The organism is Njordella aestuarii, from assembly GCF_056494165.1.
Genome location: NZ_CM151397.1, coordinates 5,304,601 through 5,419,943, shown reverse-complemented (window position 1 = coordinate 5,419,943; position 115,343 = coordinate 5,304,601). Strand labels below are relative to the sequence as shown.

General features: G+C 50.8%; 85 protein-coding genes, 1 tRNA gene, 2 rRNA genes and 1 pseudogene (2 of these 89 only partly in view). 48 read left to right on the top strand and 41 right to left on the bottom strand.

Annotated elements, in window-relative coordinates:
* The 3 genes from SH451x_RS21220 to SH451x_RS21210 all read right to left on the bottom strand — a co-directional run.
* A protein-coding gene (locus SH451x_RS21220; protein ID WP_479359132.1) for a sensor histidine kinase crosses the window boundary here: on the bottom strand, positions 1 to 170 show its 5' portion. Its footprint begins 883 nt before the window's first position; 170 of the gene's 1,053 nt are visible here — the first part of the coding sequence; the start codon lies at positions 168 to 170; its stop codon lies beyond the left edge, outside the window.
* A gap of 229 nt (positions 171 to 399) precedes the next feature.
* On the bottom strand, positions 400 to 990 hold the full coding sequence (locus SH451x_RS21215; protein ID WP_479359130.1) for a response regulator: 591 nt from the start codon (positions 988 to 990) through the stop codon (positions 400 to 402).
* 1,156 nt (positions 991 to 2,146) lie between these two features.
* Complete coding sequence (locus SH451x_RS21210) at positions 2,147 to 3,037, bottom strand: D-hexose-6-phosphate mutarotase (protein WP_479359129.1); 891 nt, start codon at positions 3,035 to 3,037, stop codon at positions 2,147 to 2,149.
* Between the two features lie 154 nt (positions 3,038 to 3,191).
* On the opposite strand from SH451x_RS21210, the gene SH451x_RS21205 reads away from it, so the two are divergent.
* Positions 3,192 to 4,952 (top strand): DUF885 domain-containing protein, encoded by a 1,761-nt coding sequence (locus SH451x_RS21205; RefSeq protein ID WP_479359128.1) that lies wholly within the window; start codon positions 3,192 to 3,194, stop codon positions 4,950 to 4,952.
* Between the two features lie 277 nt (positions 4,953 to 5,229).
* Here SH451x_RS21205 and SH451x_RS21200 read toward each other — a convergent pair whose 3' ends face one another.
* Positions 5,230 to 6,366 carry a hypothetical protein gene (locus SH451x_RS21200; protein ID WP_479359127.1) on the bottom strand — a complete coding sequence of 379 codons (1,137 nt, stop codon included), beginning with the start codon at positions 6,364 to 6,366 and terminating at the stop codon, positions 5,230 to 5,232.
* 29 nt (positions 6,367 to 6,395) lie between these two features.
* Positions 6,396 to 8,270 (bottom strand): tRNA uridine-5-carboxymethylaminomethyl(34) synthesis enzyme MnmG, encoded by a 1,875-nt coding sequence (gene mnmG, locus SH451x_RS21195; protein ID WP_479359126.1) that lies wholly within the window; start codon positions 8,268 to 8,270, stop codon positions 6,396 to 6,398.
* Positions 8,271 to 8,529: 259 nt separating this feature from the next.
* On the opposite strand from mnmG, the gene SH451x_RS21190 reads away from it, so the two are divergent.
* The 3 genes from SH451x_RS21190 (at position 8,530) to SH451x_RS21180 (ending at position 13,436) form a co-directional block, all read left to right on the top strand.
* On the top strand, positions 8,530 to 10,575 hold the full coding sequence (locus tag SH451x_RS21190; protein ID WP_479359125.1) for a hypothetical protein: 2,046 nt from the start codon (positions 8,530 to 8,532) through the stop codon (positions 10,573 to 10,575).
* Between the two features lie 276 nt (positions 10,576 to 10,851).
* The gene (locus SH451x_RS21185; RefSeq protein ID WP_479359123.1) at positions 10,852 to 12,522 is read left to right on the top strand and encodes a putative manganese-dependent inorganic diphosphatase; all 1,671 of its coding nucleotides are present in this window, start codon (positions 10,852 to 10,854) and stop codon (positions 12,520 to 12,522) included.
* Complete coding sequence (locus tag SH451x_RS21180) at positions 12,522 to 13,436, top strand: alpha/beta hydrolase (RefSeq protein ID WP_479359122.1); 915 nt, start codon at positions 12,522 to 12,524, stop codon at positions 13,434 to 13,436. Before SH451x_RS21185 ends, SH451x_RS21180 begins: the two co-directional genes overlap by 1 nt.
* Positions 13,437 to 13,598: 162 nt before the next feature.
* On the opposite strand, the gene SH451x_RS21175 is transcribed toward SH451x_RS21180, so the two are convergent.
* Complete coding sequence (locus SH451x_RS21175; RefSeq protein WP_479359121.1) at positions 13,599 to 13,871, bottom strand: acylphosphatase; 273 nt, start codon at positions 13,869 to 13,871, stop codon at positions 13,599 to 13,601.
* A 56-nt stretch (positions 13,872 to 13,927) separates the two neighbouring features.
* Here SH451x_RS21175 and holA point away from each other — a divergent pair, with 56 nt between their 5' ends.
* The 10 genes and pseudogenes from holA (at position 13,928) to SH451x_RS21125 (ending at position 24,724) form a co-directional block, all read left to right on the top strand.
* Positions 13,928 to 14,995 carry a DNA polymerase III subunit delta gene (gene holA, locus SH451x_RS21170; RefSeq protein ID WP_479359120.1) on the top strand — a complete coding sequence of 356 codons (1,068 nt, stop codon included), beginning with the start codon at positions 13,928 to 13,930 and terminating at the stop codon, positions 14,993 to 14,995.
* Between the two features lie 530 nt (positions 14,996 to 15,525).
* Positions 15,526 to 16,191: pseudogene (locus SH451x_RS21165) on the top strand (dockerin type I domain-containing protein); the annotation flags it as partial.
* Positions 16,192 to 16,412: 221 nt separating this feature from the next.
* Complete coding sequence (locus SH451x_RS21160) at positions 16,413 to 17,300, top strand: hypothetical protein (protein ID WP_479362941.1); 888 nt, start codon at positions 16,413 to 16,415, stop codon at positions 17,298 to 17,300.
* On the top strand, positions 17,251 to 19,911 hold the full coding sequence (locus tag SH451x_RS21155) for an SdrD B-like domain-containing protein (RefSeq protein WP_479362925.1): 2,661 nt from the start codon (positions 17,251 to 17,253) through the stop codon (positions 19,909 to 19,911). The genes SH451x_RS21160 and SH451x_RS21155 overlap by 50 nt, the downstream gene beginning before the upstream one ends.
* A complete protein-coding gene (locus tag SH451x_RS21150) occupies positions 19,911 to 20,492 on the top strand; it encodes an ankyrin repeat domain-containing protein (protein ID WP_479359119.1) in 582 nt (193 codons plus the stop codon). Before SH451x_RS21155 ends, SH451x_RS21150 begins: the two co-directional genes overlap by 1 nt.
* A 33-nt stretch (positions 20,493 to 20,525) precedes the next feature.
* Positions 20,526 to 21,170: a suppressor of fused domain protein gene (locus SH451x_RS21145; protein ID WP_479359117.1), complete on the top strand. Its 645-nt coding sequence runs from the start codon at positions 20,526 to 20,528 to the stop codon at positions 21,168 to 21,170.
* Between the two features lie 14 nt (positions 21,171 to 21,184).
* Positions 21,185 to 22,009 (top strand): 2OG-Fe(II) oxygenase, encoded by an 825-nt coding sequence (locus SH451x_RS21140; RefSeq protein WP_479359116.1) that lies wholly within the window; start codon positions 21,185 to 21,187, stop codon positions 22,007 to 22,009.
* A 3-nt stretch (positions 22,010 to 22,012) separates the two neighbouring features.
* Positions 22,013 to 22,636 (top strand): Rossmann-fold NAD(P)-binding domain-containing protein, encoded by a 624-nt coding sequence (locus SH451x_RS21135; protein ID WP_479359115.1) that lies wholly within the window; start codon positions 22,013 to 22,015, stop codon positions 22,634 to 22,636.
* Positions 22,637 to 22,830: 194 nt separating this feature from the next.
* Positions 22,831 to 23,937 carry a glucose 1-dehydrogenase gene (locus tag SH451x_RS21130; protein WP_479359114.1) on the top strand — a complete coding sequence of 369 codons (1,107 nt, stop codon included), beginning with the start codon at positions 22,831 to 22,833 and terminating at the stop codon, positions 23,935 to 23,937.
* Positions 23,921 to 24,724 carry a leucine-rich repeat domain-containing protein gene (locus SH451x_RS21125; RefSeq protein ID WP_479359113.1) on the top strand — a complete coding sequence of 268 codons (804 nt, stop codon included), beginning with the start codon at positions 23,921 to 23,923 and terminating at the stop codon, positions 24,722 to 24,724. Before SH451x_RS21130 ends, SH451x_RS21125 begins: the two co-directional genes overlap by 17 nt.
* Before the next feature lie 20 nt (positions 24,725 to 24,744).
* On the opposite strand, the gene SH451x_RS21120 is transcribed toward SH451x_RS21125, so the two are convergent.
* Together SH451x_RS21120 and serS are read right to left on the bottom strand one after the other, a co-directional pair.
* Positions 24,745 to 25,617 carry a DUF1559 family PulG-like putative transporter gene (locus tag SH451x_RS21120; protein ID WP_479359111.1) on the bottom strand — a complete coding sequence of 291 codons (873 nt, stop codon included), beginning with the start codon at positions 25,615 to 25,617 and terminating at the stop codon, positions 24,745 to 24,747.
* 54 nt (positions 25,618 to 25,671) lie between these two features.
* The gene (gene serS / locus SH451x_RS21115) at positions 25,672 to 26,949 is read right to left on the bottom strand and encodes a serine--tRNA ligase (protein WP_479359110.1); all 1,278 of its coding nucleotides are present in this window, start codon (positions 26,947 to 26,949) and stop codon (positions 25,672 to 25,674) included.
* 203 nt (positions 26,950 to 27,152) lie between these two features.
* On the opposite strand from serS, the gene SH451x_RS21110 reads away from it, so the two are divergent.
* Positions 27,153 to 28,076, top strand: coding sequence for a hypothetical protein (locus SH451x_RS21110; protein ID WP_479359109.1), 924 nt, complete (start codon positions 27,153 to 27,155; stop codon positions 28,074 to 28,076).
* Between the two features lie 169 nt (positions 28,077 to 28,245).
* On the opposite strand, the gene SH451x_RS21105 is transcribed toward SH451x_RS21110, so the two are convergent.
* From SH451x_RS21105 to SH451x_RS21095, 3 genes are all read right to left on the bottom strand, one after another.
* Complete coding sequence (locus SH451x_RS21105; protein ID WP_479359107.1) at positions 28,246 to 30,105, bottom strand: type 2 periplasmic-binding domain-containing protein; 1,860 nt, start codon at positions 30,103 to 30,105, stop codon at positions 28,246 to 28,248.
* A 124-nt stretch (positions 30,106 to 30,229) separates the two neighbouring features.
* Complete coding sequence (locus SH451x_RS21100; protein WP_479359106.1) at positions 30,230 to 32,032, bottom strand: AAA family ATPase; 1,803 nt, start codon at positions 32,030 to 32,032, stop codon at positions 30,230 to 30,232.
* An 81-nt stretch (positions 32,033 to 32,113) separates the two neighbouring features.
* Complete coding sequence (locus tag SH451x_RS21095; protein WP_479359105.1) at positions 32,114 to 32,992, bottom strand: serine/threonine-protein kinase; 879 nt, start codon at positions 32,990 to 32,992, stop codon at positions 32,114 to 32,116.
* Positions 32,993 to 33,457: 465 nt separating this feature from the next.
* Here SH451x_RS21095 and SH451x_RS21090 point away from each other — a divergent pair, with 465 nt between their 5' ends.
* From SH451x_RS21090 to SH451x_RS21075, 4 genes are all read left to right on the top strand, one after another.
* Positions 33,458 to 34,252 carry a creatininase family protein gene (locus SH451x_RS21090; RefSeq protein ID WP_479359104.1) on the top strand — a complete coding sequence of 265 codons (795 nt, stop codon included), beginning with the start codon at positions 33,458 to 33,460 and terminating at the stop codon, positions 34,250 to 34,252.
* A 143-nt stretch (positions 34,253 to 34,395) separates the two neighbouring features.
* The gene (locus SH451x_RS21085) at positions 34,396 to 34,896 is read left to right on the top strand and encodes a hypothetical protein (protein WP_479359103.1); all 501 of its coding nucleotides are present in this window, start codon (positions 34,396 to 34,398) and stop codon (positions 34,894 to 34,896) included.
* Positions 34,897 to 35,112: 216 nt separating this feature from the next.
* Positions 35,113 to 38,118: a multiheme c-type cytochrome gene (locus SH451x_RS21080; RefSeq protein WP_479359102.1), complete on the top strand. Its 3,006-nt coding sequence runs from the start codon at positions 35,113 to 35,115 to the stop codon at positions 38,116 to 38,118.
* An 83-nt stretch (positions 38,119 to 38,201) separates the two neighbouring features.
* Positions 38,202 to 40,073 (top strand): CRTAC1 family protein, encoded by a 1,872-nt coding sequence (locus SH451x_RS21075; protein ID WP_479359100.1) that lies wholly within the window; start codon positions 38,202 to 38,204, stop codon positions 40,071 to 40,073.
* A gap of 17 nt (positions 40,074 to 40,090) precedes the next feature.
* Here the strand turns inward: SH451x_RS21075 and SH451x_RS21070 are convergent, their stop codons facing one another.
* From SH451x_RS21070 to SH451x_RS21060, 3 genes are read right to left on the bottom strand one after another with little or no spacing between them, the layout of a single operon-like run.
* Positions 40,091 to 41,554 carry a hypothetical protein gene (locus SH451x_RS21070; protein ID WP_479359099.1) on the bottom strand — a complete coding sequence of 488 codons (1,464 nt, stop codon included), beginning with the start codon at positions 41,552 to 41,554 and terminating at the stop codon, positions 40,091 to 40,093.
* Positions 41,555 to 41,589: 35 nt separating this feature from the next.
* Complete coding sequence (locus SH451x_RS21065) at positions 41,590 to 42,150, bottom strand: hypothetical protein (RefSeq protein ID WP_479359098.1); 561 nt, start codon at positions 42,148 to 42,150, stop codon at positions 41,590 to 41,592.
* Positions 42,125 to 45,172, bottom strand: a complete 3,048-nt coding sequence (locus tag SH451x_RS21060; protein ID WP_479359097.1) for a hypothetical protein — start codon at positions 45,170 to 45,172, stop codon at positions 42,125 to 42,127. Before SH451x_RS21060 ends, SH451x_RS21065 begins: the two co-directional genes overlap by 26 nt.
* A 320-nt stretch (positions 45,173 to 45,492) precedes the next feature.
* Between SH451x_RS21060 and SH451x_RS21055 the strand changes: the two genes are divergently transcribed.
* The gene (locus SH451x_RS21055) at positions 45,493 to 45,735 is read left to right on the top strand and encodes a hypothetical protein (RefSeq protein WP_479359096.1); all 243 of its coding nucleotides are present in this window, start codon (positions 45,493 to 45,495) and stop codon (positions 45,733 to 45,735) included.
* 68 nt (positions 45,736 to 45,803) lie between these two features.
* Here the strand turns inward: SH451x_RS21055 and speA are convergent, their stop codons facing one another.
* From speA to SH451x_RS21035, 4 genes are all read right to left on the bottom strand, one after another.
* On the bottom strand, positions 45,804 to 47,702 hold the full coding sequence (gene speA / locus SH451x_RS21050; RefSeq protein ID WP_479359094.1) for a biosynthetic arginine decarboxylase: 1,899 nt from the start codon (positions 47,700 to 47,702) through the stop codon (positions 45,804 to 45,806).
* A gap of 161 nt (positions 47,703 to 47,863) precedes the next feature.
* On the bottom strand, positions 47,864 to 48,775 hold the full coding sequence (locus SH451x_RS21045; RefSeq protein WP_479359092.1) for an endonuclease/exonuclease/phosphatase family protein: 912 nt from the start codon (positions 48,773 to 48,775) through the stop codon (positions 47,864 to 47,866).
* A 111-nt stretch (positions 48,776 to 48,886) separates the two neighbouring features.
* The gene (locus SH451x_RS21040; protein ID WP_479359090.1) at positions 48,887 to 49,222 is read right to left on the bottom strand and encodes a hypothetical protein; all 336 of its coding nucleotides are present in this window, start codon (positions 49,220 to 49,222) and stop codon (positions 48,887 to 48,889) included.
* A gap of 58 nt (positions 49,223 to 49,280) precedes the next feature.
* Positions 49,281 to 50,375: a ThuA domain-containing protein gene (locus SH451x_RS21035; RefSeq protein WP_479359089.1), complete on the bottom strand. Its 1,095-nt coding sequence runs from the start codon at positions 50,373 to 50,375 to the stop codon at positions 49,281 to 49,283.
* A 338-nt stretch (positions 50,376 to 50,713) separates the two neighbouring features.
* On the opposite strand from SH451x_RS21035, the gene SH451x_RS21030 reads away from it, so the two are divergent.
* Positions 50,714 to 55,345, top strand: a complete 4,632-nt coding sequence (locus SH451x_RS21030; protein ID WP_479359087.1) for an Ig-like domain-containing protein — start codon at positions 50,714 to 50,716, stop codon at positions 55,343 to 55,345.
* Between the two features lie 6 nt (positions 55,346 to 55,351).
* On the opposite strand, the gene SH451x_RS21025 is transcribed toward SH451x_RS21030, so the two are convergent.
* Positions 55,352 to 55,849, bottom strand: coding sequence for an ACT domain-containing protein (locus tag SH451x_RS21025; protein WP_479359086.1), 498 nt, complete (start codon positions 55,847 to 55,849; stop codon positions 55,352 to 55,354).
* A gap of 135 nt (positions 55,850 to 55,984) precedes the next feature.
* On the opposite strand from SH451x_RS21025, the gene SH451x_RS21020 reads away from it, so the two are divergent.
* The 9 genes from SH451x_RS21020 (at position 55,985) to SH451x_RS20980 (ending at position 64,326) form a co-directional block, all read left to right on the top strand.
* On the top strand, positions 55,985 to 56,410 hold the full coding sequence (locus SH451x_RS21020; RefSeq protein WP_479359085.1) for an acyl-CoA thioesterase: 426 nt from the start codon (positions 55,985 to 55,987) through the stop codon (positions 56,408 to 56,410).
* A gap of 41 nt (positions 56,411 to 56,451) precedes the next feature.
* The gene (locus SH451x_RS21015; protein WP_479359084.1) at positions 56,452 to 56,745 is read left to right on the top strand and encodes a hypothetical protein; all 294 of its coding nucleotides are present in this window, start codon (positions 56,452 to 56,454) and stop codon (positions 56,743 to 56,745) included.
* Positions 56,746 to 56,789: 44 nt separating this feature from the next.
* Positions 56,790 to 58,904 carry a hypothetical protein gene (locus tag SH451x_RS21010; protein ID WP_479359083.1) on the top strand — a complete coding sequence of 705 codons (2,115 nt, stop codon included), beginning with the start codon at positions 56,790 to 56,792 and terminating at the stop codon, positions 58,902 to 58,904.
* Between the two features lie 29 nt (positions 58,905 to 58,933).
* Positions 58,934 to 59,857 (top strand): ABC transporter ATP-binding protein, encoded by a 924-nt coding sequence (locus SH451x_RS21005; RefSeq protein ID WP_479359082.1) that lies wholly within the window; start codon positions 58,934 to 58,936, stop codon positions 59,855 to 59,857.
* On the top strand, positions 59,854 to 61,470 hold the full coding sequence (locus SH451x_RS21000; RefSeq protein ID WP_479359081.1) for an ABC transporter permease: 1,617 nt from the start codon (positions 59,854 to 59,856) through the stop codon (positions 61,468 to 61,470). The genes SH451x_RS21005 and SH451x_RS21000 overlap by 4 nt, the downstream gene beginning before the upstream one ends.
* Positions 61,471 to 61,508: 38 nt before the next feature.
* Positions 61,509 to 62,348, top strand: a complete 840-nt coding sequence (locus SH451x_RS20995) for a DUF3467 domain-containing protein (protein WP_479359080.1) — start codon at positions 61,509 to 61,511, stop codon at positions 62,346 to 62,348.
* On the top strand, positions 62,345 to 62,935 hold the full coding sequence (locus tag SH451x_RS20990; protein WP_479359079.1) for a Maf family protein: 591 nt from the start codon (positions 62,345 to 62,347) through the stop codon (positions 62,933 to 62,935). Before SH451x_RS20995 ends, SH451x_RS20990 begins: the two co-directional genes overlap by 4 nt.
* Positions 62,936 to 63,149: 214 nt before the next feature.
* Positions 63,150 to 64,052, top strand: a complete 903-nt coding sequence (locus tag SH451x_RS20985; RefSeq protein WP_479359078.1) for a DUF1573 domain-containing protein — start codon at positions 63,150 to 63,152, stop codon at positions 64,050 to 64,052.
* Positions 64,053 to 64,065: 13 nt separating this feature from the next.
* A complete protein-coding gene (locus tag SH451x_RS20980; protein WP_479359077.1) occupies positions 64,066 to 64,326 on the top strand; it encodes a hypothetical protein in 261 nt (86 codons plus the stop codon).
* A 56-nt stretch (positions 64,327 to 64,382) separates the two neighbouring features.
* Here SH451x_RS20980 and SH451x_RS20975 read toward each other — a convergent pair whose 3' ends face one another.
* Complete coding sequence (locus SH451x_RS20975) at positions 64,383 to 65,681, bottom strand: hypothetical protein (protein WP_479359076.1); 1,299 nt, start codon at positions 65,679 to 65,681, stop codon at positions 64,383 to 64,385.
* Between the two features lie 296 nt (positions 65,682 to 65,977).
* Between SH451x_RS20975 and SH451x_RS20970 the strand changes: the two genes are divergently transcribed.
* Positions 65,978 to 66,304, top strand: coding sequence for an HU family DNA-binding protein (locus SH451x_RS20970; protein ID WP_479359075.1), 327 nt, complete (start codon positions 65,978 to 65,980; stop codon positions 66,302 to 66,304).
* Between the two features lie 261 nt (positions 66,305 to 66,565).
* Here SH451x_RS20970 and SH451x_RS20965 read toward each other — a convergent pair whose 3' ends face one another.
* Positions 66,566 to 67,258 carry an HAD family hydrolase gene (locus SH451x_RS20965; RefSeq protein WP_479359074.1) on the bottom strand — a complete coding sequence of 231 codons (693 nt, stop codon included), beginning with the start codon at positions 67,256 to 67,258 and terminating at the stop codon, positions 66,566 to 66,568.
* A 550-nt stretch (positions 67,259 to 67,808) separates the two neighbouring features.
* Here SH451x_RS20965 and SH451x_RS20960 point away from each other — a divergent pair.
* Entirely contained in the window at positions 67,809 to 68,165 is a 357-nt protein-coding gene (locus tag SH451x_RS20960) for a hypothetical protein (RefSeq protein ID WP_479359073.1), read from the top strand.
* Positions 68,166 to 68,281: 116 nt separating this feature from the next.
* Here SH451x_RS20960 and rrf read toward each other — a convergent pair.
* Positions 68,282 to 68,389: ribosomal RNA gene (gene rrf / locus SH451x_RS20955) — 5S ribosomal RNA — on the bottom strand.
* Positions 68,390 to 68,510: 121 nt separating this feature from the next.
* A 23S ribosomal RNA gene (locus SH451x_RS20950) occupies positions 68,511 to 71,411 on the bottom strand.
* 727 nt (positions 71,412 to 72,138) lie between these two features.
* Here SH451x_RS20950 and SH451x_RS20945 point away from each other — a divergent pair.
* The gene (locus SH451x_RS20945) at positions 72,139 to 73,368 is read left to right on the top strand and encodes a glycosyltransferase (RefSeq protein WP_479359072.1); all 1,230 of its coding nucleotides are present in this window, start codon (positions 72,139 to 72,141) and stop codon (positions 73,366 to 73,368) included.
* A 124-nt stretch (positions 73,369 to 73,492) separates the two neighbouring features.
* On the opposite strand, the gene SH451x_RS20940 is transcribed toward SH451x_RS20945, so the two are convergent.
* Complete coding sequence (locus SH451x_RS20940) at positions 73,493 to 73,873, bottom strand: hypothetical protein (protein WP_479359071.1); 381 nt, start codon at positions 73,871 to 73,873, stop codon at positions 73,493 to 73,495.
* Between the two features lie 369 nt (positions 73,874 to 74,242).
* Here SH451x_RS20940 and SH451x_RS20935 point away from each other — a divergent pair, with 369 nt between their 5' ends.
* A complete protein-coding gene (locus SH451x_RS20935; protein ID WP_479359070.1) occupies positions 74,243 to 75,349 on the top strand; it encodes a retropepsin-like aspartic protease family protein in 1,107 nt (368 codons plus the stop codon).
* A 68-nt stretch (positions 75,350 to 75,417) separates the two neighbouring features.
* Here SH451x_RS20935 and SH451x_RS20930 read toward each other — a convergent pair whose 3' ends face one another.
* Positions 75,418 to 77,457, bottom strand: coding sequence for a preprotein translocase subunit SecA (locus SH451x_RS20930; protein WP_479359069.1), 2,040 nt, complete (start codon positions 77,455 to 77,457; stop codon positions 75,418 to 75,420).
* A 471-nt stretch (positions 77,458 to 77,928) separates the two neighbouring features.
* Between SH451x_RS20930 and SH451x_RS20925 the strand changes: the two genes are divergently transcribed.
* The 4 genes from SH451x_RS20925 (at position 77,929) to SH451x_RS20910 (ending at position 82,716) form a co-directional block, all read left to right on the top strand.
* Positions 77,929 to 79,377: a BBP7 family outer membrane beta-barrel protein gene (locus tag SH451x_RS20925; RefSeq protein WP_479359068.1), complete on the top strand. Its 1,449-nt coding sequence runs from the start codon at positions 77,929 to 77,931 to the stop codon at positions 79,375 to 79,377.
* A gap of 216 nt (positions 79,378 to 79,593) precedes the next feature.
* Positions 79,594 to 80,739, top strand: a complete 1,146-nt coding sequence (locus tag SH451x_RS20920) for an NAD(P) transhydrogenase subunit alpha (RefSeq protein ID WP_479359066.1) — start codon at positions 79,594 to 79,596, stop codon at positions 80,737 to 80,739.
* Positions 80,740 to 80,799: 60 nt separating this feature from the next.
* Complete coding sequence (locus tag SH451x_RS20915) at positions 80,800 to 81,282, top strand: NAD(P) transhydrogenase subunit alpha part 2 (protein WP_479359065.1); 483 nt, start codon at positions 80,800 to 80,802, stop codon at positions 81,280 to 81,282.
* Positions 81,283 to 81,318: 36 nt separating this feature from the next.
* Positions 81,319 to 82,716, top strand: coding sequence for an NAD(P)(+) transhydrogenase (Re/Si-specific) subunit beta (locus SH451x_RS20910; RefSeq protein WP_479359064.1), 1,398 nt, complete (start codon positions 81,319 to 81,321; stop codon positions 82,714 to 82,716).
* A gap of 3 nt (positions 82,717 to 82,719) precedes the next feature.
* Here SH451x_RS20910 and SH451x_RS20905 read toward each other — a convergent pair whose 3' ends face one another.
* From SH451x_RS20905 to SH451x_RS20895, 3 genes are all read right to left on the bottom strand, one after another.
* Positions 82,720 to 85,050 carry an ABC transporter permease subunit/CPBP intramembrane protease gene (locus tag SH451x_RS20905; RefSeq protein WP_479359063.1) on the bottom strand — a complete coding sequence of 777 codons (2,331 nt, stop codon included), beginning with the start codon at positions 85,048 to 85,050 and terminating at the stop codon, positions 82,720 to 82,722.
* A complete protein-coding gene (locus SH451x_RS20900; protein ID WP_479359062.1) occupies positions 85,047 to 85,736 on the bottom strand; it encodes an ABC transporter ATP-binding protein in 690 nt (229 codons plus the stop codon). The genes SH451x_RS20905 and SH451x_RS20900 overlap by 4 nt, the downstream gene beginning before the upstream one ends.
* 307 nt (positions 85,737 to 86,043) lie before the next feature.
* A complete protein-coding gene (locus SH451x_RS20895) occupies positions 86,044 to 86,517 on the bottom strand; it encodes a hypothetical protein (protein ID WP_479359061.1) in 474 nt (157 codons plus the stop codon).
* Positions 86,518 to 87,275: 758 nt separating this feature from the next.
* Between SH451x_RS20895 and SH451x_RS20890 the strand changes: the two genes are divergently transcribed.
* From SH451x_RS20890 to SH451x_RS20880, 3 genes are all read left to right on the top strand, one after another.
* Positions 87,276 to 87,611 carry a hypothetical protein gene (locus tag SH451x_RS20890; RefSeq protein WP_479359060.1) on the top strand — a complete coding sequence of 112 codons (336 nt, stop codon included), beginning with the start codon at positions 87,276 to 87,278 and terminating at the stop codon, positions 87,609 to 87,611.
* A gap of 74 nt (positions 87,612 to 87,685) precedes the next feature.
* Positions 87,686 to 88,861 carry a CPBP family intramembrane glutamic endopeptidase gene (locus SH451x_RS20885; RefSeq protein ID WP_479359059.1) on the top strand — a complete coding sequence of 392 codons (1,176 nt, stop codon included), beginning with the start codon at positions 87,686 to 87,688 and terminating at the stop codon, positions 88,859 to 88,861.
* A gap of 68 nt (positions 88,862 to 88,929) precedes the next feature.
* Positions 88,930 to 92,364 carry a pyruvate carboxylase gene (locus SH451x_RS20880; RefSeq protein WP_479359058.1) on the top strand — a complete coding sequence of 1,145 codons (3,435 nt, stop codon included), beginning with the start codon at positions 88,930 to 88,932 and terminating at the stop codon, positions 92,362 to 92,364.
* A 159-nt stretch (positions 92,365 to 92,523) separates the two neighbouring features.
* Here the strand turns inward: SH451x_RS20880 and SH451x_RS20875 are convergent, their stop codons facing one another.
* Together SH451x_RS20875 and SH451x_RS20870 are read right to left on the bottom strand one after the other, a co-directional pair.
* Positions 92,524 to 93,141 (bottom strand): hypothetical protein, encoded by a 618-nt coding sequence (locus SH451x_RS20875; RefSeq protein WP_479359057.1) that lies wholly within the window; start codon positions 93,139 to 93,141, stop codon positions 92,524 to 92,526.
* 667 nt (positions 93,142 to 93,808) lie between these two features.
* On the bottom strand, positions 93,809 to 94,816 hold the full coding sequence (locus SH451x_RS20870; RefSeq protein ID WP_479359056.1) for a TIGR03009 domain-containing protein: 1,008 nt from the start codon (positions 94,814 to 94,816) through the stop codon (positions 93,809 to 93,811).
* Positions 94,817 to 95,427: 611 nt separating this feature from the next.
* Between SH451x_RS20870 and SH451x_RS20865 the strand changes: the two genes are divergently transcribed.
* On the top strand, positions 95,428 to 96,999 hold the full coding sequence (locus SH451x_RS20865) for a hypothetical protein (RefSeq protein ID WP_479359055.1): 1,572 nt from the start codon (positions 95,428 to 95,430) through the stop codon (positions 96,997 to 96,999).
* Between the two features lie 160 nt (positions 97,000 to 97,159).
* Here the strand turns inward: SH451x_RS20865 and SH451x_RS20860 are convergent, their stop codons facing one another.
* Positions 97,160 to 97,669, bottom strand: a complete 510-nt coding sequence (locus SH451x_RS20860; protein WP_479359054.1) for a low molecular weight protein-tyrosine-phosphatase — start codon at positions 97,667 to 97,669, stop codon at positions 97,160 to 97,162.
* Positions 97,670 to 97,847: 178 nt separating this feature from the next.
* Between SH451x_RS20860 and SH451x_RS20855 the strand changes: the two genes are divergently transcribed.
* Positions 97,848 to 98,150 carry a hypothetical protein gene (locus tag SH451x_RS20855; protein WP_479359052.1) on the top strand — a complete coding sequence of 101 codons (303 nt, stop codon included), beginning with the start codon at positions 97,848 to 97,850 and terminating at the stop codon, positions 98,148 to 98,150.
* A 152-nt stretch (positions 98,151 to 98,302) separates the two neighbouring features.
* On the opposite strand, the gene SH451x_RS20850 is transcribed toward SH451x_RS20855, so the two are convergent.
* Positions 98,303 to 99,700 carry a DUF1598 domain-containing protein gene (locus tag SH451x_RS20850; protein ID WP_479359051.1) on the bottom strand — a complete coding sequence of 466 codons (1,398 nt, stop codon included), beginning with the start codon at positions 99,698 to 99,700 and terminating at the stop codon, positions 98,303 to 98,305.
* A 142-nt stretch (positions 99,701 to 99,842) separates the two neighbouring features.
* Between SH451x_RS20850 and SH451x_RS20845 the strand changes: the two genes are divergently transcribed.
* The 3 genes from SH451x_RS20845 to SH451x_RS20835 all read left to right on the top strand — a co-directional run bounded on the left by SH451x_RS20845 (position 99,843) and on the right by SH451x_RS20835 (position 104,288).
* Positions 99,843 to 101,807 carry a sigma 54-interacting transcriptional regulator gene (locus SH451x_RS20845; protein ID WP_479359050.1) on the top strand — a complete coding sequence of 655 codons (1,965 nt, stop codon included), beginning with the start codon at positions 99,843 to 99,845 and terminating at the stop codon, positions 101,805 to 101,807.
* A gap of 22 nt (positions 101,808 to 101,829) precedes the next feature.
* Positions 101,830 to 102,999, top strand: coding sequence for a hypothetical protein (locus SH451x_RS20840; protein ID WP_479359049.1), 1,170 nt, complete (start codon positions 101,830 to 101,832; stop codon positions 102,997 to 102,999).
* A gap of 155 nt (positions 103,000 to 103,154) precedes the next feature.
* Positions 103,155 to 104,288, top strand: coding sequence for an outer membrane protein assembly factor BamB family protein (locus SH451x_RS20835; protein ID WP_479359048.1), 1,134 nt, complete (start codon positions 103,155 to 103,157; stop codon positions 104,286 to 104,288).
* Positions 104,289 to 104,346: 58 nt separating this feature from the next.
* Here SH451x_RS20835 and SH451x_RS20830 read toward each other — a convergent pair whose 3' ends face one another.
* The 7 genes from SH451x_RS20830 to SH451x_RS20800 form a co-directional block, all read right to left on the bottom strand.
* Positions 104,347 to 104,889: a putative molybdenum carrier protein gene (locus tag SH451x_RS20830; protein WP_479359047.1), complete on the bottom strand. Its 543-nt coding sequence runs from the start codon at positions 104,887 to 104,889 to the stop codon at positions 104,347 to 104,349.
* Entirely contained in the window at positions 104,876 to 105,562 is a 687-nt protein-coding gene (locus SH451x_RS20825; protein ID WP_479359046.1) for an RluA family pseudouridine synthase, read from the bottom strand. Before SH451x_RS20825 ends, SH451x_RS20830 begins: the two co-directional genes overlap by 14 nt.
* Complete coding sequence (gene tsaE / locus SH451x_RS20820; RefSeq protein WP_479359045.1) at positions 105,559 to 106,095, bottom strand: tRNA (adenosine(37)-N6)-threonylcarbamoyltransferase complex ATPase subunit type 1 TsaE; 537 nt, start codon at positions 106,093 to 106,095, stop codon at positions 105,559 to 105,561. Before tsaE ends, SH451x_RS20825 begins: the two co-directional genes overlap by 4 nt.
* Positions 106,096 to 106,109: 14 nt before the next feature.
* A complete protein-coding gene (gene thiL, locus SH451x_RS20815) occupies positions 106,110 to 107,015 on the bottom strand; it encodes a thiamine-phosphate kinase (protein WP_479359044.1) in 906 nt (301 codons plus the stop codon).
* 74 nt (positions 107,016 to 107,089) lie between these two features.
* The gene (locus SH451x_RS20810; RefSeq protein WP_479359043.1) at positions 107,090 to 108,145 is read right to left on the bottom strand and encodes a hypothetical protein; all 1,056 of its coding nucleotides are present in this window, start codon (positions 108,143 to 108,145) and stop codon (positions 107,090 to 107,092) included.
* An 89-nt stretch (positions 108,146 to 108,234) separates the two neighbouring features.
* Complete coding sequence (locus SH451x_RS20805; protein ID WP_479359042.1) at positions 108,235 to 108,810, bottom strand: DUF447 domain-containing protein; 576 nt, start codon at positions 108,808 to 108,810, stop codon at positions 108,235 to 108,237.
* Positions 108,807 to 109,442, bottom strand: a complete 636-nt coding sequence (locus SH451x_RS20800; protein ID WP_479359041.1) for an anthranilate synthase component II — start codon at positions 109,440 to 109,442, stop codon at positions 108,807 to 108,809. Before SH451x_RS20800 ends, SH451x_RS20805 begins: the two co-directional genes overlap by 4 nt.
* A gap of 321 nt (positions 109,443 to 109,763) precedes the next feature.
* On the opposite strand from SH451x_RS20800, the gene SH451x_RS20795 reads away from it, so the two are divergent.
* Positions 109,764 to 113,213 carry a protein kinase domain-containing protein gene (locus SH451x_RS20795; protein ID WP_479359040.1) on the top strand — a complete coding sequence of 1,150 codons (3,450 nt, stop codon included), beginning with the start codon at positions 109,764 to 109,766 and terminating at the stop codon, positions 113,211 to 113,213.
* A 606-nt stretch (positions 113,214 to 113,819) separates the two neighbouring features.
* Here the strand turns inward: SH451x_RS20795 and SH451x_RS20790 are convergent.
* Together SH451x_RS20790 and SH451x_RS20785 are read right to left on the bottom strand one after the other, a co-directional pair.
* Positions 113,820 to 113,891 (bottom strand) — tRNA-Cys (locus tag SH451x_RS20790).
* Positions 113,892 to 113,956: 65 nt separating this feature from the next.
* The gene (locus SH451x_RS20785) at positions 113,957 to 114,187 is read right to left on the bottom strand and encodes a hypothetical protein (RefSeq protein WP_479359039.1); all 231 of its coding nucleotides are present in this window, start codon (positions 114,185 to 114,187) and stop codon (positions 113,957 to 113,959) included.
* A 35-nt stretch (positions 114,188 to 114,222) separates the two neighbouring features.
* On the opposite strand from SH451x_RS20785, the gene gnd reads away from it, so the two are divergent.
* A protein-coding gene (gene gnd, locus SH451x_RS20780; RefSeq protein WP_479359038.1) for a decarboxylating NADP(+)-dependent phosphogluconate dehydrogenase crosses the window boundary here: on the top strand, positions 114,223 to 115,343 show its 5' portion. The gene runs 355 nt beyond the window's last position; the window shows 1,121 of its 1,476 coding nt (coding positions 1–1,121); its start codon is at positions 114,223 to 114,225; the stop codon falls past the right edge of the window.

The following is a 115,343-nucleotide window of genomic DNA, read 5'->3' as shown; positions in this document are numbered from 1 at the left end:
GCTCGCAGTTTTAGCTTCCAACCTCTTTCTTGGACCACGCCCAGCAACTCACACAACTCCGTTTCGCTACGAGAGTCGGGCTGAACATGATAGGGTGACCGGGCAGCGCGATAGATCACGGCTGTTAGCTGCCAGATGGTGTTGGAAGAAGTTGCAATCGCCTGATTCATGCCATCAGTTTACCGTGTAAGCAGCACGCGTGTATTCTGCTCCGGCGAAATTTATTGCGGCAGCCTGCTTCGCTCTCGAACGACAAAAAGCCCGGACTGCAAGGCGACTTTGCAACTCGGGCTTTTTTGAAGTTTTCGGGCAGCGATCGGAAGCAGCGATTCGCTGTCCCTTTGACAGACTTCAATTCGAAAATTCTAGCTGAAGTCGCTATACGAAGCGTGCGTTCGACTAAGCGGCGACGGGACGATCGACTTCGATCAAATCGCAAACCTTGTCGAGCAATTTCTCGGTGGTGAATGGCTTTTGCATAAAGTCGTTCGCACCAGCGGCCCGGAGATCGTTGACTTTATCCATCTCGACCATACCCGAGATGCACAGAATCTTGACGGAATCCATAGTGCGATCGCTACGAACACGTTGGCAAACTTCACGCCCGTTGATGTCTGGGAGCATCACGTCGAGGACTACGCAGTCGGGACGAAACTCCTTGACTTGCATACCCGCATCAAAGCCGTTGTTTGCCGTTCGGATTTCGAATCGGCCATCACGTTGGAAGCAATCGACCATGAGGTCTACTAAGTCTTGATCGTCATCGACGATAAGTAATTTTTTGCGACCGCTCTCCAACGCATCCGTTGGAATACCGTTGTCCTTCATAAAGACAAACAGTTGGTCACGAGGTATACGGCGAAAGCGACTACCGGGAACGCGAAATCCTTTTAGCGTTCCGTTATCAAAACAACGAATGATCGTCTGTTGGCTAACTTTACAGATCTTCGCCGCTTCACCAGTTGTAAATACTGTTTTTGTACTGGACATTGCTTCGAACCATCCTTCCTCTTGATGGCTGAGGGCCGGACCCCAAACGTCGCACAAGGCTGGACCAAAGTAAAGCTGCCTTACAGCAAACTTCACTTGGTGGCGTCGCCAGAGCAATGGTTATCGGCCACGAAGTTAATGAAGACTTGGAAAATCGAACCGACACATCGTCTTCGATACGCGTCAGTCGTTGCCGGTACATCCTGTGACGTTCGCCACGCCTTCCAGGCTTACCAAGCTTCCCGACTCCTCGCAACATATCGATCTGAGATGTTGCAGGTCAAGATGAATCGGGCAAAGAGATGCAATAGGTAAGAAAAGTAGTCCACGAAGCTTGGTGACTCTTGGTTGTACGGAGAAATCGCAGGGTTTGTTCGAGTCATCCAACGCGTCTTGCCACATCCAGAACTCGAAGTTTTCGTCCGCCGATAGGAATTTTTTGCAAGTTCTTTCGATTTTCTTTCCGTAGCTGCGTCCGCCGAGCTCTTTCGTAGCTGCGTTCGCCAAGAACGCGGTTGAAGTTAGGTGCGATTCCTGAAAATGATGCCTTTCCTGAAACGGGGTGACGATCATGGATAGCGGCGTGTCCTGAAAACGGGTGCCACTGCTGGCTTGTCCAGCAGTGCTCGTGGCCGCGGGGTTCGGCCTGCGAAATGAAGAAGCTCAGCAACTTTTACTTTTCTATTTTCCGTTTGATCCCCAAGCCTGAAAGGCTGACACATGTCAAACGAGTGTGTCGGCCCTCCGGGCCTTGAGGCATTACAAAGGCTTGGTTCCGGGGCCTTCGACCCCGGCAGAGGGTCTGTCAGCCCGTCGGGCTTAAATTCACCCACACGCCCCCGGCTTCTAGGCGAAGCCTAAAAAAGTGTGCCACTGCTGGCTCGTCCAGCAGTGCTCGTGGCGCAACGGTCAAGCTTTCCATTGTGCCCCCGGCTTCTAGGCGAAGCCAGCTACGATGCGCTTGCGTCCGTCTTCCCGTAGCTGCGTTCGCCTAGAACGCGGTTGAAGTTCGGTGAGCTTTCCACTACGCCCCCGGCTTCTAGGCGAAGCCAGCTACGATGCGCTTGCGTCCCTCTTCCCGTAGCTGCGTTCGCCTAGAACGCGGTTGAAGTTCGGTGAGCTTCCCAACACGCCCCCGGCTTCTCGGCCAAGCCAGCTACGGATCAATGCCGATACGCACACCGATCTCAATTTTCTCATTCGCGGCGATCTTCAAGCTTCGATCACCAACGTTCGCCGTCTCGACGCAGCACATCCTTAAATACTCTTCATCACCAAAATCGGCCAGTCGCTTCGATTTGGCAATCCAAGGATTCCAGACAACAGTCGACTGAGACTGATAAGGCTGCAAAATCAGCTTGCGATTCCAAGCTGGATCATGAATCGAGATCCTGTCCACTGCCCCGTCGTAGATCCGATCGACCTCTTGATCAAACTGGATAAAATCGCCCGCTCCAGAATGTGTTTGCCCAGTCAATTGGTCAAGATGCGAGAGCTGCTCCAAACCTGAAACACTCGCACTATGAACGTCACCCAACGCAAAGTACGAATGCAACGCAACTTCGCATTGCTTGGCAACCATCGCCTCATTGCGAATGACCAGACGCATGTCTAAAGTCTGTCCGAAGCTGACAATGTATCGCAGTCGGTAAGGATCAATGTTAAGCTCCAGTTCAACCTTCAGCTCTCCATCGGCATATCTCGAACTGATGACGTGCCAGACTTGAGTGCGAACGAGGCCGTGCGATGGAGCGGTCGAATCCTTCGGAGCTGGCCCAAACCAAGGAAAACAGATGGGCACGCCGCCACGGATCGCCTTCCCCGCCTCGAAAATAGCTTGGCTGCTCATAAACAAAACTGGGTGTTCATGATCGGAAGGTTGATAATCCGTAACCTGAGCGCCCAGCAAGAAGAATCGACCGCGACACTCGTTGGTTGCCACGATTCCGCAAATCAGCCCGCTTGTGTGCTCCTCAAAATGTAACTCAGTGCCAATAGCGTATTGGGCGTTAAGTTTATCGAGTGAGCTTTGGTCTATACTATGCATAATTACCTGCGACTTCCAAAATACCACATACCAGGATGATTCTCTGCGAATGTAGTTCAATCGTACGGGGTTGCGATGCGGCTGGTAACCCCTTGGCAAGAAAGTCACAACGCCGATGTGGCTGATCGCATTTTTAGAACAGGACGGAACGTTTATGACACATTTACTTCGATTGCTTGGACTACTCTTGTTGGTAACGATATCGAATAGAACCGCGATCTCCCAAGATGCCGATGCGGCACTGAAGAATGTCTTCAGTGCATACCATGAGCAATTCCTGATCCTCTTTCCCATCGAGGCGACTCAGTTTGGGGATGGCCGCTATAACGACCAACTGCCGATCGATATTTCGTCAGAATTCCGCGCAAAGGAAAAACAATTTTACGAAGAGACGCTTCAACGTTTAATGCAGGTTGATCGTCAGCAAGCGTCGCAGGTCAACCGGTTAGCCGCGGATATCCTCGAGTACGAGCTCAACATGCGGTTGGAAGCGTTGACGTTTAACTTCGATCGCATCCCCTTCAACCAATTTAACGGACTGCCGCTAATGTTCGCGCAGTTGGGCAGCGGTGCCAGCAGTCAACCGTTCAAGTCCAAGGCTGACTACGACAACTGGCTCAAACGCGTAGATGCCTTTACCATCTGGAGTCGAGTGGCCATCGATCGATTTCGTGAAGGTATGCGAGACGACTACGTGCTGCCCGCGGTCTTGGTCCAGCGCATGATCGCACAATGCTTGGACCCAACCATCGTGAGCGCTACACCCGAAGAGAGTATTTTCTATGGCCCTATTGATAAGATGCCAGATCGCTTTAGTGAAACCGATCGTGTTGAGCTTACCGCTCGGTACAAGTCGGCGATCGACGACAAGATTATTCCTGCGTATCGTGCGTTAGGAAAATTTCTTCAAGAAGAGTACCTTCCCGCAGCCCGTGCTACTACAGGAATCGGAGATTTACCGCAGGGAGCCAACCAGTACAAGTATTGGGTGCGGCGCTGGACAACTACCGATCTTACTCCGGATCAAATATTTGAAATGGGGCAAGTCGAAGTTCAACGTATCACCGAAGAAATGGAACAAGTTCGGACGCAAATGAAGTTCGATGGCACGTTGAACGAGTTCTTTGAGTATTTGAGAACCGACCCGCAGTTCAAGCCATTCGATACGGCTGACGAAGTGCTCGCGTTTTTCCGTGGCATCAAAGAGCGGTTGGAGCCACAACTGGCCGATTTATTTCTGCGCTCGCCTAAAACACCGTTTGAAATTCGGCGCACGGAGGCATTTCGTGAAAAGACAGCCAGTGCCGAATACATGCCCGGTGCAGCCGATGGCAGTCGGCCTGGAATCTTCTATTGCCCGATTCCAGACGCGGAAGAATTCAACATCACGAGCGGCTTAGAATCGTTGTTCTTGCATGAAGCGTTGCCGGGGCATCATTATCAAGTTTCCTTGCAGCAAGAGAACGAAGCTTTACCGACCTTCGCACGCTTTTTGTGGTACGGCGCCTATGGCGAGGGCTGGGCATTGTATTGCGAGTCGATTGGTGCAGAGTTAGGAATGTATCAAGACCCGCGTCAAAAGATCGGAGCTTTAGGCGACGAGATGCATCGAGCGATCCGTTTGGTCGTCGATGTGGGCATGCATGACAAGGGTTGGACGCGAGAGCAAGCGATCGAATATATGATGTCGAAAGAACCGATATCCGAACCAGCCGCTGTAGCCGAGATAGAACGCTACATGGCTTACCCAGGTCAAGCGTTGTCGTACAAAATCGGCCAACTCAAGATATCCCAGTTACGGCGCAAGCAAGAAGAAGAGCTTGGCGACCAGTTTTCCATTGCCAAGTTTCACGACGCCGTTTTGCAAAACGGATGCATGCCACTGAGCGTGCTCGAGCGGCAGTTTGCGGACTAGTTCGCCTAGTTTGATTTGTGTCTACAAGCTCGAATTGGTAGATGGATGATCCAAGACGTAGCGATTTGATCTTCGTTCGACGCAGACGATCCCAGCCGTGACACATGGGCAGGACGAGTTAGCCGGAATATGATCCCGTTTCGACCGAGAAGAGCTTGCCCGGGATGGATAATGCTTTGGTCGCCACGCGTTTTTTGCGATGTATTGGACACAACAGATCATCGTCGGTACGCAGCGGTCAACTTGGCACAGTAGTTCGATGCCGTGGTCCGAAGTCTTAACTTTGCATTGGGGACTTAGCAGCGTGATGCTCGAGAGTCGAACTGACAACGTATTCTGCGATTGAATCTTTCATGTGGAAAGCGATCACATGCTCGCGCGCTCGGGCAGCCATTTCCGTGAGCTTTTCTGGACAAGCTAAGGCACGTTTCGCTGCTGCCGCTAAACCGTTGCCTTCGACGTCGTAATACACGGCATGAACGCCATCTTCCAGCGGCTGATAACGTTCGATGGTCGGTGTGTTTAGCAACGGAACAGACCAGCAAAGCGGTGTTTCGTAGTGGCGAAAACAGTCCCAGCCATAACCTTCAGGAGACCAGACCAAGCGAGCCGCAGCGGCGCGTGCAAGATATTCCTCTCGATTCAAACGATTTGTTGGGATATCGATACGGTAGCCGTCATTTTGAAGGGCCTTGAGTTGCTGTAAACCTCGTTCACGCACCGTTGACGAACCTTCAATCAGTCCGGCGAAGAATATGTCGGCTGTCTTTACTGCGGGATGGGTCGGATAAACGCGATGTGGATCTATGAGCGGTCCGAGCGAGATTGGTCGGAATTTTTCAACGCGACGTCGATTCTTCGCAAGTGTCCGGTATCGTCGCGTGGGAACAGAATCGTGGACAGTGCGCATGAACACTTGCCAATGGTCGATAGGCAATTCTCGTTTAAACCACAACAGCGACCTGTCCAGCAAAAACAAATCATCGCGCCGGAGAAAGGGCGTGTCTTCGTAGTCGATTACAGCAATCGGCGCTCGAACTTTGAACCGCAGGAATTGCGGTCCAAAGAAGGAGTTTAATGGCAAATAAAGCTTTAGAAAGCGACGCGTTCCGATGTTTCTGAACCACCAACGACTGTTCCAGAGTGACAGAATCGGTGCATGGCAGACGATCAAGTCCAGCTTTGGATCAACCAGTGCGCGTCGCAGCCCCCTGAGCGGTTCTAAAGGGACTTCACCACCAAAGGCTGAAGTACGAGACGCAAAGCACTTCGTTTGTGAAAATGTGTGTTTTACAAAGGGACGGCCAATTTCAACGATCGACAAGTCCTCTAGCGATCGACTTAACGCTTCCCCTGTTTTTACGGTCATATCAAATTCGTCTTTGCTTATACCAAACTTAACGATCGGCAACATTTAAAAACCGTACCGCACATTAAGGAATGCTATTCGATCGCTGATTGGTCGCGAAGGTGATTTGGCTTCTCCAAGTGTGCGAGGACAAGAGCGATATCAGCGGGAGTAATTCCACTGATTCTGGTCGCTTGATCAATACTCGCCGGACGAATTTTTCCCAGTTTTTGTTTCGCCTCGAATCGGAGACTGATAATCCTTTCGTAATCAAACGAGTCAGGGATTTTCTTTTTAGACATTCGCTCCTGTCGGTCAACTTGGATCTGTTGACGAGCAACATAACCTTCATACTTAATATCGTGCTCGACCAATAACCCTACTTGCGAGCTGAAATTGGAGAGCTCTGGAAATGTTTCAGCTAACGCCTGCCACGTAATTTCAGGGCGGCGCAGATACTTGTCGCAGGGCACATCTTGGACTCGAAGTGTCTGCAGAACTTTTTTGGCGATATTGAGTTGGCTGAGCTTGGTTTCAAACACATTCCAACGCTCGTCGTCCACCAGTCCAAGCCGTCTTCCCAACGGAGTGAGCCGCTGATCAGCATTGTTGTAGCGGAGCATCAATCGATATTCAGCGCGACTAGTGAACATGCGGTAGGGTTCGTCGACCGATCGCGTCACTAGATCGTCGATCAGCACGCCGATGTAGCCCTGGTCACGCGTAACGATAAGCGGCTCTGATCCTTTGATGTGTAAGGCTGCGTTTGCCCCCGCGATCAAACCCTGCGCCGCTGCTTCCTCGTAACCAGTCGTGCCGTTTAATTGCCCAGCAAAATACAACCCTGCCACCGACTTGGTTTCGAGTGTCGGCTTTAACTGATCTGGAGGACAATAGTCGTACTCCACCGCGTAACCATAACGCATGATTTGGGCATTTTCTAAGCCAAAGATATTGCGAATCATTTGGTCTTGAACATCTCGTGGCAGCGAAGTTGAAATGCCATTGATGTAGACTTCGTGCGTGTTACGGCCTTCTGGTTCTAGAAACAATTGATGAGACTGTTTGTCGGCGAAGCGAACTACTTTGTCTTCGATACTGGGGCAATAGCGAGGGCCCGTCGAGCTAATTTGTCCGCTATACATCGGAGCGCGATGCAAGTTCGCTCGGATCAATTCGTGGACTGCATCGTTAGTATGCGTGATCCAGCAAGGCACCTGCGTTGCGGTGATCGACTGATTCAAAGAGGAAAAGGGAATCGCCGGATCATCGCCTGGCTGTTCTTGCAGCTTGGATTTGTCGATCGTCCTACCATTGATCCGCGCCGGAGTGCCAGTTTTAAAGCGTTCGACTTCGAATTGGAGGCGATTTAGCGCCGCGCTGATCCCACTTGTGGTTCCCTCCCCTGCTCTGCCGCCGGGCGTTTTAGCTTCGCCGGTGTGCATGATCGCTTGTAAGAAAGTGCCCGTCGTTAGAACCACAGCTTGCGCATGATAAATTGCTCCACCGCTGACTTGAACACCGCGAATGTGATGGGCGGCATCGCCGTGTTGCGAAGAGATCGCAGGCTCTGTAATCAGATCGAGGACCGTTTCCTGTCGTAGATCGATGTTAGGGTTGTCTTCGATCAGTCGTTTAACTTCGAACTGATAGGCTTTCTTGTCGGCTTGAGCTCGCGGTGAGTGCATCGCGGGCCCCTTCTTCGAATTCAGCATGCGGAACTGAATGCCGGTTTTGTCGATGACTTGCCCCATCAACCCACCAAGCGCGTCGACCTCGCAGACGATTTGCCCCTTGGCCACGCCACCGATCGCCGGATTGCAGCTCATCTGCCCAACCGTATCCAGGTTTCCCGTCAGCAAGGCGACCTTTGCGCCAACGCGAGCCGCCGCCGCCGCCGCTTCGGTCCCGGCGTGACCTGCGCCAACTACGATGACGTCATATTGATAGCTTGAATGAGGCTGAGACATTGAATTTTTCTGCAAATGGAATTTCTAGATCGGTAAAGTTTAACGCACCCCAGCCCGACTTCTAGTGCTTCTTTGCCTGCAAAAGGCACTGATTCCGGCTGGCGTCTGCCGCGAGGATAGGTAATTAAGGCAAGTTGAGCCTGTTTAAAGCAATTGGATCGGATCGCCGAGTTGTAGTGTCGATAAAACGACTACGGTGTGCATTTTCAGCATGATGTACGCGTTCAAGTCCGGGACTCACTGCCAACGCGAAACAGTTATGAAGCGAAACAATCTAAGTCGATCAGCCGTGATCGGGCTCAGTTCGGCTGTCCTCTGGCAAGCAAGTCTTGCAAATGTATTGTATGCGCAGAATCCAAAGGCGATAACGAACCAATGGATCGAGCGGCAAGAAGACGCCGCCCGCGCTAGCAAAGATGGTATGCAGTGGAAATCACCCCCCGCTTCTACGATGTCCAGCCCTGCGACTCAAGGGCTATCAAATGGAAACGTCAATGGGCAGCTTGCTAGCAGCCTTGAACCGACCAGCAAAAGCACGGTAGCAAAACCGATTTACTGGAATAAAAGTGAGTTCATTATACCCTTCAACGTCAGTTCTCAAGGCAAATTGCCATCCGCTGTGGAACTTGAAGTTTCAACCGATAGCGGCAGCGTTTGGACTCCGGTACAACGAAGTGCGATAACCGAACGTCAGTTCGCGTTCCGGTCGCGCGGCGACGGGCTCTATCAGTTTCGCATCAAGACCGTAGACTCCAACGGTCAGTCCTTCGAAACCGGCGCGCGTCCGTTGGCGATCGTCATCGATACGAACCCTCCCGAAGTGGACTTGGTAGTCGATACCGACGAACAAGCACGCATGGTGGCCGACTTTCGCATTGCAGATGCCAACCTCTCCGGCACTGACATGCGGCTCGAGTACTTGACCGAACTGGATTCGACTTGGGTTCCTGTGCAAATGCAAACTCAATTCGGTCGCGATTCGATGGAGTTAGTCGGTAAGGCGGTCTGGGAAGTTCCGGTGCGTGCACGACAACTGGTGGTTCGCATGCTCGTTCGCGATTTGGCAGGGAACGAATCGGAAGTGACACGGCAGCCGAGCTTGCTTCGTACAGCCAACTCAGGTGCAGGTTTGCAGCTTGCGAGCAATGGAAAATCGATCTTCCAGCAGATGTTTTCTGGCTCCGATACGACTGACCCGGCAGCTGGCCCGACAATCGTTTCAACTCCCACATCGCAAGGCCTGCAGTTGCCGGCGAGTCCTTTTGCTGTATCCCAACAAGGTGCTCAACCAGAGAGTCTGCCAACCCCGCCATCCGTTCCGCGTCAAGGCAACCAAACGCTCCAAAACCTTCCCGTTAGCCCAGCGTTTCCATTGGGGGCACCGGCCGAAACCGAGCTTATGCCATTGCAGCGGGACAATGTTTTCGGGCTGGAGGCTCAACCGCCTCAAACCAGTACAACGTTAAGCATCGGAGAGGCCGCGACAAGATCTCCGTCAGGCTTGCAACGCTACGTTTTAAATGAAATCGATCCGGCGCAAGCGAAACCATCTGTCACGCCAGGCTCAACGGGCGGCAGCTTTGAAGCGCCGCTCCCGCCCAGCGACGCGGCTGGCAACACAATTAGCAACACCATTGGCGATCCGCAAGTCATGAGCCCTGGTTCGCCGACGCAACTGCCCTTTGCAAGCAACTCCCGCGCATTCAGCTTGGATTACAGCGTTGAAACGGATCCCAGTAATCAGATTTCGGCTGTTGAGTTGTGGGGGACCGCGGATGGTGGTCGGACGTGGTCTGCGTGGGGGACTGATCCTGATAGGCAGAGCCCTTTCGATATCAAGGTTCAAACCGATGGACTCTTTGGTTTTCGCATGGTTGTGATTGGATCCAATGGTCTTGCAAATCATCGTCCCATGGCAGGAGACGATGCTGACGCGTGGATCGAAGTCGATACGGTACTTCCGGTCGCTCGAATCTTGTCCGCTCAGTACGGCAAAGGCGCCGAAACGGGATCGTTGATCATTGAGTACTCCGCGCAAGACGATCGACTTGCCGAACGCCCCATTTCACTTTCTTACAGTCAACTGCCAGATGGGCCGTGGACAACTATCGAAAGTGAGATTCCGAACGTCGGTCGCTACGCTTGGAAAGGCAATCCAAATTTGCCACGCCGGGTTTACCTGCGGATCGAGGCATTTGACCGCGCCGGTAATGTGTTCGCCGATCGAATGGAACTGCCAGTCGATTTAGAAGGTCTAGCGCCACGTGGTCGAATTCAGGGTTTTCGCCCGATCCAGACCAACTAATCCGCATTTGGCAAGCTAACTTGACCGTGATCGTTCAAGATGCAATTAAACTTCTTTTATGTTTGCAGCACGTAAATTGCAGGCGGCTGCTAAAATAGTATTGCAGACGATGGGCTTTGTTAGCACTCGTTACGCTCGATTGTGAAACCGCGACAATCTGTGATGGGAGTGCTTGCTTGTTACAATGCCACGATCTGCTAGTGTTAGAGTGAATCGATTCAAATCTGCGGATGATTTTAAAATCGCTCCCATCGCTCCATAGTGCTACACCACGATATGACGGTATTAGTTTTCGGCCACCGCAATCCAGACACGGATGCCATCTGCTCTGCTATCGCCTACGCCGATTTGTTGCAAAGGACGACTCGCCCCACGGCGATTGCAGCATGCTGTGGAGCACCCAACCAGCGGACTGAATTTGCGCTGCGGACTGCCAATTTACCGACGCCGCGAATTGTGATGGACGTTCGACCGGAGGTAGGAGATGTTTGCCAACGCGACGTTGTTACCGCGATGCGTGGCGATATCTTCTTCGATGTTTACAACAAGATGAAGGAACGCGAACTTCGCGCGATTCCTGTGGTTGATTCAACCCGTTGCGTCGTCGGGCAATTGTCGCTCTTAGACATGATGCGGCTTGTCTTTGATCACAGCAGCGACAACTTGCGGGCGAGGACTGTATCCACGAGCCTCAATCGTGTTTGCCAAGTCTTAGAGGGCGAGTTTCAGCACGAAGTCAACATTGATCGTCGTGACGAACTGATCACGATGGTGGGAGGAATGAGCGCGGAGGGCTTTACGCGCAGGCTAACACAGTACCCCGCTGATCGGCTGTTGGTGGTAAGTGGCGATAGACCTACGATTCACTTGCCTGCGCTTAAGCACGGCGTACGAGGCATCGTGGTAACTGGTGGATACGAGATGTCGCCCGACTTAATCGAGCTCGCTCGGGCAAAGAATGTGACGATTATTAACAGCCCATTCGATACGGCAACCACGACGATTCGAATTCGTTCCGCGCAGTTTATTGATTCGGCGATAGACCTCAAGTACCAAACACTTGCCGCTCATTTGCCAATCGAAGATGCAAGGCCAGTTATCGAAAGATCCAGTGAACCAATTTTCCTAGTGGTGGACGATGATGGCAAGCTAGTGGGCGTATTGTCCAAATCCGATTTGATCAATCCGCCCAAGCCCAAGCTGATCTTGGTCGATCACAACGAGCTCTCGCAGGCAGTTAATGGTGCGGAGCATGCGGAGATATTGGAAGTTCTGGACCATCATCGATTGGGCGGCGGGCTGAAAAGCAGCCAGCCAATTCGCTTTATCAATGAACCCGTGGGATCAACATGTACGCTGGTTGCTCGGCAGTTTCGCGCTGCCGGCGTGACGCCTTCCTCAGGTATTGCTTTGTGTATGGCTTCGGGAATCATTTCTGACACGTTGTACCTGCGTTCGCCCACCGCGACCGATGTCGACCGTGAGATACTCGCTTGGTTGGAACCACTGACAGGTATCGATTTGGATATTTATGCGAAAGCATTCTTCGAAATTGGGTCTGCGCTGCGTACATGCAATTCGCAACAGGTGATCAGCGAAGATTGCAAAGAGTTTACCGAGCGGCACGTCAAGTTCTCCATCTCGCAAATCGAAGAGATCGGGTTTGAGCTTTTCTGGAACCGCAAAGAAGAATTGCGAACCGCGTTGGAACAGCACGCGCAGGAGCGGTCGCTTGATTTTGCTGCGTTGCTGGTCACGGACATCGTCAGCAACGGTTCGCTGTTGCTGCTCTCGCATGAATCCGATGCGTTGGAAGAGATCAACTATCCGCGATTGGATAAGAATCTTTTTGAATTGGCCAACGTAGTTTCTCGAAAGAAGCAGCTCCTGCCACTCTTTTCCCAGTTGATTGCTTCTGCACCTTATGAACCAGCGAGTGCAAAATAGTGGTTGATCAGCAGGCGTCGACGTTACCGCGGACAGATTCATTGGGAAAGCGATTGCGGCGAGCGTTAGTACGTCTAGGCGTGGTGCTGGCTTGCTTGTATGGAAGTGTGCTTTTGGCGCTGGTTTGCTTGGAGACAACTCTCGTCTATCCTGGCGCAAGGCATGGCGATTGGAATCAACAAGGAGTTCAACACGAGTCGGTGTGGCTTACGAGCAAAGATGGCACTAGGATCAATGCTTGGTTTCTAGATGCTCCAGAAACGGGCGAAAATAAATCACATTTTGCGTTGCTGATGAGTCACGGCAACGGCGAAAACATCTCGATGATGTTGAACGAGGCCGATCGCTATAGACAATCGCATGGTCTTGCCGTTTTGATCTATGACTATCGAGGGTTTGGTCAAAGTGACGGTAGTCCGGCCGAGGCGGGTGTACTGGCGGATGGCGAAGCGGCCTTGGAATGGCTGAGACAAAGAACGGGGCTGGGCAACGACAAGATCTTTCAATTTGGCCGTTCATTGGGAGGCGGAGTTGCGGTTCATCTGGCCTCAACATTTGGAAGCGCCGGACTCATCTTAGACCGCACTTTCAATTCTGTCGTCGACGTCGCAGCCAGCCGTTACTGGATGATGCCGATTCGCCTCGTAATTCGCAATCGCTACGCGTCGGAACTCAAGATCGCTAAGTACACAGCGCCACTTCTGCAATTGCACGGCGACAAGGACGAAGTCATTGACATTGCGTTTGCGAGGAAATTGTTCGCGGCCGCTGGCTCGGGCGACAAGACCTTTGTTGAATCACCTGGGACAAGTCACATCGACGCCTGGCCTGAGGTTTTTACGACGTCTACCGATAGTTTTATCGAGCGAATAATCGCTGCCGAGGAAGTGTCCTCAAACAGTCTCCAATTTTAGCGGAACGGCGCAAGCCGTCCGGTTTTGTGACACCGTAGGGCTCGCGCCCTACCGCTACAATTGATTTGCGGAACGTATGTCAGGACAATCCCTAAGCCGCGTCGCTGATTGAAAGTACAGATTTTGCTTTGAAAAGATCGCTGGCCAGTTGAGTTTGCGACTCTAATAGGCAATGTCAAACTTTTGGTAATTGCCGCTGGCTGGATACCAGTTCAGATTTGTGTCGCCAATGTTTGAGGCGAAGCGATCTTGAACGGCTTTCAACAACGCTTGCAGCTCCTTTTTTTCTCCTTCGGCGACGAGCGAAACGGTACCGTCGGGGTTGTTTTTCACGTATCCTGTGACGGCGAACTGACTTGCGATTTCGCGTGTGGAATAACGGAAGCCAACCCCCTGGACGTGTCCTTGGAATTCGGCCGATAATTGCACATTCATAAGCGTTCCTTTTTGTAGCTTGGCCGGACTGGCACAAGTTGAAGTGAGCAAAAACCGTGAGTAAAACTGCCGCCCAGGCTTTTGACGTTTTTACAGTCTTGGAAGAAAAAGCCAAGGTGCCGATGGTTGGTTGCGCCGCGATGATTGGTTCGGATAGCTTCTTGCGCGAGAAGGCAACCGAGCTGACGTTGAAGCAATGGGGGATCGATCCAGAATCGGTAGAAAGCGAATACGGAGAAGATGTCGCTTGGGTCGATGTGCATGATCAACTCGCAACGCGTTCGCTCTTCGACGAAGCCGGACATCGTTGCGTCATTCTAAAATCGGCAGACAAGTTCGTTTCAAAGTATCGCGAGCAAGTGGAGAAGTGGGCCAATGCCGCATGCCCTGATGCTTCGTTGATCTTGCACCTGGACCAGTTAGCGTCCAATACGAAACTATACAAAGGGATTGGCCAGAACGGCGCGTTGGTAAGCTGCCAGACTCCGACGCTCAAGTCCTTTGGCAATCCGCCGGATGATCGAGCGATTGCAAAGTGGGTTGTAAGTTGGGGGCTTCGTCGGCATGGATTGCGGATCACGACTTCGCAAGCGAACTTAATGGTGGAACGGATTGGTCCTGTGTTTGGCTTGTTGGATTGCGAAATGGCCAAGCTCGCGTTATTTGCCAACGATCAAGGGTCGGTGGCCGATGATCATGTAGTCGAGTTGGTCGGCGGTTGGCGCACGAAGACGGCTTGGGACATTGCTGACTGGATTGCAGATGGCGAGATTGCCAAAGCGTGGGAGGAACTGGACCGATTGTTTGCGGCTGGCCAGCATCCGGTTGGTCTGATGGCTCAAGTTGGCTGGTCGATACGTCGCTTTGGACTTGCCGCGAACATTTTTGAACAAGCGAGGTGTTGCGGAACTGGCATGAAGATCACGGATGCGCTGACGCAGGCGGGATTTTTTGGTCCTCAGATAACGGCCGCTGATCGCCAATTGCGTCGCATTGGCTCCCAGCGTGCGTTGCGGATTTTAGATTGGCTGGTCGAGCTTGATTTGAAACTCAAGGGCACGCATTCGCAAGACGATCGAGCACGCTTTGCTGTTGAAGAATTCATCTGGCGTTTCGCGAGTTGAGAACATAGCGTCCAACCGCACCGAAAATTTCGACCTTTAGTGCGTTTGGCGATCGCAACAGATTGACTACCGTTCGCTTGAGCGGCATCCTACTGGTCTGGATTCTCGATCATCAATGTCCGTTGCCTGGGGTCGCGTAAGCTTGCTTAAAGGTTTTTTTGCTGAATCTGAGCTTTTGCCTGCCATCGGCCCGCGATTGCGGAGCGCATGCCTGCCAAGAGAAGTAGTGTTCTATGGGTCTGGCGCACGACTGGCGCTTTTGCCACGATCTGCTTGAGACTTACAAATCATAAAAGAATGCTCCCTCGCCCCATTCTTTCGTATTGTCCTACGCAACACCGTGGTGGCACAGGGGGAGAAAGAAAAATGGTTCCATTTCTGAGGAACACAACAAATGCGAATTGATCGGAAAAAACAATAACCATAATTTCTAAACCAAAAATTTTGTTGACTTCCGATTTTGTGTCCATTAAAACGTTGCGCTTCGGCAAACGCTTGTCTGGCCCCGAGAACTGAGAGCTTGTTAAATAATGCGAGTGAAACTTCTTCCTAATCTTTGGTTAGCCTTTCAAAGACTGTTCAATCGGGCAATCGGGCAATCGGGCAATCGGGCAATCGGGCAATCGGGCAATCGGGCAATCGGGCAATCGGGCAATCGTAAAGTTCTAGTCTTTCGCAGGAATTGCCATTTCAACCCCCAACGGCTTCGCAGTCTGACAATCGAACGCTTCGAACCGCGAATAGTTTGGACCGTAGAACAGCCTTTGGAGAATGAACTCTTTGATGGTGAGATTGTTGGTTCTGACTCTGCTTCTCACGGCGCAGCGAGCGAAATTGGTCAGCAAGATTCTATTGATGGGAGTTCAACCGGTTCGACATCCCCTCAGGTTCAAGCGGATGAGCTTAACGATTCGGTTCAGGAGCTCGATTTAGCTGGCGGCCCGAGTGATCAAAATGCGCAAGCGACGTCGAATGTAAGTGACGAGGCGATAATCGGCGTAACTCCGACACCAAATTTCCAGGATGCATCAAACCTGCCAACTTATGACGTCAACCAAGACGGTTACGTTTCGATATTGGACGTTCTGTCGATTGTTAATGCTGTAAACGGACCGCAACAATTTGTGGCAGCTACGCCTGAAGCATACGACTTAAATGGCGATGGATTAGTTGACAGCGCAGACATATCGGCTCTGGCAAATCACGTCGCAACAGTACCGACGCCGTTAGAGATATTGCAGTCCTCGCAGAGCAACGTGGCGGCGGGTGCTTTAAGTCACATCACACCAGTTGCAACTGGCTCAAGTGGAACGGCCGCACAACAGGCGAGCCAGCTTACGGTTGATGAAAATGCATCTGAAGGTGCAAATGGATCTTACTTAACGACTTCTTACACGGAATGCCCACCTAACGCCGTGTGCTGGCCGAGTCCATCACCATCGCCGAGTCCATCACCGTCGCCGAGTCCATCACCGTCGCCGAGCCCATCACCGTCGCCGAGCCCATCACCGTCGCCGAGCCCATCACCGTCGCCGAGCCCATCACCGTCGCCGAGCCCATCACCGTCGCCGAGCCCATCACCGTCGCCGAGTCCATCCCCGTCGCCGAGCCCATCACCGTCGCCGAGCCCATCACCGTCGCCGAGCCCATCACCGTCGCCGAGCCCATCACCGTCGCCGAGCCCATCACCGTCGCCGAGCCCATCACCGTCGCCGAGCCCATCACCGTCGCCGAGCCCATCACCGTCGCCGAGTCCATCCCCGTCGCCGAGCCCATCACCGTCGCCGAGCCCATCACCGTCGCCGAGCCCATCACCGTCGCCGAGCCCATCACCGTCGCCGAGCCCATCACCGTCGCCGAGCCCATCACCGTCGCCGAGCCCATCACCGTCGCCGAGCCCATCACCGTCGCCGAGCCCATCACCGTCGCCGAGCCCATCCCCGTCGCCGAGCCCATCCCCGTCGCCGAGCCCATCCCCGTCGCCGAGCCCATCCCCGTCGCCGAGCCCATCCCCGTCGCCGAGCCCATCCCCGTCGCCGAGCCCATCACCGTCGCCGAGCCCATCACCGTCGCCGAGCCCATCACCGTCGCCGAGTCCATCCCCGTCGCCGAGCCCTTCCCCGTCGCCGAGCCCTTCCCCGTCGCCGAGCCCTTCCCCGTCGCCGAGCCCTTCCCCGTCGCCGAGCCCTTCACCATCGCCGAGTCCATCACCATCGCCAGGTCCATCACCGTCGCCTTCGACTGGTGCGGGATCGATTGGAGATTACATCTGGGAAGACAGCAATGCGAATGGAATACAGGATGAAGGCGAGAGTGGGATGAGCGGAGTTGTCGTCGAGTTGTACGCCGTGAGTTCACTTACCCAACCAAATGGTGATCCTTTGCCAAATATTGGTGATTACTTGGTTGATTCGACCGATTCTGATGCAGACGGAAGATACGAATTCTTAGATTTACCCGCAGGTTACTACACGGCCAGATTTTACGCTCCTTCTGGGTATCGGCACACGATTGGTTTGGTAGGTACTTCCCCAATAGGAGACCCTACAAAAGACAGTGATCCAGCGTGGGGAGGGGCCGGGTCAGACGCGAGGTTTTATCTAGAAAACGGGGAAAGCAATAACGATATTGATGCCGGTTTTGTTCCTATTCCTCCAAGCGTTACTATTTCAGCGATTGGTAAGGCTTACGTTCTTGCAGGGGATGACGACGATGACGAAGTTCTCGATATGTTCGACTTCGATGGAGGACCAGAGCGCGGGGACGGGGACAGAACAACTGTAAAATTGAATATTACCGTTGGGTCGCCGTACGGTGTAACGGATTGGGAAGCCTCTCAAATCACGTTCGATTTTGTTCAAGCAAAGTACACGCTCGAAGAGTATCTGGAACAGAGCAAGGAAGAAGGACTTGTTAGGCTTTGGAGAAAGCCTTGGCATGAGGCTCGAAGTACTGTTGACGCGATCGATCCGAATATCCCCTATTCTCTGGCGATGTTCGGTGTAAGCGATAACTCGACTACATTCACCCTGTACTATGAAGTAGCTGGAATTGAAGTTCCAGACGAATACGACGAACTAGAATCTGTAGATGGCGTTACTCTGAACCTAGGTGCTGAAGTTACGTTTAGCGAGAGTGGCGGATTTCTTGCTCAACAGGTTGGACCGCCGCCTAACAATATCGCGTCCACCAACCTTGGCATCAACGCGAGGCTGATGCCACTTGGATTGCCGAAAGATGGTTCAGAAATCGGTTTAGGTAATACACTAGAAGTTGCTTACCGTCAGATCTATGGGGAAGAACATGGTGATACATTTATTCAAAAAATAGAGGAAGCTACAAATTTTGATATCATCGTTCGGGACTATTGGCGCTGGCCAGACTACCAAGTCCATCAGCCTGATAGCAAGATAGAGAAGTATCATGTAACTGTTGTTATTGACAAGTCGAATCTATTTGATAGAGGTCCGCAATGGGGGGCATTGCAAGCCAGAAATCAGCTTTTGCATTTGATTGCGTACAATGGGATGCTGAAAAGAACAGTATTGAATGAGGCCTCATTAATTGGTTACGACAAAGAATATGTCGAGTTAATGAAAGAAGGTTTCAAGGCGGCAACCCACGCCTGGGCAGAAAGCTTGACAGTTTTTACCCAAGCCGCTTGGGACGCAGCGGAAATTGCCGTTGGCTTTGTGCCTGGTGGTGATTTAATCGTGATGGGATTGAAGGTTGCAAACGGAGAGTCCGTAACCCTGCTCGAAGGCGTCCTTTCATTTGTACCGTTCGTCCCTGCAGGCATATGGAAAGCCGACAAACTTGCAGGAGGCTTAGTTAGCGATTTGACTAAGAGTTTTGCCGGCTACATTTGGAAAAAGACTGGTGGGGAATGGGTACAGCAGATCGCTACGAATCCGATTTACAAAGCTTTCAATAGTGTCGATTCGTCGATACCACCCAACGTTGTCCACCTTTCGAAATATGCATTAGACAATTGGTGCTTTGATGGTAAGACGCCGGTTCATAGTTGCGATGGTACAAAAGCGATCGATGAGATTTGTGTGGGGGATCGCGTCAAAGCATTCGACTTTGATTCTAACGCATGGGTTTGTTCCGATGTTCTCCAGACGCACAAGAGTTTGTACAGCGGGCCCTTATTAACGATCTTCGTTGGCTCTTCAAAAATTGTCGTCACAGGTAGACATCCTTTTTGGGTGATCGACGGGGAAGATTTGGACGCACGTCCGTGGCCTGAACATTTGCGTCCCGATCGCGACAGGCATCTACAGACACATGGAAGATGGGTCAATTCGGACGATCTCAGAGTTGGCGACGTAATGATCGCGATTGATGGAACGCATTCTGAGATTGAAAGAATTGAAGTCGAAGTCGTCCATTCTTATCAGGTGCATAACTTGACGGTTCGAGGGCTTCCATCTTTTGCTGTTGGCGAGGATGGCTTCCTGGCGCACAATCAGTCATTCTGCACTGCCTACAAGCGTGCAGCGGGAATCACTGATGCGAGACTCAAAGAGCTACGCGAAGAAGTTGCAATTGCTTGGGCCAGTAAGCTTGGGATAACCGATGTGCTTGCCACGCATGGCCATCATATCGTTCACAAAGACGGTTTCACTGATACTCGTGGTTTCTGGAATAGCCTTTCGAAGGGGATTTTAGCCAATTGGGGGATTGATCTGCTGGATAATGCAGCGGACATTGCTGCTGGAACGCCACTTCATAACCTATGTATAGCGCCATATCGTTACGTGCATACGGTTGAGTACACCGAGTCCGTTTACAAGCTATTAAATAAGGCAACGAGTAAAGGTCATGCGATAGAAATTATGGGAGACATAAAGCGCGCGTTGCACCGTGGGGATTATTTAACGTCTTTGTATCAACAACATGGAGTCGTGTAGTGAATCTAAAATCACAGGACTTGAATACTAAATTTGAAGAGATTGCGTTGTTCCTTTTGGAGAATAAAGCTGATCAAGCGCGACGCGAGATTGAGTCGTTCCCAGATGTCGTAAAAGTACGAAATCAACGTGGGGGAACACTTCTTAACTACGCGGCACGAGGAGGAAGCGAAGAGGTAATGTTCCTACTTGTTAAAATGGGGGCAGTCGTCAATCTTGACAGTTTGCATGCCCCTGATGTGCTTAGCTATTCGGCATCTGCAGGGACAGCCAAGATGGTTGAATTTGCAATCCAGTCGGGATTGGACGTTAACCACGGTCGCATTGTATTTGATGCGATACGCAACGAGAAAGGGCAAAAGAAGGAGGTTTTGCAGGTGATGATCGATCATGGTCTCGAGCTAAACCGAGTGTTTGCTATGTTTGGCGACCGCAACAACGCAAAGACAGCTCTCGACTATGCTGGGGGTGAGACAACTGAAGTAGGCCGTTTCCTGCGTAGCAAAGGGGCGAAAACTGCAGAAGAGGTGATGTCGGAAAATCCCACCGTCGAAGTCATCGGTGAAGGTAGCAAACCATAACCCAAGTAAGAGTGACAAGAGGGGAGGATTTCTATGAACGGTACAAGAATGATGCTGGAACACAACGTTACACCTGCAGAAGATATTTTGGAGTTCATGCAGGGGCAATATGGACCCGTCGAAGAAAATGCTTTTTGCGAAATTGTCGCAGGAGAACCACCGATCTCGATTCACCTGATAAGGCCTAACAAAAAGTCGAGCTCGCAAACGTTGTTTACGTATGGGATGTCGGCACAACCTATGAGCGTACCGGCAGATCAAAATCCAGAGTTGTTTCAATTCGCTGAACTATTTCTGCAACTACCGGAAAGCTGGCCATTGGATGCCGTAGAGATTGCAAAGCAAGAGTTTCGCTGGCCCATTGATTTGCTTCGACAGCTCGCACGCGTACCCCATCAAAACAAGTCTTGGATTGGTGGCGCTGCTGGCGTGTTTGCGAATGAAACACCAAAGGACGTATATGCGGGCAGCAATCGATTCTGCGCCTCGCTGGTCATCAATGAACACAACTACATGAATCGATCGCTAGATTTGGTGCGGGTATATCGAGTGCTCCCTATCTATGACGATGAATATCGACTAATTGAAAGAAAAGGTATTCGTGAATTCCTACTTGCGCTGGATGCCGCAGGGGTATCAGTGGTCGTCGACGAAGCGCGTCCTAGCATCTGCGTATAACCAGAGTAACTGCCTTGATAAGCTTAAACGCACAAATAACAATTCATAGTTATCCCTTCAATTACATGGTGATTGAAAATGCCTTTGACCAAGATATCGCTTGGGGGCTTTCTTCCGTGTTTTGCCAATTGATCGGGAAGGGGGCAAAGGTTGGTAAGGTCGGTGAGGTTGGGACGTTAGTTTATGACGCGGTAAACTATACTCCGAACCTTGATGAACTCGCCCGCACGCCAATCCACAACTTAATCGCTCCCGCTCTCAAACAATACTTCTCGGATTCGTTTTACTTGCAACTCGACAACAACATGATGTTAGGCATGCATCGCCACGAACCACCGTCCAAAGCCGGTTGGTCTCATACGGACTGTGCGATCGTGACGTTTCCCTACAATGGAGTGAACTTGAATGGACTGTGCATGTTTCAGCAGGATAGTGGCGTTAACTATGCTGATGACTCCAAAAACCGTCAACCACACGCCCTGAAAACTGCACGTGCGATTGCTTGTCTATACTATACTGCTAATGAAGAATGGAAATCGGGCATGGGGGGCGAGACCGGAGTATTTCTGTCCGATGGTAAGACTCTAGCTGCATCGATTCCGCCCAAGAACAATTTGCTTTTCGCTTTCGAAATCTCACCCCTTTCCTACCATGCGTACCTTGGTTCTAAAACGATGAGAAGGAATAGCTTCATTTGGTGGTACCATGCCGACCCCAAAGCGATTCTTACAAAGCACAGCGCTGCTGTTGACTTTCGCCTGCAACAGGGAATGGAACCTTGGGACCGATGGACCGATAACTCTGTTGAAAAGTATGATCCAATGGTTCAGGCAAGCTAGCATATGACAAAAAACTGGCTGATTCTTGGTGGAACCCAATTCATCGGACGGATGTTTTGTGAACTAGCGTTGCTGCGCCCGGATGTTCGATTAACACTTCTCAATCGGTCGCAGACCAATCCGCATCTATTCAATGGTATCCAGCGCCTTGTTTGCGACCGTTATGTTCCTGAGCAATGCAAGATCGCTTTAGAAGACAAACATTGGGATGCCGTCATCGACTTCAGCGGCTTTGAAGATCGATCGATCCGAAACGTCTTGAGATTTCTTAATACAGATTTCTATGCATTCTTGTCGAGTTCCGCCGTCGACCTATCGTGGCCAGAAGAGCCGTTTTTTGCGATGGCACAACACAAACTGTGGTGCGAAGAACTCATTCGTCGCCACATGCGAAATGTTTTGATCGTTCGTTCGGGCTATGTCGTTGGCGAATACGACTACACGGACCGATTCGAATTTAGAGAGATGCAGTGGCGATGGAAAGGTACTCGGACGCCGGTCCAACCTCTGATCGAAGTGGACTTTCTTTGCGCGTCGCTTATGCGTGCCATTGTTGATGGACGGACCGGGTTGATCCGTGCGGGCTATAACCCTCCTCGACTGCGAACTGTTTTGGGTGGAAGCTGAGTACCCTCTCGAAAGGGGGCGGGTGGCTTGGTAACATACTACGCCCTGCCGAGTCGGGACGATAAGCTGTTTCGAGAACTTTACGCGGTTGTCCCCGTTTTACCTGCATTTTGAAGCGGACTTCCGCAGATTCCTACCACTGTCGCCTGGCACCATTCAAAACAACGCCTTACTAGCATATCTGAGTTCGATTCATGATGAAAGCAATCGCCGTCCGTCCCGGTGTCCCAAACAGCGTCCACCAAAGAGAAATTCCCGAACCAAAACTTGACTCGATTCCCGATGGCAAGGGCGTGTTGGTCAAAGTCTTAAAAGTTGGCGTCGATGCGACAGACCGCGAAATTAACGACGCCCTCTACGGAAACGCGCCCAAGGGGGATGACTTTCTGGTCCTGGGCCATGAGTGCTTTGGGATCGTCGAAGCTGTAGGAGCGAATGTTCGTTCGGTCAAACCTGGTGACTATGTGACGGCAACGGTGCGTCGTCCTGGTGGGTCAATCTTCGACATGATCGGTCGATACGATGTGACCAGCGAAGAAACCTATTTTGAACGCGGGATCAATTTACGCCACGGTTTCTTGACGGAAAAATTCGTAGATGACGAGCGATACATCGTTCGCGTTCCAGGCGGATTGAAGCATCTGCACGTGTTGATGGAACCGATGAGCTGTGCGGCCAAGGCGGTCGCTCAAGCGTTCGAATCGCAACGCCGCTTGCAAGTTTGGAAACCTAAGCGAGCATTCGTGTTGGGCTCGGGCCAAATCGGTTTGTTATGCACACTCAGCCTTCGCGTCCGTGGCTTGGAGGTGCACACGGTCGCTCGGACACCAGGTCCGCATCTAAAGTCGGAAATCGTTGAAGCGTTGGAGTCAAACTATGTTGCGACGAAAACCACTTCACTAGATGAACTGGTCGAAAAAGTCGGCAAAGCGGACATCATTATCGATGCCACAGGCTCCAGCGTGCTCGCTTTCAACGCAATGAAGTACCTCGGGCACAACGGTGTGTTGGTGTGGACGAGCATTACTGGCGGAAACAAGGAAGTGACAGTCGCTGCAGACAAGATCAATCTTGATTGGGTTCTAGGTAACAAGCTGCTGGTCGGTTCGGTCAATGCAAACCGCGATCACTTTGAAAAAGGTATTCGCGATCTCGCTATGGGTGAGATGACGTATCCAGGAGTGCTTGAGCGGATCTTGACGACGCCCATTGAGGGGCTTGATAAGTACCAAGATATGATGCGTCACCTTGTTGAAGACGAAGATGCATTAAAGGTGTTCGTCAATGTCGCATCGGAATAGCTTGCCGGCCCATCGATCAAGTCATACCTTTCAGACCTACGGTAAAATCTTTTTCACCGTAGTCGCGATGCATTTGGTAGGCTGTTCGCCCGAAAGTGAACCTAAGCCCCAAAATAGCGTTCAATCGAGTCCCTCTGATTTGACAGGCTCGGCATCTTCGCGCCAGCCTGAAGTGGAAGCGACTCTATCTGCCCAGATTCAGGCAGTTGAAAATGGGGAAAGCCGTTCAATTACGCTTGAGCAACAATTGCCTACGCGAGAAGACCTGAGAAAGCTTGCCGGCTTAAAAGAACTTCAGGTTATCCAGTTCGATGCTGGACTAGCGGATGCCAGTGACCTGTTCGAGCTATCCGGAAATCAGTCGGTCATTCAATTTCGGCTTCGCTTAACACCGGTCAACGATTTGGCTTTGGCGTACCTTGCCGATAGTTTTCCGAGCCTTCAGATTTTGAATTTGCCGGTACTTGAATTGACATCAAGCGACAGTGAGCACTTTTCAAAGTTCACAAAATTGACGTCGTTGCGAATTGGTGGTGAGTGTATCGATTCGCGTTTAGTCGAACAACTTGCTAAGTCGACTAAGTTAAAGCATCTGCACTTGATCAGTCCCAATTTGGTCGATGACGATTTGAAGGTAATTGCTGAAATAGAATCGCTACGTTCGTTCTATTTAGACGATTGCGAATTGTCGAGCGAAGCGTGGGAAGGCTTTTTTAAGCTTCGTCCCAACATTCATGTGCACCTGGATCAATTGCATCACGACTACGATCCGAATAAGCATCCGTAGTGACTGGCAGTGAGCGTTGTCTATCTTATTTGAGCTGCTGCAACATCCGAGTCTGTATTGAAGCTCATCAGTTGTACTCGCCCGCTAACTGCGGCGAAGTGCACACCATTGTAGTGAGCAGATCCCCAAGTTCCTTCGTAATTTGCTTCGGGGCCATCGGGAACGAGCAAGTAATGCTTTCGAGCAAGCGATGGCGCTCCGCCAGCGAAAATCGGTTCGTCCCAATTCCAAGAAGTTGGAAGTTGAGTTCGAGGGTTGAATGACCGTTCGCCGATAGCCATTGCGCTATCAAAACCGCGCAACTGATCCACGTTTTGCATCGTGATACCTTGAAAAGAATCGACCAAAGCAAAATCCGATTTGCTCCATGCATAGCCAGCCGATTGATACGAGCCGTAATCATCGTCGACTGTTCTCGCAGGTTTTCGATTTCCCCGTGCTGGACAGAGAAACATGGGTTGTCTGGCATCAACGACAACCTTTTGATAGGCGTTAATCTGATCAAGATATGGCAGAATGGAATATGCCCAGCTGCCGGTCTGTTCAGCACCCATCAGGCTCGGATTGCCGACGCCCCATGGTATTGTCACATCTGTCTCGTAGGAAGTCGATTTTGCAGCGTAATATGTTGTTGAGATAGTAGTCCACACGCCATCTTTGCTGCGAATGCGACTGGTTGGAGTCGGACGTCCGTTTGTTGGCAGCAATTTAAAAGATTGTTCGAACATCTGAATCGCCATTCCGATTTGCCGAATCTGCGATTCGCACTGGCGTTGTCTGGCGGAATCTCGAACACGCAGCGCCGCTGGCAACGCGAGAGCAATGAGGATCGAAATAATCGCTAGTGACGCAAGAAGTTCGACGAGTGTAAATGCGTTTCTTGTAACTTGCATGTGCTTGCCTCCGACACGCAAGTATAACGAATCTCCCGCACGATTTCTCGCTGTCTATCCAATTTTTGATTTGCCCATGATCGGTTGCAAGGCTTTGGGGATCTGGATGGTTCCATCCGATTGTTGATAGTTTTCCATAACCGCGATAATTGCTCGAGACATGGCGAGCGCTGTGCCGTTGAGCGTATGGACAAAGTGAGTCCCCTTCTCACCCTTGTTGCGGTAGCGGATGTTCAAACGCCGCGCCTGGTAATCAGTGCAGTTGCTGGTACTGGTGACTTCGCCCCATTCGCCACCGTCACCGCGGCCGGGCATCCACGCTTCCAAGTCGTATTTGCGGTATGCCGGACCGCCTAAGTCGCCAGTCGCCGTATCGACCACACGGTACGGGATTTCTAACGAATCAAAAATCTCGCATTCAAGCTGCCGTAGCTCTTCGTGAACCGCATCACTGTGTTCTGGCAAAGTGAACGCGAACATTTCGACTTTGGTAAATTGATGAACGCGATAAAGCCCCTTGGAAGCGCGACCAGCCGCCCCAGCTTCCGTCCGGAAACAATGCGAGATACCAGCCAGTTTGAGCGGCAACTGATCTGCTTCAAAGGTCTGGTTGGAATACATGCCACCCAAAGTTATCTCGGCGGTGGCTACGAGATTCAATTCCGTATTCTCGATGCTGTAAATCTGTGTCTCGGGGCCACGTGGATTGAAGCCGATTCCACGCAAAATTGCCGTCGTCGCAAGGTCAGGCGTGGTGACTGGGATAAAGCCACGGTTCATCAAGAAGCTTATCGCGTACTGCTGCAGCGCCAGCTCGAGCAAAACAGCGTCACGCTTCAAAAAGTAAAACCCGGCGCCTGTGACGCGTGCACCGGCTTCGAAATCGATCAGATCCAGAGCGGTTCCCAGGTCGACGTGATCTTTAGGTTTGAATGAGAAAGTCGGTGCGGGCGTCTTTCCGCGAGCGATCTCTAAATTGGCCGCATCGTCGGTCCCAATTGGAGCGTCGGGGTGTGTGAGGTTGGGAATCTGAGCTTGGATCGCAAGGATTTCGGACTCCAAACGATCATGGTCAGCTTGAGCGGAATCTTTGTCGACGCGTAACTGGCGCCCCTTCTCTTTCAACTCTTCACGTTCCTGAGGCGAGGAAGCCTTGCCGATCAATTTGCTCGATTCATTTGCCTGCCGATTTAGTTCTTCGGTCGCCTGCAGCTTTTCTCGCCGCTGCTTTTCGAGTTCGACGAGCTGGGCAATGTTGACCTGAACGCCGCGGCGCTTGCAGTTTTCTTCGATCTGAGCGGATTGTTCTAAGATGATTTTTCGGTCAAGCATCGCAATTAGCTTACAAAACGGTTAGTTGTCAAAAATGGTCCGACGCGCCGCTTATCGTGTCATCTTGAAAGCAGGCTGACAAGGGCTGGCAGAATACGAGGTGACGCGGAAAAAGATCAATCTAGACTTTTGCAAGGCAAAGTTCTAAAAGTTATGCAGACTTTGTAGATTCGCCAATGTCCGTTAGCCAGGAGGGTTTTGCGGTGCGTCCTTCACGATTTGTCCTACTAACCAGTTTCCTCTCAATTTGTGCCGCCCCCAGCGGTTTTCTGCACTCATTAGTACTTGCTGAAGAAGTGACCGATTCGACCGCAGGCAAGGTTAAAGTTGTCAGCCGCGTGAGCGACGTTGATGCCGATCCGTCGGCCGAGAAATATTTGCTCCAATACCGACTGCGAGAAGGGGAATCGATCAACACCCGTGTAACGCATCTGGCCAAGACGCTGACAAAGGTCAACGACCAAGAAGAATCGAGTCACAGCCGAACGGTCAGTACCAAGAACTGGAAAGTTGTTTCTCTGACGACCGATGGCAACATGACCTTCGAACACAGTGTGCGCGAGGTCGACGCATCGAACAAAGTTGGACAAGCCGAAGAGGTCCGTTACAACTCGGGCGACGGCGAAGTTCCTACGCAATTTAAAGAGGTCGATTCTCAAGTCGATCAAGTGATATCAACGATTACGATGCGACCCAATGGCGAAGTTGTCGAGCGTACTACCGACGACAAATACGCTCGGCTGGGCCTTGGCGAAATCGCGGTTCAGTTTCCTGAGCAGCCAATTGCGATTGGTGACCAATGGGAGACAACGCGAGAGATTCAAGTGCGTCGCCCCGATAAAACTCCGATGCGCGTTAGTCTGCGGGAAGTTTTCACGCTGAAAAAAGTAAGCGCCGGCGTTGCTCTGATTGAAGTACGTAACGAACCGTTGACGCCGATTCGTAGCCCCGAAGTTGAATCTCAAGTGATGCAACAAATGAACAACGGCACCATGAAGTTTGACTTGGATGCTGGCCGTCTGCTATCCAAAGATATCAGTTGGGATTCAACGGTGATTGGTTTTAACGGCGCGGGTAGTCGACTTGAGTATTCAGCACGCCTTGAAGAAGTGCTGGTCGAGGACTAAACACTAAGCACCAAGGAATTGTCCAAAAGCAGTTTCCAATTTTAGCGGAACGGCGCAAGCCGTCCGGTGTCACAGAACCGGAGGGCTTGCGCCCTACCGCTAAAATTGATTTGCGGAAGTTGTTCCAGAGCAATTTCTAAGCACCAAGAACCAAGAACCAAGAACTATCTCAAAAGTTAAAGTCCGCTGGAGCCAAAGCTTCGGCGTCAACCTTGACGATTCGAAATTCAACGCGCATGTTCTGTTCCGCTTCGCTCATGTTCTTCGGCTTGGCAATAACAGGTTCCGCGATGCCGGCACCGACGGGGCTGATTTGGGAAAGATCCAAGTTTGTTCCCGTCTGGGTTGCATAGTTCTTCAATGCTTCCATAACTTGGTCTGCTCTCGATTTCGAAAGCGTTAATGCGGCTTGCATGGTAATATTAGGATCGGGATCTCCGCCTGAAAACGCGCCTTGTTTGATCAGTTCACCGATCTTCTTGGTGTCGGTTAGCTCGAGCGGTTTGCCTTGGTAAAAATAGCGATAGTTTCCGGCAACTCCATTTTGTTGGATAACGCCTTTGTTGATTCCGGCCTTCACCAAATCAATCAAAGTCTTAGTCGGATCAGCGTGACCGCGGATGACAACTCGAGCGTTACCAAAGGTACTGGCCCCTTTCAACGCACGTAGAAAGTCGCTTCCGTATTGGTCAACGCTAAAATCCTTTTGATTCGGTTGGAAGGCGATTGAAAAGCTGACAATGGTTTTATCGTCAAGATTTTCTCCAAAGAATTGGTCGGTCGCTTCGGCACCTGGCTCAAACTTATTCTGCTTCGTTGGCTCGACATACGAGATACCACCGAGTTTAGCGATCTCCTCGTAATTAAATTTTGGCGGATCAAATCCGATACGGGTTTTTGCATAGCCCCAAGATGTCGCCATATCAATCGATTCAGTGGTTTTGCGAGTGAAGTTCGATAGATTGCCTTGGTCGTTAAAGAAAGAAATCTGACCAGGTAAACCTGCGAACGCACAATCCAGCAACAACCCATGGGCGTCGACTTCCAGCGTCGGTAAGAACTCCTCGGTAAACACGCGTTGGCTAAGTTGCAGGATGTTACGATATTCATCACCCAGCTTCTGCGACTCATCGAACGAACGTCGCATCGCTACGAGTTTCTCGGTGCCAGCCAAATAGCCCGCGACAAATTTTTTGCACCAGTCGGTATTGGCTGCAAACCAGTCGGAGCGAACTGCGACGACGTCGGCAATTGAGCGGCTCATCTGCGCCGTGCTGTTGATCACTCGTGCGCCGGCAACTGTGCCCTCCGCTCCAGATCCAACTCCGGTCGCTTCTCCGCACAATCCGAGCATATCAGGCGTGATGACGCAGCAAGCATCGATTGAAGAATCTTTTCGAAACGCTTCGGCTGGCCCGTTCTTTCCGGTAATATCCGTTGTCCACACGATCGTCACGTCGTTTTTGGTGAGTTGAGCTGCAGCGAGCGAATCATATAGCAGACCAACGTGTGGGCCGCCCTGCTGCACGGCAATTTTCTTGCCTTTCAATTGGTTAAGATTCTTGACCCCTTCGCGAGCTACGATGTGATCGCCCGCACTCCAGGAGAGCTGAAGGATTACTACGGGCTTGGTCGCCGGATCGCCACCGATGACTTCACTGGCCATGCCTAACATGTGCATTGTCCCGCGTAAGAACGGTGACTTGCCAGATTTGTACCGACGGACTTGTTCAACAAAGTCATCGCCGCCAACCATCTGGATATCGAGCCCACTCTTGGCATAAATCGAGCCAGGCTTTGTCTTCAGATCGCCATTGGCCAGGAACGTAGCGACGTCGCCGCCCCAAGTGATGTAGGGCATTTCAATAGTCTTGCCCGCTCCGACTTTCGCTGTCGGGACGGGGCCAACCAGCGTCGAAAAATTCTCCTGGCCTTGCAGCGGCAAAACGGTCAAGGTCCAGACTAAAGTCAGCATCAACAACAAGTTTGCTGAATTCCGCAGAGCGGAGATAGGGAAATGTTTAAGCATTGTCCTAGTCGATTCCTTAATCATCAAGGCGAGACAAAAAGTGAACGAGTCGATTGCGAGATTGCAAATGTATCATAGCAAATTCGTTCCCGAAGTTCATTCCTTCGGAAAATTGCATGATCACTTAGGTAATACCCATCGCTTCAAGGCTGCGAATCTCTTGTTCCCATTGAGCACGTTCCTGCTCGGTGACTTCTGGGTTTGGTAGCAGCGAGCGCCGCGTACAGTTTACGAGTGCCTGCAGAGTCTGATACCGGCGTGTTTGTCGAATCGCCGGTTGCAGAAAATCATAAATCGCATGCTTCAGCTCTTCTTCGGTTGTCGGGGGAATCGCCTTGAACTGGCTTCGCATCGCGGCGTAACCTGCCGACGACATATCGACTTCCAACCCTTCCTGATCTAACCATGTCACCAATTCGTCGCTGACAAGCCCTGTGGGCTTCAGCATCCAGCGAATAAAATCGAGTCGATCTTGGCCCGTTGGATCGAGGATCGGAATAATCAAATCGCCGACGCGACCAGGCCGCCGAATGTCTGGTGATAGCAAATGAATTCTTGCTGTCATCAGCAGCCAGATGACTTTCCCGCGCAACAGAGGATCGCTCATCATCCCCTGGATCTTGCCCGTTAGCCGTCGCTCTGTTTCGTGAGCACCTGCACCGACGCCTCCGAACTGAGTGTCGGCTTCGTCGACGAAGATCACTACCTTTTCGAGCGACTCTAAAACGCGTTTAAGCCGTTCGAAGATAACATCGGTTTGTCCAAACCACTGGCTGCGAATACTTTTGAGGACCAGGACAGGCATTCCCATTTCGGCCGCGACCGCTTCAAAAATGAAGGTCTTTCCGCTGCCGATTGGACCGGCAATCGCTGCGCCAGGCAGCGCGCGGTCATCTCCCAAGCGAAGCCGCGGGAGCATGTATTCGTCAAGAAAAGTCTTGAGCTGCGAAAAACCGACAACGTCACGCAGACTATGTTGAGGCTTTTTGAACTCGACAACGTCCTCTCCCAGTTGAGCTTGAATGAAGGCTTCGACTTGGGCTGTCGTGTCATCACGATCAATCGGTTTTGCCAAATAGTCCGACACCAGAACGAGTTGACGCAATGCGTGTAAAGTTAAGCCTGCGGTGGACGCCGCAATCGTTTTCCGGTCCTCCTCAGTTCCTTCTTTGCCGCCACCATGTTTGGCTGCATGCGTGTTCAAAAAGTGCAGGCGCGAATGCGTATCGGGTGAAGGGATCTGGATTGAGAGCATCTGAGGCAGACGCGAAACGCGCGGATGCAATTGCGAACGGCTTTCGGAAATGAGAATCAGCGTATCCTTGCCGTTGTAATAAGCTGGATCGCTCAACCAGTCGCTCACGATTGCGATGCGGCGAAGTTGCGAATCGTTCAAACGCGCGACATCACCGTCTCCAGCAGGCAGCAGCATGTCCGCAGCCTCAATGAAGATCATCAAATTCTCTCGCAAGGCTTCGCGCGAACAAATCGTGAGCTGGCGGAGAAATTCGAGGGCTTGCGTGGCATTGCCAAGCGCATCGCGAAGGTATTGATCGAACTCGCGGCGGCGAAGATCGAACTTGGAACCGTCGGGTAGAACTTCACGAAGCGCCATCGCATCGACGGTCACGCCATGCTTCCATGCGGCCCAGGCGTCGCGGAGTTTTGTCTTGTCGGCGTCACTCAGCCGAACTGGCCCATTCAATTCATAGGTGACTTGAATCAGGCCGTCGACTTTTGTTTTGGCCAGCAAATACGGAATCAGAGGCACATAAGCTTGACCATCAAAATAGAGGTCATTGATATTGCCGCCCAGAACGATGGCACGCGACTGGCCAGAATTGATGACGCGTGCAAGCTGCTTGTAAAAATCGTAGCTAGCGGTTGGCAAATCCTGAGTCGACAGCTGCACGTCGATGTTTCCCACGAGAAGTAATCCTTGCAGAGTGCGTTAGTTGAGCGCCGCGACCGACGCTCACGAAATTCTGCGGATTAGTATACGGGGAAATCAGACTTTGGTGGCGGCCTTACCCGTTCGTTTAGCACCAAAACGTTTGATACGCGGCTTCAGTCGACGGAACGCTTGCAACATTTCGTTACCATCGCGAAAACGGCGGTTCGGCCGGACTTCCAAACTGCGACGGATAAAGTCAATAAAGTCGGGATGTGCTTTGCGTCGCAGCACTGCATATCCTGCGGGCGGCCAATCAAAAGGATACTCTGGCAAATGGTTCGTCAGAATCTTGTAGATCATCAGGCCAATTGCAAAGACATCAGACCGAGCACTTGGGCGTCCCATGGCTTGTTCAGGAGCCATATAACCGACCGTTCCAGAGCCCGATGCAATCATCGTCCGCTTGATCGTCTTTTGCGCGACTTTGGCGATACCGAAATCCATCAACTGGAGACGTCCATCTGGATGCAGGATCATGTTCTCCGGCTTGATGTCACAATGGATGATTTTGTTCTGGTGAGCGTAAGCTACTGCCTCGATCATTTGCTCGATCAAATGGATTGCCGTAGCGAACGAAATCCGATTCCGCAGCCGGTCACCAAGTGTCTTCTGACCAAGACGCGAGGTAATGACGAACCGACCTTCGATAAACGAGGCGTCCTTAATCGGAAGAATATTTGGATGGTCCAGCCGAGCAACGAGTCTTGCTTCACGCTGAAAACAGTCGAGCAACGACGTTGTTACGTTGGACTGATGTGGCATTTTTAAAGCTACATGTACGCCTTCGATCGTGTCGAAAGCTTGATAGACATGAGCGAATCCGCCTTCTGCAAGCCGCTTTTCGATTCGATATTTGCCCAAACGTTGGCGAGGGCGAAGCAGATTAAGGTCGCGTCGCGACTTGGCCATTACCGGTATGCTCTGTGCGATCATATCAGATGAACTACTATCTCAAGTTGATAGCAGGCTGGTTGAGTTTTCATAGTCCGATCACATTCGGAATACTCATCGAACCGGCCACTGCAGTATTGTATTTGGTTAAGCGAAATAAGTCCTCAAATACTTTGCAGATTGAAAAGAAATGTGTCGGCATTCCTATGCGCACTGCTAAAGATGTTATCGGCTAAATAATCGAGTTCGGCCTGTGTACAAAGCAAACTAGGATGCAAAATTCGATTGTTTGATCGTACCTTGTATCGCATCATTCATGCTTAAGCGGAACGATCGCTACAGTTTGACATTGAATGCTTTCGCATCGTTGACCGCTGCAATTTCCAAACCCGAAAAATGACACGCGATTCAACAACTTGAATGATCCAATTCACTACTTAGGCCGAACTGCAAAGTAACTCATTAGTACCTTTGAGCACTACGGCGAATTGAGAAAGAAATTGATAAATGTCACAACGGCCTTGGAATCTTGGTGAAGCCAATCTTGAACAAATACGCAGCTGTGATTGGCAGGTAGCCATCCTTCCGCTGGGAGCCACCGAACCTCACAATTTACACTTGCCTTATGCGACCGATACGCTTCAGGTTGATGCGATCGTCGACGAGATATGTAACCGCGCTTGGCAGCAGGGGGCGAAAGTACTTGCCTTGCCCGCCCTGCCCTTCGGCACGGAGTCGAACTTGCGAGAGTTCCCTTTCGCGATGAATCTACAACCATCAACAGTCTTCACTGTTCTGACCGATCTCTTGAACTCGCTTACTCAAAGCGGTATACGAAAGCTGTTGGTGATGAATGGCCATGGTGGCAACGATTTGAAGCCATGGCTGCGCGAGATTTACGGCCAGACGGAGGCAAACGTCTTCCTGTGCAACTGGTTTACCGTACTGAAGGATCGGTCGAGCGAAATATTCGAACATCCTGAAGACCATGCAGGCGAAATGGAAACGTCGCTGATCATGGCAATCCGTCCAGACTTGATCGGGCGAACTGCGGACGGCGAACTTTCGGCGGACGATGGTGCTGTCCGAGAGTTTCGCTTTCAGGCGCTAAGCAAAGGTTGGGTCAGCATGACTAGGCCATGGCACTTGTTGACAAAGAACTCCGGCAGCGGAAATCCGCTGAAGGCAACTCCGGACAAAGGCCGACAGACAATGGAACTTCTCTGCGAGCGACTCGTGCCATTTCTGGTACAGCTAGCCACCACAGAAGTCGATCCTCTGTTTCCGTTTGCCGGAGATTGACCCGCCGCCAGCGCTCCATCCGGGACGTCCAGTATTCGTTGGAGCCGCTAGATTTGATTGACGCGGAACTAGGTTGTCCTTATTATGACTTTAACGCGAGTTACCTTGCCTTTAAGCTAGCTCGTATTCTTGCTTGATTACAGATGACGGACAGCATGGCTGCTCACATGGTGGCAATCCTTCAGAAAAGCTTGAAAGGCCAGTGTAGTCGCGCCCTTATGCGACTAACGCAGCTTTCGATCTTTTGTGTTGCTGTCTGTGCAGGCAGTCTTGTCCACGCGCGTTGCGGTTTGATGCCAGCCGAGGCTTTGCAAGTGGACCTTGTCCAGCTGACCGGCAAGTCGGCTGACGATTTAATCCTGATGCCACCGTGTCGCTACGAATACCGCGATGGGCGCGTAATGATCCGATTCGGACAGTTGCCGCCGATGTGCAACGGCCCAGAATGCAAAAATCGGGCGCCCGAAGAAAAGCCAGCCCATCAGATGGTTTTAATCAGGACCGGGGGCGGAACTAGCTTCTCCGCGATTCTTTCTACCTCAACCGATTTTGAACAACGGCAGGATACTATCGCCAAGGCACTGCCTGGAGATTGGTTTTTTAATTCGGTGGCTCTTCCACCACTACAGCGGCCGCCCGAGTAGGCACAGCTTGATTTCGGGCGCGCTTCTGCGCGCCAGGATTTTGAGGTCCACTGCGAGACCCGAACTGCGAGGCAATTCCTCGATGATTCGAAATTTAGTTCTCGCTAAAGCAATGTTGTTCCACTTTTCAGCTTCACATCCCAACTGGGAAGGGCTGGATAGTATTGCGGGCAACCATAATGAGTTTTAAGCCTTCTCGATCTACAAGCTGTAAATATGACACATAACGAATCTGCCTTGCCCAGCGAGAATGCTGAGGGCGTCAGGCCTAGCACACCAGCGTCCACCAAGCCCAAGCCTCAGCGTGCGGTCAGCCCGCGGTTGCGGATTGTGCTGGTCATTGTTCTTACTCTGTTTTCACTGCTCACGGCCAACGGCATCTATCTCTCGAGCATCACTTTCCTGCAGTGGTGGCGCGGTGTAGTGGTTGAGAACTACTTCTATCAGTTTATGTTCCTGGCGCATTTGTTGTTAGGATTCATCTTCACTGTGCCAGTCATCGTATTCGCTTTCGTTCACTGGAAAGCGTCTCACAATCGACGGAACAAGCGAGCAATTCGGATCGGATATGCGTTAACGGCTATTGCCATCGCGGTTTTGGTGTCGGGGATTTTGCTGACGCGTATCGGCGGCTTTGACATCATGAAAGGCGAATACAACCGACGGTTCGTCTACTGGATGCACGTGATAACTCCGCTGATCGCAGTTTGGCTGTATTGGCTACATCGCTTGGTTGGGCCTCGCATCAAATGGTATGTCGGTCGCCGCATTGCCATCGCCACGGTTGTTACCGTGGGCGTGATGGTGTTTGCGCAGATGCAAGACCCAAGGGATTGGAACGCCGAGGCACCCAAGGAAGGCGAGCTATATTTCGAACCTTCTTTAGCTAGAACTAGATCTGGCAATTTCATCCCAGCCAAAGTGCTGCAGAACGACGACTATTGCAAAAAGTGTCATAGTGATATCTATGACGATTGGTTCCACAGCGCACATCACTTTAGCTCTTTTAACAACCCCGCGTACCTTTATGCTGTGCGAGAGAGTCGAAAGGTAGTAAGCGCCCGCGATGGCACCGTCCAGGCTTCGCGTTGGTGTGCAGGTTGCCACGACCCCGTGCCTTTCTTTAGCGGCGCGTTCGATGATCCAAACTACGATGACGTGAATCATCCGACCAGCCAAGCGGGTATTACTTGTACTGTTTGCCATGCGATATCGAAAGTCAACAGTCCTCGTGGCAATGCGGACTACGTTATCGAAGAACCAGTTCATTATCCTTTCGCATACAGCGAGAGTCCCTTCCTACAACGAATCAACGAGTTGCTTGTGAAAGCTAAACCGGCGTTCCACAAGGAAGAAATGTTGAAACCCGTTCATACAACGACTGAGTTCTGCAGTACTTGCCATAAAGTCCATCTCCCAGGGGCATTGACTGGTTATAAGGAGTTTTTGAGAGGCCAGAATCACCATGATTCGTTCTTACTAAGCGGTGTCTCTGGTCATGGCGCGAGAAGCTTCTACTATCCGCCTAAAGCCGAAACGAACTGTAATGGTTGTCATATGGAGTTTCGGGAGTCCAATGATATCGCCGCTAGATTGGTTGACGGCAAGCGGATGGTTCACGATCACTTTTTTCCAGGTGGTAATACGGCACTGCCCCATTGGCGAGGTGACCAGGAGATTGTTAAGCGGGAACAAAAGATTTTAACCGATGTGACCCGAGTCGATATTTTTGGCGTACGAGAAGGTGGTGAAGTTGACGGTGCATTGAAAGCCCCGATTGGAAAGGAAACGCTAACGTTGGTCGCTGGAAACGAGTACTTGTTGGAAACCGTGATTCGGACAACCAAGCTCGGGCACCATTTGACGCAAGGCACGGTAGACTCGAATGAATTGTGGTTAGATGTTGTGGCTACGGCGGGAGACCAAGTGATTGGTGCTTCTGGTCAAATAGATCAGTCTGGTCGCGTCGATCCGTGGTCTCATTTCGTCAACAACTTCGTGATCGACCGCTACGGCAATCGTATCGCAAGAAGAAACGCACAAGACATATTTACAGCACTTTACAACAATCAGATACCTCCGGGAGCGGGGCAAATTGCTCATTATCGATTGGCTGTTCCGCAAGACATTGATCAACCGATCAAAGTTCATGTCGCACTTAAGTATCGAAAGTTTGACCAGGGCTACATCGACTTTATGAACCAAGCCTTCAAAGAAGGTGATCGTTCGTTTGCCAATGGTGGCCCGACGGGAGATGGCTTAAATCGATTGCCGATCACGGTGATGGCTGAAGACACGGTGGTCTTTCCGGTGGAACGCACAGATGGAACTGTGGCGACGACGGATTTTGATAACGACGCCAATTCGCCAATTCTGTGGCAAAGATGGAACGATTATGGAATTGGTCTACTACTGCGTGAAAAAGCACAACTGCGTCAAGCAACCGAGGCATTTGCTCAGGTGGAAGCATTGGGGCGCTACGATGGAGCGTTGAACGCAGCGCGAGCTTTACTTGCGGAAGGAAACTTGAACGCTGCGACAGATGCTTTGAAGCGAGCAGAGACGATGGATCCACCGCCGCCACCCTGGACCTTTGCGTGGTTAAGCGGCGATTTGGCAGTCCAACAAGGACAGTTTGAGCTTGCCGAGAAGATGTATCGTGCTGTTTTGTTCGACGATACTGCCGAGCGACGTGAACGAGGTTTTGACTTTAGTAAAGATTATGTTGTTCGCAATCAACTGGGCGGCGTGCTGATCGATTTAGCCGACAAGCATTCGCTGCGAGGTCGGGACGATCTAGCGGAGAATTTGCTCATTGATGCACGCAACCAATTTGAAGAGGTTTTGAAAATCGATCCAGAGAACAACACGGCGTGGGCAAATCTACGCGATGTGTATCTGCGTCTAGCAGAATTCGAGGACGACGTTCAGGCTGCCGAAATCCTACGTAAAGATTCGGAAACGGCGCGCAGGAACAATGAGATCTATAAAATGGATGACAACGCTTCCGATGTAGCGATACCGCTGGCGCGAAAGAAGTATCCAGCTGCGGACCACGCCGCAGAAAAAGTAGTGATCTACGATTTGCACCGAAGAGAAAACGCCTCGGATGAAAAGCCCTCCCCTGACGATGGGACAGTTTCCTCCGACGCGAAACAGCCTCCAGTCGCCGAAATTATTAATGCGGCAAGTGGTACAAACTTGCCTCTAGAAATTGATTAGAATAGTGCTCGCCGCCCTGAGGCGTTGAGTGAAACACGCAACCGATACAAACTGACTGTTATTAAAGCACGAACTTCAGAACTATGTCCGAATCGAAGCATCAATACCAAAATCCCATTCAAAGTAACAATGAAAGGGATGACGTCGAAGACGACGCAGTCATTGGTTATGCCTTTAGCCGCTCACTAATGGTCTTTGTAGCTCTAGGTGCAATCGCTGGCGGCATCGCGTTGCTTGTTTCGATGAGCAAACGCGAACCCGTCGAGAGAATTACCAATATCGTTTCCCCGACTTATCGAGATCCCATCAATGAAAGTGAGATACCTGCCATCCCTCTAATTGATGCGACGCTCAACAGCGGCATAAACTTTAAGCACTACAACGGGAAGGCTGGTGAGCGACTCTTGCCTGAAACTATGGGCGGAGGTGCTGGTTTCTTGGACTATGACAATGACGGCGATCAAGATCTATTTCTCGTCAATTCGACCGCTTGGCCATGGAGCAGCAACGTGCCAGCCGATCTGCCTACAATGGCGCTTTATCGCAATGACGGCGATGGACACTTCGAAGACGTTACCCGATCGGTCGGTCTAGATAAATCGTTCTATGGCATGGCGCCCGCTTTCGGCGATTTTGATGGTGATGGCTGGACTGATATCTATGTAACAGCCGTTGGTCGCAATCGTTTGTTTAGAAATCTTCAAGGAAATCAGTTTCTCGATGTTGCGGCCGAATATGGACTAACTGGCGGCGAAGATCAGTGGAGTTGCCCTGCAATGTGGTTCGACTTTGACCGGGACAACAAGCTAGATCTGCTGGTCGGGCATTATGTTGATTGGGATCGTGAAAAAGATTTGAGCCAAGGGTTTACTCTTTCCGGGATTGGTCGCGCATATGGGCAACCAAATTCGTTCAGCGGAACATTCCTGACTCTCTACCACAATACAAGCGATGGATTTAAAGAGGTGAGCGAATCAGCCGGGCTCTTGATCAAAAACCCTAGCACCGATGTGCCAGAAGCGAAGAGTCTTGCGATGGCGCTTGTTGATGCCAATGCCGACGGATGGCCAGACATCTTCGTTGCGAACGATACTGTTCGAAATTTCTTATTCATAAATGCCAAAGACGGTACGTTCAACGAATCTGGCGGTATCGCTGGGGTGGCACTGGATCGATCGGGGTCGGCAACTGGCGCCATGGGAGTAGATGTTTCTAACTATAGAAACAACGAAGACATTGCAATTGCCATCGGAAACTTTGCTGGCGAGCCGTCTAGCTTGTATATCTCGCGAAGCACGTCGCCGCCAAATTTCTTTGACGCAGCCGCTTCGACCGGCTTCGGACCTCAAACCAAGGCGGCTTTAACGTTCGGACTTTTCTTTGCCGATATGGATTTAGATGGTCGGCAAGACATTGTTTGTACCAACGGTCACTTGGAAGAAGAGATCTCAAAGTTTCTACCATCGCAAAAGTATGAGCAATCACCTCAACTGTTTTGGAACGCTGGCCGAGAAGCTCCGACAGAACTCGTCGCGCTCGATGCATCTAAAACAGGGCCTGAATTTCAGCGTCCGTTTGTGGGGCGTGCGGCGTGCTATGCCGACATCGATAACGACGGTGACAACGACGTTTTATTCGTTGGTAATGGGCAGCAAGCTGTCTTATACCGGAATGATATTCTGACGGAACACAACTGGCTACGTGTAAAACTGAAAGGCAAAGGAGGAAACTCCGAGGCAATAGGTGCAAAAATTTCCATTCGCAGTGGAAGTGAAATCTACCAACGTTGGATCACCCCAACCCGCAGTTACGCATCTCAGTGTGAACTCCCGGCCTCTTTCGGTTTCGGCTACGCGAAACCAACTGAGATGGAAATCGATTGGCCTGATGGAAGTAAGCAGGTTGTACCGATCGAAGCGTTAAACCACATGATGGTCGTCAGTCAAGAAGATTGACCTCAGCCCGATCGGCTCTATCGACGTACAGCCAAATGATAGATGGCCGCAGAACGAATCAAGACGTACTGCGGAACGAAGAAAATCAGTCCTACGACGGTAATGCTGATTGGAATAAGTGCGGTCGTTTCGACGATCCCTAGCAACAGCAACGGACCAAAATTCTCGGATGTAATCTGAAACGAGAGCTTGACGCTATCAAATACATTCTTGCGTTGCACGACTGCGCATGCGCCTATCAATAGGATGTTGAGACAGACGACATAGACTAATGCAGCTGCCATTCCGATAGGAAAGGCGAACACGACGTGAACCATACTCGCAAGTACAAAGATCCCCATGAGAGGCAGGAAACCCATGGCCATGATCAAGGACTGGAGCAAGATATAGCCATAGAGTTTCCAACGTACTTCACCAGTGGAATCAAGTAGTTCGGTTGTAATCTCACGGCCCCGTACGGCTGCGTTTGCAATCTGGAAAAACGAAGGGTAAATGTAAATCTGTACGGCAATCTGCGCCACGATATAAAGCACGATTGCAGTGATGCCAACAGCGATGCCAACAGGTTGCGAAATCGAAATCAGGCTTGGTTGTATGTAAAGCCCATACGCATACATGATGCCGCTCAGGGCTAGGTTCATTCCGAACGCGATTAAGACCGGAAGGTATAGATAGAAGAGGGCTGGGAAAAGGTTATTGAATGTGTGTTCAATGATCGAGCCGAAGGTCAATCGATTCAGTCCGCCGCGGGCTTGATAGCTCGGCGTGGAATATGAAAACTGAGTTGTGTCATATTGTGGCAAGACCGGTGCCGAATAAACATCCATCCCCTGTGTTGTCCAGTTTGTAATCGCGTCGTACACAGGTTCCTGTGTGGCGGGGGGGGGCAACGGTTCTGCTGGAACTAAAGCGGGCCGGTTGGCTCGAGACGAGGTCGCGGGACTGGCGGCTGGGCGGTGCTGTGTCTCTCTGGTGCGCTTAGACGTTGTCTTGCTGAGTGCCGGTGGAGACGACTGAGCAGGAGCGGGCGGCGATTTTTCTTCTCGTGTAGGAGCGACCGCAGACTCAAAATCACGCTTTCTCTCAAGCGGTTCAATCGTGAAGACCGCTTTGCAGTTGGTGCATCGGCCTCTCTTGCCAACTTGCGAGCGGTTGCCTTCAAACAATTGTTGGCAACTCGAGCATTCAAATGCAATCGAGTCAGCAGACCTTTGTTCGATTGTGACCTCTCCCCCTTCGTCTGGCAAAAGAAAGACTTCATGACAACGTCGACATAAACCTTTCGTTCCGATTAAGCTGCGTTGATAATCGAGCTTTTGGGAACAGGTTGGGCACGCAACGGACAACGTCGTGCCCTTGGCCGCCAACGAGTTCACGCGGGCCGGAGTTGTCTCCTCGTCCGTCTGAAGCTGAATGCTCGTCTGTTTTCCGCAGCCGACACAGACGCATTTCAAGCCTACTGCATCTGGCGACGTCTGCATGGAAGTTTTGCAGTACTGGCACTTGAAGACTATGTTCATTTCGCTTGACTGCTTCTATCTATTATCAGACTGACGATGCCAAACCATTCCAGCCAAGAGAGTTGCAAAATCGCTGCAATCGAATCGGGAGAAAGTTTACGCGAAATGGCCTGTTGATGTAGGTCCGTAAGCAGAACCGGGTCGAAAGCCCAGGAAGAATCGGCAAGTAGTTTTGCGATCTCAGTGCGGTTGGTGGCGTCAAGATTCGACATCACTTGCGCTGACATATCGATCGCGCCCGCACGATGGAACCAATATTTTGCGTTACTGAAATCGTGTTCGCGACGATGCATGACTCCGTGCAGGTAGGAGCCGAGCGGAGTGTGAATCGCCTGCGAAAGCGTGTGTGACTTCTCGAGTGCATTGGCTGCCAAGTAAAGCGCAGATCGCATTACATCTTGCAAGTCGCCAGATGCCGTTCGCAACGCGATCGCGGTCACTTGAGAATCTAAGTCTGATGACGGTGAAGCGTCGCCTTCCAGTGGATCACGACCATATTCAGTTACGAAGTCTTCTATGTCCGAGGGCAACTCAGTCTTGCTTGTCCACTTCAGCATCACGTTTCCATGCATCTAACGGCGAATTTGTAACCAGCTTCCATCCCCCCCAGAATAACGGAAGGTCTCCATCCAACAAACGAGGCTCTGGACGCCGACTAGTGGTACTGAATCGAGGTTCTTGTTGTGTGTTAAAATCGAATTCCCACAGATTTAGGATACTTGATCGATAGGCCGATTCATAGCTGTCAGTCGAGCGACTGAGGAATTCCTGCGCGAATGTGGCAGTACTCTCACCACTAGCGTTCCACTGGCGAAACAGGATTTGGCTGGTTCCGGCGTTCCGATGATAAATTAACCAATTGAGTGTTGGCCGAAAATCCTTACGCAAAATGCCCACTGTTTCGGGAGAATTTCCTAGGAAAATTAGACTCTCTGGGGTTTCAATTTCCGCAAGTTCTGCTGGTACGATTGCTACCGTCTTACCTTTGCTTGCTCGTGCCTCTGCGCGACCATTCGGATTAACGACCAGCTCGCTACCGACGCAGATACTATCACCCTTTAACAGACCATATTGGAAATTGTTAGCCGCATCTTTATCAAGTGACACAACCAACAAATTATCCTGTGGTAGGGAGCTCGCTACGTTGCGGCGAAGTTGGTCGTCGACCGCATTTTCTGAGACGTAAAAATTATTGCGAGTCAGTAATACTTTATTGGGCCCAGATATCGTAGGAGCAAGTCCTGCCGTTTTCAGCGACAGTGCATAGCTGATCTCCCGCTCCGCGATCCAGCAGTCTTGTACGCGATCACCGCCATCTGTAATTAACATTTCAAATGGTAGCGTCCACATGTTTGCGTCAGGAATGACTTTGAGCTTGGTGATACGGGACATCTTCTTGACTATGTCTGCGGGAATGAGCGACGCGGCGAGTTCACGACTATCGACTTGCCATTGAGCGGCTTTGTCCAGCGACTGCCAAAGTTCTTGAGAAGTGGCAAACGCTGCTGAAGAGGCTAGCAAGCGATTACGCAGGAGCTCCGTAAGCCGCGGCTCGTCAATTGTCCAAAAGGAATTGCCGTCACGGGTTATAAGGTAGGCCGCCGTCTGTGTTGTGCCGTAGAAAAAACCAAGAATTGCTTCCCCTTCGCCAATCGAAGTTTTCAAATGCTCAAAGTTGATTGGGGCCAGATCGGAATCTTCGCCTGGGATGGCTAATGGCAATGAAGCTGCAAATGCCAACTCTTTGTGATAACCGGCAGACAATTGCAACAGTTGTTGCCACTGTCGGTACTGTTCGGTTGTCCAATTCTGGCCGTTATTGGCAACACTGGCTTGAAAGAGTTCCCAAAGTTGATCGATCGACGCTTTTTGAGTTCGCAAGTCACCCAGACGGGCCTGAAAACGTTGCAAGTCTTGTTTTTCAACGTCCGGCAACATATCAGGAGAGGCAATCAATTGGCGGCGGATGGCGTATAGGCGGTGATCAAGCGGGTCGGCGATACGGAGCTGTCGCGCGTGCCACTGTGCTACGAACTGGATCGATTTATTTGGATCGGAATCGCGGAACGTGTTGACGGCTAGCTGTCGGTAAATTTCGTTTAAAGGTAAATTGTCCCAAACGATCGATTGCCACGGAGCGGTGACCCATTCGTTTTTTGATGGTCGAGCAGCTGTATTGGCAAGTCGTTCGAACAGCAATTGTGCTCTGACGCGACCTTCTCGAAGCGAACTCTGAATCTCTGCGACCTGGATTGCTTGAGGGAGCAATGACGGTCTAGTGTTAGTTCCACTTGTGATGCGTGTGAGTTGGTACAAAAGATTTCTAGCGGCTGCGGGATTGCCGCTGGCCAATCGATTGCGGATCTGCGATAGCATCACCGAGGCTTCTAGATGGGGTAACTCAATTTGATTGTTTCTTCCCAGCCTTTCAAAGCGTCGAAAGTAAGCGCTTTCGGCAGCCGTGTTATGCGAAATGGAAGCCGATTCGATCGCACTTGCCAATGCGGTTGCGTACACCAGTCCAAATCGGCTTTCAGACCAACTTGAGATATCTTCTATAATCGGTAGGCCAGATCCCGGTTGAATTGCATCGGATACACGGGCAAGCAATTGCAAGGAATCGGCCAAAACATCACCCTGCCCCAATCGAGCCGAGAATAGCGACGCCTGGCCCGCACGCAGGGAAGCTTCCGAGTAGTCGAGTTCCTCCGCAGCGATCGTCGCCAGTTCCAACAGTGCGATGCCCGTCAACGGATGATCAAAGCCGCTATCCAAGGTGAGGTTTTGTATTAAAGCAGCACGCGCGCGATCGTTTTGTCCAAGCGAGTGGCAGGTGATTCCGAAACAGACATTCTGGCAGCGCTGCAGCAGTTCGGGCACGTTGGACCGTGATTCGGAATACATCGAGTGCAGCTGTTTCGAGAGATCATAGTGCTGCGCTAATTTGCCCAGAATGGTGTTACGTAGCCTCAGTGCCATTGCCTGGCTATAAAATACTTCGATGGCATCGATCCATATCGGCTCATAACTAAGCAGCAACGTGGCGTCTGGCTTCGAGGTTTCGACAAGGACTGCTTGAGCGCCGATCGTAACTGGCCAAGCTTCCGGATAATTGGCCAATCGCGAAACTCGCCTTTCTTCTATCCAGGCGATCCGACCATCGGAAAGCTCTATTGCGCGTAAGATAACTGGCAGGTGATCGATATATGCGGTCCAATACTGACAATTATAGGCGAGCGTTAGGCCGGCGTTCGCATTGGCCAGCGCTGCAGTCAGATCGCCCGATAGATACAGCGCTTGACCGTTGCGACACAGCGTTGGAACAGCGTCGATTCCATGTCGTTCACCTAGCGTCCTTGAAAGTCGATACGACGTCTCGAACGCGTGGGACGCAGCTTGCACTCGCCCGTCAAAGAGCAACGCCTTGCCGACGCGGTAGTCGCCGACAGGATAGACCAATCGTGGCGCAGCGACTTGCCCAAAGCAGGCCGACTGCCAACATGTTTGGGGCACTAGAATTGCAAAAAGGCAAAGCGCCATCGTGAGCGTTTTGCAAAGGCTGGAGTAGTTTGCAAGCATTTTAGCGACTCAAGATGAGAGGAAGGCGTCGTCGGGAAAACTCGAAATCCATTATTATCATAGCGGTTGCGCGGTGCCAAAACACTCGCAAGCCGGAAAAGCAGAGCTAAGTTGAATAATTAGCAATCTTGATTCAAGCGATTCCAACGGCAGAACCGATACAAACTAGCGAGTCGATAGATTCGTCGATGCGTTGTTGATCGGCTTACAGACGAAGCGTCCTCCGTAAAGAGGATAGCTAGTTTGAGAGGTTTGCACGCTTTGAGTTCGCATTGTCGAACAACGCTTTGGATTCGTTTTTGGGGTGGAGCCTGTAGGAAATGGCAAGTCAGAAATCAAACAAGATGTTCTTGGCCGCAGTCGCAGTAGTATCTCTGGGCTCAGTCCTCGGTAGCTCGACGGGCTGTCAGGTGAGCGTTGCTGGACAGACGCTTCCTAGCCCATATTATCTCTACGATGATATCCAGTACTTCCCTGCGGGACCTGAGAACAAGCTGGCAAATGAAACGGCCGCTTTGAAAGCCGCGCGAGAACAATCGAAGGCCGCGCAAGCAGTCCGATAACGTCTCTGTTTTACGCAGCAAACTAAACTTGCCGTGAGTCTATTTAACCGGGCTCGCGGTCATGAACGCTATTCTAGATACGTTCGCAGATCGGCCGCATCAGCATACTGCTGAACGAGCTTTTCAGCGTTGCCGTTCTCTATTCGACCTTCCTGGATCGATTTTTGAATCTGCTGACGGAAACCATCGACGAGATCGGTTGGTTCGTAGTGCGCGAAACGAACCATATCACGAATCTCACTGCCGCGTATCGATTTACGGATTGTAAATCCCTCTTCAGTGATTTCGATTAACGCTTCATCAGGGATACCAAACAAGTTGTGGTGCGACCCCATAACTTCTTGATACGCACCAACCAGGAACAATCCTAAGTAGTAAGGTTCCCCCTCTTTCCATGCAGGCAATTCCAGCGTTTCACGCACATCTTTAATATCGACAAACTGATCAATCTTGCCGTCGGAATCGCACGTTACGTCGACCAGGGTCGCGAAATCAGTGTCTGTATCTTTTAAGCGATGCAGTGGTACGACAGGAAACAGTTGACCGATTGCCCAGGAATCTGGACAAGACCTGAAAAGTGAGAAGTTGCAAAGGTATTTGGCCGCAAGTACCTTTTCCACATCTTCAAATTCTTCGTTGCGAAATCGTGCCGCCCCCGATTCTTTTAATGCGCGGTCACAGATTTCCCAAAAGAGCACCTCGCCTTTGGCGCGATTCTCGAGCGAGATAAGCCCCAGATTAAACTCCGTGTGAAGATCATCCTTATGCTCAAGTGCATCGTGGTAATATTCGACGTAGTTCTTGCCGTTGATATCGTCTAACAGATACTTCAGTTCGTTGATCACCTGCGGATCATCTTCGTCGATCGTGACCTCAGGTTCATCGTCTGCAAAGGTTTCAATCTCTTCGCGGATCGAAACGACAAGAACGCTATGATAAGCGGTCATCATACGTCCCGATTCGGTCACGAGATTGGGATGCGGGACTTCTTCATCATCACACACGCCTTGAATTGTATAGACAGCGGCGTTTGCGAATTCTTGGAGCGTGTAGTTCATCGAAGACTCAAATCGAGTCTTCGATCCATCGTAATCGACACCAAGTCCACCGCCGATATCCAGGAATTCAATCGAGAAACCGAGTTTGGTTGTCTTGGCGTAAACGCGAGCGGCTTCCTTCATCGCATTCTTGACTCGTTTGATGTCAGTAATTTGCGAGCCGATATGAAAGTGCAGTAACTTCAATTGGTCCGAATGGTTTGTATCCTGCAGCAATCGTAAGGATTGGACTATTTCCGACGTGGTCAATCCGAATTTGGCGGAGTCTCCGCCCGAGGACGCCCATTTGCCTGAGCCGCGGGAATAAAGTTTTGCCCGCAGGCCTATCCAGGGACAGACACCGCACTCATCCGCGACGCGCAGCAACATACGAAGCTCATTCAGCTTCTCTACAACAATAACTACGCGCTTACCAATCTGCACAGCCAAGATTGCCAAACGCATAAAGGCTTCATCCTTGAAACCATTGCAAATTAGAAGTGAGTCGGGAGACTGGTCTTGGGCAATCGCTGCGTAGAGTTCTGCCTTGCTACCGCACTCCAAGCCGACGCGGTGCGGAGCGCTGTCACGTAGGAACTCCTGCACAACCTCGCGACGAGGGTTCACTTTCATTGGAAAAACTGGAAAGTGGAGTGCTTTGTATTCGTATTCGTTGACGGCGTTGGTATACGCCTCCGACAACAAATGCAACTGGTTTTGGAGAATCTGTGGAAAGCGAATTAAGATCGGTGAATTGAGGCCATGGTCTTGGACTAAATGATCCACGATCAACTTCAAATCTGCTTGCCGCTCATCATTTGAACGGGGGCGAACGGTGATGTGTCCCTGCTCGTTAACATCAAAGTAGCCAGCCCCCCAGTTCTCGATTCCATACGTTTGTTGGATTTTTAGGAGGGTCTGGTCTTTCATTCTCTGTGGGGCTCTCTCAAGAAAAGCAATTGGAACACATCTAAGGCTGGTCCGATTTTATTCGTTAGCACCATTTTACGCTACATCGAATGGTCACTTCATTTACATGCGCACGTAAGCACTGGTGTGGACGTAATGAAGATCGCTTTCACCCGCATCGGCTAGAGGCGAGGAATCTGCACAGTCGAGAGAATCGGTTGGTGATCGCTTGCAAATCGGCCTGCTTCCGTGCGAGGATCCAATATTTTCGTCTCCGTACTCGTGGCTCCTCGTGAAGTAAAGATGTAGTCAATTCGCGTTGTTTCGATTTCCTTGAACCCATTCCATGTGCCAGCAGGTTCGCCCGATTTGGGTGTATAGGCTGCAAGCGAGTCCACAAAATCGGTTGTGCCGTCGGACTCTCGAACTATCTCCAAGTAAGGCGGTTGATCGGGCGTGCAATTGAAATCTCCCGTTAGAACAAGCGGAAGCTCTGGATGTGTTTTAGCCGCTTTCGACCGAATTAGCTTGGCGCTTTCAAGCCGAGCTTGTTTGCCCATATGATCAAAGTGCGTATTCATATGCACAAAACTTTGCTGATTGCTTTCGTCTTGGAAGACTATCCAAGTAACCATGCGAGTAATCGCAGTATCCCAGCTCTTGCTGCCAGGTTCAGCGGGCGTTTCACTTAACCAAAAGTTATCGCTACTCAGAATCTTAAATCGATCTTTACGGTAAAAAATGGGTACAAACTCGCCCTCTTCTTTGCCATCGTCGCGTCCAACGCCGACCCACGAAAATTCGGGTAGGCGCACAACGAGGTCGTCAATCTGTTCTTTCCGAGCTTCCTGCAAGCCAATTACATCGGCGAACTGGATAGTTTCAGCGACTTTGTCTGCTCGGTGCGGCCAAGCGTCGTCCTTGTCCGAGGCTGTATTGTAACGGATGTTGTATGTCATCACCCGAATGCCATCCTGGGCATACGTCGCCGACTGGAGGCTTCCAAGTCCACAGGCAGCTAATAGAAGAAATGCATGAATAAGGAATGCAATAGAGCGTGTTCGCTCACCAACAAAGAAGGATTTTCGTAGCATGGTTCGCCTTTCTTGAATACTGTCTGGCGAGCTGGTTGCCAGAGCTTGTTTCAATTGTAGCAGGCGAGCACCTGAAAGGGGCAGTACGAGAACACCAAGCGAGATCGCTGTTCAGCGACTGTCAGTAAAGTACGAGCCCTTGGGCTGGATTGAAAAAGAGAGAGTCGGCGTCTTCTTTCGATGAATCGACTGCGCAACTTCAGTTCGCAGCTTTCCGTATTCAGCGCCCAGCGATTCGAGGATCGCCGGGTAGTCTTCTACTGAGACTTGTTCAAGCGGTTCGACGGTGACCAAAAGATGAGAAGTATTCGGTGCCGGCGCAACGTCCACTACTGTCACAGCCAGTTCGGTCGGAATATCTTCATTGATGCAGTATTCCAATGCCCGATGAATCTGGCTGCACAATTGCTTCGCTTTTCGAAGGTCCGCTGATTTATTTCTCTTCATGATCCCAAGGAGCGACGCTCTTCGCGACTGGTTCGCAGTTTCGTGGTTAACCGACACGTTACTTCACAAGGAAGTCTTCCGGTTGCAAGTTCTTGTCGCTGAAATAACCGCGTTCGTTGTGGAATCCAAACATAGTCGGCTCGTAATTTCCTGGAATTTCGACAGAAGTTTCTTCGGTAATCTTATCTTCCCAGCCAAGTGTCCAGTACGTTGCATTCACAACCAAGCGGCGCAAGCCTTCATTTTTCAAGTCGACTGAAGAACACATCGTTGAACAAAAAACTTTCCCTTCTTGGCCGTCTTTGTAACGATATGGCTTTGTCCACGCGAGCGGCATCATCGGTTCGTTACGGCCGTCGGTAACCGGAGCGTCTTCGGGGGCCATGCCTGTCAAAATTTGACCACGAAGCAAAACGGTAGCTTCCTCAGGCAAGTGAACAACTCCATAAACATCGGACGGCGCCCAGACGTCGCTCACACCGCGAAGGATTGGATGCGAGGCTTGCGATTCTTCGACCACTGCTCGCGCCGATTCCTCTTTATGTTTTCCGTGATGTGTATGCCAAGTTTCGCCGATGATTTGTTGCCCAAAGCCACCTGCCCACGAGCGACTGTTGTGAGACCAATCCTTGTAAGAACTGTTGCTATTGCGTGGAAAGTTAAAAGCATGCGTCGCAGTCCGCAGGGCGACGATCGGGCCTCCACGCGAGATATAGTCTTCAAACATCTTCATTTGGTCGTCGGGCCACTGGCGAAATCGAGTGAAAAGAATCACGGAATCTGCGTCAGCGAGCTTTTCTAGGCCCGGCGTGTTTTCGGTGTGATTCGGGTCGACAGAATTGGTTGTCGGATTGATGCTAAACAGTACCGTGCAATCCATTCCGTGCTGCGCTGAAAGAATCTGCGCAATTAGTGGTAATGCTTCCTCGCTGCGGTATTCTTCGTCACCGGTGATGAGCACCACATGGGGCTTCTCGGTTACCCCAGGAGGCAGCTTTTTGATGTCACCTTCCAAGACGAGCATCTTTTGAGATGCGGCAGCGGCCTGCGGCTGGGCAGACGCGTTCGTCTCCTGCGCGAGGGATGCATTGGAAGGTAAAAGGCAGGCAGACATACACAACGCTGCGGCGAGAAAATGAGCTTTTCTTTTCATAATCTGTGAAACAAATAGTGGTTTTGAGGCGCCAAATTGGATTTCAAACTGCTTAATACGGGCGGATTTGAGTCCTCGAAGCGGTTGCTACGATTCGGGAACTTTGAACCAAACTTCGCATCCAAGAGTAAGCTAACTCGGCTGTTTACGAAGAATTTTCCGTTTACGGCGATTGTACTGCAAAAACGGGGTCCGCTGTGCCGACATTGAGAATTGGGATCATACCTCGTCAGTTTTCCAAAGAGGTCTAGCTAGACTGGGAAGATTGGCGGGAGTTGGTGGATCGGAAGGATCTTGTCGCCAGGAAGAGCATCTTCTACGCGTTTAAGAGGTTGATTATGTCGTTGAGCCACTTGGCTAGAACAAAGTCCATGAAGCAATCATGGTTGGCTCGTTTGCTGAAATTAGATAGCGTTGATACCGATCGGCGGTACTGCTTTGAACCCTTGGAACGCCGCGAGCTAATGGCGGCTGACTTAGGTGCGCTTGAAACGGCTCCACTATTTGAAGACACTTCAACCGATTCTGCGTTTTTTTCCACTACAAGCTCTGAACTTTCGACACTGAGCGGGGAAGGCGAAGCTGCGCCTGACTTGGTAGCCTTTGCAACACTTTTGCGTGATGCAGGAGTAATATTCTTCGGGGCGGCATGGTGTCCGGTTTGTGCGGAACAAAAGCGGCTCTTTGAAGACGGCGCGCCATTCCTCGACTTCATCGAAGTCACCAACCCAGACAGAACTCTGAATCAACGCGGTATCGACGAGGAGATTACCACATTCCCTACTTGGCAATTTCAAGGTGGTAGTCGACAAGAAGGCATCCTGTCGCTGGAACAAATCTCTACGCTTTCTGGAATTGCGATACCAACATCCAGTGCTCCGTTCTTAAACGCGATCGCGGATCAGACCGTTGAAATCAATTCACCACTACATATACCTGTTGACGCGTATGACCCGAACGGGAACGCGATGACGGTATCTGTCACGAGCAGCAACCCGACGGTGATTGCCGCAGAAGTAGTTCAAGGCGGAAGGTCTGCACGTGTTGCCACCAACTTTGGCGACATGACGTTTCGATTATTCGAACTTGAAGCTCCTCGCCCAACAGCAAGGTTCATCGAACTGGCTCAAAGTGGTTTTTACAATACGACCGGCACGAGCAACATGACCTTCCATCGCGTTGACGATGAGTTTGTAATCCAGGGTGGAGATCCCTTGGGTACGGGACAAGGTGGCTCTCAGTTGGGCGATTTCGACGATCAATTCAATATTAATCTCCAACACAATCGATCGGGCGTTTTGTCTTATGCTAAGAGCACCGATGATACGAACGATTCGCAATTCTTCATCACAGAAGTTGCTTCTCGATTTTTAAACGCAAACCATTCGGTATTTGGGCAACTTGTTGAAGGCGAATCCGTACGCGAAGCGATCTCGGGAACTACTGTAAATTCGTCCGACCGCCCCATCAACCCCGTTATCATTCAGTCGGTAACGATATTCGACGACATCGAGAATGGGTTAATTCGACTCAGGTCTACTGGTACTGCTGGGCAAACTTCCCTAGTCACAGTTACCGTGACAGATTCAGAAGGCAACTCTACATCGCGAACTTTCACAGCGACGGTTGCGAATAAACTATCGAACGACGCACCCTTCCTGAACGACTTTGACGATACACTGTCGACCGTTGAAGGGCAGCCTGTGACTGTGCAACTCACGTCGCAAGACGCTGAGGGAGATTCGGTCCAATATTTCATTCCGCCCGTTTCGGCTAACTTTCAGAACCAAGCCCAAGCGAGTGTAAACGCGACAACAGGTTTGGTGACGATAACACCGCCGACTGGATTTGTTGGAACGTTTAACGTTTTGGTCGGTGTTCGGGCAAACTCTGCCGCTGCAGCTACCGATACGCAAACGATTTCAATTACCGTTGACGAAGCTGGTCCAAGTGCGCCGACGTCGATCGATTTAACCGCGGAAAGTGATACTGGCGTTAGTCCGACCGATAACATAACCAACGCGTCGTCGATGACTTTCAACTTAAGCGGTACCATTTCAGGAGCAACCGTTGAACTACTCAATGGTACCACGGTTGTTGGAACGGCCACGGCAACTGGCACAACAACTTCTATAACCACTACCAGCCTGTCGGGATCGGGCTCAGGGACTTTTACCCTAACCGCTAGACAAACAGTAGCAGGGGAAACTAGTGGTTTATCACCATCTTTTGCCGTAACGTTTGACAATGTTGTTCCGGCGACCATCACCAGTTCGGTGTTCCCTGAATCTGTTCAAGTGGGCGATACCGTTTCGCTCAATTTGCAGCATGCGGAAGAGGGAGCGGGATTGCGATATGCGTTGGTTTCTCCACCTGCTGGAGCTAGCATCGATGCGGTAACTGGCGTCTTCACATGGACTCCGATCTTGTCACAAGTCGGCGCACAAGCATTTACGCTCCGCTTAACCGATGCTGCCGGCAATGTTCAATCACAAACCATCAATATCGATGTTGTAGAACCAGCTCTTGGTTCAATATCAGTTCGATTTACAGACGTTAACGGCAACGCAATTACAGAAGTTGGGATTGGCCAAACATTCCGAGTGCAATTGGTTGCTGAGGATCTACGGGAGCAAGATATCGACGGCGTTTTTTCAGCATTCGTCGATCTGCTTTATAATTCCTCTCTTGTACAGCTCGAAGGCACGGATCCCATCTCGTTTAAGAATGGATTTACTCTAGCAACCAGCGGCATCACGACAACTCTAGGTTTAATCGACGAACTAGGTGGATCACGCTCGTCAGCCGAAATATCGGGACCTGCGCCGATCGTGTTCGTTGAGGTAACGATGCGGTCGCTTGCAAGTGGTCAGGCGATTTTCACGAGCGAACCTGCAGACGCTGTCGGGTCGGACTTTGCCCTTTATTCCCGCGAAGGAGCAGTGCCTACGGCACAGGTGAACTTCAACTCTGCAACGCTCTCAATCGGTCGAAACTTCGATGCTAACAATGATACGTTTACCGTCAATGAAGATAGTACGAGCAACGCCTTAAATGTTTTGGCCAACGATACATTCCGCACTGGTTTCAGCGGATCGCTGACACTTGTCAGCGCTGGTTCTACAAGTGCCGGTGGTACTGTTTCCGTAACTGGAAGTTCCGTGCTCTACACGCCTGCTGCAAATTTCTTCGGCACGGAAACATTTACGTATGTTGTGAGAGATTCCAATGGGGCCGAAGATACTGCGACGGTGACGGTGACGGTACAAGATATCAACGACCCACCCATTGCGAGCCCCGATACGCTTACCGTTGATCAAGGAAGCACACAGAATGTATTGTCTGTCCTGGCAAATGATTCAATCGGAGCCGATCAGGGCGAAACGCTCACGATTACTTCGATTGGCATATTAAGCGCCGGGGGCACTGCGACGATTGGTTCGGGTGGCACGACGATCGTGTACACGCCGCTTTCCACCTACAGTGGCGTAGAAACTTTTACTTACACCATCAGCGACGGGCGAGGCGGCACTGCCACGTCAACCGTAACAGTTAACGTTGCTCCTGCTGTGCCACCGCCGACTGCGGTAAGCGATGCGTTTACAGTAGTGGAAGATGCCGCAAGTGCTTCTTTCGATGTGCTGGCGAATGATGTTCCCAGCGAAACTGGCGAGACGCTTTCGATAGTTGGGGTTACTGCAACTAATGGTGGCGTTGTGTCTGTATCAAACGACGGATTGCGCATCAACTACAGACCTGCCCTGAATTTTGCTGGAACTGAAACTGTAACATATACGTTGCGCGGGAGCCTTGGTGGACAAACGTTTGGCACAGCAGTCTTTACGGTCACGCCAGTCAATGATCCGCCTACAGCAGTAGATGATGCATTTAATGTATTGTCATCGCAGCCTAACCAAGTCGTAAACGTCTTGGCGAATGATTCAACGGTGGATGCCGGCGAAGTACTGACGATCGCTTCGGTTAGCAGTCTACCGGCAGGTCAGGGAACGGTTACGATAAGCTCTGACGGAAAGTCGCTGCTCTACAACGCGCCGAACGCAGACTTTGAAGGCACTGTAACGTTCACTTACACCCTCAGTGATGGCAGCAGCTTGGCCGATACTGCAACGGTAATTCTGACCGTACGCAATTTTGTTCCGCGAGACATTGGTGGTAAGCTGTTTTCTTCGAATGGCTCGTCGAATCTCCTGAGTGGTATTACAGTACAGGTCAGCGGTACAGCGTTGACTGGAGAAACCATTTCTCGATCGGTTGTTACTGACGCTACGGGCAGCTTTCTAGCGTCCGAACTGCCCCCTGGAGATTACACCTTTACAGTTCCTCAGCTAGCGTTTCGAACCGGTAGCGCAGGTTCCATGACGGTTAGCTCAGCGGCAGAGGATGGCGATAGCACTTCCAACGTACTGAATGTTGGCTCGGTGGCCCCGGTTTATGTCGACGTCCGTGATTTCCTAGGATCGTCGACTGGACGAGGGCTGGGCATCGCCGCTCAAATAGGTTCCACACAACAGTGGCTGGCGGCCAGCGGAGCTTGGAGAGGATACAAAGCGATCACGGCGACGTTGAACGCCGCTGGTACCAGTTTAACAATTCAAGTGACTCGAGCGAACAACGCAACTCAGTCGGTGAATGTGAATCTTGCTAATAACGATCTGGTTCAAGTCCGAGCGACGGAAGGAAATCTCCGATACATCCGGATCGTCGGTGAACCGATCGATTTCAATTTGCCGGTACCCACTGCTGCGGAAATCGCCGCCAACAACGTCGCGGTAGCGAGCCTATCGCAAAGTGCAACTTTCTCGACATTGGGGCAACAGGCGTCCACGGCGCAAGCCAATGATTTGGCTCTGCAGAATTTTGGCGAGCCTTCAGCAGAAGGTGAAGATGCGTCGTCCGACCAGCTGGACGAATATCTAGACGTCGCCGCACTACTTACTCCGCAGATCTAGCCAAGCCTATTCTGCGTCGTTCAAATCGCTTTCGGTCACAATCCGAAAGCCCTTGCGGTTTAGCGTATCCAACGCAGCATCTGTATTGTCGACCATGATCGCCACCGCTGGCTCGCCGTGCGGTCGAATCATTAGTGGGTAAGCTTGGATGATGTTGATTTCAGCTTGTAAGAGCGCCGTACAGATTTGCAGAAGTGGCTGGTTTCCTTCTGGCAGTTCGACGCCGATCAAATCTGATTCAATTATTGCCAAGCCAGCTCGTTCTAAAATTTCGCGAGAGCGATCGGGCTGCGACACGAGAAATCGAACGAAAGCACATTCTGCAGCGTCGTTGATCGACAGAGCAACAATTCGGATGCCTGTTCCCTCAAAGCGACGCACGACCTCCAACAGTTGCCCGACACGGTTTTCAAGGAATACCGTAAACTGTCGAATTGCTGGGTAACTGCTACCGCGGGCCGTTTGAAATCCAACGCCGGCTCCTAACCCTTCGCCACTACTCATAAATTGACTCGGAAAGATTGATGTTTCAGAAGATGCTGCTTTTTTGAAAGGATTGCATCGGTATACGTCAAGAACGGAAGAAAATCAATTACGTTAACGCGTAATCAAACGCAAACAGACACAAAGTGAGCAAGCATGACCAATTCCCCGAGCGATATTGGAACCTTAAAACGCTATTCGATGGAAATTCGCGTTCGATACCACGAAGTCGACGGACAGCGTCGTGTCCATCATGGCCAATATTTGAACTACTTTGAAAGAGGGCGTGTCGAATTACTTCGTTCAGGAGGGATTTCATATAAGGAACTTGAAGAAGCGGGCTGGCTGCTTGTAATTCGCAACATCAACGTTACTTACCACATGCCTGCTGAGTTTGACGACCTCCTGGAGCTGGAGGTGGAAACGGTTTCAGCGAAAGGGGCAAGGATTGTCCACGAGTATAAGCTCACGCGTGGTGAACAACTTGTGGTAACGGCCGTCAGCGAGATCGCATGTCTGCGAAAGGACGGCAAAGTGAGTCGATTGCCGCCACAATTGCAATTGCGTACTGAAACGCATTAGAATGTTGTGCTTAGGGGCAATTCTTCGCTAAGGGACAAGACATGCGACAAGTTTCATCCATCCTGGCACTTATGCTGGTTCTGACTTTTCTTGCGGTGTTCCTGTTCCTCTCTAGAATGGCTGGAGACCAGACTATGGCAGCGTTCATGCTAGTGTTAATGTTGCCTCTCCTCGCATATTCTGTGTTATCGTCAGTCATGTTCAGTGTGTTATACGCACTTGGAAAGATGAACAAATATATCCACGAAAAGGTTGTTGGCGCGGAAAGTCCATTTGCATCGGATCGCTTGCCTACACAGATCGTCACACCGATTACTTCCGATGACGCCAAGTAGTTCTGGCTTTAGTTTGACGCTTCAAACCCCACGCTGAATGACCTATGTATCGTATCAATCAAAAGACGTTTTCTATCTGTTTGGCGATTGCGTTGGCGATAATCAATGGTCTGCAGTCAGAGGTCGCGTTTGCATTAGGAGCAAATGTGATTCGAGATTTCCCATTAACCATCAGTGTTGAAAATGGTCGCTCCAACAACGCTATAGCGCCACGGCGTTACACTGGAAAAATCATTCAGCTCAATCCCGCGGGCTTGGGTTATAACCGTTTTCAAATCCAGCTAGAAACGATTACCAAGCTACCTGTGACTCGCGATGTGCCTGTTTCGATGAAGCTTTCCTTTGTCACACAGATTCGACATCCTCCGTCCTGCACTATTGAATTTGTCATACCTCAAGGAAGCTCGTTCGGAACTGTGGAGTTCATGGTGCCGATTGGCCGTGAACCTTCTCAAATGCGGGTGAATACGCTGATTGACGGAGAATATGTTTCGAGGCTCTCACCCCTCATTATCGAGGGCATCGTTCCATGTAAACAGTCATTGGTTCATCTAGGAGACGCGGATGATTTTTCTGCTATCAACGTCCCGACTCGCACCGGTGTGCCGGTTTTTGACAACAATGCTACTTACGACGACATCCTCAACGAAAATCTGTTTCCGAACTGGGCTGTCGTTCCCAATAGCGACCAGTTTGTTCGAAACTACAACCAATTTTCGCCGGAGTCTCTTTTTGCTGAAACATTCGTATCTTATCAACGATGCCCCACGGACTGGCTTGAATGGACTACGGTAGACACCGTCGCTTCGAGTTATGCCAATCTTGAACGGCTTACGCCTGAGCAGTCCAAGGCGTTGATCCAACACGTGATGTCTGGCCGATTTTTGTATGTCTATTCAAATCTACAAAATCAGACAGCATTGAAGACTACAGAAGAATGGCTGAGAGCGAACGGGCAAGCTGGGGTTTTCCAGTGGGAAAATGGTGCTCGATACGATCAGTTGATCTACTTGGGATCAGGAAGGATTTGTATCAATGATTTCGAGAATGAGTCGGTATTTGATCGACTGCTCGAAATTAGAAGTGAAAAGTTCCTGCCGACATCGAATGTCGCCACTGACCAAGTCTCAACGGCACTCGGCCAATCGTTTTGGAATTGGTCGTTGGTGTCCATGGGGCAACCACCAGTGCTGGCATTTTGTGTTTTGATAGGAATCTTTATTGGAGTGCTTTCTCCAATGCTTATCGTGTTATGTTTGCGGTTTGGACGCCCTTTGTGGTTACTGATTGTCTTTCCGATTGTCGCAATCACGGGCACGATTTCACTTATTGGGTACGCCATTGTTAAAGACGGCTTTCAAACGACGAGCCGCACTCGCTCAATTACCTATTTCGATAAAGGAAGTCGCTACGGAACCACGATCAGTCGGCAAGTCGTATTCAGTGGCATGCTTCCAAAAAATGGGCTTGAATTCGACAAGGATAGCGAAGTTTGGCAGATAGAATCACCGCAGCATTCAAGTTACGACGGTAGTCCGGGCGGTGAAATATTCTGGACCGCCGACGATCAGAACTACCGAGGTCTCTTAAAAAACCGAGAACAATTTCAATTCTATGTTAATCAGTCTACACGGGATTTGGCTCCTTTTGAATGGATTGAAAAACCCGATCTGACATTGAAGCCGGGGGAAGCACTACGAAATCTGTCAGCCACGTGTAAGGTACGGAATACGCTGTCTGAAAAAATTGAACTAATGGTTATTAGCGATGGGCGAGGTAACGTCTATTTGGCAAAGGAAATATTGCCCGATCAAGAGGTTGTATTACAAGCTGTTGATAATGGAGTTGCAGCGAGGGCGGCTATCTCTCAAGAAAACACGCAATTCATGTTTTCGCCGCCAGGCGTGCTTGGCAACGCTTACTCGTCAAATTCGTTTTTTAGAACGCGTTACGCATATTACTCTTCGAATACTTTTTCCCGCAGCGACAAAACTTTAGAAGAAGAATCGGCACGTATAATCGACGAAAAAACACTGCCGCAGCGCCGGTGTTACATTATCTACAGTTTGGATGGAAAGTTCGTGGATGCTGCTGTGGAATCGAGTGCGAGCATCGATTCGCTGCATCTGATCTACGGAATGTGGGGTGACCAGAAGTGATCAATGTCCACCAGTCATCTAGCCCCGTTATGGAAATTCGTCGACTGCACCGCTATTTTGGCAAGACAGCAGCCGTGAACGATGTATCGTTCGATGTCCCCAAAGGTTCTGTGTTCGGTTTTATCGGTCCAAACGGTGCAGGTAAAACGACTACCATGCGCATCCTTGCGACCCTTGAGCTACCGACGTATGGCGATGCACTTATCAATGGCTTGTCATGCATTAACGACCCGGATCAGGTACGTAAAAACATGGGCTTTATGCCAGACGGATTTGGCACTTACCAAAACATGAATTGTGTTGAGTATCTCGACTTTTTTGCTCGAGCGTTCGGTTTGGTTGGGAGGGAACGAACTGCTGCCGTAAGAAGAACGCTTGGGTTTACTGGATTGGAGAAAATCGCTGCGAAGAACATCCGCGGACTTTCTAAAGGCATGCGGCAAAGGTTATGCTTGGGCCGTGCAATGGTTCACGATCCTCAAGCTCTAATACTTGATGAGCCTGCGAATGGTTTGGATCCGAGGGCACGCATCGAACTGCGGCAAATGATTCAGGAATTGGCTGCAAACGGAAAATCAATACTTATATCATCGCACATTTTGACAGAGTTAGCCGAGATGAGCGACAACGTCGCAATCATCGAGCGGGGTTCGCTGCTAGCCTTAGGCTCGGTCAACGAGATTCAGAAGAAACAGCAAAATAGTGCTTCAATCACGATTCGAACCACAGGAAACCCAGCACCGCTGCAGGAGTTGCTGGCTGGGCATCCAGCGATCGATAAAATCGAAATGACGGAAGATTCTGTCACATTCTTGTGGTCAGGAAGCAAGCAAGAGCAGGCTCAGTTGCTGCGGGCTATCGTCAATGCAAATCATGATGTCCTTGAGTTTCGCGCTAAGGAAATCTCGCTCGAGGATGTCTTTATGCAAATCACTACGGGGGCCGTCCAATGAGTACTATTGACACAAGCAGAGCGGCCAAAGGACAAGAAAAGGATCTTCGAGATCCCAATCGACTCGTTGTCGATCGACTGTTGAATGGTGAAAATGCTATCGATCGATGGATGATTCGGCATGGTGATCGATTGAGCCCGATCGTCGTGAAGGAGACACGGCAAGCTCTCAAGAGCAAGCAGTTTGTTTGGACTTTTCTGTTCTTGCTATTGGGCATCCTTGGTTGGACTATCTTAGCTGTAGTCTCTCTACTACCAGGACTTTATTACTATCCTGGCGGTATGACGCTTTTAGGTGGGTACATCGTGATGTTGCTAATACCAGCGCTTCTAATTGTGCCTCTGACGGCCTTTTTTTCTATGGCCGGAGAACTAAATAGCAATACCTTTGAAGTATTGTCGGTGTCTCCGCTCTCTTCGCACAAGATCGTCATTGGCAAAATTATCGTTGCCGGAGTTCAGCTGCTGCTGTTTTTTTCCGCGTTGGCTCCTTGCATCGCGCTGACCTACTTGCTGCGAGGGGTCGCGATCATGAATCTACTATTTCTATTTCCCGTGCTTGCGATCATATCCTTCGTCACTATCGCAATCTCAGTCATGCTTGGAACGTTAGGACGAAATATCGTCCATATGGTCTTCTTCTTACTCGTTCAGTTATTCGTGTCGATCTTGGTTTTTTACAATACGTTAGGCATCGTTTTCGAATCTAGATTGCTTGAAAGTTTATCCGATTCGCCGTTCGAACTTTCTATGGCCATCTTGTGGTTGGGGGCGGTCGCAAGCTACGGAGTGTTGGCGATTTTTATCGGCGGGGCATCCATTGGCATTGCCGGCGAAAACTACGCGAAGCCTATCCGAATGTGGCTAGCCTTTCAGTCGTACCTGATCTTTGCTGGCGGTGCAGCTATGTACTACTTCTCGACGTACACTTATAAAGACCAAATCTTATACTCAACCATGGGGTTCCTAGGCTTACACTGGTTTTTCACGGGCATTTTCTTGGTTTCGCACAAGGGAGTTCTCACACCACGGATGCAACGCAGCTTGCCCAGTCGGTTGTCAAGTAAGCTCCTACTGGGCTGGCTAGCTCCAGGTGGAGGAACTGGCTACATGTTCACGGTGCTGTGTTTTACCTCTCTTGTAATCGCTTCAATGGTTCTTCGAGGATTAACTTCCACCATAAGGGAAGCAGAACAGATTTTTCCTGTTGTTGCACTCGCCTACATCGTTCTGTACCTGGGGGCATTGCGGATCTTGATGTTGTTTGTCCCCGCGACAACTGGAAGTAGACCGACACTAGCAGCTTTGCTTATGCTGTTACTGATTGCCATGGGAGTGGGAGTCCCCACGTTCATTTCTTCGGCATCAAGGAACTTTGTGACGGCCGACTACGAATTCTACTCGTTCACAGATCCGTTTTCGACAATTGCTAGACTTGATTACTTGGCCAGCCTTGCCACACCTTTGACATTGCTGTTTTTGACTAGTTTTGGGATCTTCTGTATTAATGCGTTTGTAATCAGTTCTGATCTAAGCGTCGTAAGCGTCAAGATGCCAGACACGAAGTCGGCTGCTCAAACCAAAACTGAACCCACGCCTGATCCGTTTGCCTGATTTCTCTACTGCAAGCAATTGCTTTAACGAAAGTATGAATGAATTCTTCGTTTCAACCCCTCGATGATTCTCCTGCCGTACGCGCGAGAATTCCCGCTGATGTTGCCAGCGGTCAGCTAAGCACCGGTGTAATCGTCGTTACGGGAGCTACGGAATATGTGCTCGACTTCGTACGTAGCCTGCCTCGGCCCAGTGTGATCGTAGCACGAGTGGTTATGCCTCACGCGGTGATGCCACAATTTATTCAGGCGTTGGACAAAAACATTGAGCTCTATCGACAAAGGTTCGGTCCTTTGCCAGGCCAGCCGAACACATCTCCCAGCAGTACAGCGCCGCCTAACACGCCCGCGATTTTTACCGGTAACCTGCCACTAAACACACCAGAACAGCATGAGGCAATCGCCGGTACTTCAGGTCAAGGCAATTCGCCAATGAAAGCCGCAAGCCCCCCACCTGCAACGAATTCGCCAATTCGCGAGGATCTCGGGACACCGATCGATGTGCATAGCGGCGTACCGCTTGAACCATTACCCACACCAAATAAGTCAATGGGAAGCGACGATGCCTCCAAATCAGGTGAAGGCTCTGGAGCTTCCGGTACTGGTAGCGGCAATGTCACGCGGCATCCAAACCCACAAGAAGTTTATGACGAACTGAAAATGAAAGATGAACTACTCAGTGGTGCCTACGCCAACGCGGTCATGATCGGACATGGGCAATACGAGTACAGTTTTGATTTCATCACGAATTTCTATCCTCAGTCGGCCGTCAGTTCTCGTGTTTTCATGTCGGCGGGCCATGTTTGGCGATTGCTCGAATCGCTAAAAACGTCATGGGAGCAGTTAAGGCCTCGATTCGGGGGTGGGCCTGCACAATGAGTGCTCATGATCAAATGCTTGTTCTAGCGAGTAGCTCACCGCGTCGACGCGAATTGATGGAGCAACATAAATATGACTTTCGCGTTGTCGTACCCGATGAAGGGGCTGAATGTGGCATCTGTTCTCGCGAGACACCTCCAGAATTGGTTGCTAGATTAGCCTATCAAAAGGCCGCGAACGTCATTGAGAAGCTTGACCAAGGACTCGTTATCGCGTGCGACACCGTCGCCGAATGCAACGGTGTCGTTCTCGGAAAACCTGAGGATCGAGAGCACGCGCGGCAAATGCTCACGCGACTTTCAGGGCGGACCCATCGCGTATACAGCGGGCTCTGTGTGTGGGACAAATCCTCTGGCAAACGGATCGTTGAAGTCGACGTTTCCAACTTAAAGATGGACGAATTGTCTGCGGATCAGCTTGAAAACTATCTGGACAGCGAATTGTGGGTCGGAAAATCGGGAGCATTTGGATTTCAAGACGGACCATCGTGGGTCCACCTCATTTCCGGCTCTGAATCAAATGTGGTGGGACTGCCCATGGAATTGCTGGCGAAACTCTTGGCAGATTTTGAACGACGAGCTTGTTAAGGTTTTCCGATTGGGATGAAGATCGGGGACGGTCGCTGCCGATTACTTAACGACGCATTAAGTATTTCCGTTCACGGCAGGCGAGCTTCGCCACGACCGTGTTGCTCTATCCACAATAGCCGATATGCCAGCCTACCGTTTGCTAGCTCTGGGGATTGCTATTTGTTCCCTCGCATTGCAGTCGAATGCATTTTCTCAGTCCTGGGCTGCGAAGATGTTTAAAGACACGTACCACGACTTTGGAATAGTTAGTCGCAATGCGAAGGCAGAATTCTTGTTCGAAATCGAAAACATTTATGAAGAAGACGTCCACATCGCAAGCGTTCGCAGCAGTTGCGGTTGCACCTCGCCCAGAGTCTTGAAAGATACGATTAAGACTTGGGAGAAAGGTGGTATCGTTGCTGAATTCAATACGAGGTCCTTTATCGGACCGAAAACAGCATCGATAACGGTAGTCATCGACCGACCTTACTACGCGGAAATTCAACTGCTTGTCGCGGGTAAAATTCGTTCGGATATCGTCACAGAACCAGGTCAAATTGATTTTGGAACGGTTGATGGCGGTTCCTCGCGTCAACAGAACGTGAAGATCTCTTACGCAGGTCGGCCCAATTGGAAGATAAAGGATGTTCGAGGAAATACCGATCATCTAGAAGTCCGTATTCAGGACACGCAACGTCAAGGCAATCTGACGACATACATTTTGAATATCAAGCTGCTGGACACGGCACCAGAAGGAACTCTTCAAGATGATCTGGTAATTGTGACCGATGATCAAGTAAATGATCACTTCACACTTCCAGTCGCAGCGCGTGTTGCACCAACGCTAGAGATTGCGCCTTCGCTCGTCGATCTTGGCCCGCTTGATTCCGAATCAGCAGTTAACCAACGATTTGTCGTCAAAGGTAACGAGCCATTTGAAATCAAGAACATTGTCTCTCCAGATTCAAGATTAAAGTTCCAGCACGATGGTGGAAAAAAGAAGGTTCACATTGTAGTTGTCGAGGCGATTGGAAGTGAAGAAACCCGAGATATCGATTGTGACATTCAAGTACACAGTGATTTGGGGCCTAGGACATCTTCGACCGTGAAAATTGTTGGGCAAGTACAACGCTAAAGAAAGGTCTACTGTGGCAAACGCAAGTCGCTCATGGCCAATGGGAATATCACTGACCGATACGCAGCGCAGCGTACCGTTACTTCCCACTACTTTGACAACTCAGCTCCAAGAAATCTGCCGCGATAAATCGACGCAAAACGGCAGCAAGGTAAAGCCAGATTTGTCGAACGCCCCCACTGCGGATCAACGCAGCAGCAAGTTGACGCAGCGTCTTTGGCTTCAGTCGCTCCAAAGTGGGCGACCAAGTGACGGTAAGCCTAACGTAGCGTAGGGCAGGAGTCGCGAGGCGGAAGTATGTGGCATCCCATGTTCTGTCGCCTTTGGAGGCTATTTTTGCCGTAGCGATGAAGAAGCAAGAACTTCGAATATTCTCTCGTTAGACTTGCTGTGGTCTTTGCTTTCTGATTCGATGAACCGCCCGATTAAGACCAATTGCTCTGCTTTACCATCAAAGCTCGTCACAACAGGGCTATCGTCTCGAGCAACCACACGCATCGCTCTCACTCGAGCCGGTGTGGCTTGAGTAGGAATGAGTTCGACAAAATCGTCGCTACTGTATTCAAGCAAACGCTGCGCAAGTATGTTGTCGGGTGCAAGCGTTTGCAATTCCTGGAGTTCAATAACGTCAATAAGACTTCCTACTGACTCCACTTGATCTGCGGCCGCACGTTGAATACCAGACATGATCGTCGTTTTTAGAATCGGCTTGAGTTCTACGAGCTTGTCACCGACTGCATCCAGCTTGAGGGAAATATTGAGTAGCCCTTGATGTTGTCTTGGTATTAACGAGATCAATTCGTCGCAGGCTTGATGAAACTTTGTGATGGCGTCTGCGTTGGGATCTTCAACGGCGTTGTTCAGCGCGACTTCCCAATTAGTGAAGCTCGCTTCTACAACATCCGCGGAATTGTCGGGAGTCAATTCAAACTCAGGCGCAGTTTTTTGCGCAGATTGCTCGGGTGGAAAGGAAGGTGGCTGTATTTCTGGAAGCTCTGAAATCGGACGTTCCGCTTGACGTTGCTCTCGAGCTATCCGCGGGACAGTCGCTTGATGGCCGCGAAGTGACTCAGGAACCGCCCAGGGGGCATGCTCGGCGACCAATGGAGCCCAACCGAACGGATCTCGCCCCATCCCAAACCACATAATCGCAGTTGCGATCGGTACAGAAGCTAGTCCACCGAACACAACCTGGATAAAACTGCCCAGCGAAGACTTCTTGGTCGGGCGGCGGCGTGCCTTGATCGACCTACTACCTTCCAAGTCAACTTGAACGTGACGCGACGCCATTGCCGGAGACCAGTTCGGTTGCTGAGGCTGCGTCGTATCGCTAAATCCAGAGTTCTCCGTATTTGCAGCCAGGTCTAGGTCGAACAGTCCAGATTCAGCTGCAAAGCCACCCGTAGGCTGTTCAAGGAAATTTTCGGCCTCAAAAGATGACGAACTGCCAGTGGGATCTTCTACACGCAGCAACCGAAAATTGCCGACGCGAAACGGGTCAGCGGAATCGCTTGAAACAGCAAATTCGACTGACGAAAGGCACGCAGGGCATTCAAAACGAAGGCTTTGCTCGCTGTTTTCAGTTGGCAAACGGCTGGGCGAGTGACAAATGGGACAATACGCAATCATTCGGTCTAGCTTGCTGTGACTTAAAAGCCTGGTTTTTGGAATGGCAGCACGCAGCAATTGTAGTTTGCTGTAGCAAGATTGCGGCTGAGATTATGCAATCCTTAGCGGTCTGAGGGAGCAGAAAGGCTCATAATCGGGACCTAAAACGACGAAAGTACTGGTTTTTCCTTAATTTTCGACCATTTTGGGCCTGCGACTAGTTGCAGTAAACGCTTACTATTCGTTTAATCGTGCGCAACAGTCGTCCAGTCGGACAAACGCTCTCATGTACTAAGAAAAACGAGGTTTGATGCAATATGGCCAAAGCAGCCCCAGGAAAAGACAAGCCACTGACCAAGATGCAACTTTTTGCGAATCTTTCTGAAAAGACGGGGCTTACCAAAAAGCAAATTGCAGAAGTTTTCGATGCGATCAAAGAAGAAATCGGAGACGCTGTAGGAAAGAAGGGACCTGGAACCTTCACAATTCCTGATATCTGCAAAATCGTCCGCGTTCAGAAGAAGGCTTTGCCAAAACGTAAAGTTCGCAATCCTCAAACTGGCGAAGAACAATGGGCAGATCCAAAGCCAGCGTCGACAACTGTCCGCTGCCGTCCTTTGAAGAAGCTTAAAGACATGGCTTAGTCTGCGACTAAGTAACAATGCAATTCGCAACGATCTTTGAGAGCAATGGGCGTTAGAGAGTTTTAAACTTTCTAACGCTTTTTGCGTTTCTGGACTAGAAGACGAGTTTTCCTTCAAAGCAGGGTTTGGCCGGTACGCTCAACCGGTTCAAGGCTTTTAGAACTTCAATATGCCGGGTTAGAGACGTCTTTATCGGACTCTTGAGCCGAAGACCGCAGCAACCGTTCACAACGGCAAGACGGCAGGCGGAAACCTACCCAATCAACCCGGCTTGTAAATTGAACTTTCCAGAAAAGTTAGCAATCGTGCGTCGGCTAGCGAGTTCAAAATCAATCGGGCTCCCGAAAAGTCAGAGCCCTCGGTATGGCTGTTGGGGACTGCGACTACAAAACAATTTGCAGCGACACCGGCGGCTACACCGATACTTGAATCTTCAAGTACTAACATCTCACCTGGCACCGTCTTCATGCGATCGGCAGCAGCCAAATAAATGTCAGGATGAGGCTTCCCGGCGGCCACATGTTCCGCGGTAATAATGAAGTCGAACCTTTCGAGCAACCCAACGATCTTCAGAGCTTTCCTAGCAAAGCTCTCTCGAGAACTGGTGGCGATACAGCGAGGTATTCGATTCGCATCGAGGAAGTCTAATAAATCGCGAACTCCTTCCATCGGCATAAGCCGTTTCGGCATCAAGCTTTCGAAGATCACGTCTGACTCCGCTTGCAGATCCTCCCACGAATCGGACAGTGCCTTACTATGAATCAGGACTTCGTAAGCTTGAGGGGCGGGAAGTCCCATCATCTTCATCCGCGTCTCGATATCGTATTCATGGCCGCGGCGCCGCATCAGTTCGGTGCAAACTTCAAGGTAAAGGTCTTCGCTGTTCAGCGTGGTTCCGTCCAGATCGAAAGCAACAGCTGATATAAGAGCGGATGGAAATGTTGGGATGTTCACAGGCTTTGGTAGTTCCCGAATTCGCAAACAGGTTGAAATGGCTGGTAAGGACGCAATTGTAAAGACTCTAGCGAAGCGACGGAAATCGAAAACTTAATGCAAGCGAACTAACAATCGTTGATTTGATTATCGAATTGCCGAAAGCTAGTGCTAGGCGGACAGGCGGCGAGTTCTAAGACACCTAATACAATTCGCCAAACGAATAACAGTCCTGCGAGAGTCGAGTGAAGGTAGGCACAAATACTGTGTCGCAAACATCGAGATTCGAATCGAGAAGCTCGACAAAGCAGATGCACACCCGATAATCGCTCTGAATCGCCGAGAAACAAAGGTGAAGCGGAATTGGCTGTCAACGGCCTGGCTATCGTATCCACACAGCAACGAGGACAGCGAGAGTCTTGTTGCCATGACTAGTTGCATTGGGAATGATCTCGGAAGCCAAACGAGCGACTTTGAATAACGATCAGAAAATTCGGATATGGGCAAGAAAAAACTAGAAAAGCCATAAGTCCCTGCTTGCTATCAAAAGAACAAACATCAAAAGAACCAAATGACAAACTCAAAGCTGCCGCTCCTTTCTGGCGCAGACAATCCGATCTATCCAGGGGATCGGCAATGCCCAATTTGTCGCGAAGAGTTTTCCGGAGTCATTGCGTACTTGTCCGCAGGCGCCCTACTACAGACAGATGACGGGCTCGATAGCGTTGACACCAACAAACTTAAAGCATTTCTACATGTTGGCTTTCATGGAAAGCAATCCGATATGGGAGACGCCGCCGATCTAAGCATCGTTTCGGAGCTCGACGGAGGCCAGTTCGACATACAATTCTGCTCCATTAGTTGCATGCGTCAGTGGCTGCTGCAGTTGCTTGCAAGGCTTGAGCGACAGCTTCGCGACAAAACTTGAAACGAGGCCCTAGACAAAAGGCTAGGAATACAAAGCTATTGCGGGGGCGGTAGTAACCCATGGCGCTAGCGCAAAAAAAAAGCCCCCAAGGTTTTCACCTTGAGGGCTTTTTAAAAATCCGGCGATACCTACTTTCGCATTGGTATACACTATCATCGGCTCAGAAAGCTTAACTACTGTGTTCGGAATGGGAACAGGTGGACCTTTCTGATATGGTCACCGGAAGAGCTTGGCAAGCCGTATTCCCGCCTGCCAAGCTGTTGAAGTGGTAATAAAGTCATTTATCTGATCGCAATGACGTCATCAGTAATCTTTCGATGGTTTTCACCAAAGTGCAAGATACCGATGGTCAAGTATTCGTCCGTTAGTACTGGTAAGCTGAACACCTTACGGTGCTTACACACCCAGCCTATCAACCTGATAGTCTATCAGGGGACTTTCGCTTAAAAAAGCTACGAAACCTAATCTTGGAGAGGGCTTCACGCTTAGATGCTTTCAGCGTTTATCCTTTCCGTAGTTAGCTATCCAGCCGTGCCGCTAGCGCGACAACTGGTACACCAGAGCTACGTCCAACCAAATCCTCTCGTACTAAAGTTGAACCTCCTCAAGTTTCGTACGCCCACGGCAGATAGGGACCGACCTGTCTCACGACGGTCTGAACCCAGCTCACGTACCGCTTTCATTGGCGAACAGCCAAACCCTTGGGAGCTTCTTCACCCCCAGGATGCGATGAGCCGACATCGAGGTGCCAAACCGCCACGCCGCTGTGGACGCTCGGTGGCGATAAGCCTGTTATCCCCAGAGTACCTTTTATCTGATGAGCGATGGCCCTTCCATTCGGAAACCACCGGATCACTAACACCAACTTTCGTTCCTGCTCGACTCATTTGTCTCGCAGTCAAGCACCCTTCTACGTTTACGCTCTTTGCCTGATTGCCGACCAGGCTGAGGGTACCATTGCGCTCCTCCGTTACTCTTTAGGAGGAGACCGCCCCAGTCAAACTGCCCAACTGACAATGTCCTAAGCCCGGATTCACGGGACAAAGTTAGAATTAAAGCATATACAGGCTGGTATCTCAACGATGGCTCCCTGAAGACTTGCGTCCCCAGTTCACAGCCTCCCAGCTATTCTGCACAATACATACCTCAACCCAATATCAGCCTACAGTAAAGGTTCATGGGGTCTTTCCGTCTAACCGCGGGTATGTGGCATCTTCACCACAACTACAATTTCACCGGGTCGGTGGTTGAGACAGTGCACCAGTCGTTACGCCTTTCATGCAGGTCGGAACTTACCCGACAAGGAACTTCGCTACCTTAGGACCCTCATAGTTAGGGCCGCCGTTTATTGGGGCTTCGGTCGCCAGCTTCACTCCCGAGGGAGCTAACCGCCTTCCTTAACCTACCAACACCGGGCAGGCGTCAGACTCTATACATCCTCTTACGAGTTCGCAGAGTCCTGTGTTTTTGATAAACAGTCGCTAGTGCCGATTTTCTGTGGCCCCCAAAAGCATAAACCATCGGGGGCGCCCCTTATCGCGAACTTACGGAGCCATTTTGCAGAGTTCCTTAACCACCGTTCTCCCGAGCGCCTTAGAATACTCTTCTCACCTACCTGTGTCAGTTTTAGTACGGTCGTTCCGCTTCAAAGTTTAGAAGCTTTTCTTGGACGTCCTGCCAACAATTTCGAGATCTTAAATGCTCTCATGCCCTAACCTTGACTTGCGTGGAACGGATTTGCCAATCCCACATCTCAGTTAGTTCAACGGACTATTCTAACAGTACCGCTTGCTTTTCGGACGCCGTCCCTCCATCACTCCACGGAATCGGCGAAGGAATATTAACCTTCCATCCATCGTCTACGCCTTTCGGCCTCGACTAAGGTACCGGCTAACCCTGGGCGGAATTACCTTCCCCAGGAAACCTTAGGTGTTCGGCGAACAGGATTCTCACCTGTTTAATCGTTACTCATTCCGGCATAATCACCTGAAGGGTCCGACAACGCTCCTCTCGGTACGTCTTGTATCTACCCTTCAGCGCTCCCCTACCGCTCTAGCAAGCTAGAGCCCGCGGCTTCGGTGTTCTATTTACTCCCGTTCATTATCGGCGCAGAATTGCTCGACCAGTAAGCTGTTACGCACTTTTTAAATGGTGGCTGCTTCTAAGCCAACATCCTGGCTGTCACAGCAATTCAACTTCCTTAGTGACTGAATAGAACTTCGGGACCTTAGCCGACGATCTGGGTTGTTTCCCTCTTGACCACGGAGCTTATCCCCCGCAGACTGACTCCCGAGATAGTCATAACGGTATTCGGAGTTTGGTTCGGTGAGGTACCCTAGGAAGGGCCCCCATCCAATTCAGTCTCTCTACCCCCGTCATGTAGTTGCTCGAGGCTATCCCTCAAAATATTTCGGAGAGAACGAGCTATCTCTGCGTTTGATTAGACTTTCACTCCTCCCCACAAGTCATCCCCTCGGTTTTCAACCCAAGTGGGTTCGGTCCTCCACGCAGTTTAACCCGCGCTTCAACCTGCTCATGGGTAGATCACGCAGTTTCGCGTCTAGTACCCGCAACAATTGGTCGCCCTATTAAGACTCGGTTTCCCTCTGGCTTCGACCCGTAAGGTCTTAACCTGCTGCAAACACTAACTCGCCGGATCATTTTGCAAAAGGCACGCCGTCACACTTTAAATAGTGCTCCGACCGCTTGTAAGCACACGGTTTCAGGTTCACGTTCCTCCCCTAACAGGGGTTCTTCTCATCTTTCCATCGCTGTACTGAGTTCACTATCGGTCATCAAGGAGTATTTAGCCTTACGGGATGGTCCCCGTAGATTCAGACCAGGTTTCACGTGACTGGTCCTACTCAGGTGCCTCTACAGTGTGTCGAAGTTTTCGTGTACGAGACTGTCACTCTCTATGGTTGACCTTTCCAAGCCATTCCACTAACACGACACAATCCGATATTGAGGTCCTACAACCCCGGAAAGGAAACCTCTCCGGTTTGGGCTGTTCCGATTTCGCTCGCCGCTACTGACGGAATCGATTTTTCTTTATTTTCCACCAGGTACTTAGATGTTTCAGTTCCCTGGGTTAGCCACATACACCTATGTATTCAGTGTAAGTCAATTCAGGAATCTCGGGATTATTGCTCGTTTGTCAGCTCCCCCAAGCTTATCGCAGACTTCCACGCCCTTCATCGCCTCTTGATGCCAAGACATCCCCCGTGCGCCCTTAGTAACTTGACCATCGGAATCTCAAACTTCTGGTCGACCTAACCTAACAAGTTGCCTCGCCAGTCTAGTGTCGCCATCAAGCTAGATCCGTGGTTCGCCATTGCGCTCGTTCGAATCGATATAAAAACCAGACATATAAATATGTCATTGAACTTAATCGACCTCGAACCTTAGTTGCGTGTATTCGTCACCCGAACCGGAAAGGATTCAGGCCGCAATACACGACAATAAGATGCCATTACTACCACTTCAACCATGTTGTCAAAGAACAAATTTCCTTCGCCATCAGCTTGCTTTCGCGTCAGCTTTCAGGTCGAAGGGTCCAACATCTTAGGGACGGTTTGTTTTGTCGTCAAGCCGAATTCTAATTTGTTGGACACCCTTTTTTTCGGCGGCCAATCTTGCGATGGGCTGCCCGTGTCAGGGATGCAGAATCATCCAAATTTCGTCCGGCAACGCAAGGGCTGTCGATCGAGAATTTTAGATTATTTTCCAAGACGCGTGTCGCAGTGTTTTCGGCATCCTGTTCCCCTGGACTTTAGGCCGTTCTGGACTCTTTTGCCTGTCGCAACGCTCTGCAGTCATCGATCAGCATCAGCTTGCGAGTTGCTTTAGCCGCCCGATACTCCGTTCTGTACCCGCTTTTCCCCAGTTTCCCTCTGGTCGCTTTTTCCCGCTTGCGAACATACTAATCTTCTCTTCTCGTTCACCCATCGCTTCCGTCCCGAGATCTATCACGATGCAAGTCTTACTCTGTCCTATGGGCAGCGCTGGTGATGTTTTCCCCTTTCTTGGGTTGGCGACAGCCCTGAGAAATCTTGGACATCACCCTACACTTTTCACCTCGGATCACTTTGCGCAACATGCGAAAAGGCAAGAGATCGATTTTATGCAGCTCGGCGCCACTGGCGCTTACCAATCAGCCATCCAAAGTGCTGAACTTTGGCATCCACGCCGAGCCTTCGGCTACCTCTACCGAAACATGGTCCAGCCCGTTTTGCAGCAGCAATTCGACGAAGTAATCGCACAAAACGCTAGGTCCGATAGCCTTGCGGTCATCAATTGCTTTGGTTTTGGAGCCCTGTGTGCCGCCGAGGCCTCTGGCGCTCGAGTTTCCATGATACACCTGCAGCCAGCTGTTGTACTGAGCCAAACGGAGCCCCCTGTCTTGCCCGGCGTCTCAGGTCCTAAATGGCTGCGACGCTTGTTGCTGAGATGCGGCGAAAAATTCTTAATCGATCCTATCGTATGCCCATCTTTGAATCGATTTCGAGCTGGAGTCGGGCTCGCCCCGGTCCGTAACATTCTTCATTGGTGGTACTCAAAGACCCTGAACGTCATGATGTTCCCGGAATGGTACGCACCGCGCCAGCCCGATTGGCCAGCGCCCTGTATCCAAGTACCGTTCCCTTTGTGGGAAGACCGCGCGGGTGAAGAGCTGCCAGAGGCTGTCGATTTGTTCTTAAAATCGGGTTCGCCGCCAATCGCAATCTCCGGGGGATCAGCCAATCTGCATGCCGCCAACCTTTTCAAGAAAGCCGTGGAAGCTTGCGAATCCGCGGGACAACGTGCCCTTTTGCTAACGGCTCATCCAGAGCAGCTTCCTAAAAACTTGCCGGCTAGCGCCCTGCACTGCCCGTTTGTGCCGCTGCAGAAACTGCTGCCGAGATGTCTTGGAATGGTGAATCACGGTGGGATCGGCACCGTTTCGCAGGCGATTGCCGCTGGAATCCCCCAAATCGTTATTCCACTTGCCCATGACCAGTTCGACAACGCTCTTCGCGTAGAGTCGCTGAATTTGGGGCACGCCTTCCAAGCGAAATGGTGGGCCGCGAACTCGCTTCGCAGGGCGATAGAGTCGGTTGTCGCCGACAAGAAAATTCAAGAGTCGATTCGGCTGCATGCAAATCTTGCTCAGCCCGGCGTTGGGCTGGAACAAGCCGCCCAGGCGCTGGTGGAATCCGCCTAGGTTGCGCAGGAGCCTTGCGTGACTCATCTCGCCAAAATTGGTCGAAATGAAAAACGCCACTCGTAACGGATACGAAGCGGCGTTGTAAAGCTCGCGATACTACTCTTTGAGTAAAAAGCGACAACTATTTGTACGATTTGACAGCGCGAATGATTGTTAGTAATTCCGAAGCTTTCTCAATTCCACCAGCATCGTTGATGAAACGCATCGCAGATTCAACTGCTGAACCATCGGTCGACGGACTGCTGACAGCTGTAGATTTACCTACAGAAGTTCCCGATTTTGGCGGACGACCGCGTCGTGCAGCAGGAGCTCCAGCCGTTCCATCAGCATTCCCTGCCTGCTTGGCCGCTTGTTTCTTCAAAGCATTACGAACACTTGCTACGTCACCATAATTGACACCATGCTGCGACAAAGCCGATGCGACTTCGCTGTTCGAGGCTTCCGCGTTGGCAGCGATGTATTCTCGAATCCGTTGGCTTTTATTTGACTTCTTACGTGCCATTTTCCTTTTAAATACTCTCTTGATGAAGACAAGTGATGAAACTGTGCTATTAGCCTGTTCAGTATTGCACGACCCAATCGCGCACTACAGCGGACACTTGCAATATGCGAGTTACTCTGGAAGATAACATTGCATATGGTGTCTTGCTAAAAATGATTAACCGAAATGCTCGCAGGTTAATACATAATCCTTATTCAATATGAAGACTTGTCAACCTAGTTTACAATATCTACCACAGAAAAGAAACCAAACTCCCCTGCTGAGGATAGCTGCGACTGATCGCGATCTATAATGAATTTCTTGCATCGCAGCGACCGACGCTATTTGCATTCAGAATCTTACGCACATTTCAAATTGGCGATTTTAACAATGTATCCATTTCGAAAATGCAAAATCGGCTTCAACTGCTTTCAATTATTCACGTTGGTGTCAGTCCTCGGGTTACCTGCATCCATAATTTCGGGACAAGAAAAGCCGGAAAGACGCTTTGCTGATGCTGTCGTTGAACAAGCGACACAAGTGCTAACTGACGCGGGTTTACGAAGATCAGGGAAAAATATTTTAGCTTCGGAACAAGCAACGCAATTGCGAAACGTCGGCGCCATCAGCAAAAAAAGTAAGGAAGTTCAGCAGGCATTTCAGCGATTAGAAGAATTGAAACAACAGCAAAAAACCATCGAATCGCAGCAGATCATTGCTGTCCGCAACCTGCGTAGTGTGAATTTGCAAAGAGCCAACGCGTCTGATTTTAGAGAACAGCAACAGCTAGTCGCCATGAACAACGCTTTGATCGCGCAAATCGAGGAGCTGCGAGCAACTCAAAAAAATCTTGCAACCGAGATCAATACTGCACGCTCTAGTGCGCAACAATTAGAGTCGAATTTCGTCGATGACGTTTTAAATGCACGCCAAGCGTTAAATGAATCTCGCGAAGCAATCGAGAAATCACTGGCGGATAAAAAAGTAGGTATCGCATTGGAAGTCTTTGCCGCGGAGTTCGGTACATCGCGTTCGCTAGATGCTAATACAATTTTCAAGACCCTTGAGTTTCGTATTGCCGAACTTGAAAAAGATTTTCTGCGCGAAGCAGTGGAACTGATCGACGACGGTAGTCGCACAAAGAAGATTGCCGTTTCGGTCAACGGCAGTGCTCCGATTGAAATGGTGCTTGATAGCGGTGCTGACATTGTCTTGATACCAAAGTCTGCCGCCGATAAGCTTGGAATCACTCTCGACGATGATACGCCTCAGATGATAATAGGTGTTGCGGACGGGAGGACGATACCCGCACGTCTTGTAAAGCTTGATAAAGTGCGCGTGGGTAAGTTTGAAGTGGCTGACGTTGAAGCAGCCGTGCTTGAGACAGAAAGCGGACAAATTGAACCGCTACTGGGGATGAGCTTTTTGAACAATTTCCAGTTTCAAATCAACGCCGCGGAGAACACCTTAATGCTAACGCAAATTAAGGACCGATAGGAAATCCTAAATGCAATGCATATTGCGAAGCCGCAATTTCACTGAAGTAGTAATTTTAGGATAACGGACTACTCCGCCGTATCTAGATATGGATCTTGCCCCATCTCTTTCTGAATCTTAGTGCGTTCCTTTTCGTGGTGCAAAAGCGACATGCGATCCCGGAAGTGTTTGCGTTCAACTTTGCGCTGCGACCTGCGTAACAGCGACGCGTAACGATCAACTGCGCCTGTTTGGGATTCACCGACCAGACGAAGTTTATTGGCGCGTTTCAAACCGAGTGCGTTCTTTAGAATGTCGTCATCGAGGGATAGGTACTGACGATACGAGCCAGGGTCGCCTTGACGTCCGCATCGTCCGATCAACTGGCGGTCGATTCGTGCCGCGTCATGCAACTCCGTACAAACGACGAACATCCCGCCAATTTCGCGCACACCTGCCTGCAGTTTTACGTCGGTACCGCGGCCTGCCATGTTCGTAGCGACTGTAATCTGTCCTTTGCGACCAGCGTCCGCTACGATCTCGGCCTCGCGAGCAATCTCGTGCGCGTTTAGGACTTGAACCTCAAGCCCGTCTTGCCGCAGCATATTGGCAAGAATCGTTGATTTGTCGATTGATCGCGTACCAATCAACACAGGACGCCCCAGTGCATGAACTTCTTTCACTTCCTGCACGATAGCCGCGAATTTATCTGTCATCGTTCCATACACGCGGTCGGGAAGTCGAATACGTTGCGGCGGGCGGTTAGTCGGGATTTGGATTACAGGGGTACGATAGATTCGTCGAAGCTCTTTAGCGCTGGTTGCCGCAGTTCCAGTCATACCGGCGAGGAACTGATATCGCAGGAACAGGTCTTGAACCGTAATTCGGGCTGCTTGGCCGGTCGGCACGCTGACTTCGATCCCTTCCTTCGCTTCGACTGCCTGGTGGATTCCGTCACGCCATTTACGCCCTTCAGCCAGACGACCGGTGAATTCATCGACAATCACGATTTCACCATCGACGACTACATATTGACGGTCTAAGTGATAATCGCGGGCGACTCGAATCGCCCGTTCTGTATAGTCATATAAGTCGATCAGGGCGGCCAGTCGCACGTCGCCGTCGCGCGGTAACGACCTTACAAGCTGTCGGCCTCGCGCAGTCAGCTCAATCTTTCGTGAATCTGAATCAATCGTGTAGTGTTCGTCTTCGATAAAATCGTTGCAGTATTTGGCTGCCCAGCGATAGGTAGCGATTACTATCTCGCGAGCTTGATCGCCAATCGAACCGATAATCAGCGGCGTACGCGCTTCGTCGATCAAAATACTGTCGGCTTCATCGACCAAGGAAAAATGCATTCCCCGCTGCACTGGCGAGTCGCCACTATTGCTCCAGCGTTGCTGACTGCCGGCTCCCAGAAAACCATCTGCCAATCGGCCTGCAGCTCGCATCAACAAGCGATCGCGCAAAAAATCGAACCCAAACTCCTTCGCAGTACCATAAGTCACGTCGCAGTTATATGCAGCTCGCCGTTGATCCTGCTGGTGATCGGTCAACACTGTGCCGACGCTGATACCAAGGGTGCGGTAAATCGGTGTCATCCATTCGGCATCGCGATTTGCCAAATAGTCATTGACCGTAGCCAAGTGAGCACCCTTCCCCGTGAGCGAGTGCAGGATTAATGGCAAAGTCGCAGTCAGCGTCTTGCCTTCACCCGTCTGCATTTCCGTAATGCAACCATTCGCTAACGCCACGCCGCCGAAGATCTGGACATCATAATGTCGCATACGAAGCGATCGATGGGCCGCCTCTCGTATTAATGAGTAAGTCTCAGCTAACAACGAATGATAGCTTTCTCCAGACCGGGCACGATACTGTAGCGATTTCGCTTCTTTGCGAATCTGAGACTCTGACAGCTCCTTCCGTTGAGCTTCCAAACGATTGACAGCTTTTAGTTGGGCGACCCAACTGTTCACCTTATGACGTGAAACGCCAGGAAGCTTCCACCCTGCCGTAACTCGAGGGCGGCTAGGCAGTCCTGAAATGGGGGCGGCTGGTGAAGGAGTCGTTGCTGGCTGCTCGATCGACGCTGCGGGAGCGTCTTCGGATGGAGTGTTCGTAGTTTCCATTTCCGACGTAGACGACAAAGGACACCTCTAATGGTACTGGCTGCAATAGGATTGCGGACGGACTGGTGTTAATGCTTAGCTCGGTTTGAGAGCAGACTGCTTCCAACCAGTTGGCAGGCTGGTAGTGGATAGCTCAGACATGCTCGATTGTAAGAACAATCTGTTGGTAAACACAAAGCCACATCCGAAATTCATGGTGGGGAATAAATTCGCCTGCGAACGGATCGAAACAGCATCGTGGTCAAACTCCACTCAGTCTATCAGAATTGCCCTGTTTGACGAGAATTTCATGTAGGCAATGTGGCTGTTGCGATCCGAAATCGCCAATTTGACATAGTCTGCGCAGTTTGGGAGGGATTTTCTGGACAGGCGCTATGTTACACAGGTACGCTTTTTTAGCGAGGTAGCGATTGAATTGGTCGATCCAAGGATGCGTATGGTAGCTGTGCTAACGCCTAGCGGGATCGTGACATGAAGATGAATCGTATATTGCTCTCTCTGGCAATCGCTGGAGCAACCGGCCCTTTCACGAACTGGGCTTTCGGCCAGGACGTCAGCTCTGAGCATTCCAATGCCAGTCTGCCGACTTCCAGTGTTGGTCGCATTGCAGACGCACCAAGATCTATTGGTGACGGCATGCCGATGTTGAACCGCGAAGTTCAATCGCCAGACCTTCGTCCTGAAGCATTCAAGTCCAACTTCGTGAATACGTCGATGGAAACTCAATCGATCAGTGATGATCATTGGGGTTCAATCTCTGATGAAGCTGTGAGCTACGCAACGCCAGAGCCTGATTCGTATGCAAGCGAGTCAGTTGGAAGCTCAGTTGCAACGTACAGCACATCGACGCGGAGCTTTGGTAGGAGCAGAGTTAGCTTGCCATCGCCGTCGGGCTGGTGGGCAGAGACTGAAGCGTTGCTATGGTTTGCACGGAGCGGCAACACGCCGACACTCGGTGTTAGCGGACCTCGGGGGCAATTTCCCACGACTCCGATTGCTGGTGGTAATGGTGCCGTTGGCGGACAGTTGGCGCCAGGTATGCGTGTTAGCCTCGGCAAGTGGATCAACGACGATGAGACCGTGGGAGTGGGCGGTCGCGTGTTCGGCATTTTTGATGGAAACAGTTCGGAAACGATATCCAGCGATGGGGCAACCTCGCTTGGCGTGCCTGTCTTTGATGTTTTCAGCGGAACCAATCAAACGATTTTGGTTGCTTTTGACACGGGCGGTTTTGGTCGAGACACCGGATCGATCACTGTCGGCAACGATTCGAGTTTTATCGCGGCAGAAGCGTACGGACGTTTTATGTTGGCGGGAGATGGTAAGAATCGCGCTGATTTGATCGGCGGGTATACATTCTTAAGATACGACAACGCGACATACTTACGCACCGTCTCCGTCGATGGAATCTCCAACTCGACGCCCGACGGAACTGTCACCACAACGCTTGATTCCTTCGGAGCGAATAATACATTCCACGGTGGACACATCGGTATCATGAGCGACATCCAAAGCGGATTCTGCACGGTATCGACTCTTGGTAAAATCTCGCTGGGCAATATGAGTTCTACGACGAACATCTTCGGATCGACTGTCGAAGATCGTCCAGGTCCTGCCATCAGTACAGCCAACAGTGGACTGTTTACTGGAAGCAATATCGCTGGTTCGCAAACAGTCGATCGTTTTACGTTCATACCTGAAATCGGAGCCAAACTGCGACTCGATCTGACCGATTGTGCACAGTTCTCTGTTGGCTACTCGCTGATTGTGCTGACCGACGTGGCTTTAGGTTCCGATCTGATTGATACAACGACCGACTTGTCCGGAATCGTGGGCATCCCACCGACGGTTGGCGGAGTTTTACGCGACCAAATGACATATCTACAGGGTATTGATCTCGGTCTGACGCTCAAGTTCTAAGAGCTTGCCAAATTGAAGCATGTTTTGAGATCCCAGACACTGTTTAGTGGTCTCAAATAAGCGGCTGTCGCCGATCCGGCAAAAGCCGCTTGAATATGTTCTTTGATTGCTCCGGTCAGATTGTGTTGCTTGCCGTCGTTTTACGGAGCGGCGAATTTTGCTATGCTAGAAACCGCGTTGATTTGCAACCGGTATTCGACCGCAGTAAGAGCAAGCATGAGAGTTGGAGTCCTTAAAGAAACCACGCCAAGTGAATTACGTGTGGGGCTCGCACCACAAAGTGTGGCGCAGCTAAAAAAGTCTGGCTTAGATGTATGCGTCGAATCGAGTGCCGGCATTTCTGCTGGCTTTAACGATTCCCAATACGTTGAAAAAGGGGCCGAAATCCTTTCTCGCGAGGATGTCTTAGCCAGCGACATTCTGCTTTGCGTCCGGGCGGCTGGAGCTGCTGCAAATGGTGACCCAACCTTGTCGGACAAGTTGCGATCCGGACAGGTCCTGATTGGCATGTGTGATCCCTTGGGCGAGCCGCGGGCGATCGAGAGTTGGGCAAAAAGCGGCGCGACGATTTTTTCACTTGAGCTAATTCCGCGGATAACTCGTGCGCAAAGCATGGATGTGTTATCAAGCCAAGCGACGATTGCAGGCTATCGCGCTGTTCTTTTAGCCGCCACGGAAACGAAGAAGATGTTTCCAATGATGATGACGGCGGCGGGCACCATCACAGCGGTGAAAGTGTTCGTGATTGGAGCCGGGGTTGCTGGCTTGCAAGCCATTGCAACTGCCAAACGTCTGGGGGCAATCGTTTCTGCATATGACGTCAGGCCAGCTGTGCGCGAGCAGGTAGAAAGCGTCGGGGGGAAATTTGTAGAGCTCGCTCTAGAAGCCGGCGGTTCTGAAGATAAAGGTGGATATGCCAAAGCAATGGGCGATGACTTCTATCGCCGCCAGCAAGAGCTCATGGCAGATGTGGTCGCTCAGAACGATGTGGTGATTACTACGGCGGCGATACCGGGCAAGAAGTCCCCTCTGTTGGTGACCAGCAACGCTGTTCATCGTATGGGACGCGGCGGTGTGATCATCGATCTGGCTGCAGAACGCGGGGGCAACTGCGAGTTAACGGTGCCGGATAAAATAGTCGACGTAGAAGGTATTCGTATCTTGGGACCAACTAACATCTCAAGCGAAGTGCCTCATGATGCAAGTTTGATGTACTCAAACAACATCACCAAGTTCCTCCTGAACGTGTACAAAAAGGGTGAACTTCTGTTGGACGCAGATGACGAGATCGTCCGCGATACGATGGTAACGCGTGGCGGAAACGTTGTTTCCAAACGGATTCTAGATCTTCTTGCGAGCTAAATTCTACAATTTGTGGAAACCGAGCGAGCAGCAACAATGCCTTAGATAGTCGATTTACAGATGCGAAGTATACAAATCCTCACAGTCTTAATTGCATTCTTTTCCGTCGGCTTGTCAGCAATGTTTGCGCAAGGCGTAACCAATCCGCCAGCATCTGCGACGGTTACGGAAACACCATCCGACGCGACAGGTACAAGTATTGCAAAACGCGATTCAACTGTAGCGACCGAGGCAGGCGAACCCGCGTCGGCGACTCGTGTTTATATGCTTGTAACAAGTTTGACTGTATTTGCGCTTGCGGTCTTCGTGGGATTCGAGGTGATCACGAAAGTGCCTCCAACGTTGCATACGCCGTTGATGTCGGGTTCTAACGCGATCAGTGGCGTCACCGTAATTGGCGCGATCTTGGTCGCTGGGCAAGGAACCGGTAGCGGGGGCTTTGCGGCCTTCATCGGAATGGTGGCCGTCCTTCTGGCGATGATCAATGTCGTCGGCGGGTTTATGGTCACGCGACGCATGTTGATGATGTTCAAGAAACGATAACCCTTCCATTTTCGCTCACGTGCAAGTTTGACATTCATGTATTCGCTCGCATTGATTCCCGTCACGTATCTTATCGCCTCGGTGCTCTTGATTCTCGGGCTCAAGCAGATGTCGCATCCGGGAACTGCGGTGCGCGGAATTGTGCTGGCTGCCATTGGGATGGGCGTTGCCATTCTGGTGACGCTGCTCGATCCATCGATCGATGGCTATGTCTATATCTTGATGGGACTTGTCGTCGGCGGTGTCATTGGTGGTTTTCTTGCGCTACGCGTGCAAATGACCGAAATGCCACAGTTGGTAGGTTTGCTCAATGGTTTGGGTGGGGCAGCATCGACCCTGGTCGCTTGGGCAGAACTTCTGCAAAATTCTGAGCATCACTCCATGGATGGACTTGTTGCAATCGGGCTCTCCTGCTTGATCGGTACGGTAACCTTTTGGGGAAGTCTCGTGGCGTATGCAAAGCTACAGGAATGGCAGAAATTTCGAAAGCCGTTCAGTCTTCCAAACCAAACAGTAATCAATTTCGCAATCTTAGTCGTTGCTCTGTTCTTCCTTATCGTTCTCGTACAGTCGACGTCGCTGGCTGCGCAATACGGGGCTTACATTGCAATCATCTTGTTTGCATCGGCGCTAGGAATCTTCTTAGTCCTGCCAATTGGCGGAGCCGACATGCCGGTAGTGATTTCGTTGATGAACTCGTACTCAGGGTTGGCAGCGGCTGCGACAGGATTTGTTATCAATAATAATGTTCTCATCATTGCAGGTTCTCTTGTTGGTGCGTCTGGAATTATTCTGACGCAAATTATGTGTAAAGCGATGAACCGGTCCCTAACGAATGTCTTGTTTGGAAAGATGGCTGCGGGGGCCAGCGACGGAGCATCCGTAGACGAAGTGTACGCGACCGTCCGCAGTACATCTGCAGATGACATTGCTCTGATTCTGGACGGTGCCCAGCGAGTTGTCATCGTTCCCGGGTATGGTATGGCAGTAGCTCAAGCGCAACATGCCGTACGAGATCTCGCGAATCTGCTGGAGAAGCGAGGTGCCACTGTTGAATTCGCAATCCACCCGGTCGCGGGGCGCATGCCGGGACATATGAATGTTCTGTTGGCAGAAGCCGACATTAGCTATGACAAGCTGAAAGAAATGGATGATATCAACCCAACTCTGGCGACAGTCGATGTTGGGATTGTGATTGGAGCCAACGACGTTGTTAACCCGGTCGCACGCACCGACCCGCAAAGTCCAATTGCAGGCATGCCGATTATTGACATCGACAAGTGCCGAACCGTCATCGTAATCAAACGCAGCCTAAGCCCTGGCTTTGCCGGGATACCTAACCCGCTATTTGCCGCCGAGAATACTTTGATGTTCTATTCCGATGGTCAACAGGCCGTGATGGACATAACCAAGGCAGTCAAAGAGCTTGCTTGATCTCTAGATCGTATCCCTTGGATTTAATTCTGCGCCGGATGGATCAGAAGTAGGTCTCCCTGGTCTTCGGTTTGAATTTTCGCGAGAAGTCATCGCCAATAAAATTGTAGCCACCGCTGTAAGTGCCAGTCCAGTTGCTACCCAAGAGATCGGAAGCCGATTCGCCTCGCGATCAAAGCCATATTGTTTAAACGTCTCTTCCAAATATGGAAATGAGAAGAGCAACGCGTTATGGCACGCATGCAATGCGATACCAGGGTAAAGACTCTTTGTTCGTATTGCTAGCCAGCCGAGATAGATGCCTAACATCAATGTAGGCAGAAAACGTTCGATAGAAAGTAGGCTTCCGTTTACCACATGGAATAAGCCAAAGACGAGTGACGAAAATATAATCCCCTTCCAAACTGTGCCGCTCTTGGAAAACGTTGATAGGACAAAGCCACGAAAGAAAAACTCTTCGCAAATGGCGGGCACGAGGGCCATCGTCACCACAGTAAGCCACCAGGGTAGTTCCAAGAAGCGTTGCCGAAGGTCTGCGATTTGTTCGATCTGGCCTAAATCGAGCGACTTGAGTCCAACGAATTCCGACAATCGGAGTATCTCAAACGCTAGGATCCAGAGCGAGCTAGCCAGTAAGATTACAATCAAAGGCGTTACTAGCGAAATCCTGCCCCATTGTAAGAGAAATGTAGTGCTCGGGTTCAGTCGCTGGTAAAAAGCATATGTTAGCGGCAAGACCAAAAATAAAACGGCTGTAGCAAAAGCATTAGTTGTCGCGATCTCACCTAGGTTCGTGGATGACTGTTGAGATAATAGATTGGTTGCCACAAAATAGATGGGAAAGAACATCCCAAGGTAGGCTGCCAATTGAGCGCCCGAGGGATGGCTATCTGGCTTATTCGGGCGACGTAACAAATCTGACCAGCGAAAATCATCACCTACAACAGATGCTTGCTTGCCAAAACCGTTCGCAGCGACGAGCAACGCCGAAACCGTGTATACAGTGGTTGTGAGGACTGCGATCCATGTTTCGATCAAGCCAGCCGAACCGGTAAGTGTTTCACGCGCGAGAAGAATCAAGTTGATGAGTGGAACGACTGCAATGTTCGGTGTTAAGTGTATGGAAGGCATCAAGCTCACGATGCCTGGTCCAAGGGACATCAGCATGACAGGAATTAAGTAAGCTTGCGCCTCTTTGAAACTGCGAGCGAAACTGCAGAGCGCTAGGAGAATGCTGCTGAAAAATGCTGCAAACAAGATTAAAAGCGGAAGTATCTTGACCAGTGAAATCCATGTCATGCCCCCCTGCCCTAGCAAATAAGAGCCGACACCAGTAACCTTTAACGTCACTGTCATTGCCAGGAGATTGACTAGAGCGGTCAGGATCGATACGGTGACGACGGCAAAATATTTGCTCGCGAGAATTGTGAAACGTGACGTTGGTGCTGCGACTAAAGCTTCGAGCGTACCCCGTTCACGTTCGCCAGCGGTTAAATCAATCGCGGGGTACACAGCTCCAGTAATGGTCATCAAGATCAGAATCAATGGAATGATGCCAGACAGTCCCGAATCGGAAGGTTCAGATGTTATGCTTGGTGTGGCTACCATCTGCAGCGGCGCAGGTTGGCTGAGTCCAACTTGTCTTCGAAGCTGCGCGGCGCTGAGGTCGTTTACGGCGGCAAAGATTTTTCGTAGTTGGCTAAGAGCGGATTCGCTGAGCGTATCATTTTCCCTGTAACTGACATCAAAAGCGAACGAAGGACTCGTGGCGCGGCCTTCCGATATGTTTCGAACGGAGACGATCAAATCAATCGTCCGGTTTGCCAGTTCCCGGTCAATATCGCCTTCTGCTGCGAGTATTTCAAATTGAGCCGACTCGGAATCTAGCTTCTGAGGCACTGCAAAAGGCGACGCAAAACTCCCTGCAGAATTATCCTCACGCTGACCTTCAGATATCGTCGTGTCGGATGTCGTCCGGTTTTCGGAGCTTTCTAAATCGTTGCCTGGAGGAGCTAGAACGGTGTTGACGGCGTCGTCATGGCGAAGGATTTGGAGAGGTTGGCTTTGGCCACTAGCCAGGGCCGTCTTGCCAGATTCAATCGCGAACAGGAGTGCAGAAGCTTCCTCTTCGCTCGCGACGCCGATTCGATAGGCTCCGCTATCGGGTGTCGTCTGAGTCGTTAGTACAACCCTGTGCATAACGAGGCTAAGCACAGGGTAGAGCAAGAGCGGCATGAGGACGAGCGTCATCATGGTGCGACGATCGCGTAAGGTCTCCTTAAGCTCTTTGTGGGTGATCCGCAAAAATCGCGTCGATTCGCGAAGCTTGTTCATGACGCAACACTGTCTTCTTGATGGTCGAGTAGGTCAACGAACATGTCGACCAGATGTTTTCGCTGCGTTTTCCCGCGGAGCTCTGCGAGTGTGCCCTCTAATTGAAGTCGGCCGGAGTACAGCAGTCCAAAACGATCACACAACCTTTCCGCTTCATCGAGCCGGTGTGTGGATATCAGAACCGCTTTACCTTCGTCGCGCAACAAATTAATGAACTGGAAGATAGTACGACTGCCGATTACATCTAATCCTCGTGTCGGTTCGTCCATTAACATCGCTGGAGGATCGTGCATCAGGCCTCGCGCAAGCACTACGCGTTGTCTTTGTCCTGTACTGAGCGTATTGCAACGTTGGTCGAGAAATTTTTGGAGGCCCAGCAGCTTGCTAAACCGATCGAGCCGTTCCAATGCAAGTTCGTAATCGACGCGATACAGGTCGGCAAAATAGAGTAAGACTTCACGGACGGAGAGGTACGGATAAACTCCGTCGTTCGTGGATATCATGCTCAGCTGGCTACGGAGCGAGGAATCGCCCGCCAAGTTGTCTACGCTGCCGACTTGGACGAAGCCCGAGTCGGGAGGCATCAATCCCATGATCATCCGCAGTGTAGTGGTCTTACCAGCGCCGTTCGGACCGAGCAGCCCGTAGACTTCGCCAGCGGATACTTCGAACGAAACGTCCGACACTGCTGGAATCGTACCGCTGCGCGTTAGGAAAGATTTTGAGAGGTGAGAAGCAAGGATCATCAACACTATCGCCGGACGGACGGTTCGTATGGAAAGTACGAGCCAGTATAGCGTGATTGTAGTCGTTCGGCGAAGGAGGCGTGGACGATTCGCAAACACGCCTAGTAGAGCGTGGAGCGACCATTTCCGCGACCTGTGGTGCTGTCCGGGTGGCTGGACGTGGTCATCCGCGTTCTGTTCGGATTGCCACGCCCAGCCGTTGTAGCGAAAGGCGATGTCTAGGAACTAGTCGTTAAGGAACCAGTCGCTATGGAATTGGATTTTCAGTTGTCACTTGCGCAAGCGTCTGTTGTTGAGCTTTCTTGTCAGTTTTATCGGCGCGCCGATAGAGAGCCGTTCTGTTCCGCTCGTCCAAGATGCGTTTATTGAGTCGCTCCGGATCGGTCTGAGTCCAAGTTTCACGGAACAAGCGACTTGAAATATGACGACGAATGTTCTGATCATTGTCGAACCATCGCACATGGTACCGGTCGTCGCTGTGAGATTTTGCGGGACGACGTGAAAAGTTCTCGTCCTTTTCGAGTAGACACCAGGCTCGAACAAGGTACTGGGACTGAGCAGCGGACCACTCATAAAAAATGACTTGGTCGTAAACGTGACGCCCCAAGTCATCATGGAAGTGATTTAGTTCGATAAGGTCAACACTCTCGTGCACCGAATCGCTCAGCTCAATATCACCAAGAGCAACCATTAAAAATGGTACGCAAGTCCAATAGAACATCTCAAGCCCTCTACATCTTTTTGCAAGACCTCACAAAGCATTGGACCCGATGTGGTTCAGGTGCAACGCCGGTGAAGACGCATTAAGCGACGTCGCTAGCTTGAGCAGACCGTCCTACGGCAGTTGATTAATTTGTGGCGATTAACCAACTATCGAATTGATGATGTAAGCCAAGCTATCCTTGCTGGCGGGAGAGGGCACCGCGTCGCATATCATGCGTAATCGTTGAAAGCGAAGCGACCTGTAACACATAAAGTGCCAAGTCGAAAAACATCCTAGTTCGTTTTTGTCGGACTGTCCAACAACGTTTTCTCTGGATGTACTGCTTGGTGCGGGGCTTGAAAAGGCTTGCTTGTCAGGAACGGCCCATTAAGTTGTCATCAATGGTAATTCCATCAACCTTGCAAGACTTTTCACATGTTTGCGACAGTCCAAAACAACCAATAAGTTATTTCGGAATTCTGCGTCAAGAGCATTAGACAGTTTGCCATCTTTAAGAAAATCATGTGAAAAATGTTCGGCCTCAATCGTGCTCTCCAAAAAGAGCCGCAAATTTCAGTGCATTCCGCCAGCGGTTCTGCGCGAGGGTAAAGGAAAGCTCGACGGTTCATAACGATCGACCGTGGGGCGTATTGAATTGGCTCACTAAAATTAGACTTGCTGTTGCTGGCATCGACATCGGCGGCCGATGCAAGAACAAAGATCTAATACAGAACTCTGCTGCGTGCGCAGAGGATGCTAATCAACGGTGAGCCGCAATGTTAAATAAGTTTCAATTCACGATTGCCGTAAGCACGGCCTTGCTCATTTCGATTGCGAACTTTAGTTCGGCAGGCGAGCCTACTTCGGCAGCCGTATCGACGTTGACTACTACATTTGCTGCACCTGTCGCCCAGCCTCCGATGGGCTACAAAGTGATCGCCGGTCCCAAACTGCACGCGATTCAGCAACAAAAGTCAGCTTTTGACCATCTTCCCGTAACTCCCAGCGTTCCTCAGACGTACGCTTATGGTTGGTTCGGAAGCAAGCCTTCGCCACAGTGGAGTCGCCATTTTGGAGCAAATCGACGCTACACCCAGTGGTCACTGAAATAAAATACGCTGGCGTACGAGCGACTTGATTGCCGTTCCTCATTCGCAAGCGATCGATTTCATATTAGACTTGGGGCATGCAAAAACTCATTTCGTTTTTATCGGCAATTGAACCTAACAATAGCGCGCAAGATATTGCGACGATCCCTTTGCCGCTGGTTGTGATGACGTTGTTCATCTTGTTTCTTTTAGCCAGCTCCATCTTCGGCTGGATCGCAATATCAACATTGCTTTGGATGAAGCAGCCTTTGCCCATTCGGTCAGAACGGCATGCGACTGCGCCGTGGGGCTTACTCGATATCTTCGTTGCGATTGGAGCTTGGCTGTTATGCCAAATCGTCGGGCCAATCGTTTTTGTGATTTTGGGCTATCGCGATCTCTTGCTAACCGATCCGACGCCGCTCTTCGTGATTGCTGTGGTTAACGGTTTATGTCTGTTTGCCGTAGTTGCAGCAACGAGTTGGATCATGGGTTGGTTTGGCAGGCGGGCTGATGCGGTCGGTTGGTCTTTGAAGCGAGTCTTCTACGACATCGGATTAGGGATCGTGACTTTCGTGCTCGCAGCCCCTTTAATCTATGGTTTAATGGGAGTTGCGACAGCGCTCTCGGAGAAAGAGTATTCCCACCCGCTGTTTGAAGCGTTCAATGATGACCCTGTCAACATTGTTTATGCTTTCTGGGTGGCTGTAATTGTCGCGCCGATTGTCGAAGAGTTTCTCTTTCGTGTTCTGCTACAAGGTTTCCTCCAGTCGTTAGCCAATGGGACGCGATTTAGTATTCGCACCGTATTACTTGGGCGAGGACGGACTGAGGATATGATGGAACCAACGGCAGACGTCCGACAAGAAGAAGCTATTGTGGACGACTCGGGAGATATGGTGCGCTGGGCAGATCACCATCGCGAAGGCAATCCCTATGGCGCCCCCGTGCTGACCATAGGCAGTAGCATAGGACGTTCACCGAACAAAAGCAGTTCAACAGGAAACGAAACAGACTCCGCCAGTCAACGACCCGGCGTACCATCACGGAGACCTTGGTGGCCTGTACTAGTCAGCGGAACGTTGTTTGGACTGGCTCATTTCGAATATGGCGTGAGCTGGATTCCGCTCATCTTGTTTGGTGTCGTACTTGGTTGGTTGTACAGGACAACCGGTCGCATATGGCCAAGTCTTGCGGCTCATATGTTCTCCAATGCAATTGCGATTGCTGGTTTTTCAATTCAGACATTTTACGCACAGAATATCCCTGGATAGTCGCAACTTTTTTGCGGTGTTCGAGGTTACAACACTCACCCCTATTGGTTTGCTTTACATAACTATTTATGAAACAAATAACCAAGCTTTTAGCAGCCAATCGCAGCGAAATAGCCACACGGATTTTTCGAAGTGCGCACGAGTTGCAAATCCGCACCGTTGCCATCTATTCTCATGAAGATCGATTCGCACTGCACCGATTTAAAGCAGACGAAGCTTATCAAATTGGAAAGCCTGGAGAACCGATTCGTTCGTATCTCGATATTCCGGGGATTATCGAAGTCTGCTTACGCAACGGCGTCGATGCCGTTCATCCTGGATATGGCTTTCTGAGCGAAAACGCTGAGTTTGCGAGGGCACTTGGCGAGGCTGGTATTACGTTCGTCGGGCCGAGCGTGCAAGCGCTCGAGATGTTGGGGGATAAAGTTGCCGCGCGCAATATTGCCGAAGCTGTCGGTGTGCCCGTTCTTAAAGGTTCCGATGCGGTAACGTCGGCCGCTCAAGCACAATCGATTGCACAAGAAATGGGCTATCCTGTGATGCTCAAAGCTTCCAAGGGTGGCGGCGGGCGAGGTATGCGAATCGTCGAAACGCATGAGCAACTGGCTGGTTCGCTTGAACAAGCCCAGCGTGAAGCGAAGAATGCGTTTGGAAGCGACGAAGTCTTTGTCGAAAAACTGGTTTCTCGAGCGCGTCATCTGGAAGTACAGATCTTGGGCGACCAGGCTGGAAACATCGTGCATCTCTATGAACGAGACTGCTCCGTACAACGACGCCATCAAAAAGTAGTAGAAATTGCACCAGCGCCGCTCTTGGATCCAAAGCTCGCCTCACAGTTGCATGAATCGGCGTTAGCTATTGCGAGAAAGGTCGGATACTACTGCGCAGGAACCGTCGAGTTTTTGCTTGATACCGATTCTAACAAATTCTATTTCATCGAAGTCAATCCTCGTATTCAAGTCGAGCATACCGTTACTGAGGAAGTGACGGGAATCGACCTTGTAAAAGCTCAGATACTTGTTTCAAGCGGCAATAAACTGGGGGACGAGAGTCTTGGTTTACCGCTCCAGTCGGGCATCAGAACCAACGGTACGGCAATCCAGTGCCGTGTTACCACCGAAGATCCCAGCAACCAGTTTCGCCCAGATTATGGTCGTATAACCCACTATCGATCTGCTGGCGGTATGGGGATTCGATTGGACGCAGGCAGCGCCTTCAGCGGCGCAGTGGTCAATCCGTTTTACGATTCGCTGTTGGTAAAAGTGTCGGCTCGAGGGCGAAATCTAGGTGAAGCTGCTGGCAGAATGGAACGCTGTTTACAAGAATTCCGCATTCGGGGAGTGAAGACAAACATTCCTTTTTTGGTTTCGCTGATTACGCATCCGACCTTTCTGAACGGGGAAGCTACGACGCGCATGATCGATAGCACCCCAGAGCTTTTCGAGCTATCGAAACGTCGTGACAGAGCAACGCGTTTGTTGCGGTTTATAGGCGAAACAATTGTAAACGGTGCGCAGCGAAGCAGCAGTTCAACAGTACGACGAGAGCCCGCAGTTGTGCCCCAATTTTCATCGACGGCAAAAACTCCAGAAGGCTGGCGAGATCGCTTTCTTAAGATGGGTAGCGATGCGTTTTGCAACTCACTGCGGGACAGCAAAGAACTTTTACTGACAGACACGACAATGCGCGATGCGCATCAATCGCTACTGGCAACACGGCTACGGACCTATGATCTCGTCCAAGTTGCGGAAGCATATTCGCGTTTAACGCCGCAGCTTTTCTCGATGGAAATGTGGGGCGGTGCCACATTTGACACGTCGATGCGATTCTTGAAGGAAAACCCATGGCAGCGTTTGGCCGACCTGCGAGAACTCGTACCTAATATTTTGTTCCAGATGTTGTTACGGGCTTCCAATGCGGTGGGGTACACCAACTACGCTGACAATGTTGTTCAAGCGTTTGTAAAAGAAGCAGCTTCTGCGGGGATGGATATCTTCCGGGTATTTGACGCGCTGAACTGGGCGGAAAACATGAAGGTCGCTGTGGAAGCTGTCGTTGAATCGGGCATGATCTGCGAGGCTGCGATCTGCTATACCGGCGACATTCTTAATCCAAAGCGACAAAAGTACGACTTAAAATACTACGTGCAGCTGGCTAAAGATCTTGAAAAAATGGGTGCACAGATCTTGGCGATCAAAGACATGGCCGGATTGTGCAAGCCAGCGGCGGCGCGGAAGTTAGTCAAGACATTGCGGGAAGAAGTGGGATTGCCCATCCATTTTCATACGCATGATACTGCTGGCATCCAAGCCGCATCGATTCTGGCGGCAGCAGAAGAAGGGCTTGAGATTGCAGACGCAGCGTTCGCACCAATGTCAGGTGGAACTTCTCAAGTCAACTTGAACACGCTCGTTGAAGCGCTGCGCGACAGCGAACGCCAAAGCCTGTTGGAAACAGAACCGCTGACCAATATCGCTACCTATTGGAAAGAGGTACGCGAAATGTATAAGCCCTTCGAAAGCGAAACGCTTGTCGCTGGCGGTGATCTTTACCAACATGAGATGCCTGGTGGGCAATATACGAATCTGTACCAACAAGCTAAAGCGCTAGGGTTGTCTGACAGGTGGCCTGAGGTGTGTAAGGCATACGCAGATGTCAACCAAATGTTGGGGGACATCGTCAAAGTGACACCAACCAGCAAAGCGGTCGGTGATCTTGCCTTGGCCATGGTAGCCAACGATCTGACTGCAGAAGAGATTCGAAGTGGAGCTCGCGAGATTGCGTATCCAGGTTCGGTTCTAGATCTGCTGGGTGGCATGATGGGCCAGCCACCGGGTGGCTTTCCAAAAGATATTCAGCAAGCGATCCTCAAACAACAAGCACCGATTACGAATCGGCCTGGAGAAACATTGCCCCCTGCCGACTTCGCCGCCGTTGCAGCTCAGCTTAAGGAGAAGTTCGGTCGAGAATTCAGCATGCCGGAGGTTTTGTCGAGCGTGCTGTATCCAAAAGTTTTCGACGAATTTGCGGTGCATACTCGCGAGTATGGAAATGTTAGTCGACTGCCGACGCCGACGTTTTTCTTTGGTCCAGAAATTGGCGAAGAAGTGAGTGTTGATCTTGAGCCGGGCAAAAGGCTAATCATCAAATTCCTGGCAATTGGCGAGGCCAGACCAGACGGGACAAGAACGGTTTTCTTTGAACTGAATGGCCAGCCGCGCGAGGTTGAGGTGGTCGATAATTCATTGGAAGCGGGGCCATCGACTCGCGTCAAAGCGGATCCGAACGATCCGACGCATATTGCTGCAAGCATGCCTGGCATGGTGATAGGCGTGGCAGTTAAGTCAGGCGAGCGTGTCGTTAAAGGTCAGAAGCTCCTAGCGTTGGAAGCGATGAAAATGGAAACCACAATCAATGCCGATCGCGATGGTGAGATAGCTCAACTGCTCGTACAGTCTGGAAGCCAGGTCGAAAGTAACGATTTGTTAATCGTGCTTAAGTGACACGTGGTGTTAGGTTGTGTCGACAGGCCAAGCTGCTTTGTGCTACCTCAGTTTCGTGATTTGCATGAAGGATTACAGCTATTCGGGAATTGCCGTCATCGATGAAATGTGCAAAAGGGATGTCGATCGAGACAGGCGAAAGTTACTTGCCGTTACTTCTCAATAATGATCATATCTACCGGTTCTAAATAACGCTCGAGTCGCTTTCTCCCTGTGAGAAGCGCGATCTAGAAGCAACCAGCCAGATAAGACTGAAATGGCCATCCCAACAACAGATGGCATGCGAACATTTTCAATCGTTGATAGTAGCTGTGCATTTAGAGAGAACGGAATAATGCATAACGATGTCAACGCTGCAGACGCCATCCCCACCAACAATACCCAGTAACCAATGTTCGCAGTAGAACCTTTAAGTTTCGTTCCTCGCGCTTCGAAACTAAGGACTAACGGAATACTTGACGCGGCAAGACCGAACAGCATAGAAGCAACTGCGAGGTCAAAATACCATCTCTTCGAACTAGGAGAATTGACCTCCGCAATCGTCAAAGCAACCCATAACAAAATCATTAGCAAGACGGGGAGAAAGTGCAAAAACTTACTTCGCTTACTACCTTTTTCACCGAGTAGTCTCAGGGAAGTTGCGCCGAATAATATGACAAGTAGAACGAGCGCGGCAAAACAAACAATGAGCAGAATTAAGTTCGCGATACCGATGTCCGCGACGATCAAAGATGCATAAGTTACTACGAGGAGAAGGTCTCTTATAGAATTGTTCATTCGTTTCCCTTCTGCATAGCGAGTACTTCTAAACCATCGACAATGCCCGGCAGATACGGATTGGAAATCCATCGTGCAGTTTCGAAACAAGGCCGATTTCAAGTCTTAAACAAACTCGTTACTGACGTGCAGCCCGCCTGAACCGACTCAGTCCCTATCTGTTGTATGCGACACATTAGATCTAATGTTAGCGATTTTCGTCCCGCCGGTGTTGCACATTTTAGTATTTTCCACATCGGGCGAAAAATTTCTGTCGTGGATGAAAAGTCGCCGCAAGTTCGGCGTAGGCAGGCTTGCCGCCCCATTCAACCATCTTGTTTTTACATGGTCGATTTACTTCGTCGTTTCCGGCCTTGTAATAACTGGTAAGCAGGTGGGGGGCTTGGTGTCCGCAGAGTTAGGTCTGATTAGTGACCGTGCAAAAGCCAATGAAACTGGCTCGCCTCGCGAGTTTGCCGCAACCTGTAATCGCCGATCGGAAAGAAAGACCAGCTGAAGCGATGGCTGACAAGTTGAACTTACCAACCGCAGGCCCAAATTGCAGTTTTTGCGGGCAATATTGGTGCTGACTTTGCGTCTTTACCTGCTTACCTGCTTCGTAGGTTTGAAATCTTGAACAGGAGAGTGAATTTCGATGTCAGGCTAAATGAACGCTAGCCATTTCAAGCTATCGTTTGTTAGTGTCTGCACTTGGCGGTAGAGCCATACGGTCGCCATCGGCTGGAGGATTGTAAGGGTGCTTGTTGACCGTCCAGCCCTTAGGGGCATCGAACGGTATAAATGCTTGTTGAAAAATTTGGGCGATCCGGCCAATCAAGTTGAAGTTTACTTCACGGTTTGCAAACTCAAAGACTTCCTTTTGATTTGCTTGGTCTATCGGCAGGAACTGCTCAAGCGAGACTGGCAAAAGCTCTTTTGAGTCAAGGTAAATGCAGACTCGGGCGTAATTCTGTCTGTCTTCGAGTGTTTTTGGGAACGCTTCCAGAGCAATGACGCCTTCTTTGGGCGGTGCGATTGGGCGTATCCAGTAGCGTTGTTTAATTTTTTGCGAGTCGACGCCGAACAAAAACGGTAGCGGTGAATTGTATACTTCGACTCCCTGCATCTGTGGTGGTAGCTCAAAGATATCTACGGTCTCGTTCGTGCGATCAAAGCTATGCACGTTTTTGCCATCGCACAACCACCATTCGCCAAACTGGCCTGCCACCTTCTGGAAATTTGGCTGACCACCTACACCTTGGTCGAAGTAGAGGTCTTCGACCTTAAAGAGACCTTTGTCCGGGGACTGAAACTTCAAAATGCCCTTTGCATACCGGACATGAGTATCTTTGCCCTCGAAGGTCCAGCGTTGGAAATCGCACTGGTACCGTTGGATGGCTGCCGTGTTCTTGCTCCACAGGTCAAGGACTTGGTCTAAATACTTTTGATGATCCTGAGGCAGTGGCGCAAAGGGCGCTTGTGGTGGAGGCGGATTCAGCAGTTGTTGCGCGGCCGCTTGCTGCTGCATCAACTGCTGTTGCGCGTTCAGCGGAACTTGTGCTGTATTGTTTTGAGCCGCATTATTCGGAACTGCGGGAGCTTGGCCGTAGAGAGTCAGTACGGACGACACTGCGATGCTGGGCACCAAAATTGAAAGCAGTAAAGCGCGCCGAATCGCGTTCTTTGAGAGCGTCATCCGTGATGCCTCTAGTTTTGTGAGATCGAGAAAGAAATCGTCAAATGCAATAGCTGTCGAGTGCCGTTGGCCGCGCGAGTTTAGCAACCGAGTTCGCGTAACCCCAGATCATTTGTGGCAGAAACTCACATTTTTCGATGCAAGCAAACCAAGCCGAGTAGCAGACAGAAACACTGCAAAAAAGAAAATGTCGGCCCGCTAGCGGCCCCCGCACAGAAGTACGACGCTTATGGCTGCTCCACTTAAGTCCTGACCCGGTTCACGCTTCCCCCTTGCGAGAGCCCTAGGGGGCCGACTCATTCATGATTGCTGCGATTGAGCTTTCAATCAAGGGCCCTTCTGGTCATTAAGAACTGATGAAAGTCGGCTTTTGGGGAAAGTAGTGCGTAAAGCTGGTCAGATGTAGGCAATATGTTGCTTTCGCCAGAGAAAGAAAAATTGTATACTTCTGCGGAGATAAGCGCATTCCGCCGCTCGGCGACACGCGGCATCGATCGAAGTAGGTAATCGATGCACGCGAATTTGTTGAACTGTTGTCTGTTAGGAAAACGTCTCCTCGAGCGAATGACCGAATGCTTCCCGTACAAATCCGAAACGAATGTCAGAATTAAATGCCAGATAATTGGAACAATCTTGCCGATATGCTCGGCACCCCTTCGATAGATCCTCTTCAGCGTAAAACTGGTTCATCTCGAAAAACGACTCCAGAGGCGAAACAAGCCACGACTGAATCTGTCGTACCATCGAACTCACCAGTTTTATCAGAGACGGAATCGCAACCTTCAGAAGAATTCGAGGAAGTGATACCTCCGCCACCTGTCGCAAAGAAAGATGGCGATCAACGATCCAAGCTAAAGAGTACTTGGGATGCTGTAGCTGAGTTTTTTGGTGTACCCAAAGCCGACCAAGTGGAAGAGGAAGTTGTTTCTCAACCGCCGACTAGTGCCGCGGCAGCACCCACTTCGCGAACTGCGACGCCGAAAAAGCCGAGTGCCTGGGATCTAGAAGTCGAGGACATTTCCACGCCGCCGCAACGGGCGTCCGACCATTTGTTGGGCAAGAAAGCCGATGCACCTGCTCCAGCGGACGACTTGGAAACGCTCTTAGCTGGATTCAAGAGCCCTCCAAAACCAACGGAATCGCCCGTCGAACCTTCTCGCAGTGCGCCCGTTCGCGAAGCTTCATCGCGGCCTCAAGCTCGCAACGAAGAGCCTTCGCGGGAACGACCTACTCGCTCAAACGAGGGACGTCCACCGCGCAAGACCAGCATGTTTGGTGATTCGGAGCCTGCCAATGACGCTGCCCCAGCGCCTCGCGAAACTCGCGCGGACTCGCGCCGCGATTCGACCGATCCCCGGTCGGCAGACGCAGCACGAAGCGGCCGGCCACGCCCCGACGTCGACAGCGACGAATCGGGCGAGCCTATGCGACGTGGACCACGACGTCGGCCTCGCCGAGAAGTAGCCCGTGGCGATGTCGGTGATTCACGAGTTGTGGATACCCGGCCCGCAGCAAGCGACGAGTTGCCAGGCGAAAGAGTCGAGGAAAGGACTTCAGAACGTGGAAGCCGACCTGCTCCTCGCGAGAATGCTGATGGAAGTAGACGCCGCGGTCGTGATCGCTTCAGTCCTTCGGACCGATCTGAACAAGCTTCGCCGCGACCCGAGCGATCGCCGCGTCCCGAACGCTCGCCACGAGTCGAACGTACCGACCGGCCTGAGCGAGCCGACAGGGCAGAACGCACTGACAGACCAGAACGTGCCGACAGACCAGCCTCTTCTGTCTCTCGCAATCGACCAGCACGTAAGACATCCGCTTGGGATGAGCCGATCATTGAGCTCAACGATGCGGACGAGGAACTCGAAGCAGTAGACATCGATTCGGCAAACGGCGAAGTCGACGACGCGGCACCGCCCCGTCGACGCCGTCGTCGACGTCGCACTCGCGAGTCTGGCGTGGATGAAGTTGCCACCAGCGGCCGCCAAATTTATGGTCGGCATACCGATGACGGCGAAGATCTTGAAGCGGTCGAAGGTCGAGGTAGCACAGTCGTGTCGTGGGTAGAAGCAATCTCGGTTGTAGTGGACAAGAATATGGACAATCATCGCCATACGCCTGCCAGCAACAATCGTTCGCGAGGAGGACGCGGTCCTCGCGGAGGCGGCAATGATCGCCGTCGCTAATTATTAGCTAGCAAAGATTTGCAGCGGTTGGAGTTGAGACGGCTTGACGAGTTCTGCGTCTCACAAGTGAAAGAGTCCTGCCAGCTATTTAGCGGCGGCTCGCGGCACAGTCGCAGCGACTTCAGAAATGACTTCGTTGGCTGTGCAAAGCGTCTATGAATTATTCGGACGTTGCGACGCGATTGCAACCTGACTGTCGGACCCACTCTGCAATTGAATCTACCCCTGCCTCAATCATGTCGATGACATATTCAAAACCTTCTGCGCCACCGTAGTAAGGGTCGGGTACATCAGTCGGCCAGGAGCTGTCAAGGAAATCGCTGAATAGCTTTACGTTACTGTGCGTTCCAACCATAGCAGTGACATGTTCTAAATTCTCTCGATCCATGACTACTACAAGGTCGTACTCCTTCACATCTTGCTGTATGAAGATGCGGGCGCGAGAAACTATTTCATAGCCTCTCGCTTTCGCAGCACTGCGAGTGCGCGGATCGGCCAGCTTGCCAGAGTGCATACCGCTTGTGCCCGCCGAATGGAACTCGACCTTCAGGTCAGTGAATCTAGTTTTAAAGACGTGATCGACTACGGCTTGAGCCGTAGGGGACCTGCAAATGTTCCCATAACAAACGAATAGGATTTTCTTATTTTTGTTAGGAGCAATATGATTCATGGAAAGGTACTACGTTTGCAGAACTGGATCGATTCACGCGTAGGTGATGGTTAAGGAAATCAAAATCTGACAAATCTTAACATCTCTGCGGGAAAACTTGACATATACTAGAAAAAGATGGTATGGATAACCTTCGCATCTGCGAGGTGTTTTCTATCTTTGAGGGCAAATACAAATTATGAATCACTTCACAGCTGGCGATCGCGTAATTTACCGCCGCGAAAAGCACTCGACATCTCCTGGCCCACGAGCTCGAAATATCGATCCTGCGCCGCTGGGAGAGTTTTACTCCTATGAAGTGGACAAATTCTGGACGGTCAAAGAAGTTCGGAATGGCAACGTTGTGCTGCTGACGCGCCGCGGGAAGACGCATACAGTCAATTCGGGCGATCCTAGACTTCGGCATGCAAATTGGTGGGAACGTCTGATCCATGGCGGGAAATTTCCCCACGATGACATCAGCGCAGCTGCTGAAATCTAGGCTGTTCTGGCAAGTGTCCGGCCTCGACAGGCGGCAAAACAGAGTTTTCTCGAAAGATTCTCAATCTCGCTTTGTGAGCGATGAATAAAAAAAGCACGAGCAATTTGCCCGTGCTTTTCTTGTTTAAGTAGATTTAAGTGCGGTGTGATTTCCTAGTTCCAGAACCAGTTGTCGCTGGAGGGTTTTCCTTCAGCTTGCACTTTGGTAATGCTATTATCGATTTTTGCTTCTTGCACTGTCGCCCATGGATCGATCAGAACTCCGCCGCTTGCTGTTACGATCCAGCTTTGTCCAGCTCGCACAAAGCTGCATTGCGGATCGACTGTCCGCGGTGCGGATAGGTCACCGTCGTTTTCGAAGGCGACTGTCTTGAAAGCTGACAAGTCGCAGTGTGCGACATCTTCAAGGCCGTAAGAACGAATGATCGCAGCTACCACGCACACGTCCATAACGGTTCGCAATTCGCCGATCACAGGTTCTGCTACGGAAAGCTCATCAATCTTGGAAGTGAAAATATCTGCCCATTTTTGAGCGACAGGGTTCTTCTCACCGGTACCTAAACGGCTTCCGTCCGACTGGGTCACTTCTTCTTCGGTTTGCAGTTTCAAGCCGGAGCCGGTCAAATGCCAAGCCAATGAATCGTCGCTCCGCTCAACTGAATCATAGTTGCACGAGAACCACCAACGCGATTGATTCTTAGGTGCGGAAGCGTGGCGAAGCATATCGATATAACTTGGAACCCCTTTAACTGGCGATTCTTTGAGCTTCATTCCAATGCGTTTCATTTGGTAGTCAGCACCAAAGATGACGCGACCAATACTTGAGTTGCCTTCAACGCCGGTGAACAGCACTTGTTGAGCGCCAAACGCTTCTCGCATTGCAGGCTCCAGAGCCGCTGGCAATTGGCCTGCCGACAAAGATACCCGGCTCAACAGTTGTTCTAGTTGTTGGTTGCCTTCTGGAGTTGGCTCAATCGAGCAAGAAATTGACTCGGGATTCGAAGCATTCAATTTGCTGAAGGCGACGACGAGATCTTGCAGCTTGACAATCGGGAGACCTGATTTGACTCCGACGACTACGCCTGCATCATTCACTTTCCAGTTTTCGGCAGGTCCCGCGATCACGATATCGTTGGATTCTGGGTAGAGCAGAAGATATTCGATTCGAGTTAGGCCACCCAGAAACGCGAGTTCTTCGCTGATCTCGGTGTTGTTTTGGTGAGCTTCCGCTACTTTCGCTGCAAGGTGTTTAAGCGAAATGTGTCGGATGTCTGCCTTCTTCGCCAGTTCCGCCGGGGCTCCCCCGACGACTTTTTTGGCGGCCGCAACCCAATTTGCTGAGTCTTGGACAGTCACGTTTTGCACGACACCGTCGGTGTCAATTTTGACACCACCGACCACGCGTGAAAGGAACGGGTTAACTACCTGGGCCTCGCTTGATTGGCTCAAGACGCTACAAAAAAGCAAGGCTGACGCGATGGAAAGCGGCTTCCATCCTTGTTGCGTAAATAATTGTTTGCACGCTGTAGGCATATTCCAAACGCGATTCATTTCAATTCTCACAGGAGAGATTGTGGTGATTAGAAGGGTTCGACGTACCAGCAATCATGCCATACGATCGTAAATATTGGTAAACTGGGCTCGTTTGCAGCTTCGAACACGCAAGTGGTCCTCGCCATAGAATAGTTCCTCCATGACCCCGTTGCAACAAAATGCCGCCCAGGCTTACTTGATCATCGAACAAAATCGACGATGGTCCGACGTGTATCGATTGATTCAAGACCAGCCGACCATCATGGGGCGGTCCAGTTCATGCCAAATCGTCATTCCCGACGACCGTAGCAGTCGACATCACGCTCAGATCGAATTTCAAGAGAAAGACTGGGTTCTTCAGGATCTGGGTTCGAGAAACGGTACACAAGTCAACGGTTCGCAGCTCAGCACACCTTATTGTTTGCAAGATGGCGATCAAATTCAAATCGGAGGGTCAGTTTTAAGGTTTACTTTTAGCCTCGCCTCGGCCTCAACTACCCCCGTTCCAAGCCATTCCTCGGGAGCCGCCAAGACGCCCGAAGTCCAAGCTACAGCGGACTTAACGGACGCCGCTAGACGTAGCGCAGATCCGCTCATTGTCCAGCGTGGTACTCCCCGACGGTGGGTAACCGAAATGTCGGTCGACATGCTGGCGTGTCCAACTGTCGCAGAGGCGGCGGAACTTGCATTGGAAGTCTTGACCAAACGCTGTGGCAACCAAGCTGGCGCGATTTTTCTGACCGATGGAGAAGGTCTTTCGAAAGTCCTCGCAACTCGCGAACGGCCGGGAAAAGCGTACCATCGCATCAGCGACTTTCTCGTCAAAACGTGTCAAACCGAGAAGCGTGCGATCCTTGCGAGAAATATTCAGGATGATCAAAAATTTGTTGACGTCGGATCATCGCTCAGTCAACAAAGCTCGAGCGTTATCTGTGTGCCGATCTTTGATGCGCAAGGTCTGATTGGACTCGTCCATTTGTATTCTCGACATGGAGAACCAGACCTGACCGCGCAGACTCTGGAAGATGTTTCGGCAGCGGCTGAAGCATTGTCGGTTACGATTCCACATATGCGCGAGCGAGGGCGTTTGCAGAGAAAACTTCAGATGACGCGGCGTCGAGTGCATCACTTGGAGCAGCAACTTGAAGAAGTCTCTGAAGCCGACCAGATTTTGGGCAACTCCCCTGCCCTCCAAAAGCTTCGAAGCCAACTTGGCCGCGTCGCTGTAACTCATGCGACCGTTCTGTTGCGAGGCGAAAGCGGGGTTGGTAAAGAGTTGGCAGCGCGACAAATCCATCTGCTTTCTTCGAGGAAAACGCAGCCATTTGTCGCTGTGAACTGTGCCGCACTTACCAGCTCGCTCCTGGAAAGTGAGCTCTTTGGCCACGAAAAAGGGGCCTTTACCGGTGCCACTGAGCAAAAGATGGGCAAGTTCGAAATGGCTAACGGTGGGACCCTCATGCTTGACGAAGTTGGCGAAATGTCGGCTGAGACGCAGGCGAAATTTCTGAGAATCTTGGAAGGCCAACCATTTGAACGCGTTGGAGGAAGCAAACCGATTGCCGTCGATGTCCGCATCGTCGCGGCGACGAACCGAGATTTGGAGCTAGCAGTAAAGGAAAACGCTTTTCGCGCGGATCTTTATTTCCGCTTGAGGGTGGTTGAGATTTTTGTTCCTTCGCTTCGTGATCGGCGGGAAGACATCGTCCCATTGGCTGAATCCTTCCTGGCACGATTTCGAGCAAAAAGTGGTTATGGACCGCAAGGTTTTTCTCAACGCGCCAAATCAGCCATGCAAGATTATCATTGGCCTGGAAATATTCGCGAGCTTAAGAACAGCGTCGAGCGAGCATTTGTCCTATCCAATCATGAACTCGCCGAACCGGAAGACCTTGCGCTATCCAACATTGCCGGACAGGGCCCTACTGCGAACAATTCGGTCGAACCGCCTGCGTACCGCGAAAAAACTCTAGCGGAAATAGAGGAAGACCACATTAAAGCGACCCTCGAATATACCAATGGGCAGAAATCGCGTGCAGCTACCATTCTGGGTATCGAACGATCCACACTGGATCGGAAACTGAAACGATTTGACCCCGATCAAGATCAGCCAAGTCAAAGCTAAGCTAGTAAAGGTTATATTTTTAATGTCTTGGAACAACTCGTTGTCGATGCCATCGGTCCTGGTATGGCTATTTGTAGCGGTGGTATTCGGTGGAGAAATCCAGGCGGACTCGTCGGTTTCAACAAATGACCCTCTTCAAACATTGCAATTGCTTGAGCCAGGTGACGCCAATACCAATTCAGCAGTTGATGCCGCGAAAGCAATTCAGCGAAACTCCGAAGTAGGCTTGATTGATTTATTAACAGCAATGAGAGAAGCCACGCCGATTGGTAAAAACTGGCTCGCTAGTATTGCTTCGCTCCAGTTTTCTAAACGAGTAGCGGCCAGCGCGACGCAAGAACAAGATGCATCGATCGATCCAGAACTCAAGATTCAGCTTGAGGCGTTTTTGGCGGAGCAATCTAACGACGCCGAGGCAAGGGCGTTAGTATTTGGTTGGCTCACGGCAGGCAGTGATGCCGAGCGCACGAGAAGGCTTGTGAATTTGACAAACGATCCGAGCCCTGAGCTTCGCTTTGCCGCGATTGAATTGGCTTTGATGAAACTTCAAGACGCGTCAAGCGACACAGACCAGTTGACATCGTTGCTCAACGCTGCAAGGCACCCAGATCAGGTGCGAAACATAATTTCAAAACTGAAAGACGCTGGCGTAGAAGTCAATCAAGCAAAACACTTTGCCTTCATCGATACTTGGCATCTAATCGGACCATTTGACAATTCGGGTGAAAAGCATTTCGAAACTGTTTATCCGATCGAAAGCGACGTACTGCAAAAAAAGTTTGACCCGAAATCTGAGTACGAAGGCAAGAGTGGGAAAGTATCCTGGCAAGTTCACACCACGGAAGACGTGGAAGGCAAGGTTGATCTGGCAGAAATCTTCAGCAAAGAAAAAGGCGCCGTCGTCTACGGTTATGCAACTTTTCGATCCGAGACTAAAAAGCCAGCCCAGATCCGTCTGACGAGTGTCAACGCGAACCGAGTTTGGTTCAACGGGAAACTAGTCCTGTCCAACCAAGTGTATCATTCGGGGACGCGGCTTGATCAATACTCCGGTGACATCGACATCAACGCAGGAGATAACTCAATTCTCGTGAAATTATTGCAGAATGAGCAAACCGATGATTGGGCGCAAGATTTTCAGTTCCATCTGAGAATCACGGACGAAACTGGACAAGGCATTCTGGGCCAATAGGGACATGCCCTGCACGATTTCTTCCAGCTAATAACTTTATCAGACCGTTTTCCAGCATGATTAGAACTAAATCCTTCAATACTCTGCTCTCTCTGCTAATTGCTTGTAGCGGAGGTTGCTTATTGGCTGCAGATTGGTCCCATTTTCGTGGTCCAATGTCGTCCAGTCATTCGGCTACATCCGATCCGCCGATCGAGTTTTCGTCTGAGAAGGATCAGAATATAGCGTGGAAGATTGCTATGCCCGGACGTTCCGCAGCTGGACCGTTAGTAGTGGGCGACACCATAATCGCGACCTCCAGCAGTGGGATGGATAACCAGCGGGTCTTTGTTACCGCAGTTGCGCTTGAGTCTGGTAAGCGGTTGTGGCAACAGGAGATGGTTTGCCGCGGAAGACCTTACACACATCCGACCAGCACCAATGCGGCACCGACAGCGGCTAGCGACGGAGAGCACGTTTTTGCCTTTTACAGCTCAAACGATCTTCTATGTATTAGCGTGCAAGGTGACTTGAAGTGGTATCGTTCCATATCCAGTGACTATCCAAAAGTCGGCAATGACGTCGGAATGAGCAGTTCACCTGTGGTGGTCAGTGGGGTGGTCGTTGTTCAAGCTGAATCGCAGGGCGATGCATTTTTGCTTGGAATCAATGTAGAAGACGGGACGACTCGGTGGCGAGTTGACCGGCCACGCGTCGCGAATTGGGCGAGTCCTACAGTGATGCAGGCGGACTCGGACCACCCCTGGATTTTGGCGACGTCTGGGCAAGATATTATCGGCGTCGACCCGAAGACGGGAAAAAAATTGTTCTCGCTGGATGCGTCCGCTTCTACAATTGCGTCGCCCACTGGCGATGCTAACCGATTCTACGTTGGGACGGAGGGCCTGAGTTGTTGGCAAGTTGGCAGTCCTGGGACGGAACCGCAAAAGTTATGGGCGAGTCGCAAGCTTGCCCCTGATAACGCATCACCGGTCATCGTTGGTGAGAAGGCGTGGGTAGTTCGCGGATCGGTCCTTACACAGGGTAGTACTGCAGATGGTTCTGAAGATTGGAAGCTTCGCCTGCCAGATGCCGGCGCAATCTGGGCAACTCCAGTGGTAAGCGGTGATCGATTGTACGTCCTCTCCGATAATGGAAATTGTTATGTCGTAAAAGTCGGGGACGAGAAAGGCGAATTACTTGCAACTAATCATATCGACGACACCCTGCTAGGAAGTCCAGCGCTTACCGACGACTCTCTCATTATTCGGGGAGATCGTTTTCTTTGGAAAATTTCCAAGCCTGAATAAGTCAGTTTTTTAATTTGAATGTCCAGAGCTTGCAACTGTTGTTTGCAAGCCAGGAAATTCAAAAAAGCCGGTGCGTTCCCGATCCAAAAATGTCGCTTAGATAGTCGAACGCAAGCTCATAAATCCTAGGATGATTGCTGGCACGCGGCCCGGCGATATTCAGGACGCGAGGTTGATGGGTGTCGAGCCACAATCGCACTTTCTTGTTGGGCCGTGGGCCAAACAGTCGTACTTTCATGCAAGGCTTGCCAAGACGGTCGGCATGTCGAGCCGTAAGGAGCGTCCCACCTTCCAGTCGTCGACCATATAAAATCAAGGTCGCGTCGGAGTCCTCAATGTTCTTACGCGTGCGATCGGCATAGTTGGGGCTGTCTAGTTCCACCAACTGGTAGACATCGGGTATTCGGCCATCTTCGGCAGTTCTACCCAGGGGGCACCATCCTCCGTGCGGAATCTCGGCGGCAATTGCCCAATCCAAAGCCGCGCGGTCAACGCCGCTCTGACCGCCGGAAACAATCTTCGAAGGTGTAAACTGGCCGCTCACGCAATACTGTTCGTTAGGCAATGTGATGTCGAAAACCGGTGTGTTATTCCATGTCAAAGCAAAGTCCGCGCGAGTTCCATTGCGGACCGGGTTGGGATTGGAACACTAGGCTTTCGCGAGTTGTAGGATGCTGCATTGTAAAACGCCAGCAATGCAAAGCGATACCACCGCCAAACTTCGTCTGCGAACCATATTTCTGGTCGCCTAAGATCGGCGATCCAATTGCAGCGAGCTGGGCTCGTATCTGGTGCTTCCGCCCCGTGTGCAGTTGTACCAACAAAGCTGCTTCTGCAGAGCTTTGACTGAGTGTTTGGTATTCCATCAAGGCGACTTGCGAATGGGGCTTGGGTGTCGAGAACGCAACGCTTAGACGAGCAGGTTCATCGCGGACCAAGAAATGTTCAAGTCTCCGTCTAGCTACTGCGGGAGGCGGGGAGACGATTGCAAGGTATTCCTTGCTGACCTTCCGTTCGCGAATTTGCTCATTCATCCTGGCGGCGGCTTTGCTAGTCCGCGCCAGTGGCACAACTCCTGAAACGAATCGGTCAAGTCGACTGACGCAGCCCAAGTAGACGTTCCCCGGTTTCTGGTATTTCTCTTTGAGGTACCCTTTGCCCCATTCCAAAAGCGAAGCGTCTCCTTCACCAGCGCCTTGCACAATCCAGTTTACAGGTTTTGTGAGTACCAACAAATGGTTGTCTTCGAAAAGGATGGTTGGTTCTGCGCTCACGGTGCAGCATCGCTTTCTGTAGTGGCTTCAACGTTATAAAAGTGTGCAAGCTGATTCAGTATTTCAGCACTGAGGGTATTGCTCGTTGCACTAAGTGTTACGTTGCGTTCTTGGGCCACCAAGTCATCGACACTCGCATCCGTCGCAGTTGATTCCAGTTGCATGTTAAGGCAGTCTTCTGGCATAGCGCTTGCGAATTTGTTCGCCCACTCGATCAAGCAAACGGATTCGCCATGAACAAGATCGACAAAGCCGAGGCCATCAAGCTCCGCTTCCTTCTCAAGCCGATAGAGATCCATGTGAAGAATCGGAAGTCGAGCGTAATATTCGTGAACCAGTACGAACGTCGGACTCGTTACCGAGCTTGCATCTCCGCCCATCGCCGCTACGAAGAATTTCGTAAACTGCGTTTTGCCTGCGCCGAGAGTGCCTAGCAAAGCGATGCACACTGGTTCATGGATACATCCGGCTATTCGTTCAGCAAGCACTTTACAATCAGCCAGTGAATGCAATCTTAGCTTTAATGTATTCAAGCCTTTATCCATTTTTAGTGCTGGTAGCCAGTCGCTGGCAGTTGTTGGATCTTACCGTTACTAGCCTTCGACCACAGGCCCGTTCGCGATACCACTTTGCCAATAACCGTCAGCGGTACATTACAGATTTCGGCCGGCAATTTTGCAACTTCCGCCGCGGGAACTGTGAAAAGTAGTTCGAAATCTTCGCCGTCACCCATCGCGTGTTGGATTGGAGTTTTATTGCTGGTAACAGCCAAGTCGAATGCTGCTTTGGCAATTGGGACCTTATCGAGTGTAAGTTCCGCTCCACATCGACTTGCGGAGCAGATATTCAACAAATCGTTGCCAAGTCCATCGCTGATGTCGCATGCGGAAGTAACTTGCACCACCCTGCGGAGTTCGGTTACGAGGGCAAGTCGCGGTTCGAAGCTGAGATGCTTGCCAAGTATACTGCCGCCAAGCTCGCCAGTGACAACGATTGCATCCCCAGTTTTCGCTCCGTCACGTCGCCAAGCCATCCCGCTTGCGACGCGACCGGTTGCCGTAGCATGAACGACTAGTGGACCGTCCCAAGTGTTCGTGTCTCCTCCGGCAATAGCGACGTCGAACTGTTTAGCGACTTCCAGTGCACCAAGATAGAGTTCTTGAGCGATGGAGGTCGCTTTTTCGCGAGGTAGGCAGAACGAAAGGAAAAGCGCTTCGGCAGTAGCCCCCATAGCAGCGATATCACTTAAGTTGACCGCAGCAGCTTTTCTTCCGACGGCATGCCAACCGCATGCGCTTGAAATAAAATGCGTTCCTTCACAAAGCGAATCGCACGTTACAACAACCGATTGATCGCTACCTGATAAAATTGCAGCGTCGTCGCCGATACCCAGTTCTACATTGGGGAGTTTTGCGCTTTGCAAAGCCGCCCAGCCGATAAAGCTCCGTTCCATTACTTGTTCCTGTTGGTTTTGCTCGTGAGCAGCACGATTCGACTTCCGCACACTGCTCAGTAAAGAGCGATAGGTTAGCAGTTTGAAGCGATATCACTAGTGAAGCTAACCTGTGCTCCAGAATGTTGTGGCTTGACGATATCCACTTTGCAATCGGGAAGTCCCGCTTGATGCAGAGCTGCAGAAATTTTAGTCGCTTCGCAAAGTGTCATGTCGGACCGATCGGTGATAGCCCACATCGTCGGTCCCCAGCTGGACTGGCCGATTGCTTTAAAACCCAATTGCTGCATTTTATGACGGAATCGTGCTGCGGTCTGTTGATTCGTTTGTGGTTCACCAGGGATATTGAACAATTCACCAGCGAGTGCATTATAATCTGCGATCGCATGAGCAAAGGCTTGGAAGTTCTGAGTGGTTAAGCTGTGCGTTATGGTATCGTAGGCTAGCTTGCTCATTCGCTCAGGGATGTTCGAGTGATGCTTTTCTGCGCGGTCAAAAGTTGCTTGCTCGCTCGTTCCGCTGAGCCCCTGGTGTTCATCGCACTTAAAAAGAAGTACTGACCATGACGGGGGAAAGTTCAAGCGGATCGTTGGTCGGGATATGTTATGCGAGGCTTCCTCGGCCGTCGTCTGAGTGCTAGGTGCCGTGAAAATAGGTTGGCCAGGATCTAGAATCCACCCGCCATGCAAAAAACCTGAGATACCTATATGCGAGCGTTTTCCACGGCCTGCTGCTTTCGACAAGGCTGCTTGCGCATCGACACTCTGACCGCACAGCTTTTTCCATACATCCAAGGCCGACATTTGCGCTGGCGTTGAAGCCGATTCCGCTTTCTGCCAACAATACGCTGCAATGGCTGTCGCTGTCGAGCATGCAAGTTGAGTTCCGGTGCCCAAACCGGTGTGCAGTTGCGGTGTTGCCTCGATTTTTAAGCAAACAGGCGGTAGTTCGCTCAGGTTAAGTGAGGATGACGTAGTTTCTGCTGCGCTGCGAACGCGATCGGCAACGGCCGTTTCGTCGGCCTGGACGCTGAAGGTATCTGCTGCGGATAGCGAGATGACCAGAGACGGTTGCTCGAGCATTAGACCCAAGCCGCTAAAGCAATTGGCTTTAGTGCGGTCGATTTGCATCAATCCGAAGTGGATTCGCGGGGACGCTGTGACACGCAGGAGCATCTATCGAATCGTCAAAGTGGGGGCGAGGAAGGAAACTGCGAAATCTAACTCTTGTGCCGCAATGTATCCAGGCGTTGATGCATAAAATCTTTCAACTGCTGCAGTGCGGAGGCCTCTTGCTCCCCGCCAGTTTTGTCGACCATTAGTTTGGCACATTCCATTTGTTCCAGTATTGTTTTTTCAGCAAGTAGGTCGATTCTAGTGGCCGAAATCGCAAGTTCTAGGATGGCATGTTTGGCTCGGTTCCAGCCAAAGAAACGCCGCAGTTCCTGGTGTTTAGTCACGCGGCCAGACACGCTGCTCCGCGGTTGACAAACTTCCCAGTCGTGTAGCGAAAGCGCGTAAAAACTGCAGGCGTCACTAATAATATAGCCACAATCGGGAGCAAATATTACAGGAATGTCGCCCGTTCGACCGGTGACACTGGCCACGAGCAGGCCAACGTCGTCCGAAGTATGAACCACGCAACGGTTCGCTCGTCTGAGATTCGCAAACGTTTTCGAAGTATTAAACGGCTTCAACGTCCAATTTGTAAGCGAGGCGTTCACATGCGGTCCGATCGCAGAGAGATGTTGGCTTCCATCTTCGTTTTCGGTGGTAATAATCGCTTCGAGGATCATTGGAATTCAGACCAGTTCTGTTTTACATCGGCCCCTGGACCTGGAGCAACGGTAGAGCTCGCGAGCCCTGCGTGCTTCAGAAAATTGGCCAACATTCGATAACCGTATTCTGTTAGGACCGATTCTGGATGAAATTGAAGGCCGAAGACAGGATATTGACGATGCCTAAACGCCATGATTAAGCGATCATCGCAATTGGCTTGAATTTTGAGGGTATCGGGAAAGCTGGAGGAGCAGGCAATAAGAGAGTGATAGCGTGCCACGCTGCAAGGAGACGGGATACCTTCAAAAATGCCTTGTTGGTCGTGGCGGATGGAGCTTGCGCGACCGTGCATAGGCACCGTGCTACGAATTATCGTGGCCCCGAAGGCCTGTGCGATGCACTGATGTCCCAGGCAAACTCCTAAAATAGGAGTCCGACGATGCATGCGGCGGACTACTTCTAAAGAACAACCTGCTTGGTCGGGCGATTTTGGACCAGGGGAAATGACAATTGCGTCAAATTCCGTTCTCTCAATGGTGTCGACTCCAATCGCATCGCTGCGAACGACCAGCGTTTCGTGCCCCAGTTGCTGAAGATAACGGTCAAGATTAAATACAAAACTGTCGTAATTGTCGAGCAAGAGGATCATAGTAAATTAAGGTGTAATGGTCCCGATTTGCTCCATAAGCGTCGGCTGACGGGGGGAAGGGTTGCGAAGATCGAAATGCTGAGATGCCTATTTAACGAATTTTGATCGAGTCGAAGTACGATTATGAGGGTTTCTATTAGCAGTCGAAGCGACCGGGCGGGCCGCGGGACTAAATTTTATGGGTTTGTTGCGATTTTTGAGTCAATTTAGCGGACAAATGCGCCTCTATATTCGTTCCGTAGCCAGTTCATTACCAGCATGAGAATTAGAATTCTTGGATCCTAGGCGAGCGGATCCAGAAATCCTGAAGGTTCGACCAGCATGAGCTCCAAAAAAATCGAAACCTTCGACCTACAGTACACACAAATCTTTGATTCAATCGACCACTTCGATGAAGATCTTTGTGATACCAAGCCCCTGTGGGAATGCAATCCGAACGCGGCCAACGATTCCCAATTTGAAGTTGGGTCCGTAGACAAACACTCTTTGGATGGCCAAATGCCCGACATGATCGGGCGATACCATATCAATTGTAAAATCGGTAGCGGCGGATTCGGTACGGTTTACCGCGGCTATGACCCTCTGCTGAAACGAGATGTGGCAATCAAGATCGCGCATCAACGCAGCGACGCATCATTTTCGATGCGAAGCCGACTGCTAAAAGAGGGACGAGCGGCAGCCAGACTAGGGCATCCGAATATAGTTCCAGTCTACGAGACGGGGCAGGACGGACCGCACCTCTACTTGGTGAGCGAGTATTGCCCCGGTCAAACCTTGGGACGTTGGCTGACTGCTCGCAATACGATCGTCGAGCCGAACTTGGCCGTTGCGATTGTTAGGCAATTGGCGGAGGCGTTGCTACATGCTCATCAGCGTCGACTGCTGCATCGAGATGTCAAACCGAACAACATCATCTTGATGAATATGAAGGATTCGACGGGTGTATTACCGTTTGTGCCCCGGCTGACTGACTTTGGCCTGGTGCGTGAAATGGACGAAGTCGAAGATGATGGGGATGCGATCGTTGGAACTCTGGAGTATATGGCTCCAGAACAAATGGACATAACGCTGGGCGAAGTCACTGAATCGAGCGACTTGTACTCGTTGGGGACTATTCTCTTCCGCATGCTGACGCTTCAGTTTCCCTTTGGCGTTCGTGACAAGCAGCGGATAATTGAATACAAGGCCTATCACAATTGCTTTTCGCCACGAAAGTACGTGCCGCAGATTGATAGAGATCTGGAGGCTATTTGCGTCAAGCTTCTCGACCGTTGCCCTGCCAGGCGTTATCAGTCTGCTCGAGATTTGATCTTTGATCTGTCACAGTGGCAACATGGATTGCCAGTAACTGCTCGTAAGAGAGGGCCGGTAGAGCGGGCCTATCGATTGGTTGCTGCGACACCAATTATATCGGGCCTAGTGTGCGCGATACTGTTCATACTTATGGCGAGTACTGTCTTCCTCGCGGCTATGAATAATCAGATTCGTGACAAAAGCCACGCACTTGCCGATGCATTGAAGAATAATGATGCACAGCGTCAAAATGCCGAGACGCTGGCCAAGGCGAACGAAATCATGGCGGTAGAGGCCAGGAAGCAGCGAGACGAGGCACTCGCGAGCAACCGCTTGGCAGTCCAGCATGCGTTTTTGTCAGATTTTCGCGAAGCACTTGGGCATTGGCAAAAACTGCGACCCAGGATTGCTCAACAAAAGCTTGCTTCTGTGGCAATGTATGACGACGGAACTTACCTCGATCGGTCCGATGTGCGTCTGTTAGGATCTGCTGCGACGGCCGGAATTAGTCAATTGTTCGCTGGGAAGAACAACTTTCGTGCTATGGCTATCGATCGGTCGAACAATACGATTGCTGCGGGGACACAACGCGGCGAGATCACCGTTTGGCCATTTTCGAATCCTGAGGACGCCACATGGTATACGCTTGGAGGCAACGAGTATGAAGTTACGTCGATCGCAATATTGAGCGCATATGACCTGATAGCCTTGGGGGTTTTTGATCGAAAATCGAGAACATACTTTATCGAAGTTCGAGAAATTTCAACTTGGAAACAGATCGGCAAACTGACGGGAATTGCAGAGCCAGTCTCGCGAACGCTGATCGCAAGTGACGGCCAGCACGTTGCATATGGGGCGGGAGCGGAGATCGGAATAATTGGCATAGGCTCGGACAATTTCTCCGTCAAGCGAAGGATGACCGTGAAGACGACTGATTTTGCTCTCAGTCAAGCAAACACTCGCGACACGTTTTTGGTCGACACGGGGACTGGCGGGATTACGGCAGTTCGGTGGAGCGACGGTGAATCGGTGACGCAAACTAGCACACACTCCGACCCACAACAGTACGCTGTATCGGAGGACGGGCAGTGGCTTGCGTATATCATACCGCACGAATCTAGCGTCTACTTGCAGCGCGTTGGCAATGCATCGGAATCGATAGTGCCACTAGATTTGTTAAATGCACCCGCCTGCTCTGTCGCCTTCGGACCGGACGCGGATCGTCTGTGTTGTGGGTTAATCGACGGTTCTGTCGCCGTCTACGATATCCGGTCGTTGCGGACGTCTTCTTCTGGCGAATGGACGGGAGTTGCACCAACCTTTTCGCGAATTTTGCGAGCGACTGCCGTCGATGATACGAGTATACATACCATTGTTATGCCTACCTCAGATTCCGTTGTAAGTCTGAGTGAAGGCGGGCGTATATTATGTACCGAACTGCATTCGCAGAGCATTGGGTTGTCTATACAGGAAGTCGAAAAAGGGCCTTATCTTGTCCGTACTTTGGATTGCTTTGGCAAGTGTCCTGGAGAACTAACCCGTAGCGAATTGTTGTATTCTCATGCGTCGTTTGACCTAATTGGTCGGCTGACCCCTAAGACCGAGCTCTTGCTTTATACTCCGGGCGCATCGACTGTGTTGGGGCTATCGAAAAAAATCGGCGGAGAACCGTTGATTGTTCCCGTCAATCCCGAGCTACCGCGCGAAACAGACTGCAGTTCATTTGCGTACTCCATGTTTCTTGATGCTCTGGCGATCGGAACAACCGATGGACGCGTGCTTTTGAGCAAACCGGCAGAAGGCTTCCAGGAGCTTCCATTTGATGACGAATTCGACTCTGGCGGGATGATCAATTGTGTCCAGTTTTCAAGCGACGGACGCTTTCTCGCTGCGGGAGCCGACTCGAATTTTGTATGGATTTGGTCGCTTGAGAATCCAAAGATCCAACTGCCTGTTTGTTTCGAGACGCCAGGTGAACCTTTCGACTTGCAGTTTGACCGCACTGGTCAAGTTGTCGTTATTTGCGGAGATTTTGGACAGCTGTTCGCGCTTGATACGCAGACCGGAAAAATTTTAGAGCAGCGAACGACTGGTCAATCAGCTCGCAGTAGTTGCCTTATGCAAAAAACGAACACTTTGATTACAGGACACGATGACGGACATTTGCGAGTCTATAAACTGCCTGAAATGGAGAGAATTTCTGTAAGTGGTAGTCATCGATCTGCGATTACATCGGTCGTTATCAGTCCTGACCAAAAGTCATTCTTCACTGGGGATGTCAATGGAGTGATTCAGATTTGGGATATTGCTACTTGGAGCGATCTTGGCGTGTTCCGAGACTATTCCGAACAATCGATGAGCGTTAAGAAACTTGTCTTTAGTGACGACGCGTTCTGTGCTTTACTGGGTAAGTACCCTACCTCGCCTTTTGTGACTCACTACGAGCGTTTCGCCGTATCCAAGGCCCCCCAACGCTAGTATTGGCGGGTTCCGATGTACCGACGGTTGACGACGGGGGGATTGGGTTTGCCTGCAAACTCAATCTCGCGTAGCTGCGTTCGCCAGAACGCGGTTGAATTATGGTGCGATTCCTGAAACGAAGGAGCTATCTGAACTCGCTTCGATTCCTGAAAACGGGTGCCACTGCTGGCTTGCCCAGCAGTGCCGCGGCCGCGGGGTGCGTTTCCGGTTACGCAACCGGCCTCCTGGCCAAGCCAGCTACGATGCGCTTGCCCTCTCCAGCGTAGCTGCGTTCGCCAGAACGCGGTTGAAGCTCGGTGCGATTCCTGAAACGATGGAGCTATCTGAACTCGCTTCGATTCCTGAAAACGGTGTGCCACTGCTGGCTTGTCCAGCAGTGCCGCGGCCGCGGGGTGCGTTTCCGGTTGTGCAACCGGCTTCTAGGCGAAGCCAGCTTCGATGCGCTTGTTCTCTTTCCGATAACAGCACATGCAGTAGCAGTCAGAGGGCGATTGGTTGCTAGAAACAGAAAACAGAGCAGCGGATGCTTGGGCGACAAGAAAGCCAAGTAAACGCTGGAAATCGCACAGATTTGCCAATGAATTCAAAGGGCAAAAGAGAAAAAGGCGCCGATGGGAGTCGAACCCATGATGGCGGATTTGCAATCCGCTGCCTTAGCCACTTGGCTACGGCGCCCTTTCATGGAATGGCGTTGCAAATTATCTAACCTGCAATGTCGCCTATCCTTGAAGCGTTGGTTTTTAATGATTCCAGCCACGTAAGTCAAGCTCAAGCGTTCCGTCGCTGCCATTTGAAGCGCACATTGCGATTTTCCCACCAATTTCGCGTGGCGGCGTGCGTCGCCGGTCATGGAAATGTGCTGCTTTTGGCGGATTGCGATATTTCTCGTGCGAGTTAGAATCCAACTCAAATTTCAATGAAGCGAAGTCTAGCGGCCTCGGAGCGCTTAAACGCCCTACAAACGTCTTCATCTTTGCTCAGTCCCTCTTTTTTATAGTCTATCACGATGAGTAAGCAGTGCGATTTTGGTCTGATTGGTTTAGCTGTCATGGGTGAGAATCTCGCTCTGAATGTGGAGAGCCGCGGCTACAACGTTGCTGTCTTCAATCGTACGACAGATAAGGTTGACGCACTGATAAATGGACGCGCCAAGGGTAAAAACTTTTTTGGCGCCCATACCATTGAGGAATTCGTTGGTTCGCTAAAACGTCCGCGTTTGGTGATGATGTTGGTGAAAGCAGGTTCGGCAGTGGACGATTTGATCGAACAACTACTGCCACACCTTGAACCGGGTGACATTATCGTTGACGGTGGTAACACACATTTTGCCGACACGGAACGCCGTACCAAGTATGTAGAAAGCAAGGGAGTGCAGTTTGTCGGGAGCGGCGTCTCCGGTGGCGAAGAGGGGGCGTTGAAAGGCCCTAGTCTAATGCCAGGTGGCTCTGCCTCCGCATGGCCAACGATTAAGCCAATCTTTCAGTCGATCGCTGCCAAGGTCGGGCCAAAGAACGACATTCCTTGTTGTGAATGGGTTGGGCCCCGTGGCGCCGGTCACTACGTAAAGATGGTTCACAACGGAATCGAGTATGGCGATATGCAGTTGATCTGCGAAGCGTACCATCTGCTCAAGGAAGCGGGTGGTCTGGACAACGCAGAGCTTTACGACGTCTTTAAGGAATGGAACAAAGGCGATCTGCAGAGCTATTTGATTGAGATCACCCGCGATATTTTTAGTGCAAAGGACGATCAAGGCAAAGAAGGATACTTGGTCGACAAGATCGTTGACGTTGCCGGTGCCAAGGGGACAGGAAAATGGATGAGCCAACTGGCTCTTGATCTTGGCGTACCAAGCACTCTCGTGACCGCTGCAGTATTCGCTCGCAGTCTATCAGCGATTAAAGAAGCGCGAACTCGAGCATCAAAAATTCTGGCTGCCCCAGATACTGCGGCACTCGGTGCGATCGACAAGTCGATTCGGGACATGGTCGGCGACAAGAAGAATTTTGTTGAAGCCGTTCGGCAAGCGCTGTACGCATCCAAAATTTGCTCGTATGCACAAGGCTTCGTTCAATTGCAGGAAGCCAGTCGTGAGTATGACTGGAACTTGAATTACGGAGACTGTGC

Coding starts and splice junctions, on each gene's coding strand:
- SH451x_RS20885 (WP_479359059.1), top strand. CDS start 87,686: ATGCAAAAACTCATTTCGTTTTTATCGGCAATTGAACCTAACAATAGC.
- SH451x_RS20970 (WP_479359075.1), top strand. CDS start 65,978: ATGGCCAAAGCAGCCCCAGGAAAAGACAAGCCACTGACCAAGATGCAA.
- SH451x_RS21095 (WP_479359105.1), bottom strand. CDS start 32,992: ATGATCGCACAGAGCATACCGGTAATGGCCAAGTCGCGACGCGACCTT.
- SH451x_RS20975 (WP_479359076.1), bottom strand. CDS start 65,681: ATGATTGCGTATTGTCCCATTTGTCACTCGCCCAGCCGTTTGCCAACT.
- SH451x_RS21130 (WP_479359114.1), top strand. CDS start 22,831: ATGATGAAAGCAATCGCCGTCCGTCCCGGTGTCCCAAACAGCGTCCAC.
- SH451x_RS21060 (WP_479359097.1), bottom strand. CDS start 45,172: ATGCTTGCAAACTACTCCAGCCTTTGCAAAACGCTCACGATGGCGCTT.
- SH451x_RS20930 (WP_479359069.1), bottom strand. CDS start 77,457: ATGGAAACTACGAACACTCCATCCGAAGACGCTCCCGCAGCGTCGATC.
- thiL (WP_479359044.1), bottom strand. CDS start 107,015: ATGGAACGGAGCTTTATCGGCTGGGCGGCTTTGCAAAGCGCAAAACTC.
- SH451x_RS20875 (WP_479359057.1), bottom strand. CDS start 93,141: ATGAACAATTCTATAAGAGACCTTCTCCTCGTAGTAACTTATGCATCT.
- SH451x_RS21210 (WP_479359129.1), bottom strand. CDS start 3,037: ATGCATAGTATAGACCAAAGCTCACTCGATAAACTTAACGCCCAATAC.
- SH451x_RS20915 (WP_479359065.1), top strand. CDS start 80,800: ATGCGAAGTATACAAATCCTCACAGTCTTAATTGCATTCTTTTCCGTC.
- SH451x_RS20995 (WP_479359080.1), top strand. CDS start 61,509: ATGAATTCTTCGTTTCAACCCCTCGATGATTCTCCTGCCGTACGCGCG.
- SH451x_RS21135 (WP_479359115.1), top strand. CDS start 22,013: ATGACAAAAAACTGGCTGATTCTTGGTGGAACCCAATTCATCGGACGG.
- SH451x_RS20910 (WP_479359064.1), top strand. CDS start 81,319: ATGTATTCGCTCGCATTGATTCCCGTCACGTATCTTATCGCCTCGGTG.
- SH451x_RS20850 (WP_479359051.1), bottom strand. CDS start 99,700: ATGAATCGCGTTTGGAATATGCCTACAGCGTGCAAACAATTATTTACG.
- SH451x_RS20905 (WP_479359063.1), bottom strand. CDS start 85,050: ATGAACAAGCTTCGCGAATCGACGCGATTTTTGCGGATCACCCACAAA.
- SH451x_RS20860 (WP_479359054.1), bottom strand. CDS start 97,669: ATGAATCATATTGCTCCTAACAAAAATAAGAAAATCCTATTCGTTTGT.
- SH451x_RS21175 (WP_479359121.1), bottom strand. CDS start 13,871: ATGAATGTGCAATTATCGGCCGAATTCCAAGGACACGTCCAGGGGGTT.
- SH451x_RS20990 (WP_479359079.1), top strand. CDS start 62,345: ATGAGTGCTCATGATCAAATGCTTGTTCTAGCGAGTAGCTCACCGCGT.
- SH451x_RS21000 (WP_479359081.1), top strand. CDS start 59,854: ATGAGTACTATTGACACAAGCAGAGCGGCCAAAGGACAAGAAAAGGAT.
- SH451x_RS21185 (WP_479359123.1), top strand. CDS start 10,852: ATGACGGTATTAGTTTTCGGCCACCGCAATCCAGACACGGATGCCATC.
- SH451x_RS20920 (WP_479359066.1), top strand. CDS start 79,594: ATGAGAGTTGGAGTCCTTAAAGAAACCACGCCAAGTGAATTACGTGTG.
- SH451x_RS20880 (WP_479359058.1), top strand. CDS start 88,930: ATGAAACAAATAACCAAGCTTTTAGCAGCCAATCGCAGCGAAATAGCC.
- SH451x_RS21020 (WP_479359085.1), top strand. CDS start 55,985: ATGACCAATTCCCCGAGCGATATTGGAACCTTAAAACGCTATTCGATG.
- SH451x_RS21085 (WP_479359103.1), top strand. CDS start 34,396: ATGACGGACAGCATGGCTGCTCACATGGTGGCAATCCTTCAGAAAAGC.
- SH451x_RS21040 (WP_479359090.1), bottom strand. CDS start 49,222: ATGAAGAGAAATAAATCAGCGGACCTTCGAAAAGCGAAGCAATTGTGC.
- SH451x_RS21145 (WP_479359117.1), top strand. CDS start 20,526: ATGAACGGTACAAGAATGATGCTGGAACACAACGTTACACCTGCAGAA.
- SH451x_RS21080 (WP_479359102.1), top strand. CDS start 35,113: ATGACACATAACGAATCTGCCTTGCCCAGCGAGAATGCTGAGGGCGTC.
- SH451x_RS21070 (WP_479359099.1), bottom strand. CDS start 41,554: ATGCAGACGTCGCCAGATGCAGTAGGCTTGAAATGCGTCTGTGTCGGC.
- SH451x_RS20890 (WP_479359060.1), top strand. CDS start 87,276: ATGTTAAATAAGTTTCAATTCACGATTGCCGTAAGCACGGCCTTGCTC.
- serS (WP_479359110.1), bottom strand. CDS start 26,949: ATGCTTGACCGAAAAATCATCTTAGAACAATCCGCTCAGATCGAAGAA.
- SH451x_RS21120 (WP_479359111.1), bottom strand. CDS start 25,617: ATGCAAGTTACAAGAAACGCATTTACACTCGTCGAACTTCTTGCGTCA.
- SH451x_RS20800 (WP_479359041.1), bottom strand. CDS start 109,442: ATGATCCTCTTGCTCGACAATTACGACAGTTTTGTATTTAATCTTGAC.
- SH451x_RS21075 (WP_479359100.1), top strand. CDS start 38,202: ATGTCCGAATCGAAGCATCAATACCAAAATCCCATTCAAAGTAACAAT.
- SH451x_RS21105 (WP_479359107.1), bottom strand. CDS start 30,105: ATGCTTAAACATTTCCCTATCTCCGCTCTGCGGAATTCAGCAAACTTG.
- speA (WP_479359094.1), bottom strand. CDS start 47,702: ATGAAAGACCAGACCCTCCTAAAAATCCAACAAACGTATGGAATCGAG.
- SH451x_RS21055 (WP_479359096.1), top strand. CDS start 45,493: ATGGCAAGTCAGAAATCAAACAAGATGTTCTTGGCCGCAGTCGCAGTA.
- SH451x_RS20855 (WP_479359052.1), top strand. CDS start 97,848: ATGAATCACTTCACAGCTGGCGATCGCGTAATTTACCGCCGCGAAAAG.
- SH451x_RS20940 (WP_479359071.1), bottom strand. CDS start 73,873: ATGGCACGTAAGAAGTCAAATAAAAGCCAACGGATTCGAGAATACATC.
- SH451x_RS20845 (WP_479359050.1), top strand. CDS start 99,843: ATGACCCCGTTGCAACAAAATGCCGCCCAGGCTTACTTGATCATCGAA.
- SH451x_RS20985 (WP_479359078.1), top strand. CDS start 63,150: ATGTTTAAAGACACGTACCACGACTTTGGAATAGTTAGTCGCAATGCG.
- SH451x_RS20785 (WP_479359039.1), bottom strand. CDS start 114,187: ATGAAGACGTTTGTAGGGCGTTTAAGCGCTCCGAGGCCGCTAGACTTC.
- SH451x_RS20840 (WP_479359049.1), top strand. CDS start 101,830: ATGTCTTGGAACAACTCGTTGTCGATGCCATCGGTCCTGGTATGGCTA.
- SH451x_RS21090 (WP_479359104.1), top strand. CDS start 33,458: ATGTCACAACGGCCTTGGAATCTTGGTGAAGCCAATCTTGAACAAATA.
- SH451x_RS21200 (WP_479359127.1), bottom strand. CDS start 6,366: ATGTTGCCGATCGTTAAGTTTGGTATAAGCAAAGACGAATTTGATATG.
- mnmG (WP_479359126.1), bottom strand. CDS start 8,270: ATGTCTCAGCCTCATTCAAGCTATCAATATGACGTCATCGTAGTTGGC.
- SH451x_RS20795 (WP_479359040.1), top strand. CDS start 109,764: ATGAGCTCCAAAAAAATCGAAACCTTCGACCTACAGTACACACAAATC.
- SH451x_RS21030 (WP_479359087.1), top strand. CDS start 50,714: ATGTCGTTGAGCCACTTGGCTAGAACAAAGTCCATGAAGCAATCATGG.
- SH451x_RS21190 (WP_479359125.1), top strand. CDS start 8,530: ATGAAGCGAAACAATCTAAGTCGATCAGCCGTGATCGGGCTCAGTTCG.
- SH451x_RS20960 (WP_479359073.1), top strand. CDS start 67,809: ATGACAAACTCAAAGCTGCCGCTCCTTTCTGGCGCAGACAATCCGATC.
- SH451x_RS20810 (WP_479359043.1), bottom strand. CDS start 108,145: ATGCAAATCGACCGCACTAAAGCCAATTGCTTTAGCGGCTTGGGTCTA.
- SH451x_RS20805 (WP_479359042.1), bottom strand. CDS start 108,810: ATGATCCTCGAAGCGATTATTACCACCGAAAACGAAGATGGAAGCCAA.
- SH451x_RS21045 (WP_479359092.1), bottom strand. CDS start 48,775: ATGCTACGAAAATCCTTCTTTGTTGGTGAGCGAACACGCTCTATTGCA.
- SH451x_RS20925 (WP_479359068.1), top strand. CDS start 77,929: ATGAAGATGAATCGTATATTGCTCTCTCTGGCAATCGCTGGAGCAACC.
- SH451x_RS21005 (WP_479359082.1), top strand. CDS start 58,934: ATGGAAATTCGTCGACTGCACCGCTATTTTGGCAAGACAGCAGCCGTG.
- SH451x_RS21010 (WP_479359083.1), top strand. CDS start 56,790: ATGTATCGTATCAATCAAAAGACGTTTTCTATCTGTTTGGCGATTGCG.
- SH451x_RS20945 (WP_479359072.1), top strand. CDS start 72,139: ATGCAAGTCTTACTCTGTCCTATGGGCAGCGCTGGTGATGTTTTCCCC.
- SH451x_RS21205 (WP_479359128.1), top strand. CDS start 3,192: ATGACACATTTACTTCGATTGCTTGGACTACTCTTGTTGGTAACGATA.
- SH451x_RS21065 (WP_479359098.1), bottom strand. CDS start 42,150: ATGCTGAAGTGGACAAGCAAGACTGAGTTGCCCTCGGACATAGAAGAC.
- SH451x_RS20895 (WP_479359061.1), bottom strand. CDS start 86,517: ATGTTCTATTGGACTTGCGTACCATTTTTAATGGTTGCTCTTGGTGAT.
- SH451x_RS20835 (WP_479359048.1), top strand. CDS start 103,155: ATGTCGTCCAGTCATTCGGCTACATCCGATCCGCCGATCGAGTTTTCG.
- SH451x_RS21015 (WP_479359084.1), top strand. CDS start 56,452: ATGCGACAAGTTTCATCCATCCTGGCACTTATGCTGGTTCTGACTTTT.
- SH451x_RS21035 (WP_479359089.1), bottom strand. CDS start 50,375: ATGAAAAGAAAAGCTCATTTTCTCGCCGCAGCGTTGTGTATGTCTGCC.
- SH451x_RS21215 (WP_479359130.1), bottom strand. CDS start 990: ATGTCCAGTACAAAAACAGTATTTACAACTGGTGAAGCGGCGAAGATC.
- SH451x_RS21125 (WP_479359113.1), top strand. CDS start 23,921: ATGTCGCATCGGAATAGCTTGCCGGCCCATCGATCAAGTCATACCTTT.
- SH451x_RS20865 (WP_479359055.1), top strand. CDS start 95,428: ATGCCAGATAATTGGAACAATCTTGCCGATATGCTCGGCACCCCTTCG.
- SH451x_RS21025 (WP_479359086.1), bottom strand. CDS start 55,849: ATGAGTAGTGGCGAAGGGTTAGGAGCCGGCGTTGGATTTCAAACGGCC.
- SH451x_RS20935 (WP_479359070.1), top strand. CDS start 74,243: ATGTATCCATTTCGAAAATGCAAAATCGGCTTCAACTGCTTTCAATTA.
- SH451x_RS20870 (WP_479359056.1), bottom strand. CDS start 94,816: ATGACGCTCTCAAAGAACGCGATTCGGCGCGCTTTACTGCTTTCAATT.